Consider the following 115343-nt stretch of genomic DNA (forward strand, 5'->3'; position numbering starts at 1 on the left):
TGCGGGCGATCGGTGCGATTTTCTGCAGCCGAGCCATCGACCAGCTTCGGCAGCAGCTCGGCGTTGAGTTCGATGCCGCTGAAGCGACCGACCTGACCGTAGATCTCCGAGGGCAGCCCGGCGCGCCAGCTGACCCTCACTTCTCGGTCCAGTTGCTGGACGAAGCGCGGGGGCAATGCGGCTATCGCTTCGTCCAGCAGGGCCTGGCTCGCCTGGCGTTCGGCTGCGTCTAGAGCGCTGTCGTCCAGCGTCAGACGCAGCTGCGCCTGGGCGAAGCCTGCGGCCATCGCCAGCAGCGCGCCGCAGCACCAGGCGGCGAGGTGGGTCACAGAGCGAGAATGGCTTCGGCCAGTTGCAGATCGCTGGCAGCCTGCGCTTGCGGCAACTGCTGACGGATGGTCTGCAGCGCGGCTTCCAACTGCGCACCGCGAATCTCACCGGCGCTGGCGACGAAGCTGGCAGCGTCGTCACGGGCTTGCACCACGGCCTTCATGTCGCGCAGCGAGGTGGTGGTGTCGGACGTGAAGTTGATGCTGCGATCCAGGGCGCGCACCACGATGTTGCTGGTGGCGACCACGGTTTGCGCCTGAGCGATACCGCTGAACAGGGCGCAGGCGGCAACGGCGATGACGAATGAGCGACGCATGATAAGGAGCTCCGAGAACTGCAGAACGGACGATTTGACGTGGACAGGCCGGCGCGGTTCCCCGCGACCTGGCAGGTAGGCGAAGTTTACGGGGCCAAGCAGCCCCGGTCAGCAGCGAGCCGAGTGATAGACGTGTGCAAAGTTTTCACAGGCTGAGGATGGCCTGAGCGAGGGCCAGGTCATCTGCCGTCGCCAACTCGGCATCATGACGGCGAATGTGCGCCAGGGCCGCTTCGAGCCGTGCGCTGCGGATCGCGCCAGCGCTGGCGACGAAACTGGCGGCGTCATCGCGGGCCGCGCGCAGCTGTTTCATGTCGCGCAGCGAGCTGGTCGCGTCAGAGGTGCCCTCGGCGGTGCCGGCCAGGGCTCCCCCCAGGGTATCGGTCGTCGCGACCAGGCTGCTGGCGCAGGCGGTGCCTGCCAGTCCTAATGAAAGGAGCGCTGCAATCAGGGATATCTTCAGGTGCATATGGGGTCACTCCGGTAGGGCGGGGCGCTGTTCTGCCCGCATCCGCAGCTTAGCCCAACACGGTTTCCCGCTCCATGGCTGGTTCAGCGCCAGAAGGGCTTGGCCAGTTCCTGTTCACGCTCCGCTGTGCTGATGCCGGCGTCAGCCAGTTGTTGCTGATTGAGCAGGGCAAGCTGCCGACGGGTGCGGCGGTTGCGTTGCCAGTGACGCAGCGTCGAATAGAGGCCGAGCCAGTGCAGGGACTTGCCGTGTGCAGGTTGCGAGAGCGGTTCGTGAGTGCGGTCCATGGCGTTCTCCTGTCGAGAGACAAGGTTGGCAGCTCATGTTCTCGCAAGTGCTCGTAAGCGAGCAGATACAACTGAAGGGAATTGTGCGGGGGCAGTGGCGGCTTTATGGCAACTGTACTGCTCGCTGAGGCGATGACTGTTGCAGATAAAACGAAAGCCCCACCGCAGCAGAGGCGGTGGAGCTCTCAGAAGATCCCAGATTGGGATGGAGCAAAGCGGGGTGTTAACGCCAGAACGGCTTCTGCAGTTCGACGTAACGCTGATTTTCGCTGATGCCGGCGTCAGCGAGCAGGCGGGCATCCAGTCGAGCCAGTTGACGACGGCTGACGATGCGGCGCTGCCACAGGCTGAGGGTGGCGATAACGCGGAGCAGCCAGGCCGATTTGTCGCTGGCAACGCTGTGAGTTTGAAGCAGGGCGGAACTGAGGGTACGTTCCATGGTGGTCATCCTTCCGCTTGTGGCGGCGCTGGTGTTTGCTTTCGATGGGCAAATTATCCCGAGCGCAGGAGTGGCTCAGTAGTCACAGCTGGATGAAATTGTTGTGCTATTAGATAGGTTGCTTTGTAACTGTTCGGTCAGGAATCGATGTTACTGTACTGGCCATAAGTGAAAAGACTGGGTGCAACCTGTTTTGGCGAGATTTTTAACTGGGTGCAACCCGATTATATTGATCTTTCAAGCAGTACAGTTTGAAATTGATCTGTTGTGATGATTGACCTGAAAATCAATTTTTTTGCTGGGCCCATAACCAGGAAACCCGGCACATGGCCGGGTTTCCTGTCTGACCGGTCAGGGCTTATTCCACGGCCTTGACCATGTCTTCTATCACCTTCTTGGCATCGCCGAAGACCATCATGGTCTTGTCCATATAGAACAGTTCGTTGTCCAGGCCGGCGTAGCCGCTGGCCATCGAGCGCTTGTTGACGATCACGGTCTTGGCTTTGTAGGCCTCGAGGATCGGCATGCCGGCGATCGGCGACTTCGGATCGTTCTTCGCTGCCGGGTTGACCACGTCGTTGGCGCCGAGCACCAGCACCACATCGGTCTGGCCGAACTCGGAGTTGATGTCCTCCATCTCGAACACCTGCTCGTAAGGCACCTCGGCCTCGGCCAGCAGCACGTTCATGTGGCCAGGCATACGCCCGGCGACCGGGTGGATCGCATACTTCACGGTCACGCCGCGGTGGGTCAGCTTCTCGGCCAGTTCCATCAGCGCATGCTGGGCACGCGCCACAGCCAGGCCATAGCCGGGCACGATGACCACGGTGTCGGCGTTGGTCAGCAGGAACGCGGCGTCGTCGGAAGAGCCCGACTTCACGCTGCGCTGCTCCTGGCTGCCGCTGGCTGCACCGGTATCTGCATCGGCGCCGAAGCCGCCGAGGATGACGTTGAAGAACGAGCGGTTCATCGCCTTGCACATGATGTACGAGAGGATGGCGCCCGAAGAGCCAACCAGGGAACCGGCGACGATCAGCATCGAGTTGTTCAGCGAGAAGCCGATACCGGCCGCCGCCCAGCCCGAGTAGCTGTTGAGCATCGACACCACCACCGGCATGTCGGCGCCGCCGATAGGGATGATGATCAGCACGCCGATGACGAACGCCAGCGCCACCAGGATGGCGAACGAGGTGATGTCGCCGGTGAAGGTGTAGACCAGGCCCAGACCGAGAATGGCCAACCCGACGGCCAGGTTGAGCAGGTGCTGGCCTTTGAAAACCACCGGCGCGCCCTGGAACAGGCGAAACTTGTACTTGCCCGACAGTTTGCCGAAGGCGATCACCGACCCGGAAAAGGTGATGGCGCCGATGGCTGCACCGAGGAACAGTTCCAGGCGGTTACCGGCCGGGATCGGGTCGGCCATGCCGGCGACGATTCCCAGCGACTGCGGCTCGACGACGGCGGCGATGGCGATGAACACGGCAGCGAGGCCGATCATGCTGTGCATGAAGGCGACCAGTTCCGGCATCTTGGTCATCTCGACGCGCTTGGCCATGATGGTGCCGATGCTGCCACCGACCAGCAGGCCGACGATGACGAAGCCCAGGCCTTGAACGGCCAACTCGCTGCCGAGCTTGTAGATCAGGCCGATGGTCGTCAGCACGGCGATAGCCATGCCGATCATGCCGAACAGGTTGCCGCGTCGCGACGAAGTCGGGTGCGACAGGCCCTTGAGCGCCTGGATGAAGCACACCGAGGCGACGAGGTAGAGAACAGTGATCAGGTTCATGCTCATCGATTACTTCTCCACCTGGGCCTTCGGGGCCTTCTTCTTGAACATTTCCAGCATGCGCCGGGTTACCAGGAAGCCGCCGAACACGTTGACTGCGGCCAGGGCCACGGCCAGGGTGCCCATGGTCTTGCCCAGCGGGGTGACGGTAAGCGCGGCCGCCAGCATGGCGCCGACGATCACGATGGCGGAGATGGCGTTGGTTACGGCCATCAGCGGGGTATGCAGGGCCGGGGTGACGTTCCACACCACGTGGTAGCCGATATAGATGGCCAGCACGAAGATGATCAGGTTGTAGATGCCGTCGGAAATCAGATCCATGTCACTACTCCTTAGCCGTTCTTGCGCACGACTTCGCCGGCATTGCACATCAGGCAGGCCGCGACGATGTCGTCTTCGAGGTTGAGCTGGAACTGGCCTTCCTTGTCGATCACGAGCTTGAGGAAGTCCAGCAGGTTGCGTGCGTACAGGGCGGAGGCATCTGCCGGCACCAGTGCAGCCAGGTTGGTGTGGCCGACCAGGGTCACGCCATGCTTGACCACTACCTTGTCGGCCTCGGTCAGCGGGCAGTTGCCGCCCTGGGCTGCCGCCAGGTCGATGACCACGGAGCCGGGCTTCATTTCGGCCACCGTGCTCTCATGCAGAAGCGTCGGTGCCTTGCGGCCGGGGATCAGTGCGGTGGTGATGACGATATCGGCCTGCTTGGCGCGCTCATGCACGGCCTTGGCCTGACGCTCCATCCATGACGGCGGCATCGGCCGGGCATAGCCGCCCACACCCTGAGCGCACTCACGCTCTTCATCGGTCTCGAAAGGCACATCGACGAACTTGGCGCCGAGCGACTCGATCTGCTCCTTGACCGCCGGACGCACATCGGAGGCTTCGATCACCGCACCCAGGCGCTTGGCCGTGGCGATGGCCTGCAGACCGGCAACACCGGCACCGAGAATCAAAATACGCGCGGCCTTAACGGTACCCGCAGCGGTCATCAGCATCGGCATGAAGCGTGGATAGTGGTGGGCTGCCAGCAGCACGGCCTTGTAGCCGGCGATATTGGCCTGCGAGCTCAGTACGTCCAGGCTTTGCGCGCGGGAGGTGCGCGGTGCGGCCTCCAGGGCGAAGGCAGTTACGCCGCGAGCATTCATGCGCGCGATGGTCTCGTTGCAGAACGGGTTGAGCATCCCAACCAACACGGCCCCGGCTCTGATGTGAGCGAGCTCGGCTTCGGTCGGTGCGACCACCTTGAGCACGAGGTCTGCGCCAAACGCGGCAGAGTCGTTGCCAATGGTCGCGCCAGCAGCCTCGTAAGCGCTGTCTGGAATGCTGGCGCTGATGCCGGCGCCGGCCTGGACGGTCACCTGATGACCTTGGCCGACCAGCTTTTTGATGGTCTCTGGGGTCGCGGCAACCCGCGTCTCCCCGGCATGGGTTTCGAGAGGAACACCGATGTGCACGTCTAATCTCCTGCGTGATCTTTTTTGTGAACCGGGGCACTGCGCTGGCGCGCCGGCGATTGGGGATCAGCACATAACCCGCCGGAAGGTGGCGAGCGCGGCGATTGTGCAATCGAACGCAAACCCTTACAAGAAGTTATGGAGTAAAAAGAATGCATTACTACAAGTAATGGGTCTATGAGGGATTTTTATACTGAGTGCAGCCCGCGCAGATTCGGGCCGACAGCAGATTCTGCGCAGCTTGTAGGGCAGTATAGGCAGTCACGCGCCGGATGACCGCTGGTCGAATCGGGAGGAGTGTGGAGAGTAACGAACAATCCGTTCAGAATAGTGCCATAGCCCGAAAGTAGTGGTTAGTGAGCACTTTCCCTGGTGAACTAAATGTAGTGTGACCGTATTTGCGCTACGGGTTCTATTTTTGGGCGTATCTGTTCTCTGCGAGCTAAAAGCGATCTTTCTCTAGCGATGATCATGCACCCCGATAGGCGTCGGCCTGGGCCAGGAGCCAGTCACGAAAGGCCTTCAGCGCTGCAGACTCGGCCTTGCGTTCCGGCACTATCAGGTAATAGGCGCGGTCGTTGTTTGGCACAGCTCGATCAAGGGCGATCACCAGGCTGCCCTCTTTCAGTTCGCGCTGGATCAGAAAGGGTGGGATCAGTGCGATGCCCATTTCATGCTGCGCTGCCTGGGCCAGCATGGAGAACAGTTCCAGTCGCGGGCCGGTCATGTCGCGAGCCACATTCATGCCCTGGGCGGCGAACCACTGGCGCCAGGCGTAGGGACGGGTGGTCTGCTGCAGCAGGGGCAGAGCGGCGATGTGCTCAACTGTCACCGGGGTGTCGCCCAGTAGCGCCGGGCTGCACACCGGCAGCAGGTGCTCATGCATCAGGAAATGGGCTTCGGTGCCCGACCATTCGGCGTCGCCGTAATAAATGGCGGCATCGAAGTGAGTGTCGGCGAACAGGAAGGGGCGCGTGCGGTTGGTGAGGTGCACCGTCACCTCAGGGTGCAGCTGCTGAAAGTTACGCAAGCGTGACAGCAGCCACTGCGTGCCAAAGGTCGGTACCACCGCCAGCTCGATACTGGTGGTGCCCTGGTTGCCCATCAGCGCCAGGGTGTCGCGCTCCACTGCATCGAGTTGCGCTGCCACCTTGCGACTGTAGGCGACGCCCGCTTCGGTCAGCACCACGCCGCGCCTTGAGCGGCGAAACAGCTCCACATTAAGAAAGCTCTCCAGCCCGCCGATCTGCCTGCAGATCGCGCTCTGCGTCAGGTTCAACTCGTCGGCGGCCTTGGTGAAGCTCTGGTGGCGAGCGGCGGACTCGAAGGCGACCAGGGCGGCGGTGCTGGGTATCTTGCGGCGCATATATGCAAAAGCCTCACTCATAATCGATAAATTCAGATGAATAAACTATCTCGGAGTGAGGAAAAAGCACAGATATGTGCAAATTCTGCGTTTGTCCTCTGCTCGAAGCCGGCCTAGGATCAAAGCCATTCAGGGTCGGCTGGGTTGGCCGCTCACTTCACTGCTTCGAGGGTTTTCGCAATGGCCAAGGCAAGCTTCAACTGGATCGACCCGCTGCTGCTCGATCAGCAACTGACCGAAGAAGAGCGCATGGTGCGTGATAGCGCCCAGCAGTTCGCGGACGACAAGCTGGCGCCTCGCGTGCTCGAGGCGTTCCGCCACGAGCAGACCGATCCAAAGATCTTCCGTGAAATGGGCGAAACCGGCTTGCTGGGGGCGACCATTCCTGAGGCCTACGGTGGCAGTGGCCTGAATTACGTGTGCTACGGGCTGATCGCCCGTGAAGTGGAGCGCATCGACTCCGGTTACCGTTCGATGATGAGCGTGCAGTCCTCGCTGGTGATGGTGCCGATCAACGAGTTCGGTAATGAAGCGACCAAGCAGAAGTACCTGCCCAAGCTCGCAAGTGGCGAGTATATCGGTTGCTTCGGCCTGACCGAGCCGAACCACGGCTCCGATCCGGGCGCTATGGTCACCCGTGCCAAGAAGGTCGAGGGTGGCTATCGCCTCACTGGCAGCAAGATGTGGATTACCAACAGTCCGATCGCCGATGTGTTCGTGGTCTGGGCCAAGGACGATGCTGGCGAGATCCGTGGCTTCGTGCTGGAGAAAGGCTGGGAAGGTCTTTCCGCTCCGGCGATTCACGGCAAGGTGGGTTTGCGCGCCTCGATCACCGGCGAGATCGTCATGGATAACGTGTTCTGTCCCGAAGAGAACGCCTTCCCGGATGTGCGCGGCCTGCGCGGCCCATTCACCTGCCTGAACTCCGCCCGTTACGGCATCAGCTGGGGTGCCCTGGGCGCCGCCGAATTCTGCTGGCACACCGCACGCCAGTACGTGCTCGATCGCAACCAGTTCGGCCGGCCACTGGCGGCTAATCAACTGATCCAGAAGAAGCTGGCCGACATGCAGACCGAAATCACCCTGGCTCTACAGGGTTGCCTGCGCCTCGGCCGAATGAAGGATGAAGGCACCGCTGCGGTGGAGATCACCTCGATCATGAAGCGCAACAGCTGCGGCAAGGCGTTGGATATCGCGCGCCTGGCGCGCGACATGCTGGGCGGCAACGGCATCAGCGACGAGTTCGGCATTGCCCGTCACTTGGTCAACCTCGAGGTGGTCAATACATACGAGGGCACGCATGACGTACATGCACTGATTCTTGGGCGTGCGCAGACCGGCATCCAGGCGTTCTTCTAAAGGCTCGCGCCTATCACTGATCCATGGTGCGCGTGGCGCACCCTACGGAGAAGCCTATGTCCGGTGCTCTGTCACATATCCGCGTACTCGATCTGTCGCGCGTGCTGGCTGGTCCCTGGGCCGGACAGATATTCGGTGACCTCGGTGCAGAGGTGATCAAGGTCGAGCGTCCGGGCTCGGGCGACGACACCCGGCATTGGGGGCCTCCTTATATAAAGGATGCCGAGGGTAATGACTCGCGTGAGGCGGCCTACTTCCAGAGCGCCAATCGCAACAAGCAGTCGCTGACCCTGGATTTCACCCAGCCCGAAGGCCAGCGCCTAGTGCGTGAGTTGGTCGCGCAGTGCGATGTGCTACTGGAGAACTTCAAGGTCGGTGGCCTGGCGGCCTATGGCCTGGATTACGAATCGCTGAAGGCGATCAACCCACGTCTGATCTATTGCTCGATCACCGGCTTCGGCCAGAACGGCCCCTATGCCAGGCGCGCGGGCTATGACTTCATGATCCAGGGGCTCGGAGGCCTGATGAGCCTGACTGGGCGTCCGGAAGGTGAGGAAGGTGCGGGTCCGATGAAGGTCGGCGTGGCGCTGACCGATATCCTTACCGGCTTGTATGCGACGGTGGGCGTGCTGGCCGCGCTGAATCAGCGTGAGCAATCCGGTGTGGGTCAGCATATAGATGTGGCTTTGCTCGATGTGCAGGTTGCCTGCCTGGCCAATCAGGCCATGAACTACCTGGCGACAGGTGTATCACCCAAGCGCCTGGGGAATGCCCATCCCAATATCGTGCCCTACCAGGACTTCCCCAGTGCCGACGGCAGCTTCATTCTCGCGGTGGGTAACGACGGGCAGTTCCGTAAGTTCTGCGAAGTGGCGGATATTGCGACGCTTGCCGATGACCCTCGCTTTGCCACTAACAAGGCCCGGGTTGCCCATCGTGCCGAGCTGATCCCGCTGTTGCGCCAGGCCACGGTATTCAAGACCACTGCGCAGTGGATCGAGTTGCTGGAAAAGGCCGGCGTGCCTTGTGGGCCGATCAACGATCTGCAGCAGGTGTTTGCCGACCCTCAGGTACAGGCGCGCGGTTTGCGTCTCGACCTGCCCAATGCCCTGGGCAGCAACACACCGCAGGTCGCCAGTCCGTTGCGCCTATCCGCTACGCCGGTGGCTTATCGTGCGGCTCCGCCACTGCTGGGTCAGCACACCGATAGCCTGCTGCAGAGGTTGCTGGGCATGAGTGAAATGCAGATTGCCGAGTTGCGCGAGGCAGGAGTGATCTGAGCCTTCATATATAGATGGGAGGGCGGTTGATCCGATTTACGTAATTATTTGCATACCAGGGGTTTACAGCTCGCCGTGCTGATGTAGAATGCGCGCCACTTCAGCGATGAAGCTCTTCAAAAACTTCTTGTTAATCAATAAGTTAAGTTTAAAAGAGGGGTTGCAAAGCGAGGTGAGGCGTGTAGAATGCGCGCCGGTCGACAGGGTGGAATCTTGCGTTCGGTAGAGAACAGACCTTCGGCGCCGAGCTTCTCCTTCAGCGCCTCGAAGGCCAGGCGCAGGGCGCCGTCGCCGGCCGGCTCCACGGCGTCGAGAATCAGCTGGTAGTCGCCGCGCCCCTCGAACAGCGAGACCTTGCCGCGCACCTTCACCGCCAGGCCATCGCGCAGCGCCTGGCGCACGCGCGCGGCGTTCTGCCGGAACAGCGCGCAGCGCACCTGGGCCTGGCTGTCCTTCAGGGTGAAGTAGATGTGGCCGGAGGCCGGGCGGGCGAGGTTGGAAATTTCCCCCTCGACCCAGATGCCGGCGAACACGTCCTCCAGCAGCAGGCGGGCGCGGTTGTTGAGCTGGCTGACGCTGAGGACCTCGCGGTCGAGGTTCAGGCGGGCAAAAGGGTCATTGATCATGGGGCGGCATGATAAGTCGAGAGCGATATCGGCGCGACCTTCATCAGGCGTCTTGCTGCAGGCGTTCGAGCAGCCAGGCCGCGACCGGGCCGAGCTCGCGCTGGCGCGACCAGATGGCGTCTACCGTCACCCGCCGCGGCCAGCCACTGCAGGGCAGTTCATGCAGGCCACCGAAGCCGTAGGCATCGACCAGTTGCCGCGGCAGTTCGGCCCAGCCGAAGCCCAGCCGTGCCATCTCCAGCAGCATCAGGTAGTCCGGCGCGGCCCAGCAGCGGCCGCCGCTGCCGGGCAACTCGTCCGTGTTCGCATCGTCATGGGCGACGCTGCTCAGGCGTAGCAGGCGCCAGCGCGACAAGTCATCCTGACGCACCTGGGGCAGCGTGCTCAGGGGGTGACCCTTGGCGACGAACAGCCCAAACTCGCTGCTCATTTCCAGGCGGGCGTGGGCGATATGCGGCGGATAGGTCGCTTGCGCACCAAGCAGTCCCAACTGCGCGCGGCCCTGCGTGACCAGATCGAGCACGTCGGTCTGTTCGGCGATCAGGCTCTCGAACTGCAGGTCGGGGAAGCGCTGATCCAGCTCCTGCAGGCGCACTTCGTATTGTTTCGGCTGGTAGGCGTCGGACAGTGCCAGCGTCAGGCGTGCCTCCTGGCCTCTGGCCAAACCTGCGGCGTGGCGCGCCAGACGGTCGCTGGCGCAGAGGACTTCCTCGGCATGAGCCAGCAAGCTGGCACCGGCTGCGGTCAGCTGCAGTTTGCGCGGGCCGCGTTCGAACAGTGCCACGCCCAGGTCGATTTCCAGGCGAGCGACGGCCTCGCTGATGGTCGATTGGCTCTTGCCCAGACGCCGCGCTGCGGCGCTGAGCGATCCGCAGTTGGCCGCCTGGGCGAAGGCCTGGAGGGAATCGGGGGAAATATTCATATCGGTTTTGCCGATGGCAGCTGCCTTTTGGTTGGCTGATATTCCGATGATCATAGCGCTCGTCGTCACTTATCACGAGGTTCGTTTCATGACTCAGCCCCTGCCGCGCTCATTGCGTGAGCGCATCGGTCACGCCCTGGCCTTCGAGACCATCGCCGTGCTCATCTGCGCGCCGACCATGGCCTGGTTCATGGACAAGCCGCTGCTGCACCTGGGTGTGCTGACCCTGATGTTTTCCACCGTGGCGATGCTGTGGAACATGCTGTTCAATTACCTGTTCGACCGCGCACAGAGTCGTCTGGGCTTCGAGCGCGGCCTGTGGGCGCGGGTCAGTCATGCGCTGCTGTTCGAAGCGGGCTTAATCGTCGTGCTGGTACCGCTGGCCGCCTGGTGGCTGTCGATTGGCCTGCTCGAGGCGTTGCTGCTGGATATCGTGCTGATCCTGTTCTTCCTGCCTTATACCCTGGCGTTCAACTGGATCTATGACGTGTTGCGTGCGCGCTGGCTGGCTCGGCGCGAAGCACAGGCGACTGCTGCGATCTGTCGCGGGGCTTGATTTGCCGGTGGCAGCGCCTAAGCTGCCGCCTTTCTTTGCACCCACTTCGAGCCCCATGACTGCACAACTGATCCTCGTCCCGCAGATATCCACGCTTCCCGCTCACGAGCAAAAGGCCCAAGCCATGCTGCGCTGGCTGGTCAAGCGGGAAATCGTCGAGGCGCTGCCGACCACCTGCGGACAGGGCGGCAACGGCATGGCCTACGCCATCGGGCCAGGCGCTCGGCGTATCGCCCAGCGTCCCGAGTTGCTGCCCTATGGTCAGGCGCACAATGGCCTGGAGATCATCACCAACCGCTGCATATACATGCCGACGCAGGGCTTTCTCGAAGAGGCGGGCTGCGCCGAATGCCGCAAGGAAGTGGGCGTGCCGCTGTTCGACAGCCTGGAACTGTGGTGGCCAGGGGAAACCGACAACTTCACCTGCCCGGAATGCGGGCATGAAGATGACATCAACGGCTTCCTGTTCCTGCAGCCCTGCGGGTTTTCCAACCTGGGCTTCATCTTCAACGGCTGGATGGACGCCGGCCTGCGCCCGGCGTTCGTCGAAGAATTCGGCGAACGCCTGGGCTTTGCGGTGAGGCAGGTACGGGTCGACGCTCCGGCTTGAGCAGGTGCGCTTAGGCCCGTGGGAGGGGCTTCAGCCGCGATTTGTGCTGTCTTCAGTCGCCGCTGAAGCGCCTCCCACAGGTGCTCGGCACAAGGTGGCTGCGCTGCCGTCAGGATAAGCTCAGAACTCGACGCTGGCCGACAGGCGCAGTTCACGCGGCTCGCCCACGGCGATGCGCAGGTCACCACCGCTGGACGGGTAGTATTCCTTGTTGAACAGGTTGTTGGCATTGAGCTGCAGCCTGGTTTTGTCGCCTAGCAGGCGCGTGGTTTCCCAGGAGACGAAAGCATCGGCCACGGTGTAGCTGTCCAGCCAAGCACTGTTGGCGTTATCCACCGCACGCTTGCCGACGTAACGTGCACCGCCGCCGACACGCCAGAGGCCAAGTTCGCCTCGCACCGCCAGGTCATGGCTCAGGTACAGACTGCCCATGTTCTTCGCTGCGTTGACCAGTGCATTGCCCTTATTGCTCGGATCATCAAGGATTTCCGTGTCGGTGTGGGCGTAGGTGGCGATCAGGTTCCAGCGCTCGGCGATGCGCCCGGTCAGGTCGACTTCCACACCGCGCGAACCCACCTTGCCGGCGGCTTCGGAGTTGCCGTTGTTGCTGACCACCACGTTGTGCTTTTCGATGTCGTAGACCGCGATGTCGGTGCTGAGGTAGGGCGTGATGTCGTACCTGGCGCCAATCTCGCGGCTCTTGCCCTCTTCCGGGTCATAGGCACTGGCATCGGCCAGAGTGTCCGACTAATTGGGTTTGAACGATTCGCTGTAGTTGGCATGCAGCGATAGCTTGTCCGTGGCGGCGAATACCACCCCCTACAAAAGGCAGGAAGGCCTGGCCCTGATCGCCGATCAAACGGTTATGGCTGCTGCCCAGCCCCTGAACCAGATATTGGTCGTAGCGTTGATAGAGGCCACCCAGCTTAATTTTCTCTACTCTGGAGGTTTACGTTGACAGTAAATTCGCTCCAAATTGTCGCGTAGCTGAACGATTCAGAGATTTATGACTTTTTTGTTGCGGATTGTTGTGGCTTTATTTTTTTTACGATAGCGTGCCTGCAGTTACTAGGAGATTTTTGTAGGTAAGGGATGACATGCGATTTAATCATTCGTTTAAAATTCTCACAGTCCTTATTTGGGTTGTAAATCTGTGCGCCATTTGTGCGTCCACGCTAACCTATATCTATCTGTCTTATTACACTTACAAGGAAACCGGCAGCTTGCTTTATTCGCAGGTCGTGCTGTTTTCACCCATGCTCTTGCCCGTATTGTTTGTTGGGCAAATTTATAGACTGTCCGATCAAGTATCTCCACGTACATTATTGCTTTTGTCCAATGCCTTGGCGCTGTTGGTGGTAGTGCTGGTTTATTCGCTACTGCCGACTGTTGCATTGGTTGCAATCGTTGGCGGTATTGCTATTGGTGCACTGGACGCGTTGCAGCGGGTCGGCCGAATCGTTGCCATCAAATGCTACTTCAATTCAGCAAATGTCGAGTCCACCGTTCCGTTGACCCTGACAGCGCAGTTTATTGCCGGTGGCATCGCCGGTACTGCAATGACACTGGTCAAGGGCGATATGATGCCTTGGCACGCGTTGGCAATCACTACCGCGCTGTTCTCCATAGCCTCCTTCGCTGCCTTTCTGCTACCCCGTGCGGAGCGCCCGGTTACCGTCACCATCCCTCAGTCTGCGGCGCTGATCAAAACATTTGCGAATCTTATGAGGACCAGCCCGCAACTGCGCCGCAGTTTCTGGAACTTCATTATTCTCGTCAGCGTTTATCAGGGCTTCTTCAATGTCTCGCGGGTGATTCTGCCGGCCCATGTTCTGGGTTTGTCGGAGGACTATGTGGGCTTGCTGCAAATGGTCAATAGCGTGGCCGCCTTGGTCGGCGCGATCCTTTACTACAAGGTGAGCAAGCGCGGTCATAAGTTGTCGCCCCTTTCCATGGCAGCTGCGAGCGCATTGTTCATGATGGCAGCCGCCTACGGTGGAGGCTTGACCTCCAGTTATGGAGCTTACTTTTTCTATATTTTTTTCTTTGAACTGGCATTTTTCAAGTTGCAATCCGACGTCGTGTTGGCAACTCCGGCCAATGCCATGCCTCTGGTTGCGTCAGTGCAATATGCGGGCGTTTATGCCGGAATGGTTTTAACAATAATCTTCGGTTCGTTATTGGTTGAGCATATTGGCTTGCTGTTGACTAGCATTATTTTTTCCGTGCTTTATTTTTCGGTTGCTCTAGTGTTCTCGTTGAGTTTGAAGCCGGTGGAGCAGGTTATGTAGTAAATATTTTGAATATGCACAAGGAAGTCATGAGATATGCACAGGATGGCTGCGATATTTCCGTTCGTTCGTTTTTTTGATTTAGCTAATGGGGTGACAGTATTAAACACTCTGTTGTCTTTTGCGGTCGTGGTCGTGGCGCAACAAGGACGCTTGTCTTGGGCTGCTAGTATTATTTGTTTGGCGGCGATACTAGATTTTGTTGATGGGCACATTGCAAGAACTTGGTTGGCCGCTGACGCGCCAAGGCGCGAGTTTGGCAAGCATCTGGACAGTTTTGCCGACCTGCTGAATTTCAGTGTCGTACCAGCACTTGTTCTGATCATGCTGATTCCTTCATCTCTGGCCGTACTGGCGGGTTCTGCACTAGTGCTGTCCGGTGTACTGCGCCTAGCTGTTTTCTCCATCAATCATCCTGACGCTCCGGTGGGTTATTGCGGTTTGCCGACGACCTACTCCGGTTTGCTGTTCGCGCTAGCTTTCCAGTCAGTGGCGGCAGGCAAGGTTGGCGCTGATGACGTGCTGGTGCTGATGTTTCTCATTGCCGTACTTCAGGTCATGAACCTGAAATTGCCGAAATTCAAGACCGTTCCCACGGTGGCCTTCATTACGGTTGTCTTTTCCTTCTGCAGTTTTCTCCTCTATTACGCATAACTATATGGGGCGCTTTATGAAACATGTCGTTTTGGTTGATAGCACTGTCAGTGGCCTGCTCGCCTTTGAAGCTGCCAAGCGCCTGGGTTGTCATGTGACATTTATTCACCAGCGCGATACGTCGTTTCTGACAATATCGCTCAAGGGGGATCACTCGAAAATCGAGACGTACCTTAAACACGTCGACGAATATATTCGCGTTGATTCGCTTGAGGGCGACGAGTTTCACAATCTGTTGGCAAAGCTCAACGGCATTCGAAAAATTGATGCGCTGATCTCTACGTCCGAGGCGGCGATTGTTGCCGTGGCCCGAGAAGCCGAGTTGCTCGGTACGCGTTACCCAAGCTATGAAAATCTTTGCGGCGCTGTCTATAAAAGTCGTCTGCGTGAAATATTGCGCACCCAAAACGTGCGTTCTCCTGACTTCCAGGTCTTGACCGAAAGCCAACTGGCCGAAGGCATCGCGCCTTGGTTGGCTTTGCCGTTCGTGATCAAACCCACGCGTGGTTTTGCCAAACAGTTTTCGGCGATCTGTTTTACTCAGCAGGATTTCGACGCATTCGTCGAAAATATCCGTCAAGTCCGTACTGATTCCGATCAGATGATTGAAGCCTTAGTCAGCCGCGAATACCTGGTCGAACAATACGTGAACGGTACGCTGCACTCTGCTGAAGTCATCGTTCAGGACGGGGTAGTGTCTTGCTACGCTACCACTATTCGTTTTCGCGCCGACTACAACGAGATCCTCGAGATGACAGCAACCATGCCGTCAGGTCTGGATACGGCAGCGCGGAATGAAATAGAGACCTATGTTCAGCAGGTATTCACTGCCTTGAAACTGGACGTAGGCCTGTATCACGTCGAGTTGCTCCGTGACGAAAACGGCCCATGCCTGGTGGAGATCAATGCACGCATGATGGGCAGTGTCGCACCGCAAATGTATAGGATGCTGACCGGTATTGATCCATTCGAAATGCTGATCCGTCTGCATTTGGGGGAGATCATCAAGATTGACGATTCGCTGATTGAAACTGCGGGTACCGTAGTCACGATCGCCTCGCGACATGGCGGACGGATTGCCGATAGCTATGATCCTCGAACGCTACAGCAGCTGCTGGACAAGTACGAGATCGAGTTTTGTACTGCCCATGTTGTGCCCGGTCAGCATGTGAGCGTCTACACCGGCAATATCGGAACGATCGGCCATGTCATTGTGCTCGACAGCTGCCCCTACGCGGCCGCGAAAAAGGGCAACAGTTTTCTGGCTGAACTGTCCTTGTTGTATGGCAACGAACTGGCGAAATACGCCGGTCCGGAACTGACGTAAGTCACTGTCATACCGGTTCTTGGCAGTCATAGCTGCTCACAATGGAATGTAATTACCTCTAACAGTGGAAGACGACATGCAGTCGATGACTTTAGCCGGCCCTTTCGAGTTTTCTGGTAAAGCCGGGACGCTGGAAAGCCTTGCCCCATTACTGAAAACTGGCCGCGTGCTGCCATTACTCCGGTTCACGGTCAGGAACTGGCGTAGCAAGCGACAGGCCATTCTGGATTATTGTGTAAACCGCTTCGGTGATCATTCATTGATCGTGCGCTCCAGCAGTCTGTCGGAGGATCAAGATGGCACCTCGGGGGCTGGTATGTACGATTCGGTTGGTAATGTGCGTGGGGCTATAGCATTGGAACAGGCCATTGAACGGGTAATCGGCTCATACGGGCAAGCCGGCGATTTCGATGAAGTGCTGATCCAGAGTATGGCAACTGGGGTGTTGGCGTCGGGGGTAGCGATGACTCGTGATCCGGAAACCGGCCTGCCTTACTATGTGGTCGATTATGTACCAGGTCACGAAACGGATGGCGTCACTGCCGGCACCGGTACTGTTCACTCGTTCGTGGCGCTCAAATCCCAGTGCTGTTCAGAACCGGTGGAGCTCAAGGGGTTGTTCGCCCTGCTGGCCGAAGTCGAGCAACTGACTGAGCGCGACGCGCTGGATATCGAGTTCGCGATCACCGAAGACGGGCCGCTTCTGTTTCAGGTTCGGCCGATGACGGGACAAGGCGTGGAGAACATCGATTTGCAATCGGACCAGGCGTTGCTTTCGATCCTGGATTCAGAGGTAGTGCTGCTTGAAGGGTTGGCCAGAAATACTCGAGAGCCCGAGCATAGCTTCAATGCCTTTTTGGGGCTGATGCCGGACTGGAATCCAGCCGAGATGATTGGTGTCAAGCCGCGACCGTTGGCGTATTCGCTATATAAGGAGCTGATCACTGATGTGAATTGGGCGTCGGCGCGGTTCCGCTACGGCTACCGCGACATGCGCAACAAACCATTGATGTATCAGTTCAGTGGCTCACCATACATCTGCATTCCCTATAGCGTGGAGTCGTTCATTCCAGCAGCGCTGCCGTTGTCGATCGTCAACTCGGTGGTCAAGGAGTGTTGTGAATACCTCGCAGCTCACCAGTCGTTGCACGACAAGATTGAGTTTTCGATTATTCCCACCTGTTTTACGCCACAACTGGCGGCCATGCCCGCGAGATCAATTCCAGCTTTCAACGGATTGAGCGCGGCTCAGCATGCGCTCTATCTGGCAGAACTGAAGAGCGTTACCGAACACATCATCAGCGCCGATGGGCCGTTTTTCTCGGACCTGACGCGACTCCCCCGGATTGAACAAAAAGTCGAAAGACTTGGCAGCCATCAGCAGAGCGAGGATCCGCTTCAGCGATTACGTCACGCCCTGGCTGACGCAAAGGTGGTTGGAGAAGTTTTTTCCGGCGTAGCGCGGGCGGCATTTGTTGCTACCTCAGTCATCAAGTCGCTGGAAACCATGCAGCGAATTCCTGCGGGTGTCACGGATTCGCTGATCGGCAGCGTGTACACCGTTGGACGCAAGATAGCCGACGACTTTCGAATACTGCACAAAGAAGCGTTCTTACGCCTGCACGGCCATGTACGTCCCGGCACTTACGATTTACGCGTGGCTCGATACGATGAAACCCCCGACGCCTATTTCGACTGGAATACGCCGCTGCAACGGGCTCATCGTGATGAAGGACCGCGGGTGATCAGTCGTGAAGTTCGTAATGCTGTGCAACAAGCCTTCGACGAGTGTCAGCTTCGCGTATCGGCTGAACATTTTTTCAAGTTTCTTGATGCCGCTGTCGCCGCCCGGGAGAAGGTAAAGTACTTGTACGGTGCTTTCGTCTCGCAAGCCCTCAAGGCGCTCGGCATTTGGGGAGAGAGTCATCAGTTGGGGCGCGAAGAGTTGAGTTTCGCAAGAGTTGACGATTTTTTCGGCAACCTTGAAGAGCTCCGGGTGGAGATGATTCGTGATGAGATCGCCAGCAACCGAGTGCGGTGGCAGTCGACTCAAGGTATCCGCACCCCGGTCATTGTATGCAAGCCTCAGGATTTGTTGTCTCACGCCATTGAGACATGCAATCCGAACTTCATCACCCGCAGTGCGACTGAAGCGCCAGTGGCGGTATTGCGGGCAGAAGAGACTAGCAAGCGCGACATCGAAGGCTGCATTGTGTTGATCGAGAGCGCCGACCCTGGTTTCGACTGGATTTTCACTCACCGTATCGCGGGGTTCATTACCGCTTACGGTGGCGAAAACTCTCACATGTCGATCCGTGCCCGGGAGTTTGCAATCCCCGCTGCAATCGGTGTTGGGGACGCGAAATTTCGTAGTTTGCTGTCGAGCGCACGGTTAATTCTCGATTGTGCCGAGCGTCGTATCCAGGTGCTGTCATGACCTTGATAGCCGTCACCATGCTTCGGCTGTTCGATACAGCGCGAGATGAGTGGAGGGATGCGATTGATGCGCGCTGGACGTCCTTTCTGTCTCATTGTGGGGTGCTACCTCTTTACATGCCCAATGATGCCCATGTCAGTCGTGACCTGTTGGCGCGGCTTCAGCCGCAGGGTGTGCTATTGACCGGGGGCGGTAGTTGTCAGGTGTTGTCGGGTATTACCGGTCCGCGAGATGAAACCGAAGCCATGCTGTTGGCGTGGGCCGCACAGAATCGCCTTCCAGTCCTAGGCATATGTCGTGGTATGCAGGTGATGCTCAGTCGTGCCGGGGCAACGCTAGAGCCCGTTGCATCCCACGTAGGCGAGCACGACATTGACTTTCACGGCGCGGTTCGACGGGTCAACTCGTTTCACGATTACGGCTTTTATGCAGTGCCACCTGATTATAAAGTCGAGGCAGTCAGTGAGGACGGTGTAGTCGAAGCCGTCAGCAACCCCTGCTTAGGTCATAGCGCCGTGATGTGGCACCCCGAACGTAATCAACATTGGGACAGTGCTGACCTTTCCTTGGTCCGCCAGGTTTATGGAATTTCACCATGAAGGCAATCATTCTTGCGGCTGGACGTGGTAGCCGATTGGGGGCGCTCACTGATCTGCGGCCCAAGGCATTGGTGACATTCAACGGTATGCCGTTAATCGAGCGAACAGTTCGTACTTTGCGTGCCGCTGGTATTACCGAGATCGGCATTGTTGCGGGTTATCGCAGCGATATGCTCGCGCCCTATGCTGATCGGCTGTTTATCAACCCGCTGTGGAGTACGACGGGAATTCGCCAGTCGCTTAGTGCTGCCCATGAATGGCTGGACTCGCAGGCGTGTGTGGTGAGTTACGGCGATATTTTCTATTCGCCAGAGCTAGTCAGGGCCCTGATACAAAAAGACGAAGATATTGATCTAGCATTTGATCCCCGGGCGGTGAAACTCTGGCAGCAGCGCTTCGATCAACCTCTGGATGACATGGAGCGATTTGTTATCGAGAACGGCAGGATCTGCGAAATCGGCCATCGTGCCGAGACGTTGGAGCAGATCCAAGGACAATACATGGGCTTATTCAAGCTGACGCCGAGAGGTTGGTGTGCTCTCAATGATCAACTGCAACGGTTGAGCATTGAGCAGCGTGAACAAGTTGATATGACCTCGCTGTTTTCCTTGCTGATTGAGGACGGTATACGGGTTGGCGGGACGCCGACGAATGCGCCATGGGGCGAAATTGACTGCCCTTCCGACGTGCAATTGTATGAGCGGATTTATCCACAGCTATGAGCGTATAGCTTGAACTGCCAGTAAGCTTGGTTTCCACGCGAAATTCAAATCTGCTGAGGTGTTGATAAATTTCAAATTTTGCGTAGGGATTATGATGTTTTCAGTCGCCGCTGAAGCGCCTCCCACAGGCGCTCAGCAGTTGCCATCAGGCTAAGGTCAGAACTCGACGCTGGCTGACAAGCGCACCTCGCGCGGCTCGCCCACGGCAACGCGTAGATTGCCGCCGCTGGAGGAGTAGTAACGCTCGTCGAACAGGTTGCGTACGTTCAGTTGCAGGCGGGTCTTTTCGCCGAGCAGTTGGCTGTCCCAACTGACGAAGGCATCGGCCACCGTGTAGCTGTCCAGCCAGAATGTGTTGGCGTTGTCGCCGGCACGCTCACCGACGTAACGGGCGCCGCCACCCAGTCTCCACTGACCCAACTCCTGGGGCAGATGCAGATGATGGACGAGGTAGAGACTGCCGACATTGCGCGCGGCGTTGACCAGTTCGTTGCCTTCGTTGGCCGGGTCATCGAGGATTTCCGTATCGGTGTAGGCGTAGCTGCCAAGCAGTTCCCAGCGCTCGCTGAGGCGGCCGGTGATATCCAGCTCTACGCCGCGCGAACTGACCTTGCCTGCGGCTTCCGATACGGAATTGTTGGTAACTACGACGTTTTCCTTCTCGATATCGAACAGCGCCAGGCTGGCGCCGATACCTTGAGGCAGATCGAGTTTCACGCCCAGCTCGTAGCTGCGACCTTCTTCGGGGTCGAATGCCTGGCCGGTATCGGTATCCGAGGCATTGGGCACGAAGGAGCGGCTGTAGTTACCGTAGAACGCCACCTGGTCGTTCAATTGGAAGACCAGGCCACCGAAGGGCAGGAAGGTGGTGTCTTGCCGGTCGGTGGTCGGCTTGTACAGCGCCCCTCGACCTTGCCCGACCAACTGCTCGAAGCGCTGGTAACGGCCGCCAAGCACCAGAATCCATTGCTCGTTCAAGTGCCAGTTGTCTTTCACGTAAAGTGAGCGCGAATGCAATTCGTCGCGGCGATCGCTCTGTGACAGATTGAGCAGGGAGGGTGCGGCAAGGTTGCCGTAGACCGGGTTGTAGATGTTGAAGCCGCCGACTGCCGGGCCGCGCCAGGTATCGCCACGAAAGTTGTCGACGCGTTCTGTGTCTGCACCAATTAGCAGATCATGGCGCTGACCGAATAGCGTGGCCTTGCCGATCCAGTCCCAGGCCAGATATTGGGTCTGGTTGTCATGCTCGCTACCATCGGAGCGGCGGCTGAGCGCGCCTGTAGTGGCATTCAGAACATTGGGGCGAGCTTCGGCATAGTCGTAGCGCTCGTTGTTCCAGCCATAGGTGAGGCGGCTCGACCAGTCGGCGCTGAGCTGGTACTCGGCAGTAGCCGTGAGCAGTTCATCGATACCTTCAGCCTTGGACCAGCGCTCGCTGAAACGGTCGTTATAGGAAACCTTGGCCGGCTTGCCGTTGATGATCACCGTGCCTCGATCCACCGGGCTGCTGTATTCCTTGTATTCGTAGGCGATGTTGAGGCGCAGACGTTCGCCCTCCCAGCTCAGCGAGGGCGCGATCAGGCTGTGCTCTTCTTCGCCGAAGTTACGCCAATAATCTTCGTGCTGACGCTCGGCAACCAGGCGAAAGGCCAGGCCGCTATCGGCAATTGGGCCGGTAACGTCAACTGCCAGGCTGCCTCCGCCGAAGCTGGAGCTGTCCGCGCTCAGTTGCGTGCCCCATTGGTACTGCGGTTTCTTGCTGATGACGTTGATCAGGCCACCCGGCTCCAGCGCGCCATACAGCAGTGAGGCCGGCCCCTTGAGCACTTCCACGCGTTCGGTGGTGGCGCTGAAGTTGCGTGAGAGGCTGGAGCGAATGCCGTCACGGAGGATCGACCCGTCGGCGTTGCCACCAAAGCCGCGCTTGACGAAACCATCCTGTGTGCCAGCCAGTGTGTTGCTCTGGGTCATGCCACTAACGAACTTCATCGCATCGTCCAGCGACCTGACCTGGAAGTCCTCGATAGTCTGTGGCGTTACCACCTGTACTGATTGGGCCTCATCCTTGAGTGCGACGGAGGATTTGCTTGCCGTGCTGGCGCGCTTGGCCTGGTAGCCGTCTTCTTCCAGGGCGGGCTTGGCGACCACTTCCTGGCTGGGCAGCTCCAGCTCCTGGGCCAGCAGTTGACCGGCTGGAAGCAGGCAAAGGGTAAGCAGAGTGGCGCATCGGCTACTCAAGAACGGGCGGGTAGATTTCATTTGGCACTCAAGTGCAGGTGTTTTTGAGAATCATTATTTTATGATTTTCAAGACATGACTGCCTAGAGGCATACTTTGCATTGAGTGAAATGGGCTCGCTGGGTATAATGCCGCGCTTCTTATTTTCCCGCTCGGGAGCCCGCCATGCTGCGCATCAGCCAAGAAGCACTCACTTTCGACGACGTCCTGCTCATCCCCGGTTATTCCGAGGTGCTGCCCAAGGATGTCAGCCTGAAGACCCGCCTGACCCGCGGCATCGAACTGAACATCCCGCTGCTGTCTGCAGCCATGGACACCGTTACCGAAGCGCGCCTGGCCATCGCCATGGCTCAGGAAGGCGGCATCGGCATCATCCACAAGAACATGACCATCGAGCAGCAGGCTGCCGAAGTGCGCAAGGTCAAGAAGTTCGAAGCCGGCGTGGTCAAGGACCCGATCACCATCGAGGCCGATGCCACCGTGCGCGACCTGTTCGAGCTGACCCGCCTGCACAACATCTCCGGTGTGCCGGTGCTGTCCAACGGCGACCTGGTGGGCATCGTCACCTCCCGCGACGTGCGTTTCGAGAACCGTCTGGACGCTAAAGTGCGTGACGTGATGACGCCGAAAGAACGCCTGGTCACCGTCAAGGAAGGCGCAGCCAAGGAAACCGTGCGCGAGCTGCTGCACAAGCACCGTATCGAGAAGGTGCTGATCGTCGATGACGCCTTCGCCCTCAAGGGCATGATGACTGTCAAGGACATCGAGAAAGCCAAGGCCTATCCGCTGGCGAGCAAGGACGATCAGGGTCGTCTGCGTGTTGGCGCTGCCGTCGGCACCGGTGCTGATACTGGTGATCGCGTAGGTGCTCTGGTCAATGCCGGTGTCGACGTGATCATCGTCGACACCGCTCACGGCCACTCCAAGGGCGTGATCGACCGCGTGCGTTGGGTCAAGGAGAACTTCCCGGAAGTCCAGGTGATCGGTGGCAACATCGCCACGGGCGCAGCTGCCAAGGCGCTGGTCGAAGCTGGCGCCGATGGCGTCAAGGTCGGCATCGGTCCAGGCTCCATCTGCACCACCCGTATCGTGGCTGGCGTCGGTGTTCCGCAGATCAGCGCCGTGGCCAATGTGGCTGCAGCACTGGCCGGCACTGGCGTACCGCTGATCGCTGACGGTGGCATCCGCTTCTCTGGTGACCTGTCCAAGGCCATCGTCGCTGGCGCGTCCGCCGTGATGATCGGCTCCATGCTGGCCGGTACCGAAGAGGCACCGGGCGAAGTCGAGCTGTTCCAGGGCCGCTCCTACAAGGCATACCGTGGCATGGGCTCGCTGGGCGCCATGGCGCAAGCACAGGGTTCGAGCGACCGTTACTTCCAGGACTCCTCGGCGGGTGCCGAGAAGCTGGTGCCGGAAGGTATCGAAGGCCGCGTTCCTTACAAGGGCGCGATGAGTGCCATCGTGCACCAGCTGATGGGCGGCCTGCGTGCCTCCATGGGCTACACCGGCTGCGCCACCGTCGAGGAAATGCGTACCAAGCCTGAGTTCGTGCGCATCACCGGCGCCGGCATGGCCGAGTCGCACGTCCACGATGTGCAGATCACCAAAGAGGCCCCGAACTACCGCGTCGGCTAAAAAAATCGATTTGACGCTGCTGCGCTTGGGCATGCTGCGTTGGAGAAAAACTCGAGATGCTCATTTGCTTCAGCAAACTCCGCTCTCTCGTTTCTCTCCGCCTTGCCTGCTCGTCGCTCGCGACGCGGCAAATCGATTTTACAATGTATGAATAACGGGGCTGTTCGATCAGCCCCGTGTCATTTGTGAATACCTACGAGAGACGGCCATGGCCCACGACATTCACGCCCACCGCATCCTCATTCTGGACTTCGGTTCCCAGTACACCCAACTGATCGCCCGCCGCGTGCGCGAGATCGGCGTCTATTGCGAGCTGCACCCCTGGGACATGAGCGACGAGGACATCTGCGCCTTCGCACCGCGCGGCATCATCCTCGCCGGTGGCCCGGAGTCGGTGCACGAAGCAGGTAGTCCGCGTGCTCCGCAAGCCGTGTTCGACCTGAACGTGCCGGTACTGGGCATCTGCTACGGCATGCAAACCATGGCCGAGCAGCTCGGCGGCAAGGTCGAAGGTTCCGACCTACGTGAGTTCGGCTACGCCCGTGTCGACGTGGTCGGCAAGAGCCAGTTGCTGGCCGGCATCGAAGACCATGTCGACGCCGACGGCGTGCTCGGTCTCGACGTGTGGATGAGCCACGGCGACAAGGTCACCCGTCTGCCGGAAGGCTTCCACATCCTTGCCAGCACCCCGAGCTGCCCGATCGCCGCCATGTGCGACGACACTCGCCACTACTACGGCGTGCAGTTCCACCCGGAAGTGACTCACACCAAACAGGGCGGTCGCATCCTTTCGCGCTTCGTGCTGGAAGTCAGCGGCTGTGAAGCCCTGTGGACCCCGGCCAACATCGTCGAAGACGCCATCGCTGCCGTACGCGCCCAGGTCGGCGATGCCAACGTGCTGCTCGGCCTGTCCGGCGGTGTCGACTCCTCCGTGGTCGCCGCGCTGCTGCACAAGGCCATCGGCGACCAGCTGACCTGCGTATTCGTCGACAATGGCCTGCTGCGTCTGCACGAAGGCGATCAGGTCATGGCCATGTTCGCCGAGAACATGGGCGTCAAGGTGATCCGTGCTGATGCCGAAGAGCAGTTCCTTGGCAACCTGGCCGGCGAGTCCGACCCGGAGAAGAAGCGCAAGATCATCGGTCGCACCTTCATCGATGTGTTCGATGCGCAGGCCAGCAAGCTGGACAATATCCAATTCCTCGCCCAGGGCACCATCTACCCGGACGTGATCGAGTCGGCTGGCGCCAAGAGTGGCAAGGCCCATGTGATCAAGAGCCACCACAACGTTGGCGGCCTGCCGGAGGAAATGAACCTCAAGCTGGTCGAGCCGCTGCGTGAGCTGTTCAAGGACGAAGTGCGCAAGATCGGCCTGGAACTGGGCCTGCCCTACGACATGGTCTACCGCCACCCGTTCCCGGGTCCGGGCCTGGGTGTGCGCATCCTCGGCGAAGTGAAGAAGGAATACGCCGACATCCTGCGCCGCGCCGACCACATCTTCATCGAAGAACTGCGCAAGGCCGACTGGTACCACAAGACCAGCCAGGCATTCGTGGTGTTCCAGCCGGTGAAATCGGTTGGCGTGGTCGGTGATGGTCGTCGCTACGCCTGGGTCGTCGCCCTGCGCGCGGTGGAAACCGTCGACTTCATGACCGCTCGCTGGGCGCACCTGCCTTACGAGCTGCTGGAGACCGTCAGCGGCCGCATCATCAACGAGATCGAAGGCATCTCCCGCGTCACCTACGACGTGTCGAGCAAGCCGCCAGCGACCATCGAGTGGGAGTGAAGCCAGGTCCTTCCGAGCTTCGGTAGCAATCTATAGATGCCGTGACGTGTTGATTCAGAAGAAAGTCGTCATGGTATCTGTCGGTGGCTATCGCTGGGCAGCAGAAGGCTCTGGCGGTAGGGGCAACGGTAGGCATCGGCGGCCTGATGAAGACCCTCCCGCTGCTATCGGAGCTGACGGTAAATCTCCTCCAGGGAAGCCTGCGCCATGCGGCTTTCCCTGCATCAGCAGGCCTCCTGGCCCTCGACGGTAAAGGCCGTCATGAGCCCGGTCTCAGGCAAAACTCAAGCCCTGCAAGGCTTCCGGGCGTGCTGGCCAGCATTCCAGCAATCAAAGCAGACACCCGAAGAGCGTCAGTGGTGGGTGTTCTCGCGTCAGTGAGTTTTCCCCGTGCTCTGCGTGGCTATGCGCTCTATCTGGTAAGCGGTCCGGCACCGCCCTGCGCTCCGATCAAGCAATTGAGGTGGTGCGCGCCTGGTGCATAACTGGCTCAATATCAAGAGATATCAGTAAATCTATATGTAAGTCATTATCGTTTTGATGTGTGTTTTCTGCTATGTTGCCGCCGCCAACCAGGCGGTATCGCCACGATAGAAAGATGACAAGGCAGGCCGCTGACACGCCTCTTAACCGATAAGGACCATGAGCATGACCGATAGTAAGAACGGGGTTCTCGATACACGAGCGCCCTGGCGGCGCGTTACCAGCGTTGCTCTGTTTTGCACGCCGCTGGTGGCTGCGCCTCTATACGTTCAGGCGCAAGAGGCAAGCGCAGCCGCAGAGGATGAACCCTTTCGTCTCGCGCCAATTATCGTCAACGCCAAGGCCTCGGCAGGTGATGATGCCAGCTCGGTCGTCGCTCAGGAGCTCTGGGTCGGCGGCAAGGTCGCTACCAGTATCCTCAATACCCCGGCTTCGGTTTCCGTTATCACGCAGAAAGAAATCGAACAGCGCAGTGCCAGCACCACTGAAGAAGTGCTGAAATATACGCCGGGTGTTATTACCGACTACTACAGCACCGATGACCGCAACGATTATTTCCAGATCCGTGGCTTCAATGCCACTACCTATCGCGATGGCCTGACCCTGGGCTCGATGCGTGGCGTGCGTGAAGATTCGTTCGCCTATGAGCGTGTCGAGGTGCTACGCGGCGCCAACTCCACGCTGTTCGGTCCGGCCGACCCGGGTGGCTCGGTGAACTTCGTAACCAAGAAGCCGCGCTTCGACAAGTTCGGTCAGGTCTACGCAAGCTACGGCTCGTTCAATCACAAGGAAACCGGTATCGACGTTGGCGATTCGCTGGATGCGAATCAGACTCTGGCTTATCGCTTCACCGGCAAGTTTCAGGACAGTGACCGTGAATACGATCATTCTCGTGACGACAACCAACTCGCCATGGGCGGCCTGACTTGGGCTCCGACTGCTTTTACCTCGGCGACGCTGGTCGTGGATCACCTCAAGAGAAAGAGCACGCCCAATAGCGGCGGTTATCCGATGGACAGGGAGTATGACCGTGATGAGTTCTTCGGCGAGCCTGGCTACAACTTCCACGATGTCGAGCGTACCAATATCAGCGGCAGTCTCAGTCACGACTTCGACAACGGCTTCGTACTGCGTAGCAACGTACGTTACAGCGAACTGCACGATGATTATGGTTATGCCTATCTGACCGGAGTCCGCACGGGAGACATGCTGGATCGCGCTATCCTGGGTGCAGACAATGAGGCTGAGCAGGTCAACGGCAACCTGATGCTGCAGTACGACGCCCGTTTTGGGAATATCGACAGCAGCACCACGGTCGGGGTGGAGTACGGCGACTCGTCGACCGACGAAAGCGCTGTATATCAGGGGATCGATCCCATCAGCGTTACCAACCCCGTGTACACCGGCGTTGCTTCAGGACTTTTGCCTTATCTCAACAGAAAACAGGAATACACCACCAAGTCGGTATTCCTGCAGCAGAACCTGTCGTTCTACGAACGTTTTATTGTCACGGCCGGTGTTCGTAACGACTCCATGGATCTGTCCAGCAAGGGATTCAACACCTTCAATGTTGTCCCGGAGTTTAATGACAGCGATAGCTTCTCAGAGACCTCTTATCGCGCGGCACTGACCTATATCGCCACTGACGAAATTTCCACCTACATCAGCATGGTGGAGTCCGTCGCCGTACCAGAGGTCGGCACCACCCCGGAGCGCGGAAGGCAGTACGAAGTAGGGGTGAAGTATTCGCCAGTGGCGATGAATGCGTTGTTCTCTGCTGCCATCTATGAGCTGACTCAGGAAGATGTCACCACGGCGGTTGTTCAGCAGAATGGCGTTATTGACTTGCAGAGCGTGGGCGAGCAGCGTGTGCGTGGCCTCGAGCTTGAGGCCAAGGCCGAGCTGACAGAGAACCTGAGCCTGGTTGGCGGTTACACCTACATGGATACCGAGGTGCTTCGTGGTGCACTGCAAGTGTGGAACGGGACGGGCTATGGCGCCGTATCGATCAAGGGTAATGAGCTCGTTACCGCTCCCAAGCATTCGGCTTCGCTCTGGACTTATTACAGCGTGCCGGGAACGGATATTAGTGTCGGTCTAGGCGCTCGTTATGTTGGTGCTTACCACTTCAATGACCTCAACGACAACGGCGAAAGCGATGGCACTACTCTGTTCGACGCCGCCTTCACCTACAACATCGTCAAGGGTACGGATCTGGCTCTGAACGTCAGCAATCTGCTGGATGAGCAGCACGTGGTCGGCTCCGGTACTGCTGACTACTACAACCCGGGCCGTGAGGTTACCGCCAAGCTGAGCTACAGCTGGTAAGTCGGCCCAGGCGCCCGGACGGGGCCAGTAGCCATTGGTTGGCATTGGCTTCAGGGCTCAATGAAGAAACCGGCTTCGGCCGGTTTTTTCATGGCTGCATGCTTTCAGTGTGGCAGCAGAGACAGCGTGACGGTGAGTGCGAACAGGCTCAGGCTCAGAAAACTGATCAGCAGCAGGCGTCTGTCATTACGAATCTGGCTGGTGAGTATCGCCTTGCGCAGGCGCCAGTCGCAGGCAATCGTGACCCAGCGTTTTTCCAGCAGCTGGCGCCAATCTTCATCGCTTAGCCAGCAGGCGATGTGGTGTGCCGGTAAATCCAGCGCAGGGAACAACTCCTCGCACGTCAACGGGCCCAGGGATACCTGAAAGCGCTGACCGTGACGCTCGCAATCGAGTTCAAGGCGGATTTGCGGGCGGGTATCCTGGACGTGAATGTCTTCAGGATCAGGTGTGAATACTTCGTAGGACGTGATTTGCGCCGTGCCTGGACGCAACAAGGCTCTGCGGATTTTTTCCCAGAGCAGTCGCATAAGTTTGTAAGAGGCCCAGGCGGAAAATGCGAAAAGCAGCAGGCTGATCAGCCATAGTAGGCCGCCGAGCACGATGAATAGCACTATCACGCTCAGAACCCTGTAAGCAGTGTCGGCGCGGCTTCCCAGATGAGGTAGCCCATGATCATCAGCATGATTGCGGCGAAGGGCGATGCGGCGCTTGGGGCTTCGGGGGAGGCATCGGCCGGGTTCGCTTTGGGAACGTATAGCAGAAAGGTTCCTTCCTGCTGGTTGAGCTCGACATGCTCTTGGTTGAGCACGAGATGCTCCACTTCGTAGGTGTGTTGTTCGTACTCGTAACGCAGGCGATAGACGGGCTTGAGGCTGACCATTGTGTTTTTGCCAACGCTGATGCGTGCGTTGACAAGCTTTTGATCGATGATCGCCGCTTTTACGATGTCGTGCGGGCGGCTCAGCCGGTAGCAGTCAGTCCAGATCATTTCCCCAAACGCAGCCATGAGCCCGATCCACATGAGCAGGAGCATGGGGGTTATCGCCACCATCATGATTGCCAAGGGGGCGTCGAAGAAGAAACTGTCCATGTTCTGGTGAGCGTTCCTGTGAAGTGCCCTGCGATTCTATACCGATCGGCGGTTTCCTATCTGGGCGGTATCTCGCACCTGGTGCCGCGGCAATTTGTCTTGCCGGGGCGCTCGTCTGGTCATCCATGAAAATGAGAAGATACCGCAATTGAGTATGCCCGCAGATTGCCGAGGATGAAGATGTCGTTTACCCGTAGACAAGTGCTCGCCGGGCTTGCTGGCCTGGGTGTTGCCGGCTTCGGCGCTGGCGGTGTGCGTTACTGGTTGGGGCGCCCGGAGAACGTGGCGAGCCATGACTACGAGCTGATCGCCGCGCCGCTGGATCTTGAACTGGTGCCGGGGCATGTGACGCCGGCCTGGGCCTACGGCGGTCAGGCACCCGGGTTAGAGTTGCGTTGCCGTCAGGGCGAGCGCTTGCGAGTGCGCTTCATCAACAAGCTGGAGCAGCAGAGCACCATCCACTGGCATGGTATCCGCCTGCCGCTGGAGATGGACGGCGTGCCCTACGTTTCCCAGGCGCCGGTACTGCCGGGCGAGTACTTCGATTACGACTTCATCTGCCACGATGCTGGCAGCTTCTGGTACCACCCGCACACCACCAGCGCCGAGCAGTTGGGGCGTGGCCTGGTCGGGCCGCTGATCGTCGAGGAGCGCGAGCCAACCGGCTTCCGCCATGAGCGCACGCTGAGCCTGAAGACCTGGCACATCGACGAGCAAGGCGCCTTCACCGAGTTTCTGGTGCCGCGCCAGGCGGCGCGCGAAGGTACGCGTGGACGCTTGACCACCATCAACGGTGAGTCCAATCCGACCCTCGAATTGCCAGAGGGGCAGGTGGTGCGCCTGCGTCTGATCAATGTCGACAGCACCATCACCTATCGCCTCAATCTGCCGGGTGGTGAGGCGCGCATCTACGCGCTGGACGGCAACCCGGTTCAGCCGCGCCCTTTGGGCAAGGAGTACTGGCTGGGGCCAGGTATGCGTATCGACCTGGCGCTCAAGGTTCCCGCTGCTGGAGAGGAGTTGTCCCTGCGTAACGGACCGCTGCGCCTGGCGACCTTGAAGGGCATCGCCAGTAGCGAAGTGGCCGGGGATTGGCCGCCGGCGTTGCCGGCCAACCCGATCGCCGAGCCTGACCTGTCACGTGCCGAGACATTGCGCTTCAACTTCGAGTGGGCCGCCGCGCTGGCCTCGCCGGCCGACGAGGCCGCCGGTCGCTACAAGTACTGGCAGATCAACGGCCAGGCCTGGGATATCAACGACAAGACCTGTGCCGACCGCCCGATTGCAACGCTGAAGAAGGATGGTCACTACATCTTCGTGCTGCGCAACATGGCGCAGTATCAGCACCCGATTCACCTGCACGGCATGACCTTCAAGGTGCTGGGTTCGGATCGACGCAAGATCGTTCCGTATTTCACCGACACCTACCTGCTGGGCAAGAACGAGACGGCGCGCATCGCCTTCGTTGCCGATAATCCTGGGGTGTGGATGTTCCATTGCCACGTCATCGACCATATGGAAACGGGGCTGATGGCGGCCATCGAAGTGGTGTAGGGTAGGCGCCGTTTTCAGGTCCGCCTCGCAGAGCGGTCACCCTTCGGATTGATGCAATGAAACGACCGCAGATCATCGACCGCTCGCGTGACGAGCATTTCATGCGCCTGGCGCTGGCGCAGGCGCGTTTGGGCGCGGAGCAGGGCGAGGTGCCGGTCGGCGCCGTGCTGGTGCAGGATGGCGAGGTGGTGGGGCAGGGCTTCAACTGCCCGATCCTGCGTCACGACCCCAGTGCCCATGCCGAGATGGTGGCGATCCGCGCGGCAGCGCAAGGCGTGCAGAACTATCGGCTGCCTGGCAGCACCCTGTACGTCACGCTGGAGCCCTGCAGCATGTGCGCCGGCCTGATCGTGCATGCTCGCATCGCCCGGGTGGTTTACGCCGCCAGCGAGCCGCGCGCGGGGGTGGCGATCAGCCAGGGGCAGTTCTTCGATCAGGGTTTTCTCAATCACCGCGTACGCGTGGAGGGTGGGTTGCTGGCCGAGGAGAGCGGGGCGCTGCTGAAAGAGTTCTTCAAGGCTCGACGAGGCTGAGCGTTCATACAGGGAATGAGCATGAACAAACGGATATTGAGTGTGTTGGCGCTCCTGGCTACGCCAGTGTTCGCTGAGCAATCCGGGGTGTATCTGATCGCCAGCGTGCAGCTGGGCGGCTCCAATCTGGCGCAGAGCATTTTCCTGCATGAGCCGCAGATCGCCACGCTTGAAGAGTGCCAGGAGGCCGTGCGTGTCGGCCAGCGTGATCGCGACTGGCAGCGTTATCACCACATCTTCATGCGTGATCGCTTTCAGGGCTTTACCGGTCATCTCGACTATCGCTGCGTGTTCAGTGCTCAGCGTTTCAGCGCCTGGAACGACCGCGCGCGTTACGCCCATCCCTATCTGATCAGCATCGACGAGCAGGCCAATCTGCAGGTCGAGCGGATGGCGAGTCAGGCGCAGTGTGCGACTCGCCTCAAAAGCTTGCCACAGGCTCGGCAGTCGATCAGTCGCTGTGCGGTGGGGAGTCAGGGCTTGCTCTGACTGCTAGGGTCTGTTGCCGTTTCGCGCACGGCCGCGACGGAGCCAGTTTTTGCGTGGGGCTAGGCGCGAGACGCGAAGTTTGGTCGCCCAAATGAGCCGTCGAGTAACGACGTTCCACGCAAAAACTGGCCCGTCCCTTCGGGTTGCGCGGCAAATTGCGCCATGCGTCGTTGCGGGATTTGACAAGGGAACGACCATTGCCTGCATCCCACGCCTAGCCTGGCGCAATTTGGCGCAGCAACGCGGCTCGCGTCGAAACGGCAACAGACCCTAGAGCGGCGGGGTATCTTCTTCGGGCTTACGCTTGTCGATACCGGGCAGGTGGGTACCGCTCTCGGCCACTTGCGTGCCTTCCAGCTGCGGCTGGGTTACCCAGGTGAGAATGTCGTAGTAACGACGGATGTTGCGCACGAAGTGCACCGGCTCGCCGCCGCGGGCATAGCCGTAGCGGGTTTTGCTGTACCACTGCTTTTGCGCCAGGCGCGGCAGGATCTTCTGCACGTCGGCCCACTTGTTCGGGTCCAGTCCTTCGGCTTCGGTCAACTTGCGCGCATCTTCCAGGTGGCCGCCACCGACGTTGTAGGCAGCCAGGGCGAACCAGGTGCGATCCGGCTCGACGATACCTTCCGGCAGTTGCTGGTGAACCTGGATGAAGTAGCGGGCACCGCCGTCGATGCTCTGTTTGGGGTCGAGACGGTTGGAGACGCCGACCGACTGGGCTGTGCGCTGGGTGAGCATCATCAGGCCGCGCACGCCAGTTTTGGAGGTGGCGTTGGGTTGCCACAGCGACTCCTGATAGCCCATGGCGGCGAGCAGGCGCCAGTCAACCTGGTTGGCGTGGCCGGCCTGGCGAAACATCTTTTCGTAGCGCGGCAGGCGTTTTTGCAGGTGCTGGGCAAAGGTGTAGGCGCCCACGTAGCCGAGTACGTCGACGTGGCCGTAGTAGCGCTCCTTCAGGCGTTGCAGGGTGCCGTTGGCCTCGGAGCGCTTGAGGAAGGCGTCGATCTCCTGCAGCAGGCTGTCATCCTCGCCAGCGGCTACCGCCCAACGCATGGTGTTGGTGTCGCCGAGGTCGAAGGCCACGCGTACGTTGGGGAAGTACACCTGGTTCATCGCCAGCTCGTTGGAGTCGACCAGGGTCAGGTCGATCTGTCCTTCGTCAACCATGCGCAGCAGGTCGACCACTTCTACCGCGTCAGATACCTCGAACTCCAGCTCCGGCTGTTCCAGCTTGAGGGCGGCCAGCTGTTCGGCGTGGCTACTGCCGGCCAGCACCAGGATGCGCTTGCCGACCAGGTCAGCAGGTTTGGTTGGGCGGCTCTCGCCCTGCCGATAGATAACCTGTGGTGTGACTTCCAGATAGGGGATCGAGAAGCGTGCCTGGCGCTGGCGCTGTGGCGTGTCCACCAGGCCGGCGGCAGCCATTACCGGGCCTTTGGCGAGGTCAAGGCTGGAAAACAGATTGTCGAGGTTGTCCGCAGTTTCGATCTTCAGTTCGAGGCCGAGATCGGTGGCGAAGCGCTTGGCCAGTTCATATTCGAAGCCGGTGGCGCCATTGCGATCCTGGAAGTAGGTGGCGGGGCTGTTGCGAGTGACCACGCGCAGCTCTCCCTCCGCCTTTGCCTGCTCGAGTACGCTGGGCTTGGGTTCTTCGCCACAGCCAGCAAGCATCAGGAGGGTTCCAATCGCCAACAGCCCTTTGGCGCAACGCATGCGTATCGCAGGTCGTGCAAACATCGGCGCAGTATACGCAAAGCGCAGGCGGCGCCATATCTCGACAGCGCTTCGCTTCTCTGCTAGTGAGCGTTCGTCCTTTAAGCGCCAGGCTACAGGTGCCGCAGGCCAACGCTTTAGGGTAGAATGCCCGGCCTCCAGCACACCCCTTCCCAGAGGCTGTTCCGACGATGTTGATTCTGCGCGGCGCTCCCGCCCTTTCCGCTTTCCGCCATGGCAAATTGCTCGAGCAACTGACCAGCAAGGTGCCGGCCGTGACCGGGCTGTACGCCGAGTTCGCGCATTTCGCCGACGTCACTGGTGTACTCAACGCCGATGAGGAACAAGTGCTGGCGCGGCTGCTCAAGTACGGCCCGAGCGTGCCGGTGCAGGAGCCCAGCGGCAAACTGTTTCTGACCATTCCGCGTTTCGGCACCATCTCGCCCTGGTCGAGCAAGGCCAGCGACATCGCCCGTAACTGTGGCCTGGCCAAGATCCAGCGTCTTGAGCGCGGTATCGCCTATTACATCAGCGGCGAGCTGAGCGAGGCCGACAGTGCTGCCGTCGCCGCACTGCTGCATGACCGCATGACCCAGCTCGTTCTGAATGCGCTGGAAGACGCCGCCGCGCTGTTCAGCCACGCCCAGCCCAAGCCGCTGACCGCCGTGGACGTGCTCGGTGGTGGCCGTGCCGCGCTGGAGCAGGCCAACCAGGATCTGGGCCTGGCCCTGGCCGAGGACGAAATCGACTACCTGGTGAAGAGCTTCAATGACCTGGGGCGCAATCCGCACGACATCGAGCTGATGATGTTCGCCCAGGCCAACTCCGAGCACTGCCGCCACAAGATCTTCAATGCCAGCTGGGACATCGATGGCGAGAGCCAGGACAAATCGCTGTTCGGCATGATCAAGAACACCTACCAGATGCACAACGAAGGCGTGCTGTCCGCCTACAAGGACAATGCCTCGGTCATCAAAGGCCACACCGCCGGGCGCTTCTTCCCCGACCCTGAGACCCGCCAGTACGGCGCGGTGCAGGAGCCGGTGCACATCCTGATGAAGGTGGAGACGCACAACCACCCGACCGCCATCGCGCCGTTCCCGGGCGCCTCCACCGGCTCCGGTGGCGAGATCCGCGACGAAGGCGCGACCGGCCGTGGCGCCAAGCCCAAGGCCGGTCTGACTGGTTTCTCGGTCTCCAACCTGAACATCCCCGATTTCCTCCAGCCCTGGGAAAAGCCCTACGGCAAGCCCGAGCGCATCGTCAGCGCGCTGGACATCATGATCGAAGGCCCGCTGGGCGGCGCCGCGTTCAACAACGAATTCGGTCGTCCGGCACTCAACGGCTACTTCCGTACCTTCGAGCAGGCTGTCAGCAGCCCTCGTGGCGAAGAAGTGCGCGGCTACCACAAGCCGATCATGCTCGCAGGCGGCCTCGGTAACATCCGCGAGAACCACGTACAGAAGGGTGAGATTTCGGTCGGCGCCAAGCTGATCGTGCTCGGCGGCCCGGCCATGCTCATTGGTCTGGGTGGCGGTGCGGCCTCGTCGATGGCCACCGGTGCCAGCTCGGCCGATCTGGATTTCGCCTCGGTGCAGCGCGAAAACCCGGAAATGGAACGCCGCTGCCAGGAGGTCATCGACCGCTGCTGGCAGCTGGGCGAGGCCAACCCGATCAAGTTCATCCACGACGTCGGCGCCGGCGGTATCTCCAATGCCCTGCCTGAGTTGATCAACGACGGCGGTCGCGGCGGTCGCTTCGAACTGCGCAACGTGCCCAACGACGAGCCAGGCATGGCTCCGCACGAGATCTGGTGCAACGAGTCGCAGGAGCGCTACGTGATGAGCGTGGACGCTGCTGACTTCGAGCGTTTCAAGGCCATCTGCGAGCGTGAGCGCTGCCCCTTCGCTGTCGTCGGCGAGGCCACCGCAGAGCCGCACCTGACCGTGACCGACAGCCACTTCAGCAACACCCCGGTGGACATGCCGCTGGAAGTGCTGCTGGGCAAGCCGCCGCGCATGCACCGCAGCGCCAGCCGTGAAGCCGAGCAGGGCGATGACTTCAGCGCCGCCAGCGTCGATATCGAAGAAGCGCTGGGTCGTGTGCTGCATCATCCGGCCGTGGCCAGCAAGAGTTTTTTGATCACCATTGGCGACCGCACCATCACCGGTCTGGTGGCGCGTGATCAGATGGTCGGCCCGTGGCAGGTGCCTGTGGCCGATTGTGCCGTCACCGCCACCAGCTTCGACGTCTACACCGGTGAAGCCATGGCCATGGGTGAGCGCACGCCGCTGGCGCTGCTCGACGCGCCGGCTTCCGGCCGCATGGCGGTGGGTGAGACCGTTACCAACCTGGCGGCTGCACGCATCGAGAAAATGTCCGATATCAAACTGTCGGCCAACTGGATGGCGGCTGCCGGCCACCCCGGCGAAGACGCCCGCCTGTACGACACCGTCAAGGCTGTCGGCATGGAGCTGTGCCCGGCGCTGGGCATCACCATTCCGGTGGGCAAGGACTCCATGTCCATGAAGACCCGCTGGCAGGATGAGGGCGTCGACAAGAGCGTGACCTCGCCGTTGTCGCTGGTGATCACCGGTTTCGCTCCGGTGCAGGACATCCGCCAGACCCTGACTCCGCAACTGCGCATGGACAAGGGCGAGACCGATCTGATTCTGATCGACCTCGGTCGTGGCCAGAACCGTATGGGCGCCTCGATCCTGGCGCAGGTTTATTCGCAGATCGGCCAGCAGGTGCCGGACCTCGACGACGCCGAAGACCTCAAGGCCTTCTTCGCCGTGATCCAGGGCCTCAATGCCGACGGCCATCTGCTGGCTTACCACGACCGTTCCGACGGTGGCCTGCTGACCACCGTGCTGGAAATGGCCTTCGCCGGTCATTGCGGTCTGTCGCTGAATCTCGACGCGCTGGCTGACGACAGCTCCGAGCTGCCTGCCGTGCTGTTCAACGAAGAGCTGGGTGCGGTGATCCAGGTGCGCCAGGACGCCACTCCGGAAGTACTGGCGCAGTTCAGCGCCGCCGGTCTGGACGACTGCGTGGCTGTGATCGGTCAGCCCGTGAACAACGGCGAGGTCAGCATCAGCTTCAATGGCGAACCGGTGTTCGCCGGTGAGCGCCGTCTGCTGCAGCGTCAGTGGGCCGAAACCAGCTACCGCATCCAGCGTCTGCGCGATAACGCGCAGGGGGCGGATCAGGAGTTCGATCTGCTGCTGGAAGAAGACAACCCCGGCTTGTCGATCAAGCTTGGCTTCGACGTCAACCAGGACATCGCTGCGCCTTATATCAAGAAGGGCGTACGTCCGCAGGTCGCTATCCTGCGTGAGCAGGGCGTCAACGGCCAGGTGGAAATGGCCGCTGCGTTCGACCGCGCCGGTTTCTCCGCCATCGACGTGCACATGAGCGATATCCTCGCCGGCCGCGTCAGCCTGGAAGAGTTCAAGGGCCTAGTTGCCTGCGGTGGCTTCTCCTATGGCGACGTGCTCGGCGCCGGTGAGGGCTGGGCCAAGTCGGTGCTGTTCAACGCCCGTGCTCGCGATGCCTTCCAGGGGTTCTTCGAGCGTCGTGACAGCTTCACCCTCGGGGTGTGCAACGGCTGCCAGATGATGAGCAACCTGCATGAGCTGATCCCCGGCACCGAATTCTGGCCGCACTTCGTGCGCAACCGCTCCGAGCAGTTCGAAGCGCGCGTGGCCATGGTGCAGATCCAGGAGTCGGCGTCGATCTTCCTGCAGGGCATGGCCGGTTCGCGCATGCCGATCGCCATCGCCCACGGTGAAGGTCATGCCGAGTTCGAAAGCGAGGAGGCGCTGCTGGAGGCTGATCTGTCCGGCACCATTGCGCTGCGTTATGTCGATAACCATGGCAAGGTCACCGAAGCCTATCCGGCCAACCCCAATGGCTCGCCGCGCGGTATCACCGGTCTGACCAGCCGCGACGGCCGTGTGACCATCATGATGCCGCACCCGGAGCGGGTATTCCGCGCCGTGCAGAACTCCTGGCGCCCGGACGAGTGGCAGGAAGATGGCGGCTGGATGCGTATGTTCCGCAACGCCCGCGTCTGGGTGGACTAATAGCGGCCGCGTAGCGGCCCTCTGATGACCCTCTCCCGCTCGCGGTAGAGGGTGCCCGAAGGGCGGGAGAGGGCAAAAGCGGCCGCGCACCAGTCTTCTGATGACCCTCTCCCGCAAGCGGGAGAGGGGAGCAGGGCCCGTAGCCCGGATGCAATCCGGGAAAACGCCGTCACTCCTCGCCCCGGATTTCATCCGGGCTACATAGGCCCAACCATGGCCGATGATCCCCGCGTTGTCCTTCCCGAAGTTCGCCTGGTCAAACCCGGTGAAACTCATCGTCTTTGCCGCTGCGGGCACTCGCCCGAGATGCCGAACTGTACATCCAACTGCGTCCAGGCCCTGATTCTGCGCCCCGAGCGGGAGCAGCGTCTGCTGCTATGCCGCTGTAGCCGATCCGCAAACCCGCCCTACTGCGACGGTAGCCACAGCCCGCCGGCCTCTGGTCTGGCCGACAAATGGCGGCGTTTTTTCAGCGGTCGCTGAGAACGCCACGCCCGTCGCCTGAGTCGAAGGCTGCAGATCGTCTTAATTCTACGTGTGGATTTGTGCGGGCGATCTCAAGACAACTCCATGTCAAAGTGACATCATATTGGCGTCATGGCTTGTCTGTTGTTCGGTTGCCCATCTGCGGAGAACTTGATGTACAAACTGTGTTTCTACGTGCCGGAAGCCCATCTGGAGCCGGTGAAAAAGGCGGTGTTCGCAGCTGGAGGCGGGCGCATCGGGCGTTACGACAGTTGCTGCTGGCAGGTGCTGGGTCATGGCCAGTTCCGTGCTCTGGAAGGTAGCCAGCCGTTCATCGGGCAGGTCGGCAGCGTCGAGCAGGTTGCCGAATGGAAAGTGGAAATGGTCGTTGCCGACGAGCTTATCCATGATGCCGTCAAGGCGCTGAAGAAGAGTCATCCCTACGAAACGCCGGCCTTCGATGTCTGGCGGTTGTCCGATCTGCAGTTTTGAATCGCTTCAGATAAGGCCTTCAACGCATTCCTTCGTAGGAGCCCCGCCTCGGGGCGAAGCTTTTCGATTCCGCGCGGCTCGGGTTCGCGGCGGGACGCCGCTCCTATAGGTTCGGTGCACTTTCAAGGTTTGGGTTCAGGGCCTGATTTCGATCAGCGTCCCATCCTTGACCAGGCTCCAGACCTCGCGCATGTCTTCGTTCTTCATGGCGATGCAGCCTTCGGTCCAGTCGAGCGTGTGGAAGAACCACTCCGGGTATTCCTCATCCAGCGGCGTACCGTGGATCATGATCATGCTGCCCGGCGGCACTCCGGCGTCCCTGGCCTTGGCCAGGTCGCGGGCGTTGGGGTAGGAGATGTGCAGCGACAGTTGGTACTTGTCGCTCGGCTTGCGCCAGTCGATCCAGTAGAAGCCTTCCGGTGTGCGCAGATCGCCTTCGCGCTGCTTGGCGCCGCTGGGCTGTTTGCCCAGCGAAATGCGGTAGGACTTGATGGTCTCGCCGCGTTGTTGCAGGTGCAGTTTGCGCTCGGCCTTGAGTACCAGCACCTTGTCCACGGTGCGGCTGCTGGTCGCTGGCGTGGCGCTGGCCAGGGCGTTGAAGCTGAGAGTCAGGCAAAGCAGGGGCAACAACCAACGCATCGGGAACGTCCGCAAGGGTCAACGGGGTGTGTAATGGGCACGCAGTGCTTCGAGTGGCTCATTGCGTACCGGAAAGAGATTTTGCCGACGGTCGGCGAAGAAGCATTCTAAGGTACGGCCTATGGTCGGGAAAGCCAGCTCTGACCAAGGGATTTCGCTTTCTGTAAACAGTCGCACCTCCAGGCTCTCTTCGCCCACGGCGAAATCCAGATCGACCAGCTCGGCGCGAAACATCATGTACACCTGGCTGATGTGCGGCAGGTCGAACAGGGTGTAGAGGCTGAGATCGCGCACGCGGGCGCAGGCTTCTTCGAGGGTTTCGCGGGCGGCGGCCTGCTCGATGGTCTCGCCGTTTTCCATGAAGCCGGCCGGCAATGTCCAGTAGCCGCGGCGCGGCTCGATGGCGCGGCGGCACAGCAGCACCCGGTCGCGCCATACGGGCAGGCAGCCAGCGACGATACGCGGGTTTTCGTAATGCACGGTGGCGCAGTGAGCGCAGACATGGCGCATGCGGTTGTCGCCAGCCGGGATCATGCGCGTGACGGGGTTGCCGCACTGACTGCAGAATTTCATGCCCGCTCCTCTTTTTCTGGCGTTATCTTGGCCGGCTGAGAGGTGGCCGGCAAGCCCGCTATTGCGGCCAGCCTGTCCTGTCGTCGGGGTTGGGCGCCCGCCTGCTTTCATGCCATGATGCCTGGCAAAACAAGACTCCGAGTATGCCCATGCTGGACGAGTTGCTCCATCGTGTGCGCGGTTACAGCCCGCGCCCTCTGGAGACCGAGCGCAGCTTCCCCGAGGCGGCGGTGCTGGTCCCGATTACCCGCAGTGATGAACCTGAGCTGGTGCTGACCCTGCGCGCCAGCGGTTTGTCGACCCACGGTGGTGAGGTCGCCTTTCCCGGTGGCCGGCGCGACCCGGAAGATCGTGATCTGGTGGACACCGCGCTGCGCGAAGCCGAAGAGGAAATAGGTCTGCCACCCGGCTTGGTGGAAGTAGTCGGGCCGCTCAGCAGCCTGGTCTCACGCCACGGCATTCAGGTCACGCCCTACGTCGGGCTGGTGCCGGATTATGTCGAGTACAAGGCCAACGACGCCGAGATCGCCTCGGTATTCTCGGTACCGTTGGAGTTCTTCCGCAGCGACCCGCGCGAGATGACTCATCGCATCGATTACCTCGGGCGTAGTTGGTACGTGCCGTCCTACACCTATGGCGAATACCGCATTTGGGGGCTCACGGCGATCATGGTGGTGGAGCTGGTCAACCTGCTCTTCGATGATGCGCAGATCGCCCTGCACCAACCGCCCGAACACTTCATACACCTGCGCTGACAGCGCCGAGGACTGACGAGCATGAAATATCGCCTGGGAAGCTCCCGTGTCGACGCCCATCCTGATAGCTGGGTCGCGCCAAGTGCCGACCTGATCGGCAAGGTCCGCCTGGAGGCTGGTGCCAGCGTCTGGTTCGGTGCCGTGCTGCGCGGCGACAACGAACTGATCCATATCGGCGAGAACAGCAACGTGCAGGACGGCAGCGTCATGCACACCGACATGGGTTTTCCGCTGACCCTGGGCAAGGGTGTCACCGTGGGTCACAACGTGATGATGCATGGCTGCACGGTGGACGATTACAGCCTGATCGGCATCAATGCGGTGATCCTCAACGGCGCCAGGATCGGCAAGTACTGCATCATCGGCGCCAACAGCCTGATCCCCGAAGGCAAGGAGATTCCCGATGGCAGCCTGGTCATGGGCAGCCCCGGCAAGGTGGTGCGCGAGCTGACCGAGGCGCAGAAGAAGATGCTGGAGGCCAGCGCTGCTCATTACGTTCATAATGCGCAGCGCTATTCCCGTGAGCTGGTACCTGATGACGATGAGTGATGTAGAAAAACCGGTGCGTTCGCCCTGCGTGCATGTCTGCGCGCTGGATGAGCAGGATGTCTGCATTGGTTGTCAGCGTACCGTCGCCGAAATCACCCGCTGGGGCCGCATGGACAATGCCGAGCGCCGCGAGGTACTGCAACGCTGCCTGGAGCGCGCTCGTGCTTCCGGTCTCTTAATGACTTCCTGATTCACTGTTCGAGGAACACTCATGCCCCGTATTGGAACCCCTTTGTCGTCCTCCGCGACCCGTGTACTGCTGTGTGGTTGCGGCGAGCTCGGCAAGGAAGTGGTGATCGAGCTGCAGCGTCTGGGCTGCGAAGTCATCGGTGTCGACCGTTACGCCAATGCGCCGGCCATGCAGGTGGCACATCGTAGCCACGTCATCGACATGCTCGATGGTGCAGCCCTGCGTGCAGTGATCGAGAAGGAGCAGCCGCACTACATCGTCCCGGAAATTGAAGCCATCGCCACTGCCACTCTGGTCGAGCTGGAGGCCGAAGGCTTCAACGTGGTGCCGACCGCGCGTGCTGCGCAGCTGACCATGAACCGCGAAGGCATTCGTCGCCTGGCGGCCGAGGAACTGGGCCTGCCAACCTCGCCGTACCATTTCTCCGACACCTTCGAGGACTACACCGCGGCGGTGAAGTCCGTCGGCTACCCCTGCGTGGTCAAGCCGATCATGAGCTCCTCCGGCAAGGGCCAGAGCGTGCTCAAGAGCGATGCCGACCTGCAGCGCGCCTGGGACTATGCCCAGGAAGGTGGCCGCGCCGGCAAGGGGCGGGTGATCGTCGAGGGTTTCATTGACTTCGACTACGAAATCACCCTGCTCACCGTGCGTCATGTCGGCGGCACCAGCTTCTGCGCGCCGATTGGCCATCGCCAGGAGAACGGCGATTACCAGGAGTCCTGGCAACCTCAACCCATGAGCCCGAAGGCCCTGGCCGAGTCCGAGCGCGTGGCGCTGGCGGTGACCGAAGCGCTGAGCGGGCGCGGCCTGTTCGGCGTCGAGCTGTTCGTAAAGGGCGACCAGGTGTGGTTCAGCGAAGTCTCGCCGCGCCCGCATGATACCGGTCTGGTGACGCTGATTTCCCAGGAGCTGTCCGAGTTCGCCATGCATGCGCGTGCGATTCTCGGTTTGCCGATTCCGGCGATCCGCCAGATGGGCCCGTCCGCGTCGGCGGTGATTCTGGTGGAGGGCAATTCGCAGCAGGCCAGCTTCGCCAACCTCGGAGCCGCATTGAGCGAGGCAGACACCGCGCTGCGTCTGTTCGGCAAGCCCGAGGTCAAGGGCCAGCGCCGCATGGGCGTGGCGCTGGCGCGTGACGAATCCATCGAAGCGGCTCGCGCCAAGGCACTGCGCAGCGCGCAAGCGGTTTGCGTCCAGTTGTGAGTCGGCATGCGCTGTGGTGGCTGGCGACTGTGCCACTGCTGCCATTGGCGCTGCCTCTGGCCCTGCACACCCGGCGCACGGCATTGCGTCTGCCGGTTGCGCAGGGCGAGCCAAGCGGCACCGCCGCCGCGCATTTACCGGGTGAGCCGTTACGCCTGCTGCTGATCGGTGAATCGACCGTGGCGGGCGTTGGTGTCACGCACTTCGATCAGTCCCTGGCGAATTGTCTGGCAGTCGTCCTGGCCGAGCGTCTGGGGCGGCCGGTACGCTGGCGCGCCTGTGGCGAGAATGGCATCACGGCCTCTGAGGCGCATGAACGCCTCCTGCCGCTGGCATTGGCGGAGCCGGCTGACCTGGCGCTGCTGGTGTTCGGCGTCAATGACACCACGCACCTCACACCGAGCAAGCGCTGGATACAGGCGCTCGCCGGCATGGCCGATGCGCTGGGCGAGCGGGGCTGTCGCGTGGCATTCAGCGCTGTGCCGCCCTTGCAGCATTTCAGCGCATTGCCGTGGCTGTTGCGGCAGTTGATGGGCTGGCGGGCCAGCTTGCTGGATCGTGAGTTGCAGAGCCTGGCGCAACGCCTGGGCGCGCGGCACTGCGTGCTGGACCTACCGTTCGAGGCGCATTATCTCGCCGAGGATGGCTATCATCCGTCGGCACTGGGCTACCAGCAATGGGCTGCAGGCCTGGCCGAGCGCCTCACTCCGGAGCTGCTGCGTCCGCTTTGACCTTTTCCACCTGCCAGACGCGCACGCTCTTCACCCGGTTCTCTGCGGCCTGGAGAATCTCCAGGCGGTAGGGGCCGATCTTCAGGCAGACGCTGCTGTCAGGGATGCTCTCCAGTGCTTCGGTGATCAGGCCGTTGAGGGTCTTGGGGCCGTCGCTGGGCAGGTGCCAGCCGAGGGTCTTGTTCACTTCGCGAATGTAGGCGGCGCCGTCGATGACCAGAGTGCCATCCTCCTGCGGGTGGATATCCGGGCTGCGCAGGCTGTCCTGGTTGCTGAAGTCGCCGACGATCTCTTCGAGGATGTCTTCCAGGGTGACGATGCCGATCACATCGCCATATTCGTCGACGACGATGCCGATGCGCCGCTTCTGCTTCTGGAAGTTGATCAGTTGGGTCGCCAGGGGCGTGTTTTCAGGGATGAAGTAAGGCTCGTTGCAAGCTGCCAGCAGCGAGTCCTTGGTCAGTTGGTTGTGGCTCAGCAGGCGGGCGATCTGGCGCATGTGCACCACGCCTTCGATCTGATTGATGTCGCCACGAAACACCGGCAGGCGCGTGTGCGAGGTGCTGCGCAACTGGCCGATGATGATTTCCAGGTCGTCGTCGAGATCGATGCCGGTCACTTCGTTGCGCGGAATCATGATGTCGTCGACCGTGACCCGTTCGAGGTCGAGGATGCTCAGCAGCATGCTCTGGCGATTCAGTGGCAGCTCCGAGCCCGATTCGCGCACCACGCTGCGCAGCTCTTCGGTGGACAGGCTGTCGCTGGCGCGCTTCGCCGGGTCGACGCCCAGCAGGCGCAGCAGGCCGTTGCTGATCGCGCTGGTAAGCCACACCACTGGGTAGAGTACGCGTAGCAGCAGGCTGAGCACGCGGCTGGCGGGGAAGGCAACCAGTTCCGGGCGCAGGGCGGCCAGGGTCTTGGGCGTGATTTCGCCGAAGATCAGCACGATGATGGTCAGGCCCGCCGTGGCGATGGCGATGCCGGCTTCGCCCCAGAGGTCCACCGCCAGCACCGTGGCGATGGAGGCGGCGAGAATGTTGACCACGTTATTGCCAACCAGGATGGTGCCGAGCAGGCGGTCCGGGCGGTCGAGCAGGCGGATGACGCGCTTGGCGCCGCTATGCCCTTCCTTGGCCAGATGCTTGAGCCGGTAGCGGTTGAGGCTGAGCATGCCGGTCTCGGAGCTGGAAAAGAACGCCGAGCAGAGAATCAGGAAAATCAGCAGGCCGAGTAGGTAGCTCGAATGAATGTCGTCCACGACGTCTGTCTCAGATGTGCAGGATGAATTCGCGTACCAGCTTGCTGCCGAAGTACGCCAGCATCAGCAGGCAGAACCCGGCGAGGGTCCAGCGAATGGCCTTGTGGCCGCGCCAGCCGAGTTGGTGGCGCCCCCACAGCAGAACGGCGAAAACCACCCAGGCGAAGCAGGAAAGGATGGTCTTGTGTGCCAGGTGCTGGGCAAACAGATCATCGATGTACAGCGCGCCGGACAGCAGCGACAGCGACAGCAGCAGCCAGCCCGCGAAGAGAAAGCCGAACAGCAGGCTTTCCATGGTCTGCAGTGGTGGAAAGTTGCGGATCAGTCCGGAAGGGTGCTTGTGCTTTAGCTGATGATCCTGCAGCAGCAACAGGACCGACTGGAACACGGCGATGGTGAGCATGCCGTAGGCCATGATCGAGAGCAGGATATGGGCGAGGATGCCAGGGTGTTCGTCGATTGGGTTGATGGTGCCGCTGGGCATGAACTCTGCGGCAAGGACCGTCAATGTGCCGAGCGGGAACAGGAGCAGCAGCAGGTTTTCCACCGGGATGCGCAGGCAGGCCAGCAGAATCAGGCCAATGACCGCGCAGGCGATCAGGCTGGCGGCATTGAAGAAGTCCAGGCTGAGGCCGTGAACGTCATACAGCTGATAGAACAGGCTGATGCCGTGCAGGCAAAGCGCGACCACGCCAAGCAGCGCGAGCAGACGTTTGTCAGGAATGCTGCGCTGCGTAAGGCGCAGTCCTTGGTAAGCGGCGGCGCCAGCGTAGAGGAGGGCGGCGGCGAGGCTGGGCAACAGAGGGTGCATAAATCCGTGTAAGGCGAGCCCGAAAGGCGCTGAGTGTGGCACAGAAGGGCATCAGCACGAAAGACTGCCGGCGGTGTCGGCAGCTCGGCGACTTCGCTATAATCCGCCGCCTGTCGCACACCCGGCGCGCCGGGTCGCACCTATCAAAGGAACGCGCATGTTCGAAAATCTTACCGATCGCCTGTCCCAGACGCTGCGTAACGTCACGGGCAAGGCCAAGCTCACCGAAGACAACATCAAGGACACCCTGCGTGAAGTGCGCATGGCCCTGCTCGAGGCCGACGTGGCGCTGCCGGTGGTCAAGGACTTCGTCGGCAAGGTCAAGGAGCGCGCCGTTGGCACCGAAGTTTCCAAGAGCCTGACCCCGGGGCAGGCCTTCGTGAAGATCGTCCGCGCCGAGCTGGAAGAGCTGATGGGCGCGGCCAACGAAGATCTGGCACTCAATGCGGCGCCACCTGCCGTGGTGCTGATGGCGGGTCTGCAGGGGGCGGGCAAGACCACCACTGCCGGCAAGCTGGCCAAGTTCCTCAAGGAGCGCAAGAAGAAGTCTGTGCTGCTGGTGTCGGCCGACGTTTACCGTCCGGCGGCAATCAAGCAGTTGGAAACCCTTGCGAGCGATCTCGGGGTGACCTTCTTCCCCTCCGACGCCAGCCAGAAACCGGTGGATATCGCCAATGCAGCGATCCGCGAAGCCAAGCTGAAGTTCATTGACGTGGTCATTCTCGATACCGCCGGTCGCCTGGCCGTGGATACCGAGATGATGGCCGAGATCCAGGCGCTGCATGCTGCGGTCAACCCGGTCGAGACGCTGTTCGTGGTCGATGCCATGACCGGCCAGGATGCCGCCAACACGGCCAAGGCGTTCGGCGAGGCGTTGCCGCTGACCGGCGTGGTGCTGACCAAGGTCGACGGTGATGCGCGGGGCGGTGCGGCTTTGTCCGTGCGCCACATCACTGGCAAGCCGATCAAGTTCATCGGTATGGGCGAGAAGAGTGACGCGCTCGAGCCCTTCCACCCGGATCGTATCGCCTCGCGCATCCTCGGCATGGGTGACGTGCTCAGCCTGATCGAACAGGCCGAGCAGACCCTTGATCGCGAGAAGGCCGAGAAGCTCACCAAGAAGCTGAAGAAGGGCAAGGGCTTCGATCTCGAAGACTTCCGTGATCAGCTGCAGCAGATGAAGAACATGGGCGGCCTTGGCGGCCTGATGGACAAGCTGCCGTCCATTGGTGGCGTCAACCTGTCGCAGATGGGCAGCGCCCAGGGCGCGGCCGAGAAGCAGTTCAAGCAGATGGAGGCGATCATCAACTCGATGACCCCTGCCGAGCGCCGCGACCCGGATATCATCAGCGGCTCGCGCAAGCGTCGCATCGCTCTGGGTTCCGGTACCCAGGTGCAGGACATTGGTCGGCTGATCAAGCAGCACAAGCAGATGCAGAAGATGATGAAGAAATTCACCGCCAAGGGCGGTATGGCCAAGATGATGCGCGGCATGGGCGGTATGCTGCCCGGCGGCGGTGGCATGCCGAAATTCTAGGCAAAGCAGCCACAAGCCAGGAGCTTCAAGCCGCAAGAAAGAGCTGCAGTCTGGAAATCTGCTTTTACTTGTAGCTTGTGGCTTGAAGCTTGCCGCTTTTGCTCATAGAATATGCGGCCTTTCGGGCCCAGGCCCATTTTTAATGTGTGCCTCAAGTTAGCACCGACTATAGGAACGATGTTCACATGGTAACCATCCGTCTTGCTCGTGGCGGCTCCAAAAAGCGCCCCTTCTACCACCTGACCGTGACCAACAGCCGCAATGCGCGCGATGGTCGTTTCGTTGAGCGTATCGGTTTCTTCAACCCGATCGCTGCCGGTGGCGAAGTGCGTCTTTCCGTCGACCAAGAGCGTGCGACCTACTGGCTGGGCCAGGGCGCTCAGCCGTCTGAGCGTGTTGCTCAGCTGCTCAAGGAAGCTGCCAAGGCTGCTGCCTAAGCATCTTTATGAGTACGACGCCGGCCGTCGCCGAGGATTTGATCGTTCTCGGCAAGATTGTTTCGGTGCACGGCGTCAAGGGTGAAGTGAAGGTGTACTCCTTTACCGATCCTATCGATAACGTGCTCGATTACCGCAACTGGACGCTCAAGCGTGACGGTGAGGTAAAGAAAGTGGAACTGGCCAGCGGCCGCCTTCAGGGCAAGGTGCTGGTAGCCAAGTTGAAAGGTCTGGATGATCGAGAAATCGCGCGTACCTACGCCGGCTTCGAGATCTGCGTGCCGCGTAGCGAGCTGCCGGATCTGGAAGATGGCGAGTTCTATTGGTACCAGTTACAGGGCTTGAAGGTCATTGATCAGGCGGGGCAGTTGCTCGGTGTGGTCGACCACTTGTTCGAAACCGGTGCCAACGATGTGATGGTGGTCAAGCCCTGCGCGGGCAGTCTGGATGATCGCGAGCGTCTGCTGCCCTATACGGATCAGTGCGTGCTTTCGATCGACCTGGCAGCCGGCGAGATGCGGGTCGACTGGGATGCGGATTTCTAAGGCCCATGCGCGTAGAAGTCATCACCCTGTTCCCGGAAATGTTTGCCGCCATCGGCGAGTACGGCATTACCAGTCGTGCGGTCAAGCAGGAGCTGCTCAAGCTCAATTGCTGGAACCCGCGTGACTACACGACCGATCGTCACCATACGGTGGATGACCGCCCTTTCGGCGGTGGTCCGGGGATGGTGATGAAGATCAAGCCTCTCGAGGATGCCTTGGCCAGTGCCAAGCAAGCCGCGGGAGAGACGGCGAAGGTGATTTACCTGTCGCCGCAGGGGCGCAGTCTGAATCAGGCTGCGGTCCGCGAGCTGGCACAGGAAGATGCACTGATCCTGATTGCCGGTCGTTATGAAGGCATCGACGAGCGTTTCATCGAAACGCATGTCGATGAGGAATGGTCGATTGGCGACTACGTCCTGTCCGGCGGTGAGCTGCCGGCCATGGTGCTGATCGATGCGGTGACGCGCCTTTTGCCTGGTGCATTGGGTCATGCCGATTCGGCCGAGGAGGACTCCTTTACGGATGGCCTGCTCGACTGCCCGCACTACACCCGCCCGGAGGTGTATGCGGATAAACGTGTTCCCGAAGTGTTGCTGAGTGGCAACCACGAACACATCCGGCGCTGGCGTTTACAGCAGTCCCTTGGTCGGACCTGGGAACGTCGCGCTGATCTTCTGGATAGCCGCTCGCTTTCTGGAGAAGAGAAAAAGCTGCTGGAGGAATACATCCGCCAGCGGGACGATAGTTAACGTATCGATGGCAGGCCGGGAGGCTTGTCTTAGGAGCGCAGCATGACCAACAAGATTATCCAGATGCTCGAAGCCGAGCAGATGAACAAAGAAATCCCGACTTTCGCCCCGGGCGACACCGTAGTCGTTCAGGTGAAAGTGAAGGAAGGCGACCGTCAGCGTCTGCAGGCCTTCGAAGGCGTCGTTATCGCCAAGCGTAACCGCGGCCTGAACAGCGCCTTCACCGTGCGCAAGATCTCCAGCGGTGTTGGCGTCGAGCGTACCTTCCAGACCTACTCGCCGCTGGTCGACAGCCTGAGCGTCAAGCGTCGCGGTGACGTGCGCAAAGCCAAGCTGTACTACCTGCGCGACCTGTCCGGCAAAGCCGCACGCATCAAGGAAAAGCTGTCCTAAGTTCGGACGCTTTTCTGACAAAAGCAGCCTTCGGGCTGCTTTTGTCGTTTCTGGCTTCCAGTAATCATGAGTGGCAGTGACATGACTCCAAGAGAGCAAGAGATTCAGCGGCGCATTGTGCTGTCGGAAACCCGCGTGACCAAGGCGGTGTTTCCGCCGACCACCAATCATCACAACACCCTCTTCGGCGGCACCGCGCTGGCCTGGATGGACGAAGTGTCGTTCATCGCTGCCACGCGTTTCTGCCGTTTGCCGCTGGTGACGGTGTCCAGTGATCGCATCGATTTCAAGCATGCGATACCGGCCGGCTCCATCGTCGAGTTGATCGGGCGGGTGATCAAGGTCGGCAACACCAGTCTCAAGGTCGAGGTCGAGGTGTTCGTCGAGGGGCTGTATCAGGAAGGGCGCGAGCGGGCGATCAGCGGCAGCTTCAGCTTCGTTGCCGTCGATGATCAGCAAAAGCCCGTACCGGTCTTGCCGGGCTTCGATCAGTAGTCAGCCTGCGTCTCCGGGGGCGCGCAAGCTGGCTTTCAGGCTGGCCGCTCGGGCACTCACATGGCGGCGGGGGCTTCCTGCGCACTGGGCTCGCTGACTGGTTCTTCTGATTCGATCAGTGCCATCAATGTCCAGCCGGTACCAGGAGTGAAGCTCAGAGGTTGCGTGGCGATATGCAGCCACCCATTCGGTGCGCGAGCCAGCAACAGTGTGGCTCGTTTGCCGTAGAGGGCGTTGTAGGCATTCCAGTCGAAGGTCTGGGTCAGAGTGGTGCTGCGTACTTCGTCGCCGCGCGCCAGGCGGCTGGCGAACTGCGGAAAGCTCAGTGGCTGTCCGCCCAGCGGCAACCCGCGTACCTCATCACTGCTGCGGTGCTTGTCGCTGCGCCTGCCGTCGGCGCTGGTGGGCAGGGTAAAGCGCCGGTTACCGGGGAAGTCGTGACGAAAATGCATGCAGGCCAGAGCATTGAGTTCTGCCGAGGGCGTCAGTGCCAGCAGGTGACCCAGGCCGACCAGATCCAGGTGCGCCTCGGCATGTTGCGAGGTCGGGTTGCCGAAGAAGGTGGGCAGGCCGGACATGCGTGCAGCGCGGATGTTTTCCCAGCTGGAATCGGTCAGCAAGACCTGGCTGCCCAGGCCCTGGATGGCTTTGCCCAGCGCTCGCGCGACCGGGTTCGCGCCGACGATCAGGAAACCGCTGGGTGAGGGTTCGGCGACCTTGAGCAGTCGCGCCAGAGGCCGTGCCGTCGCGCTCTGCAGGACCACGGTGCCGATGATGACCAGAAAGGTCAGCGGTACCAGCAGGTGGGCCTGTTCATTGCCCTGTTGCTCCAGGCGCAGGGCGAAGATCGCCGAGACTGCAGCAGCGACGATGCCACGAGGTGCGATCCAGGCCAGAAGGGCGCGCTCGCGCCAGTTGAGGCTGGAGCCCAGGGTGCAGACGGCGATATTCAGTGGGCGCGCGATCAGCTGGATGACCGCGAGCAAGGCCAGCGTTGCCGGGCCCAGTGCCAGCAGCGCCTGCAGATCCAGGCGAGCGGCGAGGATGATGAACAGACCGGAGATCAGCAGCACGCTGAGGTTTTCCTTGAAGTGCAGGATCGGCCTGATGTCCACGCCGCGCATGTTGGCCAGCCACATGCCCATGACCGTCACGGCGAGCAGGCCGGATTCATGCACCATCAGGTTGGCGGCGATGAAAATTCCCAGTACTGCAGCGAGGGACGCGAAATTATGCAGGTATTCCGGCAGCCAGCGTCGCCGCAGGACGATGCCGAAGGCCCAGCCCGCACCTGCGCCGAGCAGGCTGCCGCAAGCGATCACCGCCGCGAAGGTGCTCAGGCTCTCGCTCAGGGCGTTGCCTTCTGCGTAACTGACGATGAAGGCGAAAGTCACCACTGCCAGCAGAGCACCGATGGGATCGATGACGATGCCCTCCCAGCGCAGGATGTTCGCCACCGCTGATGTGGGTCGGACCACGCGCAGCATCGGGGCGATCACGGTGGGGCCGGTAACCAGCGTGAGCGTGCCGAACAGCAGTGCCAGGTCCCAGGAGAACCCCAGCAGATAATGACTGGCGACGGTGATTACCGCCCAGGTGAGCAGTGCGCCGATGGTCACCAGGCGCTGCACCACCCTGCCGATTTCGCGCCATTCCGACAGGTGCAGGGTCAGGCTGCCTTCGAACAGGATCAGCGCCACGGCCAGGGAAATGAACGGAAACAGCAGGGGGCCGAACAGCTCCTGCGGATCGAGCATGCCCAGCAACGGGCCCGCGAGAATGCCACCGAACAGCAGGAACAGGATGGCCGGCAGGCGCAGGCGCCAGGCTAGCCATTGACTGGCCAGGGCCAGCAGGCCGATGCCGCCCAGGCTCAGCAGGATATGAGTCTCGCTCATTGGATCTCCCTATCGCGGTGGGGCTGTGGAAAACTAGCAATCATATTTCGTCATGGACCCTCGATGGCAACGTTAACTCATCCTCTGATCGAACGCTTCCTCGAAGCCCTGTGGTTGGAAAAGGGACTCTCCGCCCACACCCAGGCCGCCTATCGTAGTGATCTGGAACACTTCAATGCCTGGCTCGATGGGCGCGGTCTGGCCCTGCAGCACGTCGGCCGTGACGCCATTCTCGATCACCTGGCCTGGCGCCTCGAGCAGGGCTATCAGGCGCGTTCCACTGCGCGCTTTCTCTCAGGGGTGCGTGGTTTCTACCGTTTTTTGCTGCGCGAAACGCTGATCAGTGAAGATCCGACGTTGCAGATCGATTTGCCGCAGATCGGTCGGCCACTGCCCAAGTCGTTGTCTGAAGCGGATGTCGAGGCGCTGCTGCAGGCGCCGGACCTGGATGACCCTATCGGTCTACGTGATCGCGCCATGCTCGAGGTGCTTTATGCCTGCGGTTTGCGGGTCAGTGAGTTGGTTGGGCTGACATTGGAGCAGGTCAACCTGCGCCAGGGCGTGCTGAGGGTGTTCGGTAAAGGCAGCAAGGAGCGTCTGGTGCCATTGGGTGAAGAGGCCATTGCCTGGATCGAGCGCTACACGCGTGAGGCGCGTCCGCTGTTACTGGGCGGCAAGCCCAGCGATGTGCTGTTTCCCAGTCTGCGTGGCGAGCAGATGACTCGGCAGACCTTCTGGCATCGCATCAAGCATCAGGCGCAGGTCGCAGGCATCAGCAAGGCGCTGTCGCCGCACACGCTGCGCCACGCCTTCGCGACTCATTTGCTCAATCACGGCGCCGATCTGCGGGTGGTGCAGATGTTGCTGGGCCACAGCGACCTGTCCACCACGCAGATCTACACCCACATCGCTCGCGCTCGCCTGCAGGAGTTGCATGCGCAGCACCATCCGCGCGGCTGACTGGCCATGAACGAAACCCCGCCACCGTTACCGGTGGCGGGGTTCACTCTTTTCAGTGACTGCCCTCTGGCTTGCCGGGCGGACAGGTCTTGATCATCAACTCTGGCTGGCGCAGGCGCTGGAGAGCTGCTCAAAGTCGAGAACTTCCACGTCCCCCGCGCTGTTGCGGTAGGTCATCGTTGCCGTGACCACTTCGCACTGCGGGCTGTTGGGCGTGTCGATGGAAATCACCTTGGCGATATCTAGGTTCTGGCCGTAGCGGTAGGGCGCGGCCTCGGCGCTGTGGGCGAGGCTGGTGAGCGACGCGCTGAGTGCGATGGCGGTCAGGGCGGTGGCGAACAGGGTGCGGGCTTTCATGGTGGTTCTCCTCTTGGGTGCCGCGCTCGGGCGTTGGCCGCGAGCGCTGGCTGCCAGCTGTCAGACGATGGTCAGGGTGACGTCGATGTTGCCGCGGGTGGCGTTGGAGTACGGGCAGACGATGTGCGCGCGATCCACCAGGGTTTGTGCGGCTTCTTGGGTCAGGCCGGGCAGGCTGATGCGCAGTTCCACTTCGATGCCGAAACCGGTGGGGATGGCGCCGATGCCGACGGTGCCTTCGATGAAGGTGTCAGCCGGGATGCTCAGCTTGTCGCGGGCGGCGACGAATTTCAGGGCGCCGANCCGCCCCGGATTGCATCCGGGCTACGGTTCTGGGGCAAGCAGTAGGGTGCGCCGTGCGCACCGCCAGCCATACGGCCTTCCCGTTGCGCGCAGCGCACCCTACCGTTCGGCCACAGCTTCGTGGGCCAGTTCGGCGCCATGCACACGGTTGCCGCACAAACCGAACAGTACCGCCGTAAGGCCGCCCCGGATTGCATCCGGGCTACGGTTCTGGGGCAAGCAGTAGGGTGCGCCGTGCGCACCGCCAGCCATACGGCCTTCCCGTTGCGCGCAGCGCACCCTACCGTTCGGCCACAGCTTCGTGGGCCTGTTCGGCGCCATGCACACGGTTGCCGCACAAACCGAACAGTACCGCCGTAAGGCCGCCCCGGATTGCATCCGGGCTACGGTTCTGGGGCAAGCAGTAGGGTGCGCCGTGCGCACCGCCAGCCACGCGGCCTTCCCGGTGCGCGCAGCGCACCCTACCGTTCAGCCACCGCGCCATGGGCCAGTTCGGCGCCATGCACACGGTTGACCCACAAGCCGAACAGCGCCTCCCTACAGCCGCCCCGGATTGCATCCGCGCTAAGGCACTAAAGCACGAGGTAGGGTGCGCCGTGCGCACCTCCAGCCACGCGGCCTTTCCGGTGCGCGCAGCGCCCCCTAGCGTTCGGCCACCGCGTCGTGGGCCAGTTCGGTGCCATGCACGCGGTTGACCCACAGCCCGAACAGCGCTGCGGTCACGAACATGATCAGGCTGTAGATGGCCGCCGGAATAGCCATAGTCGGGTTGTTCAGCAGCGCCGGGCTCAGGGCCAGGGCGATGGCCAGGGTGCCGTTGTGGATGCCGATCTCCATGGCGATGGCGATGGCCTGACGCAGATTGAGCTTGAGCAGCCTGGGTACGCAGTAGCCCACCGCCATGCTCAGCAGGTTGAAGGCCAGCGCCGCCCCGCCCACCGCAGGCGCGTAATCGACGAAGGTGCGCCAGTCCTTGGCCACCGCCAGCAGGATGATCAGCAGCAGGAACAGCGCCGAGATGATCTTCACAGGCTTCTGCATGCGTTCGGCGAAACCAGGGAAGTGGCTGCGCAGCCACATGCCGATGGCCACAGGACCAAGGACGATGACGAATACCTGCACCACCTTGGCGAACTGCAGCGGAATGGCCTGATCGGCAGACATGAAGTAGGCCAGCGACAAATTGACGATCAGCGGCATGGTCAGAATCGCAATCACCGAGTTGACTGCGGTGAGGGTGATGTTCAACGCCACGTCGCCGTGAGCCAGATGGCTGTAGAGATTGGCGGTGGTGCCACCCGGCGAGGCTGCCAACAGCATCAGACCGACGGCCAGTGCCGGCGCCAGACCAAAGGCCTTGGCCAGGAAGAAGCACGCCAGCGGCAACAGCAGCAACTGGCAAGCCAGGCCGATCAGCACGGGTTTGGGAAATTTGGCCACGCGGGCGAAATCGGCCAGGCTCAGTGACAAGCCAAGCCCGAGCATGATGATGCCCAGCGCAGCGGGAAGGAAAAACGTCAGCAAGGGATCGGCGGTCATTATTGTTATCGCTCCAGTTGAATCTGGCAGGATTGTGCTGAGTCAGGACCACTGCGGACAGTGGCCCTGCGAGCCAACCTTAGCCTGCTTGCAGACTACCGGGATAGAGCCTTCATATTGCCGTGGCCCCGCCGTCCACCGCCAACGCCTGGCCGGTAGTGAACGCAGCGTGGTCGCTGCATAGATAGAGCACGGCAGCTGCGATCTCCTCGACCTTGCCGATGCGCCCGACGGGGTGCATGGCGGCGGCGAACTCGGCCTTCTTCGGATCGGCTTCATAGGCGCGGCGGAACATGTCGGTGTCGATCACGGCCGGGCAGACTGCGTTCACCCGCAGTTTCTTCTTGGCGTACTCGATCGCTGCGGATTTGGTCAGACCGATCACCGCGTGCTTGGAGGCCGCGTAGATGCTCATCTTTGGCGCGGCCCCCAGGCCGGCCACCGAAGCGGTGTTGACGATGGCGCCGCCGCCCTGGGCCAGCAGCAAGGGGATCTGGTGCTTCATGCACAGCCACACACCCTTGACGTTGACGCCCATGATGGCGTCGAACTCGGCTTCGTTGCCGTCGGCCAGCTTGCCCTGTTCGATCTCGATACCGGCGTTGTTGAAGGCATAGTCCAGACGACCGTACTGCGCCACGGTGGCGTCCATCAACGCCTTGACCTCGGCATCACGGGTCACGTCGCAACGCACGAAGCAGGCCTCGCCGCCAGCCCCACGAATCAGCTCGACGGTGCCCTCACCGCCTGCCACATCCACGTCGGAAACCACCACCTTGAGCCCTTCGGCAGCGAAGGCCTGGGCGGTGGCACGGCCAATACCGGCCGCCGCGCCGGTGACCAGGGCAACCTGGCCGGAGAACGTCATGCTCATGTCTGCTTCCTCGCAACGATTCTTGTTGAATTGGCGAGGAGTCTAGCCAGCAAGCGAGACGACGAGCAGCACTATCAGGCTCTGGAGTGGCGAGTCATGCAGGGCGCTGATGGCGACTCCACCAGCGCGGTTCCGCGATCAGCGGGTAGCCCGGATGAAATCCGGGACAGATCGGACGACCTATCAGACAGCCCCGGATTTCATCCGGGCTACAGGGCTCAGCCTTGCAGTTCAGCGACTACCGCAGCCAGCGCCTGTGCCGGATCGGCAGCCTGGCTGATCGGGCGCCCGATCACCAGATAATCGGAGCCTGCATCCAGCGCCTGACGCGGGGTGAGGATGCGTTTCTGGTCATCGGCGCTGCTGCCAGCAGGACGAATACCCGGTGTCACCAGCTGCAGCTGCGGCTGCGCGACCTTCAGCGCGCTGGCTTCCTGCGCCGAGCAGACCAGGCCATCGAGCCCGGCCTCGGCAGCCAGCCCGGCCAGGCGCAGCACCTGTTCCTGTGGCGGCACGTCCAGACCGATGCCGGCCAGGTCCTGCTGCTCCATGCTGGTCAGCACCGTCACGCCGATCAGCAGCGGCTTGGCGCCAGCCAGTTTGTCCAGCTCGTTACGACAGGCCGCCATCATGCGCAGGCCGCCGGAGCAGTGCACGTTGACCATCCACACGCCCAGCTCCGCAGCAGCCTTGACCGCCATCGCCGTGGTATTGGGGATATCGTGGAATTTCAGGTCGAGGAACAGCTCGAAACCCTTGGCCTGCAACGCCTCGACCACTTGCGGACCGCTGCGGGTGAACAGCTCCTTGCCGACCTTGACCCGGCACAGCGCCGGATCGAGCTGATCGGCCAGCACCAGGGCGGCATCACGGCTGGGAAAGTCGAGGGCGACGATGATCGGGGTTTGGCAGACAGGCATGGGGTGGGTCTCGAACAGGATGAAAAACGCCGCGCATTGTAGCGCAAAGCATCCGATCACTGGTCGCGGCCGAAGTCCCTGCCCAGGGCAATCGCGCTATGCGTTCAGGGAGCCTGAGGATGCTGCATCCGCCCTACGAATCTGGCATTGCCCCGTAGGAGCGGGTTCAGCCGCGAAAGCTCAGGGTAGCCAAACGGTCAGGCTATCAGCCGCTCACGCAGACGCCCGAGCATGCCCATCAGGCTGCCCACTTTCTCCTGCTCACGCTCGTCACGCGGGACCTCGGCCAGGCGAGTGACCACCTGCTGCGGTTGTGCACGCCAGATCAAGGCCTGCTCGGCAGCGGCCTTCAGGCCCTTCTCGAACAGACCACGGCGAATCGGCTTGGGCAGGTAGCGGAAGATCTGCGCCTCGTTGACCAGACGCAGCAGCGCCTGGGTGTCCTGAAATGGCGTGACCACCAGGCTGAGCAGGCGCGGGTGAGCTTGCGCCAGGGTCTTCAGCAAGGGCGCGGTGTCCTCGCCGGCCAACTTGAGGTCACTGACCAGAATGTCCGCACCTTCGTTGTTGAGCTGCAGCATGGCTTCGGCCAGATTGCGTGCGCGTAGCAGGCGATGCCCACCCGCGACGCAGAACTCGCCAACGACGGCAAGCGTGTCCGGCTCGTCGTCCAGCAGCAGCAACGACAGCGGTGCACTCAACCCTTCGCTGGCGATAGCTTGCAGCGGCTGCGCCTGGCGAACGGCCAGCTCAGCCGCCTGGCGCAGAGTGAAGGCCATTTCCTGCTGATCCCAGGGTTTGGTCAGGTAGCGGAAGATGCCGCCGTTGTTCAACGCCTCCACCGCAGCATCCAGATCGGAATAACCGGTCAGCAGGATGCGCAGCGTGTTCGGCGCGATTTCGCGCGCTTCGGCCAACAACTGGGCCCCGCTCATCTGTGGCATGCGCTGATCACTTACCAGAACGTGAATGTGCTCCTCGCGCAGGCGCTGCAGCGCACGCAGCGGGTCGCTCTCGGTCAGCACGTCGTAGTGACGGCGAAACTGCAGGGCTAGGCTGCGCAGAATACGCTCCTCGTCGTCGACGAAGAGAATGCGAACGGGTGCGGACATCAGGCGCTCCTTTTCATGGCGACAGTAGCGGGCAGCGGCAGGCTGACGAGAAAACGCGTGCCACGCCCGGGCTCGGAGGCGACGCGAATCTGGCCGCCGTGGTCCTGGACGATCTTGTAGCTGATGGACAAACCGAGGCCGGTGCCCTGGCCGACCGGTTTGGTGGTGAAAAAGGGATCGAAGATCTTCGCCAGGACCTCGGGCGGCATGCCACGGCCGTTGTCCTGCAGCGACACATGAACACCCTGGGTATCGGCCCAACTGCGGATCTGGATGCGTCCCACTCCCTCGATGGCCTGTGCAGCGTTGGTCAGCAGGTTGAGCAGCACCTGGTTGATCTGTGATGGCGCACAGGCAATGCGTGGCAGCTCGCCGAGCTGCTGTACCACTTCGACCTTGTCCTTGATGTGATTACGGGCGATCAGCAGCGCGCTGCGGATGCAGTCATTGAGGTCGACCTCCTCACTCATGGCGCGGTCGAGACGGGCGAAATCCTTGAGGCCAACCACCAGCTCGGCGATCTGTTCCAGGCCATACAGCGTGTCGCCGTAGAGCTGCTGCAGGTCCTCGGCAAGCAGCTCCGGCGCCGCCTGCTGGCGAGCCTGTTCGGCAGCCTGCAGGGCCTGGGCGAGGCTTGCCTCGTCGCAATCCGGGTCGTTCAGGCATTGGCCCAGTCTCGCCTGCGCGGCGGCCAGTCCGAACAGTGGCTCGCTCAGCTCGCGCAGCAGTTGCACGTTGTTCTTCACGTAGCCCAGCGGCGTGTTCAGCTCATGGGCGACGCCGGCGACCATCTGCCCAAGCGACGCCATCTTCTCCGACTGCAGCAGCTGCGCCTGGGATTCCTTGAGGTCCACCAGCGCCTGACGCAATACGCGATTGCGCTGGGCAACGCGCGCTTCCATGGCCTTGAGCAGGTCAAGCACCGTCCCCAGACCGCAGTACTGGCCTTGAGCATCGATCAGGATGAAGTCCTCGGTGATCGGGTACTGCAACTGCGCGGTAACCTGCTTGGCAGCCTGTTCCAGGCTGGTTTCCAGGCTGACGATCAGCGGCGCCTGGTTCATCACCTCGCCCACCGGGTGGCGACCACGCAGGTCGCGCCCGAAGCGCTGCATGAAGATGTCCTGCAGCGTGGCGCGACTGACCAGGCCAAGCGGCCGATTGTGCTCATCGACCACCGGCAGAGAGAGAAAGGCGCGGTGTTCAGCCGCCAGGAACAGATCGGCGACCTCGTTGATATTCATCGACGCGGCGAGCGGTGTAACGGCTCGCATCAGCGATTGCAGCGCTCTGGCATGGGTCACGAACGGCCTCCCCGTGCGATCGGAAAGCCGACATTCAAACAGCGCCAAGTTGCCATCATGTGACAGACATCACGATGCCGACGCGCTAATCTGATGCACCAGTCTCAGCCCTGCACCGTTTTCAGGCTTCCGAGATATTCGGCCGCGCCTGCGGGCCACAAATCACCGGCGACAAGCCCGCTGGCATGAGCACTGCACGGCAAGTACATCCTCTTGCAACGGGTTGCAGCCATGCCCTATCAAACCACCATCGGCAGCCTGGTCTACCGCTTCGCGGACCTCAAGACGCTGCTGGCCAAGGCCAGCCCGGCGCGATCCGGCGACTACCTGGCGGGACTGGCTGCCGCTACCTACGAAGAGCGCATGGCGGCCAAGCTGGCCCTGGCCGAGGTGCCGCTCACGCGCTTTCTCGACGAGGCGCTGATTCCCTACGAGCAGGACGAAGTCACCCGCCTGATCATCGACCGCCATGACGCCGCCGCCTTTGCTCCGATCAGCCACCTGAGCGTGGGCGACCTGCGCGACTGGCTGCTGCTGGAGAAAACCGACAGCGCGCGTCTGGCAGCCGTGGCCGCCGGGCTGACACCGGAGATGGTTGCCGCCGTGAGCAAGCTGATGCGCAATCAGGACCTGATTCTGGTGGCACGCAAATGCCAGGTGATCACGCGTTTTCGCAACACCCTGGGCCTGCCCGGTCATCTGGCCGTACGCCTGCAGCCCAACCATCCCACCGACGACGTGCGTGGCATCGCCGCCAGCATGCTCGACGGCCTGCTCTATGGCGCCGGCGACGCCACGGTCGGTATCAACCCGGCCAGCGATTCGCTGCCGACGCTGATGCGCCTGTGGCAGATGATGGACGAGGTGCGCCAGCACTTCGAAATCCCCATGCAGAGCTGCGTGCTGACCCACGTCACCACGCAGATCCAGGCCATCGAAGCCGGCGCGCCGATCGATCTGGTATTCCAGTCCATTGCCGGCACCGAAGCCACCAACGCCGGCTTCGGCGTATCCCTGGCTATCCTGCGCGAAGCCCATGAAGCCGCGCTGTCGCTGGGGCGCGGCACCCTGGGTGACAATGTCATGTACTTCGAAACCGGCCAGGGCAGCGCGCTGTCGGCCGGCGGCCACCATGGCGTCGACCAGCAGACCTGCGAAGCCCGCGCCTATGCCGTAGCCCGCGAATTCCGCCCGCTATTGGTCAATACCGTGGTCGGTTTCATCGGCCCGGAATACCTCTACGACGGCAAGCAGATCATCCGCGCCGGCCTGGAAGACCACTTCTGCGCCAAGCTGCTCGGCCTGCCGATGGGCTGCGACGTCTGCTACACCAACCACGCCGAAGCCGATCAGGACGACATGGACAGCCTGCTCACCCTGCTCGGCGCGGCCGGTATCAACTTCATCATGGGTATCCCGGGTGCCGACGACATCATGCTCAACTACCAGAGCACCTCGTTCCACGATGCGCTTTACCTGCGCCATGTGCTGGGCCTGAAACGCGCACCCGAATTCGATGCCTGGCTGGCACGCATGGCCATTACCGAACCGAGCGGCCGACTGCGTGAGATCGGTAGCGGTCATCATCTGCTCAAGCAACTGCCGCACATCTCGGGAGCTGCGTGATGGCCAATGATCTGATTCAGCAAAACCCCTGGGACGAACTGCGCGCGCATACCTCGGCACGTATCGCGCTCGGCCGCGTCGGCTGCAGCCTGCCCACCCGCGAAGTGCTGAAGTTCGGCCTGGCCCATGCCCAGGCGCGCGATGCGGTGCATCGCCCGCTGGACTTCGGCGAACTCAAGCACCAACTGCATGCGGCGGGTTTTCGCACCCTGAAAGTACGCAGCAACGCCGAAGACCGGCAGACCTACCTGCTGCGCCCGGATCACGGCCGTCATCTGCATGGCGACTGCCAGGTACAACTGCTGCACGAATTGCCCGCCCCTGAAATCGCCATCGTGCTGGCCGATGGCTTGTCGGCCGTTGCCGTGCAGCGCCATGCCCTGCCGTTGTTGCAAGCCTTCCGCGAACGCTTCGACACTGACTGGGCCAACACCCCGGTGGTGCTGGCCGAGCAAGGCCGCGTGGCGATTGGCGATGGCATAGGTGAAGCCCTGCGCGCGCGTCTGCTGATCGTCATGATCGGCGAACGTCCTGGCCTGACCTCGCCGGACAGCCTCGGTCTGTACCTGACCTACGCACCGCGCGTAGGCTGCCTGGACAGCTCACGCAACTGCATCTCCAATGTGCGTCCCGAGGGTCTGCCCTACGAGCTGGCAGCACACAAACTCGACTACCTGGCGCGCCAGGCGCTGCGCCTGCAACTGAGTGGCGTGCAGCTCAAGGACGACAGCAACCTGAGGTCTGTCCTACAGGCAGACTGACAAGAACCTGAACGCGCGTTATGGTGACAGCTCCATTCCTTGTGAGGAGTCATCATGCCCTGGTACGTCTGGCTGCTGCTGGTTCTGGTATTCGGCTCGGTGATCGGCAGCCTGCTGGTGCTGCGCAGCAGCGCCAAGAAAATGCCCCTGAGCGAAGACCAGCTCGAACGCATGCGCAAGCGCGCCATCGAGCAGGAAGCCAAGGACGCACGCGAGCGTCAGCGCTAAACGCACTCGTCCCATCAGGTAACGCCAAGACTGCCCGCAACGCAGCCTGCTAGCAGGTTGTTGAAAAACGTAGGCGACGACTGCATGGATGCAGGAGCCAAAGCCGAGGTGGTTTTTCGACTGCCTGTTAGACTGCGCACCTTCTCAGGAGGAGGTGCCATGCCCCTGCATCTGCGCTTGCTGTTCCCTGCTCTCACCCTGGCCCTGGGCGCCGGCCTGGGCTTCATCCACCCCGTCGGCCTGCTGCTGGGCAGCGCATTCGCCATCACCCTGCTGGCAGGGCAATCGCATCTGCCGAACTGGCTATGGCTGCCTCTGATCCTGCTCGGCGGCATTGCCCTGGCGGCGCACCTCATACCCGGTTTCAGCCCCTGGCAGTTGTGGCAGCCACGTCTCATCAGTCACGACGCAGCTCCCTATGGCCTGCGTCTGTCCTGGGACAAGCTGCTGTTGGGCACCGCCCTGCTCGCCTGGTGGCTGGGGCAGCCACGCAGCCCTGTGATTTCGCTGAAACATGCCTGGCTGACGTGCGTCGCCACCTTGCTGCTGGTGCCGTTATTGGCCATGGCGCTGGGTCTGGTCGCCTGGCAGCCCAAATGGCCGCAGGGCCTGCTGCTGTGGCTGGCGGTCAATCTCGGCGTGGCGGTGCTGGCGGAGGAACTACTCTTTCGCGGTCTGTTGCAGACTGCCCTGATCAAGCGCCTGGGTATCTGGCCAGGCTTGCTGTTGACGGCGGGCCTGTTCGGCGCGGCCCACCTGCCCTTCAGCACACTATTCGCCGTGGTGGCGACATGCGCGGGGCTGGGTTATGGGCTGGCCTTTCACTACAGCGGCCGCCTGAGCCTGGCCATCGCCCTGCATACAGCGGTCAATCTTCTGCATATATTGCTGTTGAGCTATCCGCTACGTCTGGCGTGACGGCAATGTGATAAGGCGAGAAAATGCGTTGCAGCTCGCCTTTCGCCCTCAACTGCTCGAGCAGAGCGGCGAAGCGTTCAGGAGTAATCGGCGCGCCGGCGCGAATCATCGCATGATGGCGATAGACCTGATCGACACGCTCGGAGATCAGTAACTGCCGTGCATACTCGCGATTGCGCTCGAGGAAGTCATAGAGATTGGAGCGAGTCACCAGCGCGACATCGGCGCGCCCGCGTATCACCATCAGCAGGTTGCTGTCGTGGGAATGACCGAGGTTGGCGTTGAAGGTGTTGGTAAGGAACTCCGGGTCGCTGTTGAACTGGGCAAATCCGTAGTGATAACCACGATATAGCGCCAGGCGCTTGCCTTCGAGCTGTTCGAAGTAACCCTGGTCGCGCAGTGCCTCCTTTCTGGCGACGAACAACTCCGCATCTTCCAGCCTCATATCGACGGCTTCAGCGTCGATGTCCTGCCAGCCCCATTGCGGATTCTCGAAAATTGCCATATCGATACGCCCACGCTGCAGGTCGCTGAAGCGACGCACGATGGCGGTGGGCAACATGGTGAAGTGGTATTCGCTCTGCTCTCGATTGAGCGCTTCGAGCAGCTGCGGCAGCAGGCCACTCGAGTCATGCAGGTTGGACTTGATCACATAGGGGGGGAAGTGCGCGCCACCGACCTTGACCACGTCGGCCGCATGAAGAGGACCCACCAGCAAGAGACACAAGGCACCCAAACATCCATGAATCCAGCACCGCACATGCCGCATGTCGAGTCCCCAACAAATTCCTTCTCTCAGTGAGCTGCACACTACTCCAGTCTCTCCTGACCGACTAGATGGATTTTCACTCTACTGACACTTTGTTACCCAATGTCAGACGATAGCGCCCAAGTAGCTTAGTTAGTTCACCACTGGCCTGCAGCCGGCTCAACAATTCGGCAACTTCAGCCGGGCTCAGCGGTCCCTTGGGGCGCAGCAGCACCTGATGGTGATAGAGCTGATCCGGGCGATCGGAAACCAGCAACTCGGGCAGCATTTCCGGATGCCGATCCAGAAACAGCTCCAGATACGAGCGCGTCACTACAGCGATATCGACGCGCCGCGCCAGCAGCATGCGCAGGTTACTGTCGTGGGAATAGGTCAACAGCGCATTGAAGTTCCGCGCGAGATAGTCAGGGTCGGCGTCGAAACTGGCGAAGCCGTAGTGATAGCCGTTGTAGAGCGCCATGCGCTTGTCGCTGAAATTCTCGAAATAGTCCTGCCCACGCCCCGGTTCCGCCGCAGCGACATAGACTTCCGCATCATCGATATCCAGCCCCAAAGCCAGGTATGACGTGCCCTGCCACCCCCAGCGACTGGACTCGAAGAACATCAGATCGAAGCGTCCGCTTTCAAGGTCGCGGTAACGGCGGGTCGCCGAAGTCGGTACCAGCACGAAACGGTATTGCTGCTGCGCCGCGTTGAGTGCGCGCAACAACTCGGGCACCAAACCTTGCGGATAGGATGATTCGGGTTTGTCCAGATAAGGCGGGAAGTGATAACCGCCGACGCGCACCTCCTGCAGCGCAACGGCAGCAGGTACATGCAACAGCCACAGACAGCACAACAGGCAAAAGGCTAGTGCGCGCAAACTCGACCTCTCGTCACGGATCACAGCGCGGGAGTACCCCAACGCCCGTGTTCGAGCCAAAAACCGGCAGTTGCTACTATCCTAGCCGAATTCGCTCAGGCTTCCTTGCACACCAATGACAACGCTTCTTCTGCCAACTGATCCAGCGTCATGGGTCCCTGCGAACGGAACCAGGTATTGGTCCAACTCAGCGCACCGGTGAGAAAACGCCGCTGAATGAAGGGATCGCCCCTGAAGTAACCGGCCTCACGCGCCTCGCCCAGCACCGCCAACCAGATCTGCTCGTAGGTATCACGCAAGGCCAGTACCTGCGCCTGCCCATCTTCCGAAAGCGAACGCCATTCGTAGACCAGCACCGCCATGGCCTCGCCGGTACCGCCCATGATCGATTGCAGCTCGCAGCGGATCAGCGCCAGCAGCCGCTCGCGGGTGCCCTGCGCCTCGGCCAGTGCAGCGCGCATGAGCGCGGTGTTGTAAACGATGGTTTCCTCCATCACCGAGCGCAGGATCTCGTCCTTGCTCTTGAAGTGGTGAAAGATGCTGCCCGACTGAATACCGATCGCGGCGGCCAGATCACGCACCGTGGTGCGCTCGTACCCCTTGCTGCGGAACAGGTGGGCGGCCATCTGCAACAGCTTGCCGCGGGCACTGTCCGGATCGGTTACCTGGCCGCTGGCGACCAGTTCCTGCATCACGGCCTGGGCTCTGTGTTCGTCCACGCTGACTTCTCCCCTGGCTGCCTTGCTCGGCGATTGTTCTGATGAATTCTCTATGCTGCCGGCAAGTGCTTGTCTTGCTTGATGAAATGTATGCGGCGAGAGCTGACCAAGCAAGCGCTTGGGCGCATTTTTGGCCGAATTGCCGTCTTTCACCACTTTAAAACCAAGCGCTTGCTTGGTAGTGTGAGCTCACCTTCTCAATGTGTGACGGGCCAATTCCAATGAGCAAAACCGTACGCATCGGCTGCGCCTCCGCTTTCTGGGGCGACACCTCTACAGCAGCCGCCCAGCTGGTTCGCGGCGCCGAGCTGGATTACCTGGTATTCGACTACCTGGCCGAGATCACCATGTCGATCATGGCCGGCGCCCGCATGAAGAAGCCTGACGATGGCTACGCCCGCGATTTCGTCGAAGTGCTGACGCCGCTGCTGGGCGAGCTGGCGGCGAAGAAGATCCGCGTCATCAGCAACGCCGGCGGGGTCAACCCGATAGCCTGTGCCACCGCACTGAGCGCTGCCTGCGAGCAGGCCGGCGTGCAACTTAAGATCGCCGTGCTGCACGGCGACAACCTGCAACCCAAGCTTGGCGAGCTGGTCAAGGCCGGCACCCGCGAGATGTTCAGCAGCGCAGCGCTGCCGCCCTTCTGCGTGTCGGTCAACGCCTACCTGGGCGCGCCGGGCATCGTCGCCGCGCTCGAACAGGGCGCCGACATCGTCATCACTGGTCGCGTGGTCGACAGCGCCGTGGTCAGCGCCGCCCTGGTGCACGAGTTCGACTGGGCCTGGTCCGACTACGACAAGCTCGCCCAGGCCGCCCTGGCCGGGCACATCATCGAATGCGGCGCGCAGTGCACCGGTGGCAACTTCACCGATTGGCGCGACGTACCGGATTACGAGCACATCGGTTTTCCCATCGTAGAAGTCGAAGGCGATGGCCGTTTCGTCGTGACCAAGCCCGAGGGTTCCGGCGGCCTGGTCACGCCTCTTACCGTTGGCGAGCAGATGCTCTACGAGATCGGCGACCCGCGCGCCTATCTGTTGCCGGACGTGATCTGCGACTTCACCCTGGTCGAACTGCGTCAGGTAGGCGACAACCGCGTGCAGTTACAGGGCGCGCGCGGCCTGCCGCCTACCGATCAGTACAAGGTCAGCGCCACGCACCCGGACGGTTTTCGCTGCACCGCCAGCTTCCTGCTCGCGGGTATCGACGCCGTGGCCAAGGCGGAGCGGGTCAGCCAGGCGATCATCAAAAAGACCGAAGAGATGTTCGCCGAGCGTGGCTGGGGCCGTTACCAGGAGGTCAGCGTCGAGCTGCTCGGCAGCGAGGCCACCTATGGAGCCCATGCCCATCGCACGTATAGCCGCGAGGTGGTGGTGAAGATCGCTGCGCGCCACGCCCGGAAGGAAGCACTGGTCCTCTTCTCCCGCGAGATAGCCCAGGCAGCCACCGGCATGGCGCCGGGCCTGACCGGCATCGTCGGCGGCCGCCCTACCGTCTACCCGGTGATCCGCCTGTTCAGTTTCCTGGTGGACAAGAGTGCCTGCGCCTTGAGCGTCGAGATCGATGGCGAGCGCCAGCCGGTCGCCCTGCCCCAGGTCGATGCCTTCGACCCCATGCAACTGCGCGCGCCGGCCGCCCTCCCCGTGCCCATGGGCGAAGCGGACGCTACCGTACCGCTGATCCGCCTGGCCGTGGCGCGCTCCGGCGACAAGGGCAACCACAGCAATATCGGCGTGATGGCCAGAAAGCCCGAATACCTGGCGTGGATAGCCGCTGCGCTGACACCCGAAGCCGTGGCCAGCTGGATGGCACATACCCTGGATGCCGAGCACGGTCACGTCAGCCGCTGGTACCTGCCAGGCAGCCACAGCCTCAACTTCCTGCTGGAGAACGCGCTGGGCGGTGGTGGCGTCGCCAGCCTGCGTATCGACCCGCAGGGCAAGGCCTTCGCCCAGCAACTGCTGGAATTCCCGGTACCGGTGCCCAAGGCGCTGGCCGACAGCCTGTAGGAGCGGGGTTGCCCGCGATCAACAACGCAAAAGCATCGCCAGCAAGCTGGCTCCTACATAAACCGATGCAGGTGCAACAAGGAAAACAACAATGGCATACGACTCGGTATTCAGACCTGGCCTATTCGCCGATCAGACCATCCTGGTTACCGGCGGTGGCAGCGGCATCGGCCGCTGCGTGGCCCACGAGCTGGCCCATCTCGGCGCCCATGTGGTGCTGGTCGGACGCAAGTTGGAAAAGCTGGAGAAGACCTGCGCCGAGATCATCGAAGACGGCGGCAGCGCCAGCTTCCAGGTCTGCGACATCCGCGACGAAGACGCGGTAAAGTCCATGATCGCTAGAGTGATCGAGGAACGCGGGCGCATCCATCAGCTGGTCAACAACGCCGGCGGCCAGTTCCCCGCGCCGCTGATCGGCATCAACCAGAAAGGCTTCGAGACCGTGGTGCGCACCAACCTGGTGGGCGGTTTCCTGGTGGCCAGGGAAGTCTTCCTGCAGAGCATGAGCAAGCACGGCGGCGCCATCGTCAACATGCTCGCCGACATGTGGGGCGGCATGCCCGGCATGGGCCACTCCGGCGCCGCCCGCGCCGGTATGGAGAACTTCACCAAGACTGCTGCCTACGAGTGGGGCCACGCTGGCGTGCGGGTCAACGCCGTGGCGCCGGGCTGGATCGCCTCCAGTGGCATGGACACCTACCCCGAGTCGATGAAGAACATGATCCGCAACCTCAAGGATCACGTGCCGCTGCAGCGCATCGGCAGCGAATCCGAGGTAGCCGCGGCCATCGTTTTCCTGCTCAGCCCCGGCGCCAACTTCATCAGCGGCAACACCATCCGCATCGACGGTGCGGCCAGCCAGGGCACCCGCGCCTGGACGCTGGGCAAGGCGAGAAACAGCGAGCCCTACAACGGTTTCCATCGGGCCTATGTGCCCGATGTACTGAAAGATCAGGAGTAAGGCGATGCCCGTGATCCAATCGGAAATCGACGTGCATGGCGAAGCCTTCGCGCAGAACCGCGAAGCCATGCTGGCCGCCATCACAGCCTTCCGCGACGTCGAGCAGAAGGTGCAGGACAAGGCGCAGGAAGCCAAGGCCAAGTTCGAGAAGCGAGGCCAGTTGCTGCCGCGTGAACGCATCAACCTGCTGCTCGATGCCGGTGCGCCGTTCCTCGAGCTGGCCTCGCTGGCCGGCTACAAGCTGCATGACGACAAGGACGGCAGTCAGGCCGGCGGCGGCCTGATCGCCGGCATCGGCTACATCGCCGGCGTACGTTGCCTGGTGATTGCCAACAACAGCGCGATCAAGGGCGGCACCATCTCCCCCAGCGGCCTGAAGAAGTCCCTGCGCCTGCAGCAGATCGCCTTCGAGAACAAACTGCCGGTGGTGACCCTGGCAGAAAGCGGCGGCGCCAACCTCAACTACGCCGCCGACATCTTCGTCGAGGGCGCGCGCGGCTTCGCCAATCAGGCGCGCATGTCCGCCATGGGCCTGCCGCAGATCACCGTAGTGCACGGCTCAAGCACCGCCGGCGGGGCCTATCAGCCCGGCCTTTCGGACTACGTGGTGGTGGTACGCGGCAAGGCCAAGATGTTCCTCGCCGGCCCACCACTGCTCAAGGCCGCCACCGGCGAGATCGCCACCGACGAGCAACTCGGCGGCGCCGAGATGCACGCTCAGGTCGCCGGCACCGCCGAATACCTGGCCGAGAATGACGCCGACGGTGTACGCCTGGCGCGGGAGATCCTCGCCATGCTGCCCTGGAACCAGCAGCTACCGGCGCGTCCGGCGAAAACCTGGCGCGAACCGCTGTACCCAGCCGAGGAACTGCTCGGCCTGGTACCGGCCGACGCCAAGAAGCCCTACGACGTGCGCGAGATCATCGCGCGCATCGCCGATGGCTCGGAGTTCCTCGATTTCAAGAACGAGTTCGACAGCCAGACCGTGTGCGGCCATCTGCAGATCGAAGGCCAGGCCTGCGGTTTCATTGGCAACAACGGCCCTATCACCCCGCAGGGCGCGGCCAAGGCAGCGCAGTTCATCCAACTGTGCGAGCAGAGCAACACGCCGATCCTGTTCTTCCACAACACCACCGGTTTCATGGTCGGTACCGAGTCGGAGCAGAACGGCGTGATCAAGCACGGCTCGAAGATGATCCAGGCCGTGGCCAACGCCACCGTGCCCAAGCTCACCATCGTCGTAGGCGGTTCCTACGGCGCCGGCAACTACGCCATGTGCGGCAGAGGCCTCGACCCGCGCTTCATCTTCGCCTGGCCCAACAGCAAGACCGCCGTGATGGGTGGTGCCCAGGCCGGCAAGGTGCTGCGCATCGTCACCGAGGACAAGCATGCCAAGGAAGGCAAGGAAGCCGATCCGAAAATGCTCGACATGCTCGAGCAAGTCACTGCGCAGAAGCTCGACAGCCAGTCCACCGCGCTGTACGGCACCGCCAGCCTGTGGGACGACGGCCTGATCGATCCGCGTGATACGCGCAAGCTGCTGGGCTTCTTGCTGGACATCTGTGCCGAAGCCAACCTGCGTCCATTGAAGAAAAGCAGCTTCGGCGTGGCGCGATTCTGACCGTAGGGCGGGTGAAACCCGCAAAGCATGCGGCGGGTTTCACCCGCCCTACAGACCCATTCGATACGGAGCACAACAACAATGATCTTCACCCAGGAACACGAAGAACTCCGCCGTACCGTCCGCAATTTCGTCGACAAGGAAATCAATCCGCACGTCGATGAGTGGGAAAAGGAGGGCCGCTTCCCCATCCACGACATCTTCAGGAAGGCCGGCGAACTGGGGCTGCTTGGCATCTCCAAACCGGAGAAATTCGGCGGCATGGGCCTGGACTACAGCTACTCGATCGTTGCCGCCGAAGAGTTCGGCACCATCCACTGCGGCGGCATCCCGATGTCCATCGGCGTGCAGACCGACATGTGCACCCCGGCCCTGGCGCGCTTCGGCTCCGATGAGCTGCGCGAAGCGTTCCTGCGCCCGGCCATTACTGGTGAGATGGTCGGCTGCATCGGCGTCTCCGAAGTTGGCGCCGGCTCCGACGTGGCGGGCCTGAAGACCACCGCGCGCAAGGACGGCGATGACTACGTGATCAACGGCAGCAAGATGTGGATCACCAACTCGCCATCGGCCGACTTCATCTGCCTGCTGGCCAACACCAGTGACGACAAGCCGCACGTCAACAAGTCACTGATCGTGGTGCCGATGAAGACTCCTGGCATCACGGTGAGCCCACACCTGGACAAGCTCGGCATGCGCAGCTCGGAAACCGCCCAGGTGTTCTTCGACAACGTGCGCGTGCCGCAGCGCTATCGCATCGGCCACGAAGGCGCCGGCTTCATGATGCAGATGCTGCAGTTCCAGGAAGAGCGCCTGTTCGGTGCGGCGAACATGATCAAGGGCCTGGAACACTGCGTAGACACCACCATCGACTACTGCAAGCAGCGCCACACCTTCGGTCAGCCGCTGATCGACAACCAGGTCATTCACTTCCGCATGGCCGAGCTGCAGACCGAGATCGAGTGCCTGCGCGCACTGGTGTACCAGGCCACCGAGCAATACGTGAAAGGCCGTGACGTGACCAAGCTGGCATCGATGGCCAAGCTCAAGGCCGGGCGCCTCGGCCGCGAGGTGTCCGACGCCTGCCTGCAGTACTGGGGCGGCATGGGATTCATGTGGGACAACCCGGTGTCGCGCGCCTACCGCGACGTGCGCCTGGTCAGCATTGGCGGCGGTGCCGACGAAATCATGCTCGGCATCATCTGCAAGCTGATGGGCATCCTGCCTGGGAAAAAGAAGGGCTGAGATACGCTGATGGTTCCCACGTCGAGGCGTCGAACCGTCCGCGTGGGAACCCATAACGGGACGCTCCGCGTCGCCAAATGCATTCCCACGCGGAGCGTGGGAACGATCTAAAGGTGCCCCCCATGAGCAACCTGCCCCACTGCGAAACCCTGCTGCTCGACCTCGACAGTGGCGTGCTGCACATCACCCTCAACCGCCCGGACAGCCGCAACGCCATGAGCCTGACCATGGTCGGCGAACTGCGCGCCACGCTGGAGGCCGTGCGCCATGACATGAACGTGCGCGCCCTCGTCCTGCGCGGCGCGGGCGGCCACTTCTGCGCCGGTGGCGACATCAAGGACATGGCCGGTGCCAGAGCCCGCGGCAGTGACGCCTACCGCGAGCTGAACCGCGCCTTCGGTGCACTGCTGGAAGAGGCCCAGGCCGCGCCGCAGGTACTGGTGGCGGTGCTGGAAGGCGCCGTGCTCGGCGGCGGCTTCGGCCTGGCCTGCGTGTCCGACGTGGCCATCGCGGCCAGCAGCGCCAAGTTCGGCCTGCCGGAAACCACGCTAGGCATCCTCCCGGCGCAGATCGCTCCTTTCGTCGTGCACCGCATCGGCCTGACCCAGGCGCGCCGCCTGGCTCTGACCGCCGCCCGCTTCGACGGCACCGAGGCCCTACGCCTGGGCCTGGTGCATTACTGCGAAAGCGATGACGCCGCCCTGCAGCAGCGCCTGGACGAGACCCTGGAACAGATTCGCCAATGCGCGCCACAGGCCAACGCCCAGACCAAGGCCCTGCTGCTGGCCAGCGAACGCGAAGCACTCGGCCCGCTGCTCGACCGCGCCGCCGAACAGTTCGCTGCCGCCGTCACAGGCGCCGAGGGCGTCGAAGGCACCCTGGCCTTCGTGCAGAAGCGCAAGCCGAAGTGGGCGCAGTAACCACACCAACAACTGTAGGAGCGAGCTTGCCCGCGATCAGCTCGAACCAGGATCGCCAGCAAGCTGGCTCCTACAAAAAAATCGACAGACCGCAGCCGGGATGTAATCCGGACACCGACCAACCAGGTTGCACAGCAGGAGCACGAAGATGCCCGCATTCAACAAGATCCTGATCGCCAACCGTGGCGAGATCGCCTGCCGGGTGATGCGCACCGCCCTTGAGTTAGGCTACCGCACCGTGGCGGTGTACTCCGAGGCCGATGCCGATGCCCGCCACGTGCAGATCGCCGACGAAGCCGTGTGCATAGGCCCGGCACAGGTGGGCCAGTCCTACCTGCGCATCGACGCCATCATCGAGGCCGCGCGCAAGACCGACGCCGACGCCATCCACCCCGGCTACGGTTTCCTCTCCGAGAACGCCGACTTCGCCCGCGCCTGCGAGGCGGCCGGTATCGTCTTCATCGGCCCGACCGTAGAGGCCATCCACCTGATGGGCAGCAAGCGCCTGTCCAAGATCGCCATGCTCGAAGCCGGCGTGCCCTGCATTCCCGGTTACGAAGGCGCCGCCCAGGATGACGAGACCCTGGCCAGCGAAGCCGAGCGCATCGGCTACCCGCTGATGATAAAGGCCAGCGCCGGTGGCGGCGGCCGCGGCATGCGCCTGGTACAGGAAGCCTCCGAACTGCTGGGGCAGATCCGTACCGCCCGCTCGGAGGCGCAGAACGCCTTCGGCTCCGGCGAGCTGATCCTCGAACGCGCAGTGATCCGCCCGCGCCATGTGGAAATCCAGGTCTTCGGCGACCAGCACGGCAATATCGTCTACCTCGGCGAACGCGACTGCTCGGTACAGCGTCGCCACCAGAAGGTGGTCGAGGAAGCGCCCAGCCCGGTGATGACGCCCGAGCTGCGCCGCGCCATGGGCGAGGCGGCGGTGAAGGCGGCGGCTTCGGTCAACTACGTCGGCGCTGGCACCGTGGAATTCCTGCTCGAAGCCAGCGGCGAGTTCTTCTTCCTGGAAATGAACACTCGCCTGCAGGTCGAGCACCCGGTCACCGAGCTGATAACCGGGCAGGATCTGGTGGCCTGGCAGATTCGCGTGGCCGAGGGCCAGCCCCTGCCACTTCGACAAGACGAAATCCGCCTCAACGGCCATGCCATGGAAGTGCGCCTGTACGCCGAGGACTCGGCCGCCGGCTTCCTGCCGCAAACCGGCCAGGTGCTGCGTTGGGAGCCCGAGCTACTGGCCGGCGTGCGCATTGATCACGGTTTGGTCGAGGGCCAGGCGGTCACGCCCTTCTACGACCCGATGCTGGCCAAGGTCATCGCCTACGGCGCAACCCGCGACGAAGCCCGGCGCAAGCTGGTGCGCGCCGTGGAACAGTGCGTGCTGCTCGGCGTGAACGGCAACCAGCGCTTCCTCGCCAACCTGCTCAAGCATCCGGAGTTCGCCGCCGGCAACGCCACCACCGCCTTTATCGCCGAACACTTCGAAGGCGATCCCAGCCTGCAGCCGCACACGGCCAGCCTGGCCGAGCTGGCCATGGCCGCCGCCCTGCTCTACCAGGTCTCGGCCAATGCCCGCGCGCACCAGCCCGGCCTGTCCGGCTGGCGCAGCGCCGGCAGCGCGCCCTGGCGTTTCGTTCTCAAGCAGGGGGAGCACAGACACGCTGTGGAACTGGACGTGCTCGCCAGCGGCCCACAAGCACAGCTTCGCGTGCACTGGGGTGAGGAGCAGATGTCGTTGCGCCTACTGGCCAGCGATGGCCGTTGGCTGACCCTCGAACTGGACGGCGTGCGCCGCCGCCAGGCCTACCACATAGAAGGCGAGCATCTGTGGCTGTACGGTGAACACGGCAACCTGGAGCTGCTGGACGTGACCCACGAGCCAGCGGGCGGGCAGAACGCCGCCAGCAGCGGCGCGGTAAAGGCACCTATGGATGGTGCCATCGTCGACGTACTGATCGCCGAGGGCGCTAGCGTGAGCAAGGGGCAACTGCTGGTGGTACTGGAAGCAATGAAGATGGAGCACCCGCTCAAGGCCGGCGTCGACGGCATCGTCCGTCGCGTTGGCGTGAGTCAGGGCGACCAGGTCAAGAACCGTCAGTTGCTGGTGGAAATCGAAACGGCTTCGTAGGGTGCGCTGCGCGCACCAGGATTAACAGGCGGTGCGCACGGCGCACCCTACGACAAGAGGAACGCCCATGTCACTTTCAGGCAAGACCCTGCTCATCACCGGCGCCAGCCGTGGCATCGGCCGCGAGATCGCCCTCAAGGCCGCCGCCGATGGCGCCAACATCGTCATCGCGGCCAAGAGCGCCGAGCCGCACCCGAAACTGCAAGGCACCATCTTCAGCGTCGCAGCCGAGGTCGAAGCCGCAGGCGGCAAGGCCCTGGCGATACAGCTGGACGTGCGTGACGAGCAGGCCGTGGCGGCCGCCATGGCCAAGGCCGCCGAGCATTTCGGTGGCATCGATGCACTGATCAACAACGCCGGGGCGATCAAGCTGGTGGGCGTGGAGAAACTGGAACCCAAGCGCTTCGACTTGATGTACCAGATCAATACCCGTGCGGTGATGGTCTGCAGCCAGGCGGCGCTACCGTACTTGAAGAACAGCAGCTCCGCTGCGGGGAAGAAAAGCTCGGGCGGGCACATCCTCAACCTCTCTCCGCCGCTCAACCTCGATACCAAGTGGTTCGCCCAGCATGGCCCCTACACCGTCACCAAGTACGGCATGAGCATGCTCACCCTGGGCATGAGCGAGGAATTCAAGAAGTACGGCATCAGCGTCAACTCACTGTGGCCGAAGACCATGATCGCCACCGCCGCCATCGAGTTCGAACTGGGCAGCCGCGACGCCTTCAAGCGGGCACGCACCCCGGCGATCATGGCCGACGCGGCTCATGCGATCCTGGCCAGCCAGGGCCGCAGCATCACCGGGCGCCTGCTGATCGATGAAGACATCCTGCGCGAACGGGGTGTCAGCGACTTCGAGCAATACCGTTTCGATCCTGCTGGCGGCAGCCTGATACCGGATCTGTTCGTCGATTGAGTCAATCTTCGGCTGCTCATCGGGCCTGCAGCAAATACCGAATGTGCGCCCGAAAGAAGTCAGGCACAATGCCATCACATGCCTGGCATGTCAGGAAGCCGTATGCAGGGAAGTGCAATCTGAACCCTCCCGCCGTACCGCTGATAAAAACGCGTCGCATCGCTCGCCTGGCAGTTGCCAGGTAGCGCAGGGAGCAGTCATGAACAAAGCTTTTAGTATCGTCTGGAGCTTTACCCGCAATACGTTCGTCGTTGCCGATGAACATGCCAACCTGCACGGCAAGCGCAGTGGCGGCGCACTCAAGCTCGCAGGTGTAGTCCTTGCCCTGACGACAGCTGGAACAGTACAGGCTGTCCCGGCTATTTGCGGGGCTGGCAATAACACCATCAGCGGCAACGAATCCTACAGTTGTTATCTGTACGGCAATGACAGTCTGACCGTGAGCGAATCCGGCAGCATCACCACAGCCAATGAGTCAGCCGTTTTTAGCGATTCCGGTTTCGGCAGCATCAGCAATGCCGGGATCATCCGCAATACCGGCGGTACCTACTACCTGGACGGTTCCGGCATTTATCTAAAAGCCAGCGGCAGCAGCATCAGCAACCTGGCAGGCGCCACCATCGAGGGTTCCTTTGTCGGTATTACCCTGGATGGTCTGATGCAAACGGTGACGCTCGATAGCCTCAACAACGCCGGTACCATCACCGGAGGTACCGGTATCCTGGCGACCGGAGATGTGGGTATCAGCACCATCGTCAACAGCGGCACCATCAGCGGCATCGGTACTGATGGTGTCGGCATCGGTATTGATACCGGCACGACCATCGACTCAGTCAGCAACAGCGGCACCATCAATGGCACCCTGGCGGGCATTCAGGTCTATGACAGCGCCATCGGTGCCATCGATAACAGTGGCACCATCTCCGGAACTCAATACGCAATCAGCGACCTGAGTTTCAGTGGTATTTCCGCAATCAACATCACGGGCAATACTGCGCGCCTGGTGGGCGACGTTGATGCTGGGAACAGCCTGTTCACCCTCAAGTCAGGCGCAGTTTTCAGCAGTGAAAATGCCATCGCCGTCGACCGCTTTGTAATCGAGAACGGTGCCACTCTGAAGATGGGCGCAGGCCTCAGCACGTCCAGCACGATGGACGACGGCATCTTTGCCTTCAGCGGCTTCAGCAACGCGGGAACCCTTAGCCTGGCTGCTGGCGTCACCGGCACCATTTATGGCGACTACAATCAGGCCAGCAGCGGCGCCTTGAAGATTGGCGTGGCTGATGACAACTCCTACGGCAAGCTGGTGGTAGACGGCACCGCTACCTTGCTCAGCAATGCCAAGATCATGGTGGACGTCAGCAATCCCGGCTACTCCTTCACGGCCAGCACACTCAACGATGTACTCCTCGCCAACAACCTGATCAGTGACGGTACCTTTGCCGTCAGCGACAACTCCCTGCTCTTCAACTTCGGCGCAGTCAAGGACGGCAATACCGTCGATCTGACACTGGCCAAGGCCGAGACTGCCGGCGTGCTGGACAGCGTCATCAATACCGGCAACAACCCGGCACAAGAAGCGGCCCAGGTGCTCGATAACGTACTAGCCGAAGATCCGACTGGTGAGCTGGCGTCCAACTTCATCGGCCTGACCAGCGAGCAGGAGGTCTCCAACGCAGTCACCTCTACCATGCCCACTGTCGCCGGCAGCGCCACCAGTGCCACCAGCAGCACATTGGCCGGTATCAACCGGGTGATTCAGGCCCACCAGGACAGCAATCGCGGCCTGTCTTCGGGTGACGCCCTAAGCAACGGCAATCTTTGGATCAAGACCTTTGGTTCCTGGGCCGAGCAAAATGAACGTAGTGGTATCTCTGGCTACGACGCCAACACCAAGGGCCTGGCTATCGGTGCCGATACGGCCGTTTCCGAGACCACCCGGCTTGGCCTGGCATTCGCTTACGCACAGACCGACCTGGACAGCGACTCACGGGTTGCCCCGCAAAGCGCCCAGATCGATACGTTCCAACTGATTGGCTACGGCAGTTACGCCCTGAGTGCCGATACCGAGCTGAACTTCCAGCTGGACGCCGGGCAGAACCGCAACGAAAGCAAGCGCCACATGCCTTTCGCAGATGCCACTGCCCACGCCGACTACAACGGCTACAACGTCCATGCCGGCATTGGCATCGGTCACAACATGTACCTGTCCGAACAGTTGACCTTCGTGCCTTCGGCCCGCGCGGACTACACGTGGATAGGTACTGATTCGTATCATGAGAAAGGTGCTGGCGCTCTTGATCTGGACGTAGACAGCAACGACACCGAAGAGCTGTTGTTCAGCATCGACGGAAAACTCAACTACGCCTTGAGCGAAGCCACCCTGCTCAGTGCCAACCTCGGCGCCGGCTACGACGTGATCGACGAAAACGGCACAATCACGTCCACCTACGCTGGCGCACCCGGCGCCGCCTTCAGAACCCAAGGGCTGGATCTGGAGCCCTGGCTAGCCCGCGCCGGACTGGGTCTGATCCACACCCTGAGCGGAGGCACCGAAGTCAGCCTGCGTTACGATGCAGAGGCGCGTAGCGACTTCACCAACCAGGGTGCCTCAGTGAAAGCACGCTGGGCCTTCTGAGCACTGCGTCGCGACACAAAGGCCACGCCCAATGCCGTGGCCTTTGCGTGTTGGCGCTCAGCACCGATGAGCAAGATGAAACGACGGCGCGCACTACCTGATGAAACCCCGCTCCATCTGCAAACAGCTCGGTCAGCTGAGGTAGATATTCATCCATGCGCCTGAGCCCCCTATTCCTGCTGGCAGGAACACTACTGCTGGCAGCCTGCACCTCCTTTCCCAGCCCGGGCGAGCGGCACCAGCAAGCATCCATGCTCGCGCACCAACAGAACTGGCAGGCTCTGCAACTGCAGGGCGGTGCATTTCGCCTGCAGGCCTTTGCGCCTCAGACCAGAGGTGATGAGCTGACGATCTATCTGGAGGGTGATGGCTTTGCCTGGATCAGCGCTCGCCAACCTTCCAGTGACCCGACCCCTCTCGACCCGATTGCCCTGCGCCTGGCATTGGCGCAACCCCGAGGCAACGCTGCCTATCTGGGCCGCCCCTGCCAGTACCTGGATGCCTCTCGCCCACCCTGCCAAAGACGCTACTGGACTGACGCCCGCTTCGCCGAAGAAGTGGTACAGAGTCTTGATCAGGCTGTTGACCAATTGAAAGACCGAGCTGGCGCTCGACGTCTGGTGCTCATCGGCTACTCGGGCGGTGGAACCCTGACATTGCTCCTAGCGGCGCGGCGTCACGATGTGAAGCGCATCGTCACAATTGCCGGCAACCTCGATCATGCCGCCTGGACCCATCACCATCGAATCTCCGCCCTGAAAGGTTCATTAAACACTGCGGTCCTGCGTGCGCGTTTGGCGAATGTTGAACAGTTTCACCTGGTAGGAGCTGAAGATCGCATTGTTCCCCGTCAATTAACCGAAGCGTTCCTGGCGAGCTACCCTCCCGGCCACCGCGCGCAGCGCAAGGTAGTACGTGGCTATGATCATCGCTGCTGCTGGGCGCAAGACTGGCCTGCCCTTTGGGAGCATATCGAGGCCTGGCAGCCGGGCTCACAGGATTTCTAAACGACGATAGCGACGCAATTCGCCGATCTGCCCACCGAAGCGCGCGCCAGGGCCATGGCTGGTAAGCGCCACGCTGACTAGAGTCAAGACTCGCCTCCCATTCATGACATCCAAAGTGCGAGCCCCATGAGCCAAGCCGATCTGATTTCGCCCTTCCGCTTCCTGGCCCACCTGCCGCAGCACCTGCCGCGAGTGCCGCGCATGCTGCGCGGCCTTTACTACGCAGGCATTCGCAACCGCGAGAAGAACCTGTCGCTGGCCTGGGCCCTGCAGCGTGCAGCCGAACGCCACCCCGAGCGTCCGGCGCTGATGGATGAAAACCGCCAGCTCAGTTATCACGCGTTCAACGCCTGGGCCAATCGTCTGGCCTGGGCGTTCAAGGCCGAGGGAGTAAGCCATGGCGACGTGGTCGCGGTGATGCTGGAGAACCGCCTGGAACTGCTGGCGATCCTCGCCGCGTTGAGCAAACTCGGTGCGGTCGGCGCACTGATCAACACCACTCAGCGCGGCAAGGTGCTGGCGCACAGCTTCAACCTGGTCAAGCCCGGCTTCCTGGTGATAGGTGACGAACTGCATGGCGTCTTCGACGAAATAGCCGACCAGTTGCACACCCCATGCACTCGCCGCTACTGGATCGCTGACCAGGATTGCCTGAGCGATGCTGGCCAGGCGCCGGACGGCTGGCTCAACCTCATGCAACTGGCCGCCGCCCAGGCCGAGGACAACCCGCCGGACAGCCTGCGCGTGCGCATGAAGGACGCCTGCTTTCTGATCTACACCTCCGGCACTACCGGCCTGCCCAAGGCCTCGATCATGAGCCACGGCAAGTGGATCAAGGCCTATGGCGGCTTCGGCCACTCAGGCCTGACCCTGAGCGAGCGCGACGTGCTCTACCTGACCCTGCCCTGCTACCACAACAATGCCGTCACCGTATGCTGGAGCGCAGCGCTGGCCGGCGGTGCGGCCATCGCCCTGCGCCGCAGGTTTTCCGCCAGCGCCTTCTGGAGCGACGTGGCGCGCTACCAGGCTACCTGCTTCGGCTACATCGGCGAACTGTGCCGCTACCTGCTCAACCAGCCCGTGCACCCGGCGGAACAGGGCAACAGCCTGCGCTGCATGATCGGCAACGGCCTGCGCCCGTCGATCTGGAGCGATTTCAAGCAGCGCTTCGGCGTCGAGCAGATCACCGAGTTCTATGCCTCCAGCGAAGGCAACATCGGCTTCACCAACGTCTTCAACTTCGACAACACAGTCGGCTACACCCCCGCTACCTACGCCATCGTCCGCTACGACCTAGAGAATGATCGGCCGATCCGCGGCAACAAGGGCTATCTGCAGAAGGCCGACAAGGGCGAAGCCGGTCTGCTGATCAGCGAGATCAGCACCAAGTGGCCGTTCGATGGCTACACCGATCCGGCCAAGAGCGAGGCAGCGATCCTGCGCGACGTGTTCAAGAAGGGCGACGCCTGGTTCAACACCGGCGACCTGATGCGTGACATCGGCTGCAAGCACGCGCAGTTCGTCGACCGCCTCGGCGACACCTTCCGCTGGAAGGGCGAAAACGTTTCAACGACCGAGGTGGAGAACGTGCTCGGCGCCTTCCCAGGCGTGGAGGATGCGGTGGTTTACGGCGTGGAGATTCCCGGCACCAACGGCCGCTGCGGCATGGCTGCGCTGCGCCTGGCACAGGGCTTTGAGCTGGATGGTGCCGCGCTGGGCACCCACCTCGACGCACGATTGCCGGCCTACGCGGCGCCACTGTTCGTGCGTTTGCTCGGCGAAGTGGAGACCACCGGCACCTTCAAGTACAAGAAAGCGGATCTGAAGCAGGCCGGCTACGATCCGCGCCAGGTCGACGGCCCGCTGTTTGTACGCCTGCCGAGTTCGACGAGCTTCGAGCCGCTGGATGATGAGCTGCATGCGGCCATCGCACGGCAGGTCTATCGCTTCTGAGCGCAACCTACGCCCGAGAGGACTCGCCCCCAGGAGACCGCCAGCTCTGTAAATGCCTGCTGTCCAGGCGATGCCAATGCACGGCATCGCTCAGCTGTTCGGCCAGCAACCAGATATCACCAGTGCGAATCAGCATCTGTCGGGGTAACGCCAGCAGTGTCTCCATCACGACCAACTGCACCTGTTGCTCGACACCACTGACATGCAGGCCGGCAGCATCGAACGCCTCGAAGCATGGCATCGCAGCCAGAGGCTGGGTGTCGTGGCGCAGCGTGTGATCCTGAGTATCCAGCAGCAACAGGTGCCACTGTACAGTCACTTCGCCGATCACCCGACGACTCAACGCCAGATAACGGCCGTCCGCCGACCAGGCCATCGAGGGAGCGAGATCCGCCACGCCGCAACCGGAGGCGGTCAGGACGCACGCCCCACCTGGCAGCGCATTGCCTTCGCGCACATATCTGTCGAGTCCGAACAGCCAGGCAGCATCCCCAGCGCCGGGCGCAGCGAGCAGGTAATCACCCTGGGCACTGGCAGGCACAGGGCGCCATTGCAGACGCCAGTTGGGCAACAAACGCAACGACCAGGGATCGACCGCAATCTGCGTGATTCGATGATGCAAGCGGCCAAGCGCAACGAAGGCATCGGCCTGCTCTGCCGCCGGCGCCAGCGCCTCGAGATGCGGCAGGGGGCCGGTACCCATGGCACTGGCCCGTCTGCCGACTATCTGCTGCAGACGAATGACACCGTCCTCGAACGCCTCTAGCCTGGCGATTAGCAGCGGCTCATCGACCCTCAGCAGGCGCCGCGCCAAAACATCAGCCACAACCAGTTGATGAGGAATGGCGGGCGCCTCGGCAAAAGCGATCAAGGCCAGATAGCGCCCGCAGTCGGAAATACGGTGATCGAGACACCACAGCCCCGGCAACTGCCAGGCACCGATATGACAGGCAAAGGCATGGCGGCGACCATCACGGCTCTTGCGCAGCAGGGTCAGGCAGGGTTGCGCGTCGTCCGACATCGACGCTGGCTGCAGCGATGCAGTGCCAGCCCGCTCCCCTTCCAACTCGGTGCACAGTGTCAGACTCATAGATCGCTCAGCTTGCGGTCCATGCATCAGCGCATCGTAAAAGAGACGCCCTCCCTCCAGGCGCATGGGTGCGCCCCACTCCAGCAAGGGCTCGTCGACGAGCGACTGCCAGGGCTCTTCCAGCGGGCGCCAGCCGGAGGCTGATCGCCAAAGCCAGGAGGTGGTTTCTTCTACGGACTGGCTCTCGGCACGCGCGAAACAGACAAGCGACTGACCGTCATCGCTCCACAACACCGAAGCACCCTGTTCGAGCAACAGCCCGGTGGGCTGGTCATCCAACCAGAGACTAAAACCTGGCGCGCCTTGGCCGTCCACTGCGCTGAACGGCTCGCCACGAAGCACGTGACTGCCCCGCGGCGCATTGAAGGTCAAGCGGCCGCTGCCGTCGATTTGGCCTTGGCAACGGTGCCCAGGCGTCGGTGTGCCGACAACCACAGGCGGCTCGGTTGGCGCAGGTGAAGCAGCCGTTACTCGCGCGATGGGACGCGACCACTGATCGACTCCAACCTGAAGCTGCTCGCTCACCCGCCCATCAATGGCCCAGGCAAAGCCAGCTATGGTTCTGGCCAGCCAGGCGGTGCCATATTTGGGCAGGTAATCCGAACGGGAAGTCGGCTCCCAATCTACTTTTCTGCCATGAGATGACAAGGTGTGACGGTATCTGAAGTCTTTGCTGGTGAAGCCCAGAAACTGCATCCAGAAAAAAAGATGCACACCGCTAAAAAGCAGAGCGAACAGCCCAACGAAAAAGCCGAGGAAACCAGAAACCTCTCCCCAAAGATTAAAACTGAAGCCCAGAATCAGGCTCATCAGGGGTAACGGAAAGTGCTTGTAGAGTCCGGGATGCCCCGTAATAGCAACGACACCCAAAGCAATGATCGCCGCCTGAATAAGACCCAGTACCTGCTGCCATTGCAGGAGAATCCCCAGCGCAAGCGGAACGATAAAGCTCGCCAACGCGGCGACAATTGTTAACGCCGCAGGGCTGTCGTGCTCATCGGTATTGGCAGACATTCGGCACTCCTTTGCCAGTGATTCAGTTTGCAGGCCGCGATAATAACGGCACAGCACCCACGCGGACTTGCGCCAACCCGCAATCCCATTCATTCATGACCGCCAGGTACGGCAGTCGAGTCGGCTAGAATTACTGCTTGAACTCGAACTGCAGCTCAGCGCCTTCGATGGAGTCCCAGTAGTCGTCGACCCGTTCGTTGCTGATCAGTCGGCCACTGATCTGGAACGGGCTTTGAACTTCGGATTTCTCGCCAAACAGCGGTGGCAGAACCGGCGAGAGATCCTCGCGCGTTTCACTTTCCAGCGCCTGCTCGAACAGCTCCTGCGGCACGCTCAGATCCAACACCAGTTTCGACTCGGGCTCTGCCGGCTTGGGCTGTGGCGCTGCAGCAGGCTTGGGCTTGGCGGCGACGGGTGGTTTGGCGGGTGTAGCCACTGGTTTGGCCTCGACCGGCTCTGGCTTGGCAGCAGGCACCTTGGCCGGCGTCGCAACCACTGCCGGCTCTGGCTCGGGCTGCTGCGCAACAGGCTCCGGTTCACGCTCACAGGCGCTCAGCCAACCCAGGCACAGCAGTAGAAGAATGGACTTACGCATCATGGGACAAGATCAACTCGATCAGTAACGCGCCCATGCTCCTCCGCATGGGCGCGCCTGACAAGCCGACTTACACGACTTTTACTTCGGTGCCTGCGCGGCCAGGTGTGCAAGTTCGGCTTCGATATCCAGTTGCGGATAGTCGGCCTTCAGCTGCTCCAGCAGCCGCTGCGCCTCGTCCTGCTCGCCCGCCTTGCGCAGCTCCAGCAGACGCAGCAGCGCCTCGCGCGGCTCGCTCCGGACCACCAGCTCGGCCATGGGCGCCAGCGCAGCGCTACTGGCCATCGGTGCCTCAGCCCTATCGGCAGAGGGCGCCTGGCGTGCCATGGCCTGGCTTCTCATGCGTTCCTGCGGGGCAGCCACAGGCGCAACCGCCTCCTGCTCTGCCGCACGCTTGGCCGCCATCGGCGCCGGCGCGGCCGGGCTCATCGCAACGCTGGGCGGTACCGCATCGAACGCATCCGGCGTCTGCTCCAGCGTGCGCCAGGTCAGGCTGACACCGATCCCGACACAGGCCAGCCCAGCCACGGCCACCGACCAGCGCTGACGGCCACTACCGAACAGCCATTGGTGCAGGCGCTGCGCCCAGCCGGATTCAGCCTCGTCGGGCTGATGCGCTTCTCGGGCAGCCGCACTGGCCGCCGCCAGGATACGTGCATCCAGCTCGGCCGAGGGCTCGCCATTGCCATGGGCACGGAAATGCGCCAGCAGCGCCTGTTCGTGGTCCAGAGGTTCTCGTTCATGGGTCATGCGGACAACTCCTCGGTGGCCAGCAGCCGGCGCAATTTCTGCAAGGCGTAACGCAGACGGCTCTTGACCGTCTCGGCCGGCGTGCGGGTCAGCTCGGCAATCTCGTTCAGTTCCAGGTCGCCATGGGCGCGCAGCAGAAACACTTCGCGCTGATCTTCCGGCAAGTCGGCCAGCGCCGCCTGCAGCCGCTCACTGTCGCGACTCAGGCTCCACTGCTGCTCAGGGCCGGGCTTTGGATCGGCCTGGGCGTGCTGGCCTTCATCGTATTCGTCATGCCCGGCCTGATGACGGCCCGTCTTGCGCCAGTGGTCGATCAGGCGGTTGCGGGCGATCTGGTACAACCAAGTCTTGAACAGCACCGTCTCGCGCTGCTCGCTCTGACTGCGCACCAGGCTCATCCAGGTGTCCTGGAACACTTCCTCGGCCAGGGCGTGATCGCCACACAGGCCGAGCAGAAAGCGGAACAGGCCCAGACGATGGCGCTGGTAGAGCATGTTGAAAGCGGCGGCATCGCCGCGGCGGTAACGCCGCAATAAAGCGGCGTCGTCATCCGTGAGAGGTGCGTTCACTGCTGAGCTCGTGCAGGGGTTGAAGCCGAAGTGTGCAGGCTCTGGGCGATTTCGGCCAGTTGGATGAACTCGCCACGCAGGCCGAAGCGATCCTCGCCCTTGGCCGAGCGCGCCAGCGCGATGCTCTGCGCCAGATCGAAATCGCCGGTGTAGCGGCCGTCCTTGAGCTGCTGGGCGAATGCAGCCACCGCTGCGGCAAAGCGCAGATCCTCGCTGGCAGTCGCGACCGGCTTGGCATCGTTACGCACGATGGGCCGCTCCAGCAGACGGCTGACCGCCTCGCCTGTGGCCTTGTAGCGAATCCGCAGCCAGGCCAACTCGCCGCTCTTGCTCGCGGGCTTCGCACCAGCCTGATAACGCAAGGGCTCCAGCCAGCCTTTGGCGCCCGCCGGGACGATCTCGTAGAGCGCGGTGACGGTATGCCCGGCGCCGATATCACCGGCGTCGACCTTGTCATTACTGAAGTCCTCGCGCTTGAGTGCCCGGTTCTCGTAACCCAGCAGACGATACTCACTGATCTCGCTCGGATTGAACTCCAGTTGCAGCTTCACGTCGCTGGCCACGGTGGCGAGGGTGGAAGCGAGCTGATCCACCAGCACCTTGCGCGCTTCGCGCAAATTATCGATGTAGGCGTAATTGCCGTTGCCGGCGTCGGCCAACTGCTCCATCAGGCGCTCGTTGTAGTTGTCCACGCCAAAGCCAAGGGTGGTCAGCGAGACACCTGTCTTGCGCTTGTCGGCCGCCATTTGCTTGAGGCTATCGAAGTCGCTGATGCCCACATTGAAGTCGCCATCGGTGGCCAGCAGGATGCGATTGATGCCGCCATCGATCAGGTGCTTGCTCGCCTGCTGGTAGGCCAGCTGGATACCCGACTCCCCCGCCGTCGAACCGCCAGCGTTCAGTTGATCGATGGCAGCGCGGATCTTCGCCTTGTCGCTGCCGGGCGTGGAGTCCAGCACCACCTGGCTGTCACCGGCATAGGTAACCAGCGAGACGCGATCCTGTGGGCGAAGCTGATCGACCAGCAGCTTCAACGTGCCCTGCACCATCGGCAGGCCTTCTCGGCGATGCATGGAACCGGACACGTCGACGAGGAATACCAGATTGGCCGGCGGCAGTTCCTCGACACTGCGATCCGACGCCTTGATGGCAATGCGCAGCAGGCGCGTCTGCGCGTTCCACGGCGTCACCGCCAGTTCGGTGCTGACACCGAAGGGCGCGTCGCCCTGAGGCAGCGGATAGGTGTAAGGGAAGTAGTTGACCAGCTCCTCCAGGCGCACGGCATCCTTCGGTGGCAGTTGCCCGCCATTGAGAAAGCGCCGCACGTTGGCGTAGCTGCCGGTATCGACATCGATGCTGAAGGTGGACACAGGCGTCTCGGCGACAGCGAATACCGGATTATCGGCATAGGCCTGGTACTGCTCGCGCGATTCGTCACGGTAGCCCGGAGGCAGGACATCGGCGATGGGAGACGGTGCGTAAGCCAGGGTCGATATGCGCTTCTGGCTGGCTGCTGCAGGCATCTCGGCTGCTACAGGTACAGCCAGACGTTCACGGACGAGTGTCGCCGCTGGCTCCGAGCTGGTCTGGGCTTCCGGCTCCGGACCAGAGGCACTACAGGCGGCGAGCAGCAGCAAGGTGCTCGCGGAAAAACCGACGGCGAACGGACGAACAAGTAATGAGGAATAAGCGAACATGATGCACCTCCTGAGCAATGGCACGAGACCTTCGCTCAGGTAGACGCAGCCCCTCGATGAAACGGGTTAACCCAGGACGTACTTTCTCAGCCCTCCCAGGAACCGCCCCCCTCCTGGCACAGCTGCGTGGCCAGCATGCCCAGGGTCATCAGCGCCCTCTCCGCCTCACGGTTCCACGGAATGCCGCAGTTGAGCCGCACGCAATGATTGAACTGCTCGGTGTTGCTGAAGATCAGCCCCGGCGCGATCGAGATGCCCTGCTGCAGCGCACGCACGTGCAGATCCTTGGTGTTGACCCGCGCAGGCAGGCTGACCCAGAGGATGAAGCCGCCCTTGGGCCGGGTCATCTGCGTGCCGATCGGGAAATACTGCTGCACCGCCAACTGGAAGGCGTTGAGATTCTTGCGATATTCCTGACGGATATGCCGCAGGTGACGATCGTAACCACCATTTTCCAGATAAGCCGCTACCGCCATCTGGGTGACGCTACACGCCGAATGGGTGGAAAAGGTCTGCAGCCGCTGAATCTCGTCCTGATACTTGCCAGCGACGATCCAGCCAATGCGCACACCTGGCGACAGCGTCTTGGAGAAGCTCGAGCAATAAATCACCCGGCTGTCGCGATCATGTGACTTCAGCGCCTTGGTCGGCCCCTGCTCGAACATCAGCTCGCCATAGATATCGTCCTCTACGATCTGGAAATCATAATCGCCAGCCAGGCGCAACAACTGACGCTGACGCTCCTCGGGAATAGTGCCGCCCAGCGGGTTGGACAACCGCGCAGTCAGCACCAGCGCTTTGATCGGCCACTGGTTGGCCGCCAGTTGCAGCGCTTCGAGGCTGATGCCGGTAGTGGGATCACAGGGAATCTCGATGACCTTGAGGCCCAGCAGATCGGCCAGTTGCAGCAGGCCGTAATAGGTTGGCGACTCCACCGCGATCAGATCGCCCGGCTTGGTCAGTACGCGCAGGCTCATCTGCAGCGCATCGACGCAACCGTGAGTGATCACCACCTCGGACGGATCGACCACCACGCCGGCATCGCGCATGCGGATCGCCACCTGGCGGCGCAGCGGCTCGAAGCCGGGGCTGAACATGTAGCTGAACGCACGCGGGCTGTGAAAACGGGTGACCTTGGCCAACTGCTGGTGCAGCGCACGCACCGGCAGGTAATCGACATGCGGCACCGCGGCGCCCAGCGGGAACACGCCTTCACGACGCGACTCGGTGAGCACCTGATTGATGATGCTGGCGCGGGTGACCAGGCCTGGCCGCTCGACCTTGGCGATATCCGGCGTCGGCGCGGTCAGTGCTGGCGTCTGGTGGACGTAGAAGCCGGACTGCGGGCGCGCACGAATCAACCCCTGATCTTCAAGGTTGGCGTACGCCTGCAAAACCGTGGCATGGCTGACATTGAGCTGCGCACTCATCTTGCGCACCGAAGGCACGCGCTCGCCGGGCTGGTAGACACCGCGACGAATATCTTCGGCCAACTGCTGGGCGATGCGTTGATAGAGCAGCAGATTGGTCATAGCGGTATCCTCCGGGTCACTGGAGCATAACAGTAACCTATTGCTACACAATTGTACCGGCACAGATGCTATCTGTTTTTCTGGTACGGCATAACTTGCCGAAATCGCGCAGCGCCGTAGCCATTTTCAGCGCACAAAAAACCCCGGACTCTGCCGGGGTTTGGTCAGGTATTTCGCTCAGCGCTCGGCGCCGAGCTGGCCTCTCTCGTCGGAGAAGACGATCTCCACCCGCCGATTCTGTGCCCGACCACGCGCCGAAGCGTTTTCCGCTACGGGGAAGTCGACGCCGTAACCGGCCACCTGAATACGCTTGGCATCCACACCCAGGTCCACCAGCAGATCGGCTACAGCCTGTGCGCGTGCACGCGACAGTTCAAGATTCTCGGTAGCATCACCGGTATTGTCGGTGTAGCCCTCGATCCGCACGCGGCGCTGCGGATTGATCTGCAGGAACTGCACGAGTTTGAGCACCGTCCGGTTGGCTGCCGGCTGCAGCTCGGCACGACCGGCGTCGAACAGCATATCGCCCAGAGTCATGACCAGGCCGCGCTCTGTCTCGTTGGTGGCGAGGCTGACCATCTGCTCCTCCAGCCAGCCATTGTGCTGCTGCACGCTCATCAGCTTGGCCTCGCGCAAGGTCAGTTGCAGGCGCTGGCGCTCCAGCTCGAGCTTGGCTGCGCGCTCCTGGTTGAGGCTGATATCGCTGTGCTGTCGGGCGATCGCGGCATAGCGCTGGCTGAGGTAAGCGTAATGACGGACATCATCGCCACTGCCCCAGTAACTGGACAGACGTTCGGCACGGGCCAGCGACTCACCTGCGCGAATCACGTCCTTGGGTGCGGCGCGCAGCACACCGGGATCTTCCTTGACTGACTGGAAGCTCAGACGCGCCTCTTCCAGGGCCTGCTCGCTCGCCAACTGACTGGAGGCACAACCACTCAACAGCGCAGCGACCAGCATCAGGCCGCCCAGGTGATCAAAACCCTTCATCACATGGCTCCCAGTTGCTGGCGCAGACGGCCGATGCGGTGATTGAGCTCGGTCAGCTGTTCCCGCCCTTTGCCACTGAGGTACTCGGCCTCGGCCAGACGCGCATCCAACTCAGCCTGCTCGGCCAGCAGGCGCGCCTGCTTGTTTTCACCGTCCTGCATGGCCGCCTGTGCCTGGGCGAACTTGTCTTCAGCCTGGCGCAGTGACTCGGACTGCTGGCTAACCACACCCAGGGATTTGGTCTGCGCCAACGCCTGTTCGGTCAGCCGTATCTGCTCGATGGGAGCAGGATCGCTCGCGCAGGCCGTCAGGCCCAGCGCCAGCAGCAAGGGAAGGGTTCGATTGATCACGAAAATTTCCTACTGAGTGACGTCGCCAACCGGATCGGGCTGCATCTGCTGCGCCTTCCAAAGTTCCAGGTTGCGTTGCAGGAACTGCTCAGGCAGGCCAGCGGCGACCATTTCTGTCATCTTTCGCGCCAGTTGGCCGCGTAGCCAAGGCTCATTGCATGCCGAATTGTGCGACAGGGTTAAGTAGAGGCCTTCGCTGGAAATCGGCGGGTCCAGCACCTCCAGATCATCGTCCATACCCAGCGTCTCGGCGAGCGCCAAGCCGGGGTAGCGCTCGTAGAGCACGTAGTCGGTGCGGCCAAGCAGCAACTTCTGGAAAGCCTGGGTCAGGCTGGAGACGCCCTCGAGCTTCAGGTTCTGTTTGGCGAAGGTATCGAACTGCTGGCCAAAACTGTTGCCCACCAGGGTGTCGCCGGTATGTCCCTGCAAGTCGATCCAGCTGCCATAGGGAAATGCTTCGCCCTTGCGCACCCAGACCACGCTGGGCGTATAAAAGAACGCCGGGTGCACGTAATCCATGTGTTCCAGCCGCGGCAGAGTAATGAACGCCCCTGCAATCAGATCGACACGCCCGGTACGCACTTCATCCTGCGCTCGCGACCAGGGCCCGGTGTAGATCACATCAACCACTACGCCGAGCTCCTTTGCCAGGTGCTTGAGCAGATCGGCATTGGCGCCAATCAACTGCTGCGGGTTCTGTGGATCACGCCAAAGATAGGGGGGATATTCCGGGTTACCGGTCGCCACCAGGCGCTCGCATTTACCAACCGCCAGGGCCGCAGTCGGCATAACGACCAAGGCACACCACAGCAACAGCGACTTAAACAGACAACGCTCAGGCATTGGCTACTCTCGGTTTATGCGTTGATTGGCAGGATGAGCTTGGCACCCCGGCATCCTCTGTGTTCATGCTAGCTTAGTGGCGCCGCCGGAATAGCTCGCGATAAGGACGCGCCATGAAAAAACTGCTGCTCGCTTTGCTGCTACTGCTTCTCGCCGCCTCAGCAACGCTGTATTTCTTTCCCGACACTCAGTTGACCAGCCTGCGCCTGATAGAACAACAGCGCGCCGGGCTCAGTCACGAGCGGCTATCTGTCCGTAATCTTAACATCCATTACTACCAGGGAGGACCGGCGAGTGGCGAAACGCTGGTGTTGCTCCACGGCTTCGCTGCAGACAAGGATAACTGGCTGCGTTTTTCTCGCCACCTGACCAAGGACTATCGCGTCATCGCACTGGACTTGCCCGGCTTCGGCGACAGCGACCTGCCCCCTGGCAGCTACGATGTCGGCACCCAGGCGGAACGCCTGGCGGGTATTCTCGATGCCTTGGGCATCCAGCAAGCTCATGTGTTGGGCAATTCGATGGGGGGACACATCGCCGCACTCTTCGCAGCACGCTACCCGGATCGCGTTCGCTCGCTGGCGCTATTGGCCAACGCAGGAATCGACAGCCCGCACAAGAGCGAACTGTATCGATTGCTGACCAGTGGTGCGCCCAACCCACTGGTGGTCAAGCAGCCGCAGGATTTCGACAATCTGCTGCAATTCATTTTCGTCGAGCCACCCTATCTGCCCGAGTCGCTCAAGCGATATCTGGGCGAGCGCTCCATGGCCAAGGCTGCGCACTATGAACAGGTATTCAAGCAGCTGGTAGAGCGCAACATCCCATTGGAGCCCGAACTGGCAAAAATCCAGGCGCCCACTCTGCTGCTCTGGGGCAAGCAGGACCGGGTGCTGGACGTATCCAGCATCGAGGTCATGCAACCACTGCTACGCAAACCCAGCGTGGTGATCATGGAGAACGTCGGTCACGCCCCCATGCTCGAACGCCCCAAAGAAAGCGCCCTGCTCTACCGGCAGTTTCTGGAAGGCCTGAAGTGATGATTGCGCACTGGATGTGCAGGCAATAAAAAACCCGCTCACCAGAGCGGGTTTTTCGTTGCAGGAAAAGCGGCTTAGACCGACTTCTCCAGCTCCGGTACGGCTTCGAACAGGTCGGCGACCAGACCGTAGTCGGCAACCTGGAAGATCGGCGCCTCTTCGTCCTTGTTGATCGCAACGATGACCTTGGAGTCCTTCATGCCGGCCAGGTGCTGGATCGCGCCGGAGATACCGACGGCGATGTACAGCTGCGGCGCAACGATCTTGCCGGTCTGGCCAACCTGCATGTCGTTCGGCACGAAGCCGGCGTCGACGGCAGCGCGGGAAGCGCCGACGGCAGCGCCCAGCTTGTCGGCCAGGGCGTACAGGTGCTTGAAGTTGTCGCCATTGCCCATACCACGGCCGCCGGAAACGACGATCTTGGCAGCGGTCAGTTCCGGACGGTCGGACTTGGCCAGCTCTTCACCCACGAAGGCGGACTTGCCGGCATCGGCCGGGCCGGATACGGCTTCAACAGCGGCAGAACCGCCTTCGGCAGCAGCAGCGTCAAAACCGGTGCTACGTACGGTGATCACCTTGATGGCAGCCGAGGACTGCACGGTCGCGATGGCGTTACCGGCATAGATCGGACGCTTGAAGGTGTCGGCGCTTTCGACGGCGATGATCTCGGAGATCTGGTCGACGTCCAGAGCAGCGGCGACGCGCGGCAGGATGTTCTTGCCGTTGCTGGTGGCGGCAGCCAGGATGTGGCTGTAGCTTTTGCCCAGCTCGGCTACCAGCGGAGCGACGTTCTCCGGCAGTTGGTTGGCATAGGCAGCGTTGTCGGCAACCAGGACCTTGGCCACGCCGGCGATCTTGGCAGCGGCTTCGGCAGCAGCGCCAGCGTTGGCACCGGCTACCAGAACGTGAATGTCGCCACCGATCTTCTGCGCAGCAGCAACGGTGTTCAGGGTCGCGGCAGCCAGAGCGGCATTGGTGTGTTCAGCGATAACCAGGATAGTCATTTAGATTACCTTCGCCTCGTTCTTCAGTTTCTCGACCAGTTCAGCCACGGACTTGACCTTGATGCCAGCGCTGCGAGCAGCAGGCGCTTCGACTTTCAGGGTCTTGACGGTGGAGGCGGTGGAAACACCCAGCGCGTCCGGGGTAACGGTTTCCAGCGGCTTCTTCTTGGCCTTCATGATGTTCGGCAGCGACGCATAGCGCGGCTCGTTCAGACGCAGGTCGGTGGTGACAATCGCCGGCAGGTTCAGCGCAACGGTCTGCAGACCGCCATCGATCTCACGGGTGACATTGACCTTGTCGCCAGAAACTTCGACCTTGGAGGCGAAGGTGCCTTGGCCGAAGCCAGTCAGGGCGCCCAGCATCTGGCCGGTCTGGTTGTTGTCGCTGTCGATGGCCTGCTTGCCCATGATCACCAACTGCGGCTGCTCCTTGTCGACCACTGCCTTGAGCAGCTTGGCCACGGCCAGGGAGTTCAGCTCGTCATTGGATTCAACCAGGATGGCGCGGTCGGCACCCAGAGCCAGCGCGGTGCGCAGTTGCTCCTGAGCGGTAGCCGGGCCGATGGAGACGACGACGATTTCGCTCGCCACGCCTTTCTCCTTCAGGCGTACGGCTTCTTCCACGGCGATTTCGCAGAAGGGGTTCATGGACATCTTGACGTTGGCGAGGTCGACGCCGCTGTTGTCCGCCTTGACGCGAACCTTGACGTTGTAGTCAACCACTCGTTTGACAGCTACAAGAACCTTCATGGATTCCTCGTTACTCTCCGGTGAATAAGAATGTCGCCAAGGCGAGCCTGGCCGGTGATGCAAAATCAGCCGCAACCAACCTTTCAGCTCAGACGGCGAGCGCAAAACCGCCCGTATCTTGACCCCGCGGCCTGGCCTGGTCAATACAGCGAACTGGCCGGTCATCCGCGATGTAGTACGATTCTAACAGGCCTACAGAAAATTCAAACAAACGTTTGTATTGGCCCACTGAGAGGGTGTAGATATAATGCCCACGCCGTGCTTAGGGAGCGAGCCGCGCCCTCCAACATAAAATATCGAAGAGCCTTGAGTAGGAGATAGCCTGTGGAACGCGAATTTATGGAGTTCGACGTCGTCATCGTCGGCGCCGGCCCGTCCGGACTGTCCGCCGCCTGCCGACTGAAGCAGAAAGCCGCTGAAGCGGGTCAGGAGATCAGCGTCTGCGTGGTCGAGAAAGGCTCCGAAGTTGGCGCTCACATCCTCTCTGGCGCGGTATTCGAACCGCGCGCCCTGAATGAACTCTTCCCCGACTGGAAAGAACTTGGCGCCCCGCTCAATACCCCGGTCAAGCGCGATGACATCTACCTGCTGCGCGACGCTGACAAGGCTACCCGAATTCCTGACTTCTTTGTGCCAAAAACCATGCACAACGAAGGCAATTACATCATTTCCCTGGGCAACCTGTGCCGCTGGCTGGCCCAGCAGGCCGAGAATCTGGGCGTCGAGATCTACCCAGGCTTCGCCGCTCAGGAAGCGCTGATCGACGAGAATGGCGTGGTACGCGGCATCGTCACCGGTGATCTGGGTGTCGACCGTGAAGGCAACCCCAAGGAAGGCTACTACACCCCCGGCATGGAACTGCGTGCCAAGTACACCCTGTTCGCCGAAGGCTGCCGTGGCCACATCGGCAAGCAACTGATCAAGCAATACAACCTCGACAGCGAAGCCGACGCCCAGCATTACGGCATCGGCATCAAGGAAATCTGGGACATCGACCCGGCCAAGCATGAACAAGGCCTGGTGGTGCACACCGCTGGCTGGCCGATGGACATCATGGGCACCGAAAATACCGGTGGCTCCTTCCTCTATCACCTGGAGAACAACCAGGTGGTAGTCGGCCTGATCATCGATCTGTCCTATTCCAACCCGCATCTGTCGCCGTTCGACGAGTTCCAGCGCTACAAGCACCACCCGGTGATTGCCCAGTACCTGGAAGGTGGCAAGCGTGTTGCGTACGGTGCTCGCGCCATCTGCAAGGGCGGTCTGAATTCGCTGCCGAAGATGGTCTTCCCGGGCGGCGCCCTGATCGGCTGTGACCTTGGCACCCTGAACTTTGCCAAGATCAAAGGTAGCCACACCGCGATGAAGTCCGGCATGCTCGCTGCCGACGCCATTGCCGAAGCACTGGCAGCCGGCCGTGAAGGCGGCGATGAGCTGAGCAACTATGTCGATGGCTTCAAGACCAGCTGGCTGTACGACGAACTGTTCCGTAGCCGTAACTTCGGCGCAGCCATCCACAAATACGGCGCCATCGTCGGCGGCGGCATCAACTGGCTGGACCAGAACATCTTTGGCGGCAAGGCCCCCTTCACCCTCCACGACAACAAGCCGGATTACGCCTGCCTGAAGCCGGCCGCAGAGTGCGCGAAGATCGCCTACCCGAAACCGGACGGCAAACTGAGCTTCGACAAACTGAGCTCGGTGTTCCTCTCCAACACCAACCACGAAGAAGAGCAGCCCTGCCACCTGAAGCTCACCGACCCGAGCATTCCGCTGGCGAAGAATCTGCCGCTATATGACGAACCGGCGCAGCGTTACTGCCCGGCCGGCGTGTACGAAGTGGTGACGCAGGAAGACGGCGAGAAGAAGTTCCAGATCAACGCGCAGAACTGCGTGCACTGCAAGACCTGCGACATCAAGGACCCGGCCCAGAACATCACCTGGGTTGCGCCGGAAGGCACCGGTGGCCCGAATTACCCCAACATGTAATTCGTGCCACACGTGAAAAAGGCTCCTTCGGGAGCCTTTTTCGTTTCTGTCGAATTCGTAGGAGCGAGCTCTGCCCGCGAAGGTTTCAAGACCACGTTCTGCGAGCAGAGCTCGCTCCCACAGGCATTCAATCCTGATAGATCATCTTGCGGCTCATGCCGCCGTCGATGACGAACTCCTGCCCGGTGACGAAACCGGCCGCATCGGAGAGCAGCCAGGCGACCTGCGCCGCGACATCTTCCACCGTACCGACACGGCCGACCGGATGTTGCGCATGATCGAACACCGACAGCGGCTCCAGGCGCTGCTGCGACGGGTCGCGAGAGTCGATCCAGCCTGGACTGACGCAGTTGACGCGCACCTCCGGGCCCAGGCTGATTGACAGCGCGTGAGTGAGCGCGACAAGACCGCCCTTGCTCGCGGCATACGCCTCACAATCAGCCTCGGACTGGCTGGCGCGGGTGGAGGCGATATTGACGATGGCGCCGCGATGCCCACGCAAATATGGCGCACAGTGCTTGGCCAGCAGCATGGCGCCGGTCAGGTTGACCGCCAGCAGGCGATTCCAGCGCTTGAGGTCGAGCGACTCCAGCGGCGGCGTGTGCGGATCGGATATAGCCGCATTGCACACCAACGCATCGAGACGCCCGAACTGGCCTAGCACCTCGGCGACACCGACGCTGACCTGATCCTCCTTGGCCACATCCATGGCCACGAACCAGGCGTTATTACCCAAAGCACGTGCCACTCTGGAGCCACGCTCGCGGTCGACGTCGGCCAACACCACCTGCCAACCCTCGGTGATCAGCCAGGCACTGATACCCAGGCCGATGCCACGTGCGGCACCGGTGACCAGCGCGACACGCCCGTTGTTGGGCGTGTCATTCGTGCCCCACTCCAGCATGCTCAGAGCGCAGCCAGGCCGCGCGCCAGATCCGCCTTGAGGTCTTCCAGCTCTTCCAGGCCCACAGCGACGCGGATCAGGTTGTCGCGAATGCCTGCGTTAGCGCGCTCCTGCGGAGTCAGGCGACCATGGGAGGTGGTAGCCGGATGGGCAACGGTGGTCTTGGTATCGCCGAGGTTGGTGGTGATCGAGATGACACGAGTGCCATCGATCACTTTCCAGGCGGCATCACGGCCGCCCTTGACCTCGAAACTGACCACGGCACCGAAGGCACTCTGCTGCTTTTTTGCCAGCTCATGCTGCGGATGGCTGGCTAGCCCCGCGTAATGCACGCGCTCGACCTGCGGCTGTTGCTCGAGCCACAACGCCAGCTGCAGCGCACTTTCACTCTGTGCACGCATACGGATGCGCAGGGTTTCCAGGCCCTTGACGAACATCCAGGCATTGAACGGGCTCAGGGTGGGTCCTGCGGTACGCAGGAAACCGACCACTTCCTTCATCTGCTCGCTACGCCCCGCCACCACACCGCCCAGGCCACGGCCCTGGCCGTCGATGTACTTGGTCGCCGAGTGCATGACGATATCGGCACCGAGCTTCAGCGGCTGTTGCAGGGCCGGGGTGCAGAAGCAGTTGTCCACCGCCAGCAGCGCGCCGCGCGCGTGAGCGATTTCGGCAAGCGCGGCGATATCTACCAGCTCGGCCAGCGGGTTGGATGGCGACTCGACGAACAACAACTTGGTATTGGGTTTGAACGCGCCCTGCCAGGCATCGAGATCGGCCAGCGGCACGTAATCGACCTCGATGCCGAAGCGCTTGAGGTACTTCTCGAACAGACTGATGGTGGAGCCGAACACACTGCGCGACACCAGCACATGGTCACCGCCACTGCACAGGCTCATGACGATGGCGAGGATCGCCGACATGCCGGAGGCAGTCGCCACCGCCTGCTCGGCGCCTTCCAGCGCGGCGATGCGCTCCTCGAAGGTGCGCACGGTGGGGTTGGTATAACGCGAATAGACGTTGCCCGGCACCTCACCAGCAAAGCGTGCAGCGGCATCGGCAGCGGTACGGAACACGTAACTGGATGTCAGGTACAACGCTTCGCCATGCTCGCCCTCGGGCGAACGGTGCTGGCCAGCACGCACCGCCAGGGTGTCGAAGCCTACGCCATCCAGGTCGCTGTCGAGCCTGCCGGCATCCCATTCCTGTGTCATATCGCTACCTCAAGCAATGTAGCCCGGATGCAATCCGGGAAATCCTTTGTGATATCCCCCGGACTGCATCCGGGCTACGGACCGGGCAGGACCGCTGCCCTGCCCGCTCGAATCAGTTGTTATACAGATCGATGATCGCGCTGACGGCCTGCGATTTGACCTTGCTGGCATCGTTGCGCGCCTGCTCGATCTTGTCCAGGTAGGCTTCGTCGACGTCGCCGGTGACGTACTTGCCGTCGAACACCGCGCAGTCGAAGTTGTCGATCTTGATCTTCTTGCTGCCACTGACCGCCTCGATCAAGTCCGGCAGATCCTGGTAGATCAGCCAGTCGGCACCGATCAGCTCGCAGACCTCTTCAGTGGTCCGGCCGTGCGCGATCAGCTCATGGGCGCTAGGCATATCGATGCCGTAGACGTTCGGGTAACGTACCGCCGGGGCTGCCGAGCAGAAGTAGACGTTCTTCGCGCCAGCCTCGCGGGCCATCTGAATGATCTGCTTGCAGGTGGTGCCACGCACGATGGAGTCGTCCACCAGCATCACGTTCTTGCCGCGGAACTCCAACTCGATGGCGTTGAGCTTCTGCCGTACGGATTTCTTGCGTGCCGCCTGGCCGGGCATGATGAAGGTGCGGCCGATGTAGCGGTTCTTGACGAAACCTTCGCGGAATTTCACGCCCAGATGATTGGCCAGCTCCAGCGCCGCCGTACGGCTGGTGTCGGGAATCGGGATGACCACGTCGATGTCATGATCCGGACGCTCACGGAGAATCTTGTCGGCCAGCTTCTCGCCCATACGCAGACGCGCCTTGTACACCGAGATACCGTCCATGATCGAGTCCGGGCGCGCCAGGTAAACGTGCTCGAAGATGCAGGGCGCGTACTGCGGGTTGGCCGCGCACTGACGGGTGAACAGCTTGCCCTCTTCGGTGATGTAGACCGCCTCGCCCGGCGCCAGGTCGCGGATCAGGGTGAAGCCGAGTACGTCCAGCGATACGCTCTCGGACGCGATCATGTACTCGACGCCCTCATCGGTATGGCGCTGGCCGAAGACGATCGGGCGAATGCCGTTGGGATCACGGAAGCCGACGATGCCATAACCGGTGATCATCGCCACGACAGCGTATCCACCCAGGCAGCGCTCGTGCACGTGGGTAACGGCGGCGAACACATCTTCTTCGGTCGGCTGCAGCTTGCCGCGCTGGGCAAGCTCATGGGCAAACACGTTGAGCAGCACTTCCGAATCGGAATTGGTGTTCACGTGACGCAGATCGGACTCGTAGATTTCCTTGGCCAACTGCTCGACGTTGGTCAGGTTACCGTTGTGCGCCAGGGTGATGCCGTAAGGCGAGTTGACGTAGAACGGCTGAGCTTCGGCCGAGCTGGAGCTACCAGCAGTCGGGTAGCGCACATGGCCGATGCCCATATGACCGACCAGGCGCTGCATATGCCGCTGCTGGAACACGTCACGTACCAGACCATTGTCCTTGCGCAGGAACAGGCGGCCATCATGGCTGGTGACAATACCGGCAGCATCCTGGCCGCGGTGCTGGAGGACGGTGAGCCCGTCATACAGCGCCTGATTGACGTTCGATTTACCGACGATACCGACGATGCCACACATGTGCCACGACCCCTGCTAGATAGTTCAGGCTAATTCAGCGACCGGCGCAGCGGTTACTCCGCGCAGGCCACTCTTTTAAAGCAGATCAGCTGGGTGAGCCGACCCACCGGTAAACCACTGATCGGACCACCCCAGAATGAGGTTCTTCGACCAGTCGGCGACCATCAGAAAATGCGGCACCAGCTGTGACTGTTGCCACCACGTATCCTGTTCCACGGGTGCCAGGCTGATCAGCCCGACCAGCAGCACCACCAACAAACCACCACGCGCGGCGCCGAATACCATGCCGAGAAAACGGTCGGTACCGGACAGGCCAGTCACACGGATCAGTTCGCCAATGAGGAAATTGACCAGAGCGCCCACCAGCAAGGTGGCGATGAAGAGAATGGCACAGGCTGCAATGACCCGCGCGGAAGGCGTTTCGATAAATTCGACGAGATGCTGGGCCAGTGCGCCACCGAACATCCAGGCGACCACACCTGCGATGATCCAGGTCAGCAGCGACAGGGCTTCCTTGACGAAGCCGCGCTTCAGACTGATCAAACTAGAAATGGCGATGACGGCGATGATCGCCCAATCGACCCAGGTGAATACCACGGTGCGGCCTACCAGCGGAAAAGGCGGAGCATTTTAGCAGAGCCCGGCGCATCGGGTAACCAGGCGCTGCAAAGTCCTTCGCTTGCTTAACCCGCTTCTGGCTGGAAGCGCACGACAAAACCGCTGAGTTTGTGTTGGCGGTTGAGCTGATCACGCAGGCGCTCGGCCTCGGCGCGCTCGATCAACGGACCAACGAACACCCGGTTCATGCCGTCGAAGGCGCGGATGTAGGCGTTGTAGCCCTGACTGCGCAGCGTTTTCTGCAAATTTTCCGCTCCGGTGCGACTGGATAGACTGGCCAACTGCACCGACCAACTGATCGGCAGGCTGTTGGCGTCCAGGCGTCCTTCCGGCTTGGCAGGAGCAGTGCTCACCGCCTGTTCGGTCTTGACCGGATCGGGCTTGCTCTGCTGCGCGACAGGCGGCGGGGTCGGCTTGGGCTGCTCAGGCACCTCGACGATCTGAGGCTCCACCTCTTCGACGGGAACCGGCTCCTGCGGCAACTCCTCGGGCTCGACGACCTCGGCAGGCTGCACGATGATCTCGGCAGCAGCCGGCGCTTGCGGCATGGCCGGCGCATCCACTACCACGCGGCGCATCTCATCCTCGCGCGACAGCAGCATAGGCAGGAAAATCACCGCCAGCGCCACCAGCACCAGAGCACCGACCATGCGCTGCTTGAGCCCACTGTCCAGCATTGCCATCCCCAATCCCCTTATCAAGCCGGGCGGGCCAGCCAATCCAGGGCCTCGGCCACGCAGAAAAACGATCCGAACAACAGTATCTCGTCACCCTCTGCCGCCTGCTCGCACTGCGCATCGAGCGCGGTACGCACATCCGGGTACTGCACCACCGCCGCGCCCTGCCCCCGCAGGTGCTCGGCCAGGTCATCGGCAGAGCGTGAACGCGGCGTATCCAGCGGCGCCACGGCCCAACCAGAAACCAGACTCAGCAGTGGCGACACCACGCCGGGCAGAGCCTTGTCGGCCAACAAACCGAACACCGCCCAGCGCTGCCCGGCCAGCGGGCGACTCTCCAGGCGCTGCGCCAGATAATCGGCGGCATGAGGATTATGCCCAACATCGAGCAACAGTGTGAGTGACTTGCCTCGCCAATCCAGCGCGCGACGATCCAGACGCCCGGTTACCCGCGTGGCGAGCAGGGCCTCAACGATCTGCTGGTGATTCCACGGCAGCGGCAGAAGCGCATAGGCCTGCAACGCCAGCGCCGCGTTTTCCATTGGCAGATCAAGAAGCGGCAGCTGCTCGAGTCGCAGTACCTGGCCTTTTACGTCAAGGCCATACCAGGACCAGTCCTGCGCTTGCACGCTTAGGTCATAGTCACGACTGCGCAGGAACAGCGGCGTATCCAACGTGACTGCTTGCTGCAGCAATGGCAGCGGAGGGTCGAGGTCACCACACAACGCAGGCATGCCGGCGCGCATGATCCCGGCCTTTTCGAAGGCGACCGATTCACGGGTATCGCCCAGCCAGTCGGCGTGATCCAGCCCGATGCTGGTGATCAGCGCCAGATCGGCATCGACCAGATTCACCGCATCCAGGCGCCCGCCGAGGCCAACTTCGAGCACCACGGCATCCAGCTGAGCACGCTCGAACAGCCAGAAGGCCGCCAGCGTACCCATCTCGAAATAGGTCAGGGAGATCTCGCCACGCGCGGCTTCGACCGCCGCAAAAGCCTGGCACAACTCTTCGTCGCTGGCTTCTCGCCCCTGCACAAGCACACGTTCGTTGTAACGCAGTAGGTGCGGTGAACTGTAGACACCGACGCGCTGCCCCTGGGCGGCGATCAGACTGGCGAGAAAGGCGCAGGTAGAGCCCTTGCCATTGGTACCGGTGACGGTAACCACCAATGGCGCAGGCTTGCCCAGGCCGAGCCGCTGCGCCACCTCACGCGAGCGCTCCAGGCCCATGTCGATGGCCGAAGGATGCAACTGCTCGAGATAGGCGAGCCACTCGCCCAGGCTACGTTCGGTCATGCAGTGGCCGGCAGGGAAACCGGAGAGGGACGATTCATCATTTGCGCAAGCAGACGAGCCAGGCGCGGACGCAGCTCATCGCGCGAAATGATCATGTCGATGGCACCATGCTCGATGAGGAACTCACTACGCTGGAAGCCTTCCGGCAGTTTCTCGCGGACGGTCTGCTCGATCACGCGCGGGCCGGCGAAACCGATCAGCGCCTTCGGCTCGGCCACGATGACATCTCCAAGCATTGCCAGGCTGGCGGAAACACCACCGTAGACCGGGTCAGTCAGCACGGAGATGAACGGCAGGCCTTCTTCACGCAGACGCGCCAGGGCGGCGGAAGTCTTGGCCATCTGCATCAGCGAGATCAGCGCTTCCTGCATGCGCGCACCGCCCGAAGCGGAGAAGCACACCAGCGGGCAGCGTTTTTCCAGTGCAACATTGGCCGCCTGGACGAAACGCTCACCGACGATGGCGCCCATGGAGCCACCCATGAAGGAGAACTCGAACGCGCAAACGGCGATCGGCATACCTTCGAGGGTGCCGCTCATTGAGATCAGGGCGTCCTTCTCGCCGGTCTGCTTCTGCGCACCAGCCAGACGATCCTTGTACTTCTTGCTGTCGCGAAATTTCAGGCGGTCGACCGGTTCCAGATCAGCACCGATCTCCTCGCGGCCGTCGGCATCGAGGAAGATGTCGATACGCGCACGAGCGCCGATACGCATGTGGTGATTGCACTTGGGACAGACGTCGAGCGTCTTTTCCAGCTCAGGACGGTAGAGCACGGCATCACAGGACGGACATTTGTGCCACAGGCCCTCGGGCACAGAGCTCTTCTTCACCTCGGAACGCATGATCGAGGGAATGAGTTTGTCTACCAACCAGTTGCTCATGCTGTCATTTCTCCATAACCGTTGGTTCGGATGAACGTCTCATCGTGAAACGCCCATCTCCAGCAATTCTTTTCTGCCGCACCCGGCGCCCGTCGAAACGAGCCCATGGCGGCGTGACAGGCTAATTGACGGCCCTGCTTCAATCGCCGTCACATCGAGCATCACGCACCGCCCGCACGAATGCACGAATCTTGTCTGCATCCTTTATGCCTTTACTGGCTTCTACCCCACCACTGACATCCACGGCATAGGGGCGCACCTGGCGAATGGCCCGCGCGACATTGTCCGCATCGAGGCCGCCGGCCAGGATGATGGGTTTGGCGGCATCCTCAGGCACCAGCGACCAATCGAACGAAGCGCCCGTACCACCCGGCACGCCCTCGATGAAGGTATCCAGCAGAATACCCCGCGCACCAGTGTAGGGCGCCATGGCTGCCGCCACGTCCTCACCAGGGCGAACCCGCAGCGCTTTGATATAGGGGCGGCCAAAGCCTTCACAGTCGGCTGGCGACTCGTCACCGTGAAACTGCAGCAGATCCAGCGGCAGGCGCTGCAGCAACTGCTGCAGCTCGTCGCGCGGCATGTCGACGAACAGCCCGACAGTGGTCACGAACGGCGGTAAGGCATGCAGGATCGCAGCGGCCTGCTCGACGCTGACTGCTCGCGGGCTTTTCCCGTAGAACACCAGACCAATAGCGTCGGCTCCCGCCTCCACCACCGCCAGGGCATCCTCGATGCGGGTGATACCACAAATCTTGCTGCGTACGACCGTCACGTTCATGCCTCTCGCCATGCGGGTTCGGATGGTAACAAAGGGTTATGGCTGTCGCACGTCCGGAAGACCAGAGAGAAAATGCGGTCCCAGATAGCGCTGCGGCAATTCGAACTCCTCCGGGTAATCGACCTGTATCAGATATAGACCGTAGGGGTGCGCTGTCACTCCCCCGCTATGTCGATCACCGCGTTCGAGCACCTCGCGCGCCCATTCTGGCGACCGCTCGCCGGCACCAATGGTCATCAGCACACCCGCGATGTTACGCACCATATGGTGCAGAAAAGCATTGGCGCGGATATCCAGCACGATGAAGCGGCCATGCTCGATCAGTTGCAGGTGGTGCACGGTCTTGACCGGTGACTTGGCCTGGCAGCGGGTTGCCCGGAAGGCGCTGAAATCATGAGTGCCTACCAGCGCCAGGGCCGCTTCACGCATGCGCGCCACATCCAGCGGGCGATGATTCCAGGTCACTTCCTCGGCCATGTGCGCCGGGCGAATCGGATCGTTGTAGATCACGTAGCGGTAGCGTCGCGCCATGGCCGAGAAGCGCGCATGAAAGTGCGCCGGCATCACCTTCGCCCAGGTCACGCTGATGTCAGCGGGCAAATTCATGTTGGCGCCCATGATCCAGGCATGCAGCGAACGCTCGACAGTGGTATCGAAATGCACCACCTGACCACTGGAATGCACAGAGGCATCGGTACGTCCGGCGCACAGAATGCTGACCGGGGCACCACCAGCGACTTTGGACAAGGCAGTTTCCAGATGACCCTGGATCGACGGAACATTCGCGCCCTGGCGTTGGAACCCACGATAACGTGCGCCCTTGTATTCGAGGCCCAGAGCGATTCTGAAAAAGCCAGCGGCCGCCATTTCGGCGGCCGCTACAGGTACTGCATCAGACATGTTTCAATCAAACCATCTTGGCAATCATCTCGCGAGCTTCCTGCTGCTGAGCATCACTGCCCTCGGCAATCACTTCATCAAGAATGTCGCGGGCACCTTCGGTGTCGCCCATGTCGATATAGGCCCGGGCCAGATCCAGCTTGGTCGCGGTTTCATCGGTACCGGACAGGAAGTCGAAGTCATCATCGCCATCCAGATCACTGGACAGGCTATTGGCCGGTGCCAGCGGAGCTGCTTGCGGCTCTTCGAAATCAGTCGACAGCTGATCCAGCTCAGCGGTCACCTCGTCCAGCTGCGCGGCGAAGCTATCAGGCGCGACAGCCGGCTGAGCCGGAGTTTCATCTTCGAGCGAGAGATCGAAGTCAGCCGGCAGATCGAGATTGGCAGACGGCGTTTCTTCAGCCAGATCGATGCTCAGATCGGAAAGATCGTCAGCCGACTGGTTCAGCGGCGCATCGTCATCGAGGCTCAGCAGGAAATCATCAACTTCGTCGCTGGCTGCTGGAGCAGGTTCATCCAGGTCCAGGCTGAAGGCGGACAGATCGTCGCTCGGCCGGGACAGTTCGACCTTGTCATCATCCAGGGCCAGATCGAAGCTCAGATCATCATCGGCAGAAGCTGCCGGCGCGGCTGGCTCATCGACCAGACCGAAGTCCAGATCATCGTCCAGCGACAACGGCGCTTGCTCAGTACTGGCTGACTGAACATCACTCTCCAGATCAGCCTCCAGATCGTCGAGGCTCAGATCGAAGGCATCATCCAGATCACCACCAGTGGAAGCAGGCGCCTCAGCGGTCGGCTCATCCAGGCTGAGGTCGTCCAGATTGAACTCGCCCATGTCGTCATCGGCGGAGGCAGCGGCCGCTACGGCACCCGCCCCCGCGAAGGCAGCGATCGCCGGATACTTGGACTTCAGCTGCTCGGCTTCGGCATTCACGCCGCCGATCTCGCGCAGTTCATTATCCTGACGGGCAAAGCCTTCGCGATCACCCAGCTCGGCATAGACTTCCATCAGCTTCAGACGCAGATCGGCACGATGTGGCTCGTCATTGATGGCGTTCTGCAGCAGTTCGGCCGCCTGATTGAAGCGCCCGTAAGCAATGTAGATATCGGCCTCGCCCAGCGCGTCGCCAGTCTGCGCCGTAACGCGGTCTTCGCCAGCGCCCTGAGCGGCCTGGACAGGCTCGTCGTCAAGGCCCGCGAAGCTGTCTTCGGGCATGTCCAGATCGGAGGCGAACGCCTGCTCCTGGGACAAGTCGTCAGCCAGCTCATCTTGCAGCTCGGACTCTTTCTGGGCGTTGCGGCGCGACAGCGCCATCAAGCCGACCAGCAGGAGCAGAAGCGCACCACCACCGGCCAAACCCAGCGTCATCGGGTTAGCCAGCAGGTCATCGATGAAACCCTGCGGGGCCGGTGCAGGCGCAGGAGCAGGTGTAGCAGGTTTGGCTGCTTCGGCCGGCTTGACCGGGGCGGCTGGTTCAACGGCAGCAGCCGGCTCACTGGCCGGCTGCTGGGTTGCGGCGGCGCTGTCCTCGACAGGCGCAGCCGGTTCCTCGGAATAGTTGTAGTCAGGCGCCGCCTCCTCAGGCGGCGTAGTCGGCGGCGTTGTCGCTTGCGCAGCGGGCGGCGCGGCTTCAGGCGCCGCTGCCGGAGTTTCCGCAGGCGGCTCTTGCGTTGCAGCAGGAGCAGGAGCTTCGGGCGCTGCCGACAGGTCGGCCTGCATCTTGGCCAACTGACTGTCCTTCAGCTCCACCAGACGCTGCAACTTGTCCAGTTGGCTTTGCAGATCACCTACACGGCTCTGCAGCTCGGCGTTCTCGCGACGGGTCGAATCCAGACTTTCCTGAGTCACTGCCAGCTTGTCAGCCAGCGCCTTGCTTCCAGCCGAACCGGTATCGCTACCGCGAGTGGCCTGACCAGCCTCAGCAGCAACCAACTTAAGACTGTCGCCCGCCTCTGCAGTCGCCGGTGCTGCGCCAGCGGTGGTACGGCGAGTGGCATCCAGTTGACGCGAGGCGACGGCACGACCTTCACGCCAGGCTGCATTCTGCTCGGAGACCTGAGCGATCGCCTCGGCATTGCTGCGACTACGAATCTGCTGTTCGTCCGGCAGACGTAGCACCTGACCGCTCTTCATACGGTTGATATTGCCGCCAATGAAAGCATCCGGATTCAGGTCCTGGATAGCCAGCATGGTCTGATTGACCGAACCACCGCCAACACGCTGGGCGATTTCCCAGAGCGTATCGTTGGCAGTGGTTTTGTATTCGCTACCGGAAATGGTGCGCGATGCAGGCGCCGGCGCTGCAGGACGCGGAGCCGCAGCAGGCGCAGCGCGAGTCGGCGCAGTGGCAGGCGCAGCAGACGGGCGTGGCGCGGGCGCAGCAACCGGCAACTGCGGGGCAGCAGCTACGGACGGTTGTGCAGAATAAAGTGGCGGATCGAGCAGCAGGGTATATTCACGCAGCAGGCGACCATTCGGCCAGAGCACTTCAACCAGGAAATTGAGGTAGGGCTCACGCACGGTCTTGCTCGACGTGATGCGGATAACGCTCTTGCCGTTGGGCTTCAATACAGGGGTGAACTTGAGGTCGGTCAGAAAGTACTGACGATCAACGCCAGCTTTGACGAACTCCTCAGGAGACGCGAGGCTGGTAATCACCTCACTGGAAGCAAGGTCGCGCACCTCCAGCAATTCGATTTCCGCTACCAACGGCTGATTCAGCGACGATTGCAGGGTAACTTCACCCAACCCCAGCGCATGCGCCATACCGGAAGACAGCGCGGAAGCGGCTGCGATTGCCAGCACCAGTTTGCGAACCCGAACCATAGCGTTATCCCTTGTTTTATCTTTTTCTCGGCATGCGAGAGGGTCTTGAGAACTGCTGCCTGCCTCCGCTCCACGAGCGGCTCCCCATTCAGCAATCAACTCAGCCAGTATTGCCAAGCTAGAAAGATTCTTCAAATTTCTAGGTAAGTATCTTTTACAGATAGTGTTTTATCAATAACTCAGCTATCTGCACAGCATTCAGGGCGGCGCCTTTTCTTACATTATCAGACGCAATCCACAAATTGAGTTGCCTTGGATCGCTCACACCACGACGGATACGCCCCACGTACACCTGATCCTGCCCCACCGCATCACCCACTGCAGTCGGGTAGTCGCCGGCCTCTACCAACTCGATACCTTGCGCGACCTCGAGCAACTGCTGCACGGCACTGATATCGATATCCGAATCAGCATACACACCCAGCGCGAGACTATCGCCAAAGAATACTGGCACCAAGGCGCAGGTCGCTGCGACCGGAAGCTCAGGCAGACTCAACAATTGTCGAATCTCGGCGGCCAGACGTTTCTCCAGCTGAGCATGCCCTTGATCATCCACCTCGCCGACCTGCGCCAGCAGATTGAACGCGATCTGTCGATCCACCGTCTTCGGTTCCAGAGGGCGCCCGTTGAGCAGCTCAGCGGTCTGCCGTGCCAGCTCCTGAACACCACTGCGCCCCAGTGTGGAAATCGACAGCATGGCCGTCACCTGCAACTGCTGCGGCTTTAGCACAGGCTTCAGTGCTGCCAGTACCAACGCACAGGCAACCGCCGAAGGCGTCGGCGCACTGACGCACCACGGCTTGGTCAATGCCGGCAGCCCTTCGGCGCCGAGCTCGGGCAATACGCATGGCGCCTGATCCAGCGAAAAAGCAGCGCTCAGATCGATAACGGAACAATCGGCTGCGACCACGCGCTCCTGATGGGTGCGTGTCACTTCAGAACCTGCGGCAAAGAAAGCCAGTTGCACCTGAGTGAAATCGAAGGCATCGAGCGACCTGACCCGCACCTGCCGACCACGGAAAGAAAGACTCTGCCCAGCCGACTCGCTGCTGGCCAGCAGATGCAGATCCTTCACCGGGAACTCACGCTCTTCGAGCAACTCGACCAGCGCTTCGCCGACGTTGCTGGTGGCGCCGATCACGGCGATATTGATGGACTGACTCATGAGCGGACCTGCGACACAGAGGGAGCGGCACTGTAACTGCGCCCCATCGCCCAGGCAATCAGCTTGCGCCTCCAGAAAACACAAAGCCCCTCTGCCGAGACAGAAGGGCTTTGCTTGACGCTGGATATCAGCCTGGCGGTTAACGCTCCAGCAGAATCCGCAGCATGCGGCGCAGCGGCTCGGCAGCGCCCCACAGCAGTTGGTCACCGACAGTGAACGCGCCCAGGTACTGCGAACCCATGTTGAGCTTGCGCAGACGGCCGACCGGAACACTGAGGGTGCCGGTCACGGCAGTCGGGCCGAGGTCGCGGATGGAATCTTCGCGATGGTTCGGCACCAGCTTGACCCAGGGATTGTGCTGGCTGATCAGGCCTTCGATGTCGGCCATCGGCACATCCTTGTTCAGTTTGATGGTCAGCGCCTGGCTGTGGCAGCGCATGGCACCGATGCGCACGCAAATGCCATCGACTGGGATCGGGTTCTTGAAGCGACCGAGAATCTTGTTGGTTTCGGCCTGAGCCTTCCACTCTTCACGGCTCTGCCCGTTCGGCAGTTCCTTGTCGATATAGGGGATCAGGCTGCCAGCCAGCGGCACACCGAAGTTGTCGACCGGAAAGCCTTCGCCACGCATGGCCTCGGCCACCTTGCGGTCGATGTCGAGGATGGCGCTGGCCGGGTCGGCCAATTCATCGGCAACGGCACCGTTGATCGCGCCCATCTGCTTGATCAGCTCACGCATGTTCTGCGCGCCAGCACCGGAAGCAGCCTGGTAGGTCATGGCACTCATCCACTCCACCAGACCAGCCTCGTACAGGCCACCGAGAGCCATCAGCATCAGGCTGACGGTGCAGTTGCCGCCGATGTAGTTCCTGGTGCCGGCGTCCAGTGCCTGGTCGATCACCTTGCGGTTGACCGGATCGAGCACGATCACCGAGTCATCATCCATGCGCAGGCTGGAGGCCGCATCGATCCAGTAGCCCTGCCAGCCTGCCTCACGCAACTTGGGGAATACTTCATTGGTGTAGTCGCCGCCCTGGCAGGTCAGGATCACGTCCAGGCCCTTGAGGTCGTCAATGCTGTAGGCATCTTTCAGCGTCGCGATGTCCTTGCCGATGGCAGGGCCTTGGCCACCGACATTGGAAGTGGTGAAGAACACCGGCTCGATCAGGTCGAAGTCCCGTTCTTCAAGCATGCGCTGCATGAGCACGGAACCGACCATGCCACGCCAACCGATCAGACCTACACGTTTCATAACGACTACACCTATATAAACAGCCCGCCGGAACCACACCGGCGGGGCTGGGAAGATTACAGACTACGCAGCGCGGAGGCCACTGCATCACCCATCTCAGCAGTACCGACCTTGGTCTTGCCTTCGGACCAGATGTCGCCCGTGCGCAGGCCCTGATCCAGTACCAGGCTCACCGCCTTCTCGATGGCATCGGCGGCAGCGACCTGGCCGAAGCTGTAACGCAGCATCATGGAGACCGAGAGAATAGTGGCCAGCGGGTTGGCGATGCCCTTGCCGGCGATGTCCGGCGCGGAGCCATGGCAAGGTTCGTACATGCCCTTGTTGTTGGCGTCCAGGGATGCCGACGGCAGCATGCCGATGGAGCCGGTCAACATCGAAGCCTCGTCAGACAAAATGTCACCAAACATGTTGTCGGTGACCATCACGTCGAATTGCTTGGGTGCGCGCACCAGCTGCATGGCAGCGTTGTCGACGTACATGTGGCTCAGTTCGACGTCCGGGTAATCCTTGGCCACTTCCTCGACCACGGCGCGCCACAGCTGGCTGGACGCCAGGACGTTGGCCTTGTCCACCGAGCACAGCTTCTTGCCGCGCACGCGCGCCATGTCGAAACCGACCTTGGCGATGCGGCGGATTTCGCTCTCGCTGTAAGGCAGCGTGTCGTAAGCCATGCGCTCGCCGTTTTCCAGCACCTTGCTCTCGCGCGGCTGGCCGAAGTAGATGCCACCGGTCAGCTCACGGACGATGAGGATATCCAGGCCAGCGACCACTTCCGGCTTGAGGCTGGAGGCTTCGGCCAGTTGCGGGTAGAGGATGGCCGGACGCAGGTTGCCGAACAGGCCCAGCTGCGAGCGGATCTTCAGCAGGCCACGCTCGGGGCGGATGGCCGGATCGATGGTGTCCCACTTCGGCCCGCCAACGGCGCCGAGCAGCACGGCATCGGCGGCCCTGGCGCGCGCGAGGGTCTCGTCGGCCAGCGGCACGCCGTAACGGTCGATGGCCGCGCCACCCAGATCATCGAAGCTCAGCTCGAAGCCCAGGGCGTATTTGTCGTTGGCAAGGTTCAGCACCTTGACCGCCTCGGCCATGATTTCCGGGCCGATACCGTCACCCGGGAGAATCAGAATCTGCTTGCTCATCGTGCCCTCAAATAATCGCAATGAAGCGGCCGCACCAAGCACCCGCCTGAAAATCAATTACGTACCGGTTCACCGTACATCTGCAGGATGCGAGCATCCTGCTCGCTGGCGGAAAACAGCTCCCAGGCCAGGCCATTGATGTCAGCCTCACTACTGAAACCATCCACGCCATCGACTTCGAAGCCAACATGGCGCAATCGACCACCCTGCCCCGGCTGCTGGTTGATGGAGAAATTCAGCAACTCGGTCCGCCACATGGCGAAATGACCGGGAACGATCACACTGGCTGGCTGCCCCAGACGCCGGTCATCGTCAGCGATGGAAGCCTGCAGATCATCGACCGCCAGGGCGATATGGAAACGCTTCATCACCAACTCTCTACTTGATTGCGCCGAACAGCCAGGGGCTGCTCTGCTGGTAACCGACCTCGAACGCCTTGATCGCGTCCTGATCCTGCAGCGTAAGGCCGATGTCGTCCAGGCCATTGAGCAGGCAGTGCTTGCGAAAAGCATCGACCTCGAAGCTGTACTGCACGCCATCGGGGCGGGTCACGGTCTGCGCCTGGAGATCGACGGTCAGTTGGTAACCCTCGGTGGCCTCGGCCTGCTCGAACAGCGCATCGACCTCTTCGTCCTTGAGGACGATCGGCAGCAGGCCGTTCTTGAAGCTGTTGTTGAAAAAGATGTCGGCAAAGCTCGGCGCTATCACCGTGCGGAAACCGTATTCGTCCAGTGCCCAAGGCGCATGCTCGCGCGAAGAGCCGCAGCCGAAGTTCTCGCGGGCCAGCAGCACGCTGGCGCCCTGGTAGCGCGGGAAGTTGAGCACGAAATCCTTGTTGATCGGGCGCTTGGAGTTGTCCTGATTCGGCTGGCCGACATCCAGATAACGCCATTCGTCGAACAGGTTCGGACCAAAGCCGGTGCGCTTGATCGACTTCAGGAACTGCTTGGGAATGATCTGATCGGTGTCGACGTTGGCACGGTCGAGCGGACAGACCAGGCCGGTGTGTTGGGTAAAGGCTTTCATCATCTAGCTCCTCAGGCCTGGATCAATTCGCGAACGTCGATGAAACGACCGGTTACTGCAGCAGCGGCAGCCATGGCAGGGCTCACCAGGTGGGTACGACCACCGGCGCCCTGACGGCCCTCGAAGTTGCGGTTGGAGGTCGAGGCGCAATGCTCGCCACTGCCCAGCTTGTCCGGGTTCATCGCCAGGCACATGGAGCAACCCGGCTCACGCCATTCGAAACCGGCCTCGATGAAGATCTTGTCCAGCCCCTCGGCCTCGGCCTGCTGTTTCACCAGGCCAGAACCCGGCACCACCATGGCTTGCTTGACGGTACTGGCGACCTTGCGCCCCTTGGCCACCTCGGCAGCAGCGCGCAGGTCTTCGATGCGCGAGTTGGTGCAGGAGCCGATGAACACGCGATCGAGCTGGATATCAGTGATCGGCTGGTTGGCGCTCAGGCCCATGTACTTCAGTGCGCGGGTGATCGAGTCCTTCTTCACCGGGTCGGCTTCGGCGGCCGGGTCCGGCACGTTCTGGTCGACGGCCAAAACCATCTCCGGCGAGGTGCCCCAGCTGACTTGCGGCTTGATGTCTTCGGCTTTCAATTCGACCACAGTATCGAATACCGCATCGGCGTCGGACACCAGGCTCTGCCATTGCGCCACGGCCTTGTCCCAGTCGCTGCCCTTGGGCGCGAATGGACGGCCCTTGACGTAGGCGATGGTTTTCTCGTCCACCGCCACCAGGCCCACACGGGCACCAGCCTCGATGGACATGTTGCAGATGGTCATGCGCCCTTCCAGAGACAGGTCGCGGATTGCGCTGCCGGCGAACTCCAGCGCGTGGCCATTACCGCCGGCCGTGCCGATCTTGCCGATCACGGCGAGCACGATGTCCTTGGCGGTGACGCCGAACGGCAGCTTGCCTTCGACGCGCACCTGCATGTTCTTCATCTTCTTGGCCACCAGGCACTGGGTGGCGAGCACATGCTCGACCTCGGAGGTGCCGATGCCGTGGGCCAGCGCACCGAAGGCGCCATGGGTAGAAGTGTGCGAGTCGCCACAGACCACGGTCATGCCCGGCAAGGTGGCGCCCTGCTCCGGACCGACCACATGGACGATGCCCTGGCGCACATCGTTCATCTTGAACTCGAGAATGCCGAAGTCATCGCAGTTCTCGTCCAGGGTCCGTACCTGAATGCGCGAAACCTCATCGGCGATGGCCTCGAGGCCACCCTGACGCTCGGCCTTGGTGGTCGGCACGTTGTGATCCGGGGTGGCGATATTGGCGTCGATGCGCCACGGCTTGCGCCCGGCCAGGCGCAGGCCCTCGAAGGCCTGCGGCGAGGTCACTTCGTGAAGGATGTGACGATCGATGTAGATCAACGAAGAACCGTCGTCGCGACGTTTCACTTCGTGCATTTCCCAGAGCTTGTCGTAGAGCGTCTTGCCAGTCATCAGCCTTACCTCATCAGCGCCTTTTGAGCACATCCGCAAACTGCCTGCGTTATCACCGCCCGGCGTCAGAAGTGCACCTTATCTATGCCTGGGCGAAAATGGCCCTTCGGCTTATGGGGAGAATGCTATTGCCAGGCACGAAATAACTCAAATTCATATTTTTTATTCAATGGATTCCGAAGAGGAATGTATGCTCAGCGCTTCATTACTGACCCGGAGCGCTCCATGGATCTGGCCAACCTCAATGCCTTCATCGCCATTGCCGAAACCGGCAGCTTTTCCGAAGCCGGCGAGCGCCTGCACCTGACCCAGCCTGCCGTGAGCAAGCGCATCGCCGGCCTGGAACAGCAACTGGGCGTGCGTCTGTTCGACCGCCTCGGTCGCGAGATTGGCCTGACCCAAGCCGGCCGCGCCCTGTTGCCGCGCGCTTACCAGATTCTCAACGTGCTGGACGATACCCGTCGCGCGCTGACCAACCTCTCCGGTGAAGTCAGCGGCCGCCTGACCCTGGCGACCAGCCACCACATCGGCCTGCATCGCCTGCCCGCCCTGCTGCGCGCCTTTACCCGCGCCCATCCGCAGGTGGCGCTGGATATCCAGTTCCTAGACTCGGAGGTCGCGTACGAAGAAGTCCTGCATGGCCGCGCCGAACTGGCGGTGATCACCCTCGCCCCGGAAACACGTGAGCCGATCCGCGCCGTCGCCGTGTGGGACGACCCTCTGGATTTCGTCGCCGCACCGGAACATCCACTGGCCCGCAGCCAAGTGATCAGCCTGGCCGACGTGGCGCAGCACCCAGCCGTATTTCCCGGCGGCAACACCTTCACCCATCATATCGTCCAGCGCCTGTTCGAGGCCCAGAGCCTGACACCCAATATCGCCATGAGCACCAACTACCTGGAAACCATCAAGATGATGGTTTCCATCGGCCTGGCCTGGAGCGTGCTGCCCCGAACCATGCTCGATGATCAGGTCGCGCGCCTGCCGATACCGGGCATCCAGCTGACCCGCCAGTTGGGCTACATCCTGCATACCGAGCGCACCCTGTCGAATGCCGCACGGGCATTCATGGACTTGCTCGACAGCCAGCGCGATGATCTTGCATAGGCATCCGAACTGAGACTAACGTGGCGACATAACGACAAAAACATATCTACATGCCTCTAACGCCCGCCCCGCACATCGCGCACTCCGGAGGAAGGTACGGCCATGGCCAGATCGACTGACCAGACCCCGCCCCTGCCACATATACCGGCGATGGATCCCGCCGAATTCGAGCAAACCTGGCAAGACGCGCCGCGTTTGCTGGCTGCGCTGAACGGCGCGCACCTCGGCACCTGGTATTGGGACATTCGCAGTGGCCAGGTGAACTGGTCGCGCGGCGCCCAGGCACTGTTCGGCCTCGATCCCAATCGCCCGGTCACGCGAGAACTGCACTACATCGAGCTGATCCCCGAAGAGGAACGCGCCGACGTTCTGGCTAAATTCGACGCCATCCTCAAGGGCGAACAGATTGCCAACGCCCTGCGCCACCGCATCCGCTGGCCGGACGGCAGCCTGCACTGGCTGGAGATCACCGGCAGTCTGCAACGCGAGGCCGATGGTCGGCCGCGCATGTTCGGCGTGATCCGCGACATCAGCGCCCAACAGGAGCGTGCCGAGGCCCTGCGCGCCTCCGAGGAACGTTTCGCCAGCCTGTTCCGCCTGAGCCCGGACATCATGATGCTGGTGCGCTACGACACCAGTGAGATCGTCGAGGTCAACCAGCACTTCACCCACGCCTTCGGCTGGAACGCCAGCGACATTCTTGGCCGCACTACCCATGAGCTGAATCTCTGGGTACACGCCAGCCAGCGCGATCAGTTGCGCCAACAAGCGCCGCTGAGCCGGGAACCAGTGATTCAGGAAGTACAACTGCGCACCCGTGGCGGCGCTGTTCTCGATGGCGTGCTGTCGAGCCAGTACATCGAGCTGCAGGGCGAGCGCCTGATGCTCTGTACCTTCCTCGATACCAGCGAACGCAAGCGTGCAGAAAATGCCCTGCGCGCCAGTGAGGAAAAGTTCGCCAAGGCCTTCATGCATACGCCTGACGCGGTGGCCATCACTGACCGGGGGACCGGCCGCTTCATCGAGGTCAACCCGAGTTTCGAGCAGCAATTTGGCTGGAGCAGTGCCGAAGCCGTGGGCCGCACCTCGCTGGAGCTAGGCATCTGGGCTGACCCCGTGGATCGTCGGCGCATGCTCGACGCCGTACAGACCGGGCGCCTGAACAACCTCGAGGTACGGCTGTTCAGCCGCGACGGCAGCGTCACCAGTAACTTGCTGTTCGGTGGCGAAATAGAGCTGAACGGCACCTCCTGCCTGGTCCTCACCGTGCGCAACATCACCGAGCAGCGCGCGCAGGAGCAGGCACTCAACGAAAGCAAGCAGCGCCTGCGCCTTGCCCTGGAGTCGGCCGATCTGGGCACCTGGGACTGGCACATTCCCAGTAGTCGGCTGTTTGCCAGCGCCCGGGCCTCCCAGCTGCAAGGCCTGGAGTCGCTACCGTTCGAAGGCGCTTTCCTCGACTTCTTCCGTCAGGTACCGATGGAAGATCGACGTAGTCTGCGCCAGAGCTACCAGAGCCTGGTCGAAGAACACCGCAGCCACTATCAGGTCACCTACCGTGTGCAACTGAAAAATGGCGGCCTGCGCTTTCTCGAAAGCACTGCCAAACTGCAGCTCGACGAGGCCGGCCAACCGCTGCGCATGGTCGGCACGCTGGTCGATATTAGCGAGCGACTGCTGCGCGAACAGCGCCTGCAAGCCTCGGAAGAGAAGTTCGCCAAGGCCTTCCACTCCAGTCCGGACGCCATCACCATCACCGAACGGGACAGCGGGCGCTACATCGAGGTCAACGAAGGCTTCACCCGCATTACCGGCTACCAGGGCTGGGAGGTGATCGGCCGCACGGTGCATGAGCTGGACATCTGGGCCTACCCCGAAGAGCGCGTACGGATGATCGAACACCTGGCCCAGCAGGGCCAGGTGCTGCACATGGAAATGCACGGCCGGCATCGGGACGGTGAAGTGCGTCTGGTCGACGTTTCCGTGCAGCCCATCGAGCTCAATGGCGTGCCCTGCCTGCTGCTCACTGCACGCGACATCAGCGAACTGAAGCAGGCGCAGGCGCAAGTACAGCACCTGGCCTACCACGATGCGTTGACCAACCTGCCCAACCGCGCCCTGCTGATGGACCG

Annotated in this window: 105 protein-coding genes and 2 pseudogenes (2 of these 107 running past the window's edge); 49 read left to right on the top strand and 58 right to left on the bottom strand. The window is 61.7% G+C overall.

Annotated features, from left to right (window positions below; translation table 11 throughout):
• The 9 genes from GV002_RS00505 to GV002_RS00545 form a co-directional block, all read right to left on the bottom strand.
• Positions 1-329, bottom strand: the start of a protein-coding gene (locus GV002_RS00505; RefSeq protein ID WP_160016572.1) for a DUF4105 domain-containing protein. It extends 1627 nt beyond the left edge of the window; 329 of the gene's 1956 nt are visible here — the first part of the coding sequence; the start codon lies at positions 327-329; the stop codon falls past the left edge of the window.
• Entirely contained in the window at positions 326-646 is a 321-nt protein-coding gene (locus GV002_RS00510; protein WP_017676111.1) for a DUF2388 domain-containing protein, read from the bottom strand. The genes GV002_RS00505 and GV002_RS00510 overlap by 4 nt, the downstream gene beginning before the upstream one ends.
• A gap of 145 nt (positions 647-791) precedes the next feature.
• Entirely contained in the window at positions 792-1115 is a 324-nt protein-coding gene (locus GV002_RS00515; protein ID WP_160016573.1) for a DUF2388 domain-containing protein, read from the bottom strand.
• A gap of 83 nt (positions 1116-1198) precedes the next feature.
• On the bottom strand, positions 1199-1402 hold the full coding sequence (locus GV002_RS00520; protein ID WP_160016574.1) for a DUF1127 domain-containing protein: 204 nt from the start codon (positions 1400-1402) through the stop codon (positions 1199-1201).
• Positions 1403-1625: 223 nt separating this feature from the next.
• Positions 1626-1841, bottom strand: a complete 216-nt coding sequence (locus tag GV002_RS00525) for a DUF1127 domain-containing protein (RefSeq protein ID WP_017676107.1) — start codon at positions 1839-1841, stop codon at positions 1626-1628.
• Positions 1842-2199: 358 nt separating this feature from the next.
• Positions 2200-3636 (bottom strand): NAD(P)(+) transhydrogenase (Re/Si-specific) subunit beta, encoded by a 1437-nt coding sequence (locus GV002_RS00530; RefSeq protein WP_160016575.1) that lies wholly within the window; start codon positions 3634-3636, stop codon positions 2200-2202.
• Between the two features lie 3 nt (positions 3637-3639).
• Entirely contained in the window at positions 3640-3951 is a 312-nt protein-coding gene (locus GV002_RS00535; RefSeq protein ID WP_017676105.1) for an NAD(P) transhydrogenase subunit alpha, read from the bottom strand.
• 11 nt (positions 3952-3962) lie between these two features.
• Positions 3963-5084 (bottom strand): Re/Si-specific NAD(P)(+) transhydrogenase subunit alpha, encoded by a 1122-nt coding sequence (locus tag GV002_RS00540; protein ID WP_160016576.1) that lies wholly within the window; start codon positions 5082-5084, stop codon positions 3963-3965.
• 469 nt (positions 5085-5553) lie between these two features.
• Complete coding sequence (locus GV002_RS00545) at positions 5554-6450, bottom strand: LysR family transcriptional regulator (RefSeq protein ID WP_160016577.1); 897 nt, start codon at positions 6448-6450, stop codon at positions 5554-5556.
• Between the two features lie 180 nt (positions 6451-6630).
• On the opposite strand from GV002_RS00545, the gene GV002_RS00550 reads away from it, so the two are divergent.
• Positions 6631-7809, top strand: coding sequence for an acyl-CoA dehydrogenase (locus GV002_RS00550; RefSeq protein WP_106738165.1), 1179 nt, complete (start codon positions 6631-6633; stop codon positions 7807-7809).
• 56 nt (positions 7810-7865) lie between these two features.
• Positions 7866-9089 (top strand): CaiB/BaiF CoA transferase family protein, encoded by a 1224-nt coding sequence (locus GV002_RS00555; protein ID WP_160016578.1) that lies wholly within the window; start codon positions 7866-7868, stop codon positions 9087-9089.
• Positions 9090-9274: 185 nt separating this feature from the next.
• On the opposite strand, the pseudogene GV002_RS00560 reads toward GV002_RS00555, so the two are convergent.
• Positions 9275-9715: pseudogene (locus GV002_RS00560) on the bottom strand (exodeoxyribonuclease VII large subunit); the annotation flags it as partial.
• Between the two features lie 43 nt (positions 9716-9758).
• Positions 9759-10637, bottom strand: coding sequence for a LysR family transcriptional regulator (locus tag GV002_RS00565; RefSeq protein ID WP_372241808.1), 879 nt, complete (start codon positions 10635-10637; stop codon positions 9759-9761).
• Positions 10638-10725: 88 nt separating this feature from the next.
• Between GV002_RS00565 and GV002_RS00570 the strand changes: the two genes are divergently transcribed.
• A complete protein-coding gene (locus tag GV002_RS00570) occupies positions 10726-11193 on the top strand; it encodes a multidrug/biocide efflux PACE transporter (protein ID WP_160016580.1) in 468 nt (155 codons plus the stop codon).
• A 55-nt stretch (positions 11194-11248) separates the two neighbouring features.
• Complete coding sequence (locus GV002_RS00575) at positions 11249-11803, top strand: sugar ABC transporter ATPase (protein WP_160016581.1); 555 nt, start codon at positions 11249-11251, stop codon at positions 11801-11803.
• A gap of 120 nt (positions 11804-11923) precedes the next feature.
• Here GV002_RS00575 and GV002_RS00580 read toward each other — a convergent pair whose 3' ends face one another.
• Complete coding sequence (locus GV002_RS00580) at positions 11924-12541, bottom strand: TonB-dependent siderophore receptor (protein WP_306109742.1); 618 nt, start codon at positions 12539-12541, stop codon at positions 11924-11926.
• A gap of 359 nt (positions 12542-12900) precedes the next feature.
• Between GV002_RS00580 and GV002_RS00585 the strand changes: the two genes are divergently transcribed.
• From GV002_RS00585 to GV002_RS00610, 6 genes are all read left to right on the top strand, one after another.
• Complete coding sequence (locus GV002_RS00585; RefSeq protein WP_256667006.1) at positions 12901-14094, top strand: MFS transporter; 1194 nt, start codon at positions 12901-12903, stop codon at positions 14092-14094.
• 36 nt (positions 14095-14130) lie between these two features.
• Complete coding sequence (locus GV002_RS00590; protein WP_160016582.1) at positions 14131-14748, top strand: CDP-alcohol phosphatidyltransferase family protein; 618 nt, start codon at positions 14131-14133, stop codon at positions 14746-14748.
• 16 nt (positions 14749-14764) lie between these two features.
• Complete coding sequence (locus GV002_RS00595) at positions 14765-16075, top strand: ATP-grasp domain-containing protein (RefSeq protein WP_160016583.1); 1311 nt, start codon at positions 14765-14767, stop codon at positions 16073-16075.
• Between the two features lie 76 nt (positions 16076-16151).
• The gene (locus GV002_RS00600; RefSeq protein ID WP_160016584.1) at positions 16152-18512 is read left to right on the top strand and encodes a PEP-utilizing enzyme; all 2361 of its coding nucleotides are present in this window, start codon (positions 16152-16154) and stop codon (positions 18510-18512) included.
• Positions 18509-19111: a gamma-glutamyl-gamma-aminobutyrate hydrolase family protein gene (locus GV002_RS00605; RefSeq protein ID WP_160016585.1), complete on the top strand. Its 603-nt coding sequence runs from the start codon at positions 18509-18511 to the stop codon at positions 19109-19111. The genes GV002_RS00600 and GV002_RS00605 overlap by 4 nt, the downstream gene beginning before the upstream one ends.
• On the top strand, positions 19108-19833 hold the full coding sequence (locus GV002_RS00610) for an NTP transferase domain-containing protein (protein WP_160016586.1): 726 nt from the start codon (positions 19108-19110) through the stop codon (positions 19831-19833). The genes GV002_RS00605 and GV002_RS00610 overlap by 4 nt, the downstream gene beginning before the upstream one ends.
• A 156-nt stretch (positions 19834-19989) precedes the next feature.
• Here the strand turns inward: GV002_RS00610 and GV002_RS00615 are convergent, their stop codons facing one another.
• The gene (locus tag GV002_RS00615; RefSeq protein ID WP_160016587.1) at positions 19990-22092 is read right to left on the bottom strand and encodes a TonB-dependent siderophore receptor; all 2103 of its coding nucleotides are present in this window, start codon (positions 22090-22092) and stop codon (positions 19990-19992) included.
• Between the two features lie 144 nt (positions 22093-22236).
• Between GV002_RS00615 and guaB the strand changes: the two genes are divergently transcribed.
• From guaB to GV002_RS00630, 3 genes are all read left to right on the top strand, one after another.
• The gene (gene guaB / locus GV002_RS00620; protein WP_160016588.1) at positions 22237-23706 is read left to right on the top strand and encodes an IMP dehydrogenase; all 1470 of its coding nucleotides are present in this window, start codon (positions 22237-22239) and stop codon (positions 23704-23706) included.
• A gap of 208 nt (positions 23707-23914) precedes the next feature.
• Positions 23915-25492, top strand: a complete 1578-nt coding sequence (gene guaA, locus GV002_RS00625) for a glutamine-hydrolyzing GMP synthase (RefSeq protein WP_160016589.1) — start codon at positions 23915-23917, stop codon at positions 25490-25492.
• A 648-nt stretch (positions 25493-26140) separates the two neighbouring features.
• Positions 26141-28303 (top strand): TonB-dependent siderophore receptor, encoded by a 2163-nt coding sequence (locus GV002_RS00630; RefSeq protein ID WP_160016590.1) that lies wholly within the window; start codon positions 26141-26143, stop codon positions 28301-28303.
• A gap of 104 nt (positions 28304-28407) precedes the next feature.
• Here the strand turns inward: GV002_RS00630 and GV002_RS00635 are convergent, their stop codons facing one another.
• Both GV002_RS00635 and GV002_RS00640 read right to left on the bottom strand, forming a co-directional pair.
• A complete protein-coding gene (locus tag GV002_RS00635; protein ID WP_256667007.1) occupies positions 28408-28917 on the bottom strand; it encodes a hypothetical protein in 510 nt (169 codons plus the stop codon).
• Between the two features lie 8 nt (positions 28918-28925).
• Entirely contained in the window at positions 28926-29396 is a 471-nt protein-coding gene (locus tag GV002_RS00640; protein ID WP_160016592.1) for a hypothetical protein, read from the bottom strand.
• Positions 29397-29576: 180 nt separating this feature from the next.
• On the opposite strand from GV002_RS00640, the gene GV002_RS00645 reads away from it, so the two are divergent.
• Genes GV002_RS00645 through GV002_RS00655 form a run of 3 tightly spaced genes read left to right on the top strand, consistent with a single transcriptional unit; the run spans position 29577 to position 31972 of the window.
• The gene (locus tag GV002_RS00645) at positions 29577-30950 is read left to right on the top strand and encodes a multicopper oxidase family protein (RefSeq protein WP_160016593.1); all 1374 of its coding nucleotides are present in this window, start codon (positions 29577-29579) and stop codon (positions 30948-30950) included.
• Between the two features lie 56 nt (positions 30951-31006).
• On the top strand, positions 31007-31483 hold the full coding sequence (gene tadA, locus GV002_RS00650) for a tRNA adenosine(34) deaminase TadA (RefSeq protein WP_160016594.1): 477 nt from the start codon (positions 31007-31009) through the stop codon (positions 31481-31483).
• 21 nt (positions 31484-31504) lie between these two features.
• Positions 31505-31972: a hypothetical protein gene (locus GV002_RS00655; RefSeq protein WP_256667008.1), complete on the top strand. Its 468-nt coding sequence runs from the start codon at positions 31505-31507 to the stop codon at positions 31970-31972.
• Positions 31973-32242: 270 nt separating this feature from the next.
• On the opposite strand, the gene mltF is transcribed toward GV002_RS00655, so the two are convergent.
• The gene (gene mltF / locus GV002_RS00660) at positions 32243-33709 is read right to left on the bottom strand and encodes a membrane-bound lytic murein transglycosylase MltF (RefSeq protein WP_178094543.1); all 1467 of its coding nucleotides are present in this window, start codon (positions 33707-33709) and stop codon (positions 32243-32245) included.
• A gap of 167 nt (positions 33710-33876) precedes the next feature.
• Between mltF and purL the strand changes: the two genes are divergently transcribed.
• From purL to GV002_RS00675, 3 genes are all read left to right on the top strand, one after another.
• On the top strand, positions 33877-37773 hold the full coding sequence (gene purL / locus GV002_RS00665) for a phosphoribosylformylglycinamidine synthase (RefSeq protein WP_160016596.1): 3897 nt from the start codon (positions 33877-33879) through the stop codon (positions 37771-37773).
• Between the two features lie 306 nt (positions 37774-38079).
• Positions 38080-38256 carry a CDGSH iron-sulfur domain-containing protein gene (locus tag GV002_RS00670; RefSeq protein WP_256667021.1) on the top strand — a complete coding sequence of 59 codons (177 nt, stop codon included), beginning with the start codon at positions 38080-38082 and terminating at the stop codon, positions 38254-38256.
• A gap of 156 nt (positions 38257-38412) precedes the next feature.
• Positions 38413-38730 (top strand): YqfO family protein, encoded by a 318-nt coding sequence (locus tag GV002_RS00675; RefSeq protein ID WP_160016598.1) that lies wholly within the window; start codon positions 38413-38415, stop codon positions 38728-38730.
• Positions 38731-38865: 135 nt separating this feature from the next.
• Here GV002_RS00675 and GV002_RS00680 read toward each other — a convergent pair whose 3' ends face one another.
• Positions 38866-39369 (bottom strand): L,D-transpeptidase family protein, encoded by a 504-nt coding sequence (locus tag GV002_RS00680; protein ID WP_160016599.1) that lies wholly within the window; start codon positions 39367-39369, stop codon positions 38866-38868.
• 18 nt (positions 39370-39387) lie between these two features.
• Positions 39388-39942: an NUDIX hydrolase gene (locus GV002_RS00685; RefSeq protein ID WP_160016600.1), complete on the bottom strand. Its 555-nt coding sequence runs from the start codon at positions 39940-39942 to the stop codon at positions 39388-39390.
• Between the two features lie 149 nt (positions 39943-40091).
• On the opposite strand from GV002_RS00685, the gene GV002_RS00690 reads away from it, so the two are divergent.
• Genes GV002_RS00690 through GV002_RS00710 form a run of 5 tightly spaced genes read left to right on the top strand, consistent with a single transcriptional unit; the run spans position 40092 to position 43370 of the window.
• Entirely contained in the window at positions 40092-40697 is a 606-nt protein-coding gene (locus GV002_RS00690) for a CoA pyrophosphatase (RefSeq protein WP_160016946.1), read from the top strand.
• 21 nt (positions 40698-40718) lie between these two features.
• A complete protein-coding gene (locus GV002_RS00695; protein ID WP_046492741.1) occupies positions 40719-41246 on the top strand; it encodes a gamma carbonic anhydrase family protein in 528 nt (175 codons plus the stop codon).
• On the top strand, positions 41239-41436 hold the full coding sequence (locus GV002_RS00700; protein WP_075749219.1) for a DUF1289 domain-containing protein: 198 nt from the start codon (positions 41239-41241) through the stop codon (positions 41434-41436). Before GV002_RS00695 ends, GV002_RS00700 begins: the two co-directional genes overlap by 8 nt.
• 21 nt (positions 41437-41457) lie before the next feature.
• The gene (gene purT, locus GV002_RS00705) at positions 41458-42639 is read left to right on the top strand and encodes a formate-dependent phosphoribosylglycinamide formyltransferase (protein WP_160016601.1); all 1182 of its coding nucleotides are present in this window, start codon (positions 41458-41460) and stop codon (positions 42637-42639) included.
• Complete coding sequence (locus GV002_RS00710) at positions 42636-43370, top strand: SGNH/GDSL hydrolase family protein (protein ID WP_160016602.1); 735 nt, start codon at positions 42636-42638, stop codon at positions 43368-43370. The genes purT and GV002_RS00710 overlap by 4 nt, the downstream gene beginning before the upstream one ends.
• Here GV002_RS00710 and GV002_RS00715 read toward each other — a convergent pair.
• Together GV002_RS00715 and GV002_RS00720 are read right to left on the bottom strand one after the other, a co-directional pair.
• Positions 43342-44628: an HlyC/CorC family transporter gene (locus GV002_RS00715; protein WP_160016603.1), complete on the bottom strand. Its 1287-nt coding sequence runs from the start codon at positions 44626-44628 to the stop codon at positions 43342-43344. The two genes, GV002_RS00710 and GV002_RS00715, sit on opposite strands and share 29 nt — an antisense overlap.
• 10 nt (positions 44629-44638) lie before the next feature.
• Complete coding sequence (locus GV002_RS00720) at positions 44639-45439, bottom strand: cytochrome C assembly family protein (protein WP_160016604.1); 801 nt, start codon at positions 45437-45439, stop codon at positions 44639-44641.
• A gap of 157 nt (positions 45440-45596) precedes the next feature.
• Between GV002_RS00720 and ffh the strand changes: the two genes are divergently transcribed.
• The 6 genes from ffh (at position 45597) to GV002_RS00750 (ending at position 49595) form a co-directional block, all read left to right on the top strand.
• Positions 45597-46976, top strand: a complete 1380-nt coding sequence (ffh, locus tag GV002_RS00725) for a signal recognition particle protein (RefSeq protein ID WP_160016605.1) — start codon at positions 45597-45599, stop codon at positions 46974-46976.
• A 185-nt stretch (positions 46977-47161) separates the two neighbouring features.
• Positions 47162-47413: a 30S ribosomal protein S16 gene (gene rpsP, locus GV002_RS00730; protein ID WP_003246162.1), complete on the top strand. Its 252-nt coding sequence runs from the start codon at positions 47162-47164 to the stop codon at positions 47411-47413.
• Positions 47414-47421: 8 nt separating this feature from the next.
• A complete protein-coding gene (gene rimM, locus GV002_RS00735; RefSeq protein WP_046492759.1) occupies positions 47422-47958 on the top strand; it encodes a ribosome maturation factor RimM in 537 nt (178 codons plus the stop codon).
• Between the two features lie 5 nt (positions 47959-47963).
• Positions 47964-48707: a tRNA (guanosine(37)-N1)-methyltransferase TrmD gene (gene trmD / locus GV002_RS00740; protein ID WP_021488829.1), complete on the top strand. Its 744-nt coding sequence runs from the start codon at positions 47964-47966 to the stop codon at positions 48705-48707.
• A gap of 42 nt (positions 48708-48749) precedes the next feature.
• Entirely contained in the window at positions 48750-49100 is a 351-nt protein-coding gene (gene rplS / locus GV002_RS00745) for a 50S ribosomal protein L19 (protein ID WP_003246155.1), read from the top strand.
• 81 nt (positions 49101-49181) lie between these two features.
• Positions 49182-49595: an acyl-CoA thioesterase gene (locus GV002_RS00750; protein WP_160016606.1), complete on the top strand. Its 414-nt coding sequence runs from the start codon at positions 49182-49184 to the stop codon at positions 49593-49595.
• A gap of 56 nt (positions 49596-49651) precedes the next feature.
• Here the strand turns inward: GV002_RS00750 and GV002_RS00755 are convergent, their stop codons facing one another.
• Positions 49652-51493: a cation:proton antiporter gene (locus tag GV002_RS00755; RefSeq protein ID WP_160016607.1), complete on the bottom strand. Its 1842-nt coding sequence runs from the start codon at positions 51491-51493 to the stop codon at positions 49652-49654.
• Between the two features lie 63 nt (positions 51494-51556).
• Here GV002_RS00755 and xerD point away from each other — a divergent pair, with 63 nt between their 5' ends.
• Positions 51557-52453: a site-specific tyrosine recombinase XerD gene (gene xerD, locus GV002_RS00760; protein ID WP_046492770.1), complete on the top strand. Its 897-nt coding sequence runs from the start codon at positions 51557-51559 to the stop codon at positions 52451-52453.
• A 96-nt stretch (positions 52454-52549) separates the two neighbouring features.
• Here xerD and GV002_RS00765 read toward each other — a convergent pair whose 3' ends face one another.
• The 7 genes and pseudogenes from GV002_RS00765 to GV002_RS00795 all read right to left on the bottom strand — a co-directional run bounded on the left by GV002_RS00765 (position 52550) and on the right by GV002_RS00795 (position 58832).
• The gene (locus GV002_RS00765; protein ID WP_160016608.1) at positions 52550-52810 is read right to left on the bottom strand and encodes a DUF2790 domain-containing protein; all 261 of its coding nucleotides are present in this window, start codon (positions 52808-52810) and stop codon (positions 52550-52552) included.
• 60 nt (positions 52811-52870) lie between these two features.
• Positions 52871-53112, bottom strand: a pseudogene (locus GV002_RS00770) (OsmC family protein); the annotation flags it as partial.
• A 643-nt stretch (positions 53113-53755) separates the two neighbouring features.
• Positions 53756-54652 (bottom strand): bile acid:sodium symporter family protein, encoded by an 897-nt coding sequence (locus GV002_RS00775; RefSeq protein WP_160016609.1) that lies wholly within the window; start codon positions 54650-54652, stop codon positions 53756-53758.
• 112 nt (positions 54653-54764) lie between these two features.
• Positions 54765-55526 (bottom strand): SDR family oxidoreductase, encoded by a 762-nt coding sequence (locus GV002_RS00780; RefSeq protein WP_160016610.1) that lies wholly within the window; start codon positions 55524-55526, stop codon positions 54765-54767.
• A 218-nt stretch (positions 55527-55744) separates the two neighbouring features.
• Positions 55745-56446 (bottom strand): orotidine-5'-phosphate decarboxylase, encoded by a 702-nt coding sequence (gene pyrF, locus GV002_RS00785; RefSeq protein WP_160016611.1) that lies wholly within the window; start codon positions 56444-56446, stop codon positions 55745-55747.
• A 197-nt stretch (positions 56447-56643) separates the two neighbouring features.
• A complete protein-coding gene (locus tag GV002_RS00790) occupies positions 56644-57561 on the bottom strand; it encodes a response regulator (RefSeq protein ID WP_160016947.1) in 918 nt (305 codons plus the stop codon).
• The gene (locus GV002_RS00795) at positions 57558-58832 is read right to left on the bottom strand and encodes a sensor histidine kinase (RefSeq protein WP_178094568.1); all 1275 of its coding nucleotides are present in this window, start codon (positions 58830-58832) and stop codon (positions 57558-57560) included. Before GV002_RS00795 ends, GV002_RS00790 begins: the two co-directional genes overlap by 4 nt.
• 261 nt (positions 58833-59093) lie before the next feature.
• On the opposite strand from GV002_RS00795, the gene GV002_RS00800 reads away from it, so the two are divergent.
• The 4 genes from GV002_RS00800 (at position 59094) to GV002_RS00815 (ending at position 62395) form a co-directional block, all read left to right on the top strand.
• Positions 59094-60488: an ethanolamine ammonia-lyase subunit EutB gene (locus GV002_RS00800; RefSeq protein WP_160016613.1), complete on the top strand. Its 1395-nt coding sequence runs from the start codon at positions 59094-59096 to the stop codon at positions 60486-60488.
• A complete protein-coding gene (eutC, locus tag GV002_RS00805) occupies positions 60488-61249 on the top strand; it encodes an ethanolamine ammonia-lyase subunit EutC (RefSeq protein ID WP_160016614.1) in 762 nt (253 codons plus the stop codon). The genes GV002_RS00800 and eutC overlap by 1 nt, the downstream gene beginning before the upstream one ends.
• A gap of 54 nt (positions 61250-61303) precedes the next feature.
• Positions 61304-61477: a DUF2897 family protein gene (locus GV002_RS00810; protein ID WP_003461005.1), complete on the top strand. Its 174-nt coding sequence runs from the start codon at positions 61304-61306 to the stop codon at positions 61475-61477.
• Positions 61478-61636: 159 nt separating this feature from the next.
• Positions 61637-62395 (top strand): CPBP family intramembrane glutamic endopeptidase, encoded by a 759-nt coding sequence (locus GV002_RS00815; RefSeq protein ID WP_160016615.1) that lies wholly within the window; start codon positions 61637-61639, stop codon positions 62393-62395.
• Here the strand turns inward: GV002_RS00815 and GV002_RS00820 are convergent.
• The 3 genes from GV002_RS00820 to GV002_RS00830 form a co-directional block, all read right to left on the bottom strand.
• Positions 62346-63164: a substrate-binding periplasmic protein gene (locus tag GV002_RS00820; RefSeq protein ID WP_178094545.1), complete on the bottom strand. Its 819-nt coding sequence runs from the start codon at positions 63162-63164 to the stop codon at positions 62346-62348. The genes GV002_RS00815 and GV002_RS00820 overlap by 50 nt on opposite strands.
• 76 nt (positions 63165-63240) lie before the next feature.
• Positions 63241-64026 carry a substrate-binding periplasmic protein gene (locus GV002_RS00825; protein WP_160016618.1) on the bottom strand — a complete coding sequence of 262 codons (786 nt, stop codon included), beginning with the start codon at positions 64024-64026 and terminating at the stop codon, positions 63241-63243.
• Between the two features lie 95 nt (positions 64027-64121).
• The gene (locus GV002_RS00830; protein WP_160016619.1) at positions 64122-64745 is read right to left on the bottom strand and encodes a TetR/AcrR family transcriptional regulator; all 624 of its coding nucleotides are present in this window, start codon (positions 64743-64745) and stop codon (positions 64122-64124) included.
• A gap of 221 nt (positions 64746-64966) precedes the next feature.
• Here GV002_RS00830 and GV002_RS00835 point away from each other — a divergent pair, with 221 nt between their 5' ends.
• The 10 genes from GV002_RS00835 to GV002_RS00880 all read left to right on the top strand — a co-directional run bounded on the left by GV002_RS00835 (position 64967) and on the right by GV002_RS00880 (position 80146).
• Positions 64967-66754 carry an acyclic terpene utilization AtuA family protein gene (locus GV002_RS00835; RefSeq protein WP_160016620.1) on the top strand — a complete coding sequence of 596 codons (1788 nt, stop codon included), beginning with the start codon at positions 64967-64969 and terminating at the stop codon, positions 66752-66754.
• 91 nt (positions 66755-66845) lie between these two features.
• Positions 66846-67715, top strand: a complete 870-nt coding sequence (locus tag GV002_RS00840; protein WP_160016621.1) for an SDR family oxidoreductase — start codon at positions 66846-66848, stop codon at positions 67713-67715.
• 4 nt (positions 67716-67719) lie between these two features.
• Complete coding sequence (atuC, locus tag GV002_RS00845; RefSeq protein WP_160016622.1) at positions 67720-69336, top strand: geranyl-CoA carboxylase subunit beta; 1617 nt, start codon at positions 67720-67722, stop codon at positions 69334-69336.
• Positions 69337-69417: 81 nt separating this feature from the next.
• Positions 69418-70578 carry a citronellyl-CoA dehydrogenase gene (atuD, locus tag GV002_RS00850; protein ID WP_160016624.1) on the top strand — a complete coding sequence of 387 codons (1161 nt, stop codon included), beginning with the start codon at positions 69418-69420 and terminating at the stop codon, positions 70576-70578.
• Positions 70579-70700: 122 nt separating this feature from the next.
• Positions 70701-71498 (top strand): isohexenylglutaconyl-CoA hydratase, encoded by a 798-nt coding sequence (gene atuE, locus GV002_RS00855; RefSeq protein WP_160016626.1) that lies wholly within the window; start codon positions 70701-70703, stop codon positions 71496-71498.
• Between the two features lie 148 nt (positions 71499-71646).
• A complete protein-coding gene (locus tag GV002_RS00860) occupies positions 71647-73632 on the top strand; it encodes an acetyl/propionyl/methylcrotonyl-CoA carboxylase subunit alpha (protein WP_160016628.1) in 1986 nt (661 codons plus the stop codon).
• Between the two features lie 67 nt (positions 73633-73699).
• The gene (locus GV002_RS00865; protein ID WP_160016629.1) at positions 73700-74548 is read left to right on the top strand and encodes an SDR family oxidoreductase; all 849 of its coding nucleotides are present in this window, start codon (positions 73700-73702) and stop codon (positions 74546-74548) included.
• A 199-nt stretch (positions 74549-74747) separates the two neighbouring features.
• Complete coding sequence (locus GV002_RS00870; RefSeq protein ID WP_160016948.1) at positions 74748-77186, top strand: autotransporter domain-containing protein; 2439 nt, start codon at positions 74748-74750, stop codon at positions 77184-77186.
• Positions 77187-77341: 155 nt separating this feature from the next.
• Positions 77342-78193 carry an alpha/beta hydrolase gene (locus GV002_RS00875; RefSeq protein WP_256667009.1) on the top strand — a complete coding sequence of 284 codons (852 nt, stop codon included), beginning with the start codon at positions 77342-77344 and terminating at the stop codon, positions 78191-78193.
• A 126-nt stretch (positions 78194-78319) separates the two neighbouring features.
• Positions 78320-80146, top strand: coding sequence for a long-chain-acyl-CoA synthetase (locus GV002_RS00880; RefSeq protein ID WP_160016631.1), 1827 nt, complete (start codon positions 78320-78322; stop codon positions 80144-80146).
• Positions 80147-80153: 7 nt separating this feature from the next.
• Here GV002_RS00880 and GV002_RS00885 read toward each other — a convergent pair whose 3' ends face one another.
• The 9 genes from GV002_RS00885 to GV002_RS00925 all read right to left on the bottom strand — a co-directional run bounded on the left by GV002_RS00885 (position 80154) and on the right by GV002_RS00925 (position 89576).
• Positions 80154-82250 (bottom strand): hypothetical protein, encoded by a 2097-nt coding sequence (locus tag GV002_RS00885; protein WP_160016632.1) that lies wholly within the window; start codon positions 82248-82250, stop codon positions 80154-80156.
• 130 nt (positions 82251-82380) lie between these two features.
• Positions 82381-82848 (bottom strand): hypothetical protein, encoded by a 468-nt coding sequence (locus tag GV002_RS00890; protein WP_160016633.1) that lies wholly within the window; start codon positions 82846-82848, stop codon positions 82381-82383.
• A gap of 78 nt (positions 82849-82926) precedes the next feature.
• Positions 82927-83595 (bottom strand): hypothetical protein, encoded by a 669-nt coding sequence (locus GV002_RS00895; RefSeq protein WP_160016634.1) that lies wholly within the window; start codon positions 83593-83595, stop codon positions 82927-82929.
• On the bottom strand, positions 83592-84164 hold the full coding sequence (locus GV002_RS00900) for an RNA polymerase sigma factor (RefSeq protein WP_160016636.1): 573 nt from the start codon (positions 84162-84164) through the stop codon (positions 83592-83594). The genes GV002_RS00895 and GV002_RS00900 overlap by 4 nt, the downstream gene beginning before the upstream one ends.
• Positions 84161-85861 (bottom strand): vWA domain-containing protein, encoded by a 1701-nt coding sequence (locus tag GV002_RS00905; RefSeq protein ID WP_160016637.1) that lies wholly within the window; start codon positions 85859-85861, stop codon positions 84161-84163. The genes GV002_RS00900 and GV002_RS00905 overlap by 4 nt, the downstream gene beginning before the upstream one ends.
• 86 nt (positions 85862-85947) lie before the next feature.
• Positions 85948-87393: a PLP-dependent aminotransferase family protein gene (locus GV002_RS00910; protein ID WP_160016639.1), complete on the bottom strand. Its 1446-nt coding sequence runs from the start codon at positions 87391-87393 to the stop codon at positions 85948-85950.
• A gap of 177 nt (positions 87394-87570) precedes the next feature.
• The gene (locus GV002_RS00915; protein WP_160016640.1) at positions 87571-88383 is read right to left on the bottom strand and encodes an OmpA family protein; all 813 of its coding nucleotides are present in this window, start codon (positions 88381-88383) and stop codon (positions 87571-87573) included.
• Positions 88383-88733, bottom strand: coding sequence for a DUF4398 domain-containing protein (locus GV002_RS00920; RefSeq protein WP_160016641.1), 351 nt, complete (start codon positions 88731-88733; stop codon positions 88383-88385). The genes GV002_RS00915 and GV002_RS00920 overlap by 1 nt, the downstream gene beginning before the upstream one ends.
• A gap of 9 nt (positions 88734-88742) precedes the next feature.
• A complete protein-coding gene (locus GV002_RS00925; RefSeq protein WP_160016642.1) occupies positions 88743-89576 on the bottom strand; it encodes a substrate-binding periplasmic protein in 834 nt (277 codons plus the stop codon).
• A gap of 113 nt (positions 89577-89689) precedes the next feature.
• On the opposite strand from GV002_RS00925, the gene GV002_RS00930 reads away from it, so the two are divergent.
• Positions 89690-90616: an alpha/beta fold hydrolase gene (locus GV002_RS00930; protein WP_160016644.1), complete on the top strand. Its 927-nt coding sequence runs from the start codon at positions 89690-89692 to the stop codon at positions 90614-90616.
• 74 nt (positions 90617-90690) lie between these two features.
• Here the strand turns inward: GV002_RS00930 and GV002_RS00935 are convergent, their stop codons facing one another.
• Both GV002_RS00935 and GV002_RS00940 read right to left on the bottom strand, forming a co-directional pair.
• Positions 90691-91620 carry an electron transfer flavoprotein subunit alpha/FixB family protein gene (locus GV002_RS00935; RefSeq protein WP_160016646.1) on the bottom strand — a complete coding sequence of 310 codons (930 nt, stop codon included), beginning with the start codon at positions 91618-91620 and terminating at the stop codon, positions 90691-90693.
• Complete coding sequence (locus GV002_RS00940; protein ID WP_160016648.1) at positions 91621-92370, bottom strand: electron transfer flavoprotein subunit beta/FixA family protein; 750 nt, start codon at positions 92368-92370, stop codon at positions 91621-91623.
• A gap of 324 nt (positions 92371-92694) precedes the next feature.
• Between GV002_RS00940 and GV002_RS00945 the strand changes: the two genes are divergently transcribed.
• On the top strand, positions 92695-94359 hold the full coding sequence (locus tag GV002_RS00945) for an electron transfer flavoprotein-ubiquinone oxidoreductase (protein ID WP_160016650.1): 1665 nt from the start codon (positions 92695-92697) through the stop codon (positions 94357-94359).
• Between the two features lie 127 nt (positions 94360-94486).
• Here GV002_RS00945 and GV002_RS00950 read toward each other — a convergent pair whose 3' ends face one another.
• The 16 genes from GV002_RS00950 to leuC form a co-directional block, all read right to left on the bottom strand.
• Positions 94487-95263, bottom strand: a complete 777-nt coding sequence (locus tag GV002_RS00950; protein ID WP_160016651.1) for an SDR family oxidoreductase — start codon at positions 95261-95263, stop codon at positions 94487-94489.
• Between the two features lie 2 nt (positions 95264-95265).
• Positions 95266-96477 (bottom strand): O-succinylhomoserine sulfhydrylase, encoded by a 1212-nt coding sequence (locus GV002_RS00955; protein ID WP_160016652.1) that lies wholly within the window; start codon positions 96475-96477, stop codon positions 95266-95268.
• Positions 96478-96589: 112 nt separating this feature from the next.
• Positions 96590-98098 (bottom strand): amidophosphoribosyltransferase, encoded by a 1509-nt coding sequence (gene purF, locus GV002_RS00960; RefSeq protein WP_160016653.1) that lies wholly within the window; start codon positions 98096-98098, stop codon positions 96590-96592.
• A 75-nt stretch (positions 98099-98173) separates the two neighbouring features.
• On the bottom strand, positions 98174-98695 hold the full coding sequence (locus GV002_RS00965) for a CvpA family protein (protein ID WP_003461125.1): 522 nt from the start codon (positions 98693-98695) through the stop codon (positions 98174-98176).
• Between the two features lie 86 nt (positions 98696-98781).
• The gene (locus GV002_RS00970) at positions 98782-99399 is read right to left on the bottom strand and encodes an SPOR domain-containing protein (protein ID WP_160016654.1); all 618 of its coding nucleotides are present in this window, start codon (positions 99397-99399) and stop codon (positions 98782-98784) included.
• 14 nt (positions 99400-99413) lie between these two features.
• Positions 99414-100691 (bottom strand): bifunctional tetrahydrofolate synthase/dihydrofolate synthase, encoded by a 1278-nt coding sequence (gene folC / locus GV002_RS00975; RefSeq protein ID WP_160016655.1) that lies wholly within the window; start codon positions 100689-100691, stop codon positions 99414-99416.
• Positions 100688-101572 (bottom strand): acetyl-CoA carboxylase, carboxyltransferase subunit beta, encoded by an 885-nt coding sequence (gene accD / locus GV002_RS00980; protein WP_160016657.1) that lies wholly within the window; start codon positions 101570-101572, stop codon positions 100688-100690. The genes folC and accD overlap by 4 nt, the downstream gene beginning before the upstream one ends.
• Positions 101573-101711: 139 nt before the next feature.
• On the bottom strand, positions 101712-102365 hold the full coding sequence (locus GV002_RS00985; RefSeq protein WP_160016658.1) for a phosphoribosylanthranilate isomerase: 654 nt from the start codon (positions 102363-102365) through the stop codon (positions 101712-101714).
• 24 nt (positions 102366-102389) lie between these two features.
• Positions 102390-103253, bottom strand: coding sequence for a tRNA pseudouridine(38-40) synthase TruA (truA, locus tag GV002_RS00990; RefSeq protein WP_160016660.1), 864 nt, complete (start codon positions 103251-103253; stop codon positions 102390-102392).
• Between the two features lie 7 nt (positions 103254-103260).
• Positions 103261-106083 (bottom strand): FimV/HubP family polar landmark protein, encoded by a 2823-nt coding sequence (locus tag GV002_RS00995; RefSeq protein ID WP_160016661.1) that lies wholly within the window; start codon positions 106081-106083, stop codon positions 103261-103263.
• A 154-nt stretch (positions 106084-106237) separates the two neighbouring features.
• Positions 106238-107248 (bottom strand): aspartate-semialdehyde dehydrogenase, encoded by a 1011-nt coding sequence (locus GV002_RS01000; RefSeq protein ID WP_160016663.1) that lies wholly within the window; start codon positions 107246-107248, stop codon positions 106238-106240.
• Positions 107249-107387: 139 nt separating this feature from the next.
• Entirely contained in the window at positions 107388-108500 is a 1113-nt protein-coding gene (gene asd / locus GV002_RS01005) for an aspartate-semialdehyde dehydrogenase (protein WP_160016664.1), read from the bottom strand.
• 56 nt (positions 108501-108556) lie between these two features.
• Entirely contained in the window at positions 108557-109639 is a 1083-nt protein-coding gene (leuB, locus tag GV002_RS01010; protein ID WP_160016665.1) for a 3-isopropylmalate dehydrogenase, read from the bottom strand.
• A gap of 53 nt (positions 109640-109692) precedes the next feature.
• Entirely contained in the window at positions 109693-110007 is a 315-nt protein-coding gene (locus tag GV002_RS01015; RefSeq protein WP_160016666.1) for a hypothetical protein, read from the bottom strand.
• Positions 110008-110017: 10 nt separating this feature from the next.
• Positions 110018-110665 carry a 3-isopropylmalate dehydratase small subunit gene (leuD, locus tag GV002_RS01020; protein ID WP_160016667.1) on the bottom strand — a complete coding sequence of 216 codons (648 nt, stop codon included), beginning with the start codon at positions 110663-110665 and terminating at the stop codon, positions 110018-110020.
• 11 nt (positions 110666-110676) lie between these two features.
• Positions 110677-112104, bottom strand: coding sequence for a 3-isopropylmalate dehydratase large subunit (gene leuC, locus GV002_RS01025; RefSeq protein WP_160016668.1), 1428 nt, complete (start codon positions 112102-112104; stop codon positions 110677-110679).
• Positions 112105-112329: 225 nt separating this feature from the next.
• Between leuC and GV002_RS01030 the strand changes: the two genes are divergently transcribed.
• Together GV002_RS01030 and GV002_RS01035 are read left to right on the top strand one after the other, a co-directional pair.
• Entirely contained in the window at positions 112330-113211 is an 882-nt protein-coding gene (locus tag GV002_RS01030) for a LysR family transcriptional regulator (RefSeq protein WP_160016669.1), read from the top strand.
• Between the two features lie 102 nt (positions 113212-113313).
• Positions 113314-115343 carry the 5' portion of an EAL and GGDEF domain-containing protein gene (locus GV002_RS01035; RefSeq protein ID WP_160016670.1) on the top strand. Its footprint extends 1258 nt past the window's final position, so 2030 of the gene's 3288 nt are visible here — the first part of the coding sequence; the start codon lies at positions 113314-113316; its stop codon lies beyond the right edge, outside the window.

The organism is Pseudomonas sp. 8O, from assembly GCF_902506495.1.
Lineage (GTDB): Bacteria > Pseudomonadota > Gammaproteobacteria > Pseudomonadales > Pseudomonadaceae > Aquipseudomonas > Aquipseudomonas chaetocerotis.

Coding starts and splice junctions, on each gene's coding strand:
- GV002_RS00835 (WP_160016620.1), top strand. CDS start 64,967: ATGAGCAAAACCGTACGCATCGGCTGCGCCTCCGCTTTCTGGGGCGAC.
- GV002_RS00890 (WP_160016633.1), bottom strand. CDS start 82,848: ATGATGCGTAAGTCCATTCTTCTACTGCTGTGCCTGGGTTGGCTGAGC.
- GV002_RS00515 (WP_160016573.1), bottom strand. CDS start 1,115: ATGCACCTGAAGATATCCCTGATTGCAGCGCTCCTTTCATTAGGACTG.
- GV002_RS00930 (WP_160016644.1), top strand. CDS start 89,690: ATGAAAAAACTGCTGCTCGCTTTGCTGCTACTGCTTCTCGCCGCCTCA.
- GV002_RS00955 (WP_160016652.1), bottom strand. CDS start 96,477: ATGACACAGGAATGGGATGCCGGCAGGCTCGACAGCGACCTGGATGGC.
- GV002_RS00775 (WP_160016609.1), bottom strand. CDS start 54,652: ATGACCGCCGATCCCTTGCTGACGTTTTTCCTTCCCGCTGCGCTGGGC.
- tadA (WP_160016594.1), top strand. CDS start 31,007: ATGAAACGACCGCAGATCATCGACCGCTCGCGTGACGAGCATTTCATG.
- GV002_RS00865 (WP_160016629.1), top strand. CDS start 73,700: ATGTCACTTTCAGGCAAGACCCTGCTCATCACCGGCGCCAGCCGTGGC.
- GV002_RS00525 (WP_017676107.1), bottom strand. CDS start 1,841: ATGGAACGTACCCTCAGTTCCGCCCTGCTTCAAACTCACAGCGTTGCC.
- guaA (WP_160016589.1), top strand. CDS start 23,915: ATGGCCCACGACATTCACGCCCACCGCATCCTCATTCTGGACTTCGGT.
- GV002_RS00530 (WP_160016575.1), bottom strand. CDS start 3,636: ATGAGCATGAACCTGATCACTGTTCTCTACCTCGTCGCCTCGGTGTGC.
- GV002_RS00905 (WP_160016637.1), bottom strand. CDS start 85,861: ATGTTCGCTTATTCCTCATTACTTGTTCGTCCGTTCGCCGTCGGTTTT.
- GV002_RS00670 (WP_256667021.1), top strand. CDS start 38,080: ATGCCGAACTGTACATCCAACTGCGTCCAGGCCCTGATTCTGCGCCCC.
- purL (WP_160016596.1), top strand. CDS start 33,877: ATGTTGATTCTGCGCGGCGCTCCCGCCCTTTCCGCTTTCCGCCATGGC.
- GV002_RS00860 (WP_160016628.1), top strand. CDS start 71,647: ATGCCCGCATTCAACAAGATCCTGATCGCCAACCGTGGCGAGATCGCC.
- GV002_RS00950 (WP_160016651.1), bottom strand. CDS start 95,263: ATGCTGGAGTGGGGCACGAATGACACGCCCAACAACGGGCGTGTCGCG.
- atuC (WP_160016622.1), top strand. CDS start 67,720: ATGCCCGTGATCCAATCGGAAATCGACGTGCATGGCGAAGCCTTCGCG.
- GV002_RS00570 (WP_160016580.1), top strand. CDS start 10,726: ATGACTCAGCCCCTGCCGCGCTCATTGCGTGAGCGCATCGGTCACGCC.
- GV002_RS01030 (WP_160016669.1), top strand. CDS start 112,330: ATGGATCTGGCCAACCTCAATGCCTTCATCGCCATTGCCGAAACCGGC.
- GV002_RS00765 (WP_160016608.1), bottom strand. CDS start 52,810: ATGAAAGCCCGCACCCTGTTCGCCACCGCCCTGACCGCCATCGCACTC.
- GV002_RS00680 (WP_160016599.1), bottom strand. CDS start 39,369: ATGCGTTGGTTGTTGCCCCTGCTTTGCCTGACTCTCAGCTTCAACGCC.
- GV002_RS00685 (WP_160016600.1), bottom strand. CDS start 39,942: ATGAAATTCTGCAGTCAGTGCGGCAACCCCGTCACGCGCATGATCCCG.
- leuB (WP_160016665.1), bottom strand. CDS start 109,639: ATGAGCAAGCAGATTCTGATTCTCCCGGGTGACGGTATCGGCCCGGAA.
- trmD (WP_021488829.1), top strand. CDS start 47,964: ATGCGCGTAGAAGTCATCACCCTGTTCCCGGAAATGTTTGCCGCCATC.
- GV002_RS00995 (WP_160016661.1), bottom strand. CDS start 106,083: ATGGTTCGGGTTCGCAAACTGGTGCTGGCAATCGCAGCCGCTTCCGCG.
- GV002_RS00755 (WP_160016607.1), bottom strand. CDS start 51,493: ATGAGCGAGACTCATATCCTGCTGAGCCTGGGCGGCATCGGCCTGCTG.
- atuD (WP_160016624.1), top strand. CDS start 69,418: ATGATCTTCACCCAGGAACACGAAGAACTCCGCCGTACCGTCCGCAAT.
- rplS (WP_003246155.1), top strand. CDS start 48,750: ATGACCAACAAGATTATCCAGATGCTCGAAGCCGAGCAGATGAACAAA.
- GV002_RS00820 (WP_178094545.1), bottom strand. CDS start 63,164: ATGCGGCATGTGCGGTGCTGGATTCATGGATGTTTGGGTGCCTTGTGT.
- GV002_RS00970 (WP_160016654.1), bottom strand. CDS start 99,399: ATGGCAATGCTGGACAGTGGGCTCAAGCAGCGCATGGTCGGTGCTCTG.
- GV002_RS00795 (WP_178094568.1), bottom strand. CDS start 58,832: ATGCGAGCCGTTACACCGCTCGCCGCGTCGATGAATATCAACGAGGTC.
- GV002_RS00520 (WP_160016574.1), bottom strand. CDS start 1,402: ATGGACCGCACTCACGAACCGCTCTCGCAACCTGCACACGGCAAGTCC.
- GV002_RS00690 (WP_160016946.1), top strand. CDS start 40,092: ATGCTGGACGAGTTGCTCCATCGTGTGCGCGGTTACAGCCCGCGCCCT.
- GV002_RS00840 (WP_160016621.1), top strand. CDS start 66,846: ATGGCATACGACTCGGTATTCAGACCTGGCCTATTCGCCGATCAGACC.
- GV002_RS00935 (WP_160016646.1), bottom strand. CDS start 91,620: ATGACTATCCTGGTTATCGCTGAACACACCAATGCCGCTCTGGCTGCC.
- GV002_RS00615 (WP_160016587.1), bottom strand. CDS start 22,092: ATGAAATCTACCCGCCCGTTCTTGAGTAGCCGATGCGCCACTCTGCTT.
- pyrF (WP_160016611.1), bottom strand. CDS start 56,446: ATGCCTGTCTGCCAAACCCCGATCATCGTCGCCCTCGACTTTCCCAGC.
- GV002_RS00925 (WP_160016642.1), bottom strand. CDS start 89,576: ATGCCTGAGCGTTGTCTGTTTAAGTCGCTGTTGCTGTGGTGTGCCTTG.
- GV002_RS00780 (WP_160016610.1), bottom strand. CDS start 55,526: ATGAGCATGACGTTCTCCGGCCAGGTTGCCCTGGTCACCGGCGCGGCG.
- purT (WP_160016601.1), top strand. CDS start 41,458: ATGCCCCGTATTGGAACCCCTTTGTCGTCCTCCGCGACCCGTGTACTG.
- GV002_RS00655 (WP_256667008.1), top strand. CDS start 31,505: ATGAACAAACGGATATTGAGTGTGTTGGCGCTCCTGGCTACGCCAGTG.
- GV002_RS00585 (WP_256667006.1), top strand. CDS start 12,901: ATGCGATTTAATCATTCGTTTAAAATTCTCACAGTCCTTATTTGGGTT.
- guaB (WP_160016588.1), top strand. CDS start 22,237: ATGCTGCGCATCAGCCAAGAAGCACTCACTTTCGACGACGTCCTGCTC.
- GV002_RS00610 (WP_160016586.1), top strand. CDS start 19,108: ATGAAGGCAATCATTCTTGCGGCTGGACGTGGTAGCCGATTGGGGGCG.
- GV002_RS00700 (WP_075749219.1), top strand. CDS start 41,239: ATGAGTGATGTAGAAAAACCGGTGCGTTCGCCCTGCGTGCATGTCTGC.
- GV002_RS00910 (WP_160016639.1), bottom strand. CDS start 87,393: ATGACCAATCTGCTGCTCTATCAACGCATCGCCCAGCAGTTGGCCGAA.
- GV002_RS00885 (WP_160016632.1), bottom strand. CDS start 82,250: ATGTCTGCCAATACCGATGAGCACGACAGCCCTGCGGCGTTAACAATT.
- GV002_RS00630 (WP_160016590.1), top strand. CDS start 26,141: ATGACCGATAGTAAGAACGGGGTTCTCGATACACGAGCGCCCTGGCGG.
- accD (WP_160016657.1), bottom strand. CDS start 101,572: ATGAGCAACTGGTTGGTAGACAAACTCATTCCCTCGATCATGCGTTCC.
- GV002_RS00800 (WP_160016613.1), top strand. CDS start 59,094: ATGCCCTATCAAACCACCATCGGCAGCCTGGTCTACCGCTTCGCGGAC.
- xerD (WP_046492770.1), top strand. CDS start 51,557: ATGGCAACGTTAACTCATCCTCTGATCGAACGCTTCCTCGAAGCCCTG.
- GV002_RS00870 (WP_160016948.1), top strand. CDS start 74,748: ATGAACAAAGCTTTTAGTATCGTCTGGAGCTTTACCCGCAATACGTTC.
- GV002_RS01015 (WP_160016666.1), bottom strand. CDS start 110,007: ATGAAGCGTTTCCATATCGCCCTGGCGGTCGATGATCTGCAGGCTTCC.
- leuD (WP_160016667.1), bottom strand. CDS start 110,665: ATGAAAGCCTTTACCCAACACACCGGCCTGGTCTGTCCGCTCGACCGT.
- GV002_RS00565 (WP_372241808.1), bottom strand. CDS start 10,637: ATGAATATTTCCCCCGATTCCCTCCAGGCCTTCGCCCAGGCGGCCAAC.
- GV002_RS00545 (WP_160016577.1), bottom strand. CDS start 6,450: ATGCGCCGCAAGATACCCAGCACCGCCGCCCTGGTCGCCTTCGAGTCC.
- GV002_RS00550 (WP_106738165.1), top strand. CDS start 6,631: ATGGCCAAGGCAAGCTTCAACTGGATCGACCCGCTGCTGCTCGATCAG.
- GV002_RS00880 (WP_160016631.1), top strand. CDS start 78,320: ATGAGCCAAGCCGATCTGATTTCGCCCTTCCGCTTCCTGGCCCACCTG.
- GV002_RS00895 (WP_160016634.1), bottom strand. CDS start 83,595: ATGACCCATGAACGAGAACCTCTGGACCACGAACAGGCGCTGCTGGCG.
- GV002_RS00810 (WP_003461005.1), top strand. CDS start 61,304: ATGCCCTGGTACGTCTGGCTGCTGCTGGTTCTGGTATTCGGCTCGGTG.
- GV002_RS00590 (WP_160016582.1), top strand. CDS start 14,131: ATGCACAGGATGGCTGCGATATTTCCGTTCGTTCGTTTTTTTGATTTA.
- GV002_RS00720 (WP_160016604.1), bottom strand. CDS start 45,439: ATGCACCCTCTGTTGCCCAGCCTCGCCGCCGCCCTCCTCTACGCTGGC.
- GV002_RS00605 (WP_160016585.1), top strand. CDS start 18,509: ATGACCTTGATAGCCGTCACCATGCTTCGGCTGTTCGATACAGCGCGA.
- GV002_RS00510 (WP_017676111.1), bottom strand. CDS start 646: ATGCGTCGCTCATTCGTCATCGCCGTTGCCGCCTGCGCCCTGTTCAGC.
- GV002_RS01000 (WP_160016663.1), bottom strand. CDS start 107,248: ATGAGTCAGTCCATCAATATCGCCGTGATCGGCGCCACCAGCAACGTC.
- GV002_RS00985 (WP_160016658.1), bottom strand. CDS start 102,365: ATGGCGAGAGGCATGAACGTGACGGTCGTACGCAGCAAGATTTGTGGT.
- GV002_RS00645 (WP_160016593.1), top strand. CDS start 29,577: ATGTCGTTTACCCGTAGACAAGTGCTCGCCGGGCTTGCTGGCCTGGGT.
- GV002_RS00575 (WP_160016581.1), top strand. CDS start 11,249: ATGACTGCACAACTGATCCTCGTCCCGCAGATATCCACGCTTCCCGCT.
- GV002_RS00535 (WP_017676105.1), bottom strand. CDS start 3,951: ATGGATCTGATTTCCGACGGCATCTACAACCTGATCATCTTCGTGCTG.
- rimM (WP_046492759.1), top strand. CDS start 47,422: ATGAGTACGACGCCGGCCGTCGCCGAGGATTTGATCGTTCTCGGCAAG.
- GV002_RS00555 (WP_160016578.1), top strand. CDS start 7,866: ATGTCCGGTGCTCTGTCACATATCCGCGTACTCGATCTGTCGCGCGTG.
- leuC (WP_160016668.1), bottom strand. CDS start 112,104: ATGACTGGCAAGACGCTCTACGACAAGCTCTGGGAAATGCACGAAGTG.
- truA (WP_160016660.1), bottom strand. CDS start 103,253: ATGTCTGATGCAGTACCTGTAGCGGCCGCCGAAATGGCGGCCGCTGGC.
- purF (WP_160016653.1), bottom strand. CDS start 98,098: ATGTGTGGCATCGTCGGTATCGTCGGTAAATCGAACGTCAATCAGGCG.
- folC (WP_160016655.1), bottom strand. CDS start 100,691: ATGACCGAACGTAGCCTGGGCGAGTGGCTCGCCTATCTCGAGCAGTTG.
- GV002_RS00695 (WP_046492741.1), top strand. CDS start 40,719: ATGAAATATCGCCTGGGAAGCTCCCGTGTCGACGCCCATCCTGATAGC.
- asd (WP_160016664.1), bottom strand. CDS start 108,500: ATGAAACGTGTAGGTCTGATCGGTTGGCGTGGCATGGTCGGTTCCGTG.
- GV002_RS00595 (WP_160016583.1), top strand. CDS start 14,765: ATGAAACATGTCGTTTTGGTTGATAGCACTGTCAGTGGCCTGCTCGCC.
- GV002_RS00875 (WP_256667009.1), top strand. CDS start 77,342: ATGCGCCTGAGCCCCCTATTCCTGCTGGCAGGAACACTACTGCTGGCA.
- mltF (WP_178094543.1), bottom strand. CDS start 33,709: ATGTTTGCACGACCTGCGATACGCATGCGTTGCGCCAAAGGGCTGTTG.
- GV002_RS00640 (WP_160016592.1), bottom strand. CDS start 29,396: ATGGACAGTTTCTTCTTCGACGCCCCCTTGGCAATCATGATGGTGGCG.
- ffh (WP_160016605.1), top strand. CDS start 45,597: ATGTTCGAAAATCTTACCGATCGCCTGTCCCAGACGCTGCGTAACGTC.
- GV002_RS00750 (WP_160016606.1), top strand. CDS start 49,182: ATGACTCCAAGAGAGCAAGAGATTCAGCGGCGCATTGTGCTGTCGGAA.
- GV002_RS00675 (WP_160016598.1), top strand. CDS start 38,413: ATGTACAAACTGTGTTTCTACGTGCCGGAAGCCCATCTGGAGCCGGTG.
- rpsP (WP_003246162.1), top strand. CDS start 47,162: ATGGTAACCATCCGTCTTGCTCGTGGCGGCTCCAAAAAGCGCCCCTTC.
- atuE (WP_160016626.1), top strand. CDS start 70,701: ATGAGCAACCTGCCCCACTGCGAAACCCTGCTGCTCGACCTCGACAGT.
- GV002_RS00915 (WP_160016640.1), bottom strand. CDS start 88,383: ATGAAGGGTTTTGATCACCTGGGCGGCCTGATGCTGGTCGCTGCGCTG.
- GV002_RS00940 (WP_160016648.1), bottom strand. CDS start 92,370: ATGAAGGTTCTTGTAGCTGTCAAACGAGTGGTTGACTACAACGTCAAG.
- eutC (WP_160016614.1), top strand. CDS start 60,488: ATGGCCAATGATCTGATTCAGCAAAACCCCTGGGACGAACTGCGCGCG.
- GV002_RS00600 (WP_160016584.1), top strand. CDS start 16,152: ATGCAGTCGATGACTTTAGCCGGCCCTTTCGAGTTTTCTGGTAAAGCC.
- GV002_RS00815 (WP_160016615.1), top strand. CDS start 61,637: ATGCCCCTGCATCTGCGCTTGCTGTTCCCTGCTCTCACCCTGGCCCTG.